This is a genomic window from Zafaria cholistanensis (assembly GCF_008580665.1).
Taxonomy (GTDB): domain Bacteria; phylum Actinomycetota; class Actinomycetes; order Actinomycetales; family Micrococcaceae; genus Zafaria; species Zafaria cholistanensis.
The window spans coordinates 1-113,580 of record NZ_BKDJ01000003.1; the positions used below are offsets into that span (position 1 = coordinate 1).

Consider the following 113,580-nt stretch of genomic DNA (forward strand, 5'->3'; position numbering starts at 1 on the left):
GGCTTCGGCGGGCCTTTCGGCCCGCCGAAGCCGGTGCTACGTTGGGCGGAACGACCGAGTCGGCACACGCGGCACTGCTGTCGCGTGGGAAGGAGTTCCCCCATGGCTAACCGGGCAGGTTCCACCGGTATTGATGCGGCACTGTACCGACGGGAGGGGCCGTGGTGCACCGCTTTCGTCGATGCTTCCCTGGGCACCACGGCGGCCAGGGAAGCCGCCGACGGACTGCCGGAGAAGGCTGCGCAGCTGCTGGCGTCCCAGCGCGCCGACGAGGTGGACATCGCGGCCATGCGGGCCGCACTGCTCCCCGCCAGGGGGTGGGCCTCCCCGGCGGCACGCTTTGTGGCCGTCAACAAGGGCGAGGTCGTGCTCGATGAGGTGCTTCCCGGGGTCGAGGCCGGAGCACCGCGCGTCGATTGCGGACCCTTCCCCAACCTGGTCCCGCTGGCCCGGAACCGCGGCGGGCAGTTCGCCTACGTGGTGGCGGAGGTCGGGCGCGACGGCGGCGAAGTGAGGCTGCGGCACTCGGCGGCGCCCGGGGTGACCGACGTGCGCCGCGTGGCCAGCAACCCGGACGAGGCCCACCATGCCCGGAAGGTCCCGGACCAGTACGGCGAGCCGCAGAACCAATCCGCCACCGAGGAAATCTGGAAGCGCAACGCCGACGGCATCGCCAAGCAGATTGACGACGTGGTTCGCGACAGCGGGGCCCGCCTGGTGGTGCTCTCCGGGGACGTCAAGGCCCGCGAACTGGTCCTCTCCCAGCTGGGGGAGGCCAGCCGGGCCATCGCCACCACCGTGGACCAGCACACCCGCACCGGTGGGGCGGACCAGAACCACTTCAGCGCCGAAATCGAGGCAAAGGTCGCCGAGGCGATGGCCAACGACATCCGGGACCTCTCCGAGAAGGTTGCCAACCGGCTCGGCAGCGGACGCGGGGGATTGGCGCTGGGCCTGTCCGAGGTGGTCACGGCCCTCCAGCAGGCCCAGGCGGACACGGTCCTGGTGGCCCAGTACCAGGACGACGCCACGCTGCGCGCCCTCACCGCGGAGCCGTGGCTGGACACCGAGGACTCCCCGGACCATGCCGAACTGGTGGCCGGGTCCTGGCCCGCGCCGGAGGTCCTGCTGCGGGCGGTCGCCCTGACGGATGCAACCATCCGGTATGTCCCGGACGGGGTCCTGCCCCACGGGGTCGGAGTTGCGGCCCTGCTGCGCTGGCCGAACGGGGAGACCTCCGAGCGCGCGGCCTCCTAGTGTGCGGCAGGGCCCCGTGCCGGCACCGCCGCCACGGGGCCCTGCCCGTCCTGGGCGCCTGGGCGCCTGCCCGTCCTTTGCGCCTACCGGCCAGCGCGGTTCAGGTAGACCTTCCGCAGCGGTTCTGCGACCGTCCACACGGTCCTCATCCCGGCGGCGAGGCGCATCAGGGTACCCGGGGCCAGTTCGGCCTTGCGTGCCGGATGCCCGTCCTGGGGCTCGATTACCACGCTCGCCCGCCCGGCGGTGACGACGAAGACCTCGTCGGCCTCGACGTCGTACGTCGTGCCCTCGGTCAGTTCCCACACGCCGACCTCGAACCCGCCCAGCTCGGCGAGGGCCATCGACGCGACCGTGGGCGTGCCCACGGCGACCCGTTCGGCGGGCACGGGTCCATGCTCCAGCGGCAGCCGGTTGACGCGCAGCGCCTGCCCCGGCTTCAGCCCAATCTCCCCGAGCCCCTTGAGCCGTTCCATGCCCACCCCGTTCCCGTGTCCGCCCTCGTGCGTGCGCAGGGGCGGAGGGCCGCCCCGACGCCGCCATCCTAGTCCAGGAGCAGGTGCGTTGGGGCAGGTCCGCGGCGCACGCCCGCCCGCCTCCCCGTCCCGCGTAGGGTGGGGTCTGGAAGCACAACACCAGCGAAGGATCCGTCTTTTGGCCCGCACCACCCCCATCATCCGCCACCGGGCCGTTGCCCCCGCCCTGCTGCTGGCCGGCATCATGCTGGTGGCGGCGAACCTGCGTCCGGCGATCACCGCCGTCGGTCCGCTGCTGGAACCCATCGGTGCGGAAGCCGGACTGACGGCGGCCCAGTTGGGGCTGCTGACGGCCGTGCCGCTGCTGGCCTTCGCCGCGGTATCGCCTCTGGCCCACGGGCTGGGCGAGCGCTTCGGGATCCATCGCACCGTGCTCGTGGCGCTGGTCCTGCTGCTGGCAGGGACGCTGGTGCGCCCGCTGCCCGGTGCGGCGGCGGGCCTGTGGATCGGGACGTTCATCATCGGGGCGGCAATCGCCCTGGGCAATGTGCTGATCCCGGCAGTCGTCAAACGGGAGTTTCCGGACCGCATGACGGAACTGACCGGTGTTTTCTCGGCCGTCATGGGCGGCCTGGCCGCGCTCGGCGCGGGGTTGGCTGTCCCGCTCTCCCGGGTCCCGCTCGGCGGCGGGGCCGGGGGCTGGCGCTTCGCACTCGGCGCCTACGCGGTCCTTGTGCTGCCCGCGCTGCTGGTGTGGTGGTTGTGGGGGCGCGCGGGCCGGGTGGCTCCATCCACCGGATCCGGCAGGCCTGCCGCGTTTGCCGGGCCTGCCAAGCTCCCCGGCCCGGGCACCAACGATGACGCCCCCATGGCCCGCGGCGCGGTCTGGCGTTCGGCCGTCGCGTGGCAGGTGACCGCGTACATGGGCCTGCAGGCGCTGACCTTCTATGTGCTGGTCAGCTGGCTGCCGACGGTCGAGCAGTCCTACGGCCGGCCCGCCGTGGCGGCAGGGTGGGACCTGATGTTCTTCCAGTTGGCCGGAGTGGTCGCCAGCCTGCTGGCGCCGCTGACGCTGCGTGGCAGGCTGCGGAGGATCGGCCCCGTGGTGCCCGCGGCCGGCACCGCCGCCGCGGTGCTGGGACTGATGCTGGCCCCCGGGGCGATGCTGCTGTGGGTGGTGGTGGCCGGTTTCTTCAGCGGTGCGTCCCTGGTGGTCGCGCTGTCCCTGTTCGGGCTGCGCACGCGCACGCACCGGCAGGCCAGCGCCGTGTCCGGGATGGCCCAGACGGGCGGGTACCTGCTGGCCGCCGCCGGCCCGCCCCTGTTTGGCCTCCTCCACGACCAGTCCGCCGGATGGATCTGGCCCCTGGCCCTGGTGCTTGCGGCCTCGGTCCTGCAGGCGCTGGTCGGGGTGCCGGTCGGACGCGACCGGTACGCCCTCGACGGATAGGGGCCCCGCGGCCCCGCGGCCGCATCCCCCGCGCCCGGTGGCGCTGCAGCTCCGGAGGACTTCCGGCGCTAAGATCGTGCCCATGCGCCGCCCAACCATCGCCCTGACCTTCCCCCGCTCCGCCACCCCATACACCCCGGCCTACCGGGAAGAGGTGTCCGGCCTGGCCGCGTGCGCGGCCGCCGCGGTCGAAGCGGCCGGAGGGACCGCCGTCGTGCTGGATTCCAGCGCCGGAGGCACCGCGGAGGCGGAGCGGTTCGACGGCGCCCTGATCCTTGGCGGCGGGGACGTGGACCCGGCCCGCTACGGCAGCCCCGGGCACCCGAGCATCGGCGACACCGACCCTTCCGCGGACGCCTTCGAGGCCGCGCTGATCGAGGACATGCTCGCCACGGGCCGGCCGGTCCTGGGCATCTGCCGCGGCATGCAGCTGATCAACGTGGTTCTGGGCGGCACGCTCATTGAGGACCTGGGTCCCGGGTCCTTCCACCGGGACCACGGGCCGGGCGGGCTCATGGTTACCCACGATGCCGAAGTCCTGCCCGGCACCCGGCTGGCCGAGGCCTTGGGGGCGGGGGATATTCCGGTGCAGTCGGCCCACCATCAGGCCGTGCGCGAGCTCGGCCGGGGGCTGCGCGTCGCAGCCCGCGCCGCAGACGGCGTCGTCGAAGCGATCGAGTCCGTGGACTTCGGGGACATGGCGCTCGGGGATATGGCGTCCGGGGATATGGCCTGCGGGGATGGGATGCGCGGGGATGGGGGCCCCAAGGGTGCGTGGGTGCTGGCCGTGCAGTGGCACCCTGAACATCGGGGAACCGTGCCGGGCCAGTTCGCCGCGCTGCTGGAGCCCTTCATCGACCGGGCTGGGCGGGTTCACCGGGGACGGACCGGGCCCGGAGTCCCGTCCGCCGCGGCGGTGCCCTCCTAAGCCCCTCCCGAAGCCCCTCCGGGAAAAACCGCCGGGGAAAACCTGCCGGAACGGTAGCGCAGGAACTGCTTGAATGGCCCGCCCATTCCAGCAACTCCTGCGCTACCGTTGGCCGTTTCGCGGCGCGGGGCAGGCCTGACCTGTCCCGCCCCCGGCCGCTGAGCCCGCCCCCGCCCCGTCCCTGCCCCGCCCGGCGTGCCGCTCAGCCGCCGCGCGTGCCCTTCCTCCTCCGGGGCGCATTGGTCACGGCAAACATCAGACGTCTAATGTTTATCCATGCCCACCACCGTTCCGGCCCAGCCGCCGTGCCCGCCGGCTTCCGGCATCCCGCGCGCAGCCGATGCCCCCTCCGCCGCGTCTCCCGCGTCTCCCGCGTCTCCCGCGTCTCCCGCGTCTCCCGCGTCTCCCGCGACTCCCGCCGCTGTCGCCGCCGCTGTTCCCGCGGGCGCACGGCGGTTCCGCGTCCTGCTGGCCGTTGGCGCGGTCGTGCTGGTGGGGCTGAACCTGCGCGCGGGCATCGCCTCCGCAGCCCCGCTCTACCACTCGCTGCAGGAGTTGCTCGGCTACGGTCCGCTGGTGGCGGCGCTGCTGCCAACCATTCCCGTGCTCTGCTTCGGGTTCGCCGGGGCGGCCACCGCTTGGCTGGTCCGGCGCGCCGGGCTGGAGCGCGCAATTGCCCTGGCCCTGTTCCTGCTCGCCGCCGGGCTGGCGGTGCGCGCCGTCGAATCCACCGGCATGCTGCTGGCCGGCACGGCGGCGGCCATGTGCGGGTTGGCCGTCTGCAACGTGGCCATGCCCTCCTTCATCCGGGAACACCACGCCCGCCGCACCCCGGTGATGACCGGGACCTACACCATCACCATGTCCATTGGCGCGACCCTCGCCGCGACCGTCAGCGTCCCGGTTGCGGCAGGGCTCGGCTCGCCGGCCCTTGGGCTTGCGGCGTGGGCGCTGCCCGCCGTTGCCGCGCTGCTGGCCTTCCTGCCGCTGGCCCTCCGCCGCCGGAAAGGCCTTGGCGGGGCGGCCGGGCACGTCTCTCCGTGGCCGATGCTGGCCACGCGCAAGGGCCTGCTGTTCACCGGGCTCTTCGCGGTCCAGGCGCTGCTTGCCTACACCACCATGGGCTGGCTGCCTTCCATCCTCATCGCCCGCGGGCTGGATGCCACGGCCGCAGGCCTCCTGCTGGGCCTGGTGCAGGTGGTCACCATTCCGGCAGTCGTGATGCTGCTGGCCATGGCGGCCCGCCCGCGGCTGGTGCGGCCGGCCTTCCTGGCCACCGGAGTGTCCTCGCTGGCCGGGTTCGTGGCGCTGCTCGTTGTCCCGGCCCAGTGGGCCGTGCTGCCGGCGGTGCTGATGGGGATAGGGTTTGGGGTCTTCCCGCTGGTCATGCTGCTCATCAGCCGCAGCGGGGACACTGCGGCGGAGACCACCGCCCTGTCCACCCTGGCGCAGTCGCTGGGCTACCTGATCGCCGCGGCCGGGCCGTTCGGGCTCGGGCTGCTGCACGACGCGCTCGGCAGCTGGACCGTGCCGCTGGTACTGATGGCTGCCTGCGCGGTGGTCCAACTGCTGCTCGGGTACTGGCTGAGCAGGCGCTTTGGGGGCACGCAGGCCCCGGCCCGGCCAGGGGTGCGGGCATGAGCCCGGGGGAGCGCGGTCCCTCCGGCGTTCGGCCGCCGCTGGCCGGAGAGGTCGTGTCCCGGCTGCGGGACGCGGTTGCGTCCGGCCGCTGGGCGGTGGGGACACGAATCCCTCCCGAGCCCCAACTCGTCACCGAGTTTGGGGTCTCCCGCGGCACGCTCCGCGAGGCGGTCAAGGCCCTGGCCCACACCGGAATGCTTGAGGTGCTGCGCGGGGACGGAACGTACGTGCGGGCCACCAGCGAGATCCGGGGAACCGCGCGGCGGGCCTATCACGAGCACGCGGACGAGGACGTGCTGCAGGTGCGCTTCGCGCTGGACACCCAGGCGGCGCGGCTGGCCGCGCGGACGGCCGACGCCGGCGTGGTGGCAGGATTGCGCGCCCTGCTGGCCCGGCGGCGGCAGGCCTGGACGGCCGGGGACTTTGACGCGTGGGCTTCCGCGGATTGGGCCTTCCACCTGAAGGTGGCGGAGGCTTCCGGCAACCCTTTGCTGCACGAGCTCTATGACAGCTTCGGCGACGTGTTCCACGGAACCAAGATGGCCCAGCGGCTGGACAAGGGGTTCAATGGCTGCCTGGCTGCCGGGCACGAGGACCTGGCCGATGCCATCGAGGCCGGAGACGGCGAGGCGGCGGTGCGCACCGTCATCGAAAACCTCGACTACTGCATGCGGTGGATGCCCGGGGTGTAGCCGGGCGGCGCACCCTGCGGTGAACCCAGCCGTGCGAACGGCAGGAATTCCAGCCCCGCGAACCTGACCTACGACCTGCTGGAGCGGGCCGGGACGGGAACAAACGGCGAGCGCACCCCTGCTACCCGTGGGGATAGATGCCCCGTCCGGTCTTGGCGCCCAGATGCCCCGCGTCCACGAGCCTGCGCAGATTGTTCGGCACCACCAGTGCGGGGTCGTGGGATTGCCCGAACATTGCATCCGCTGCGGCGCAGACCACGTCCAGGCCGATGAAGTCGGCCAGCTCCAGCGGGCCCATCGGGTGGCCGCATCCAAGCCGCATGGCCTCGTCGATGGTCTCCGCCGGCGCATAGCCATTGTCCAGCATCCGTGCCGCCGCGAGCAGGAAGGGGATCAGCAGGGCGTTCACCACGAAGCCGGGTCGGTCCTCAAGGAGGAGGGCTGTCTTGCCCAGCCCTGCCGCCACGAACTCCCGGGTCGCCGCGACGGTGCCCTCGCTGCTGTGTACGGTGCGGATGACCTCGACCAGCGGCATGCGGGGGACCGGGTTGAAAAAGTGCAGGCCCAGGAACCGGTCCCGATGCGCCAGGGCCTGGGCCAGCCTGGTAATCGGGATCGAGGAGGTGTTGGTGGCGATCACGGCGGACCGGGAAACATGCCCTTCGACGGAGGCCAGCACGGCGAGCTTGACCTCCAGGATTTCCGGAACGGCCTCGATCACCAGTTGGCAACCGGACAGGGAGTCCGGTGCCGACGCAGGCTCCAGCAGGGCCAGCCGCTCGGAGGCCTGGTCGGCCGAAAGCTGGCCCTGTTCGACCGAGCGGGCCAGGCTGGACTCAATGCGCTTGCGCGCAGAGCTCAAGGCCTCCTGGGAGGAGTCATGGAGGACCACACGCAAGCCGGCCCGCAATGCGCTTTCGGCGATGCCGCGCCCCATCGTCCCGGAACCGACGACGCCGACGGAGGAAATGGCGGTCATCAGGCGTCCCATCTCCTGAAGAGTGCCGCGATGGCCTGGCCGCCGCCGATGCACAGCGTCGCGATGCCCAGTTCCAGCCCCCGGCGCTGCAGGTCCTTGGCGACCCGCAGGGCCAGGATGGCGCCGGTGGCGCCCACCGGATGGCCCAGGGCGATGGCCCCGCCGTAGGGATTCGTAGTTTCTGGGTCCAGCCCCACGTCCCGGATGACGGCCACGGCTTGGGCGGCAAACGCCTCGTTTAATTCGACAACGCCGATGTCGCTGGGCTTCAGGCCCGTCTCGGCGAAGAGCTTTTGCAGGGCCAGGGCCGGCGCATAGCCCATCAGGGCCGGATCGATGCCGGCAACCGCCACGTGTTCCAGGGTGGCGAGCGCGTCCAGCCCCCGTTCGCGCAGGGTGTTTTCGCGCATCAGGACCATCGCGGCGGCGCCATCGTTGACCCCGGAGGCATTGCCGGCGGTGACGGATCCGTCCTGCAGGAAGGCCGGGTGCAGGCTGGCCAGGCTGGCCAGCGTGGTGTCCGGGCGGGGGTGCTCGTCGTCGGTTACCGTCACCGGATTCCTGCCCAGCACCTTCACGGGGGTGATTTCCTCGGCGAACGCCGCTCGGGCGGCAGCCGTGGCCGCCCGCCGCTGGCTTTCCAGCGCGAACTCGTCCTGTTCGGCGCGGCTGACGCCGTACTTTTCCGCCACGTTTTCGGCGGTGACACCCATGTGCTTGTTGCTGAACGGGTCGGTCAGCATGGCGAGGGTCCCGTCAACCGCCGTTCGGTTGCCCAGCCGGCCGTTGGCCCGGGAATCGAAGTCAAGGAACGGCATGCGGGACATCGACTCGTCGCCCCCGGCAAGGACGATCTCCGCCGCCCCCCAGCGCAGCTGCTGCGCCGCCGACCAGACCGCCTGCAGGCCGCTGCCGCAGAGCCGGTTCACGGTGAGCGCCGTGGCGGAGGGCAGCACCCCCGCGGCGAGGGCGACCCGCCGCGCGTTGTAGGCGTCCGCTCCCACCTGGCCCACGCAGCCCATGATGACCTCGTCCACGTCCTGCGCATCGACCCCGCTGCGTTCCAGAGCGGCGGTGGCGGCAATGGCCCCCAGTTCATGGGCAGGCAGGGACATCAGGGCGCCACCGTACCGGCCCACCGGCGTCCGCGCGCCCTCGGCGATCACAATCTTTTCCTGCGGCATGGTGCCTCGTTTCTCTTGGGTCCGCCGCTGCGGCGGGAACTGGCCTGCGGTGTCCTGTGGTGCGCTCAGCCGGCGACTTCGCGGCCCAGCAGTTGGCGGGCTATGATCCACTTCTGGATTTCGTTGGCGCCCTCGTAGATTTCGGTGACCTTGCTGTCGCGGTAGAGGGCCTCTACGGGGCCGGGCATTCCGTCAGCGCCGAGTTCCTGGGTGAACCCGAGGCCGCCAAAGAGCTGGACCGCGTCGCGGGCGATGTCGACGGCCAGCGATGTGCCGGCGATCTTGGCCATTGCCGCCTCGGGCTCGGGCACGGTGCTTCCCTGGTCCATGCGGAGGGCGGCCTTGATGTAGAGCGACCGGGCGGCTTCGAGTTGGACGGCCCGGTCCGCCATCAGGAACTGCCAGTGCTGGAACCGGCCCAGTTTCGCGCCGAAGGCCTCCCGGGTCCGGAGCCGCTCGGTCATCTGGTCGAAGGCGTTCTGGGCCATGCCCACCCCTGCGGCGGCGATGGCGACGCGTCCGTAGGTGAGCATCGAGAGCGCGATCTTCAGGCCTCCGCCCTCGGCGCCGAGCAGCGCGCTGTCCGGCAGTTCCACGCCGTCAAGGACGACGTCGGCGGTCAGCTGGCCCTTGTTGCCGAGCTTGCGGTCCGCCCGCCCCACGGTGAGGCCGGGGGCCGTGCCTGGCACGATGAACATGGAAAGCCGCTCACCGGTGCGTGCCAGAACCAGGATGACATCGGCGACCGGGGCATTGGTGATCCACCGCTTGCGCCCCTGCAGCCGCCAGCCGGTGCCGGTGCGGGTGGCGGTGGTCTGCACGGACTGGGGACTCAGGTCGCTTGAGGAGCCGGGCTCGCTGGTGGCGAAGGCCCCAATGATCTCTCCGCGGACCAGCGGTCCCATCCACTGCTGGCGTTGCCCGGGCGATCCCTGGTTCAGTGCGGTCCCGGCCAGGACGCAGTGGACGTCGAAAATCGCGGCCACGGAATTTGAGTGGTACGCCAGCTCCTCGATGGCCGCCACGGTCGCGGAGGCCGGCCTTTCCAGGCCCAGGCCGCCGGCCTCGGCAGGGAAGGCAATCCGGAAAAGCCCCTCGCGGGCCATCGCCTCGAACACGTCGGCGGGAAAGCCGTCCTCCACCTCGTCGCCGGTGGCAATGCGGCCGGCGGCGGGGGCAACGACGGAGTCGGCGAAGCGGCGCACCCGCCCGCGGACCTCCAAAGTTTCCGCGCTGGAGAGCAGGTCGTGGTAGAGGCGATCGGCCTGCCGCGCGGGTACGTGGACGGCGCTGTCGGTGGTGGTGCTGGTCATGAGTCCTCCAGGTACTGGTGGGGGAAGCGGGCAGGGGATGGACGCGCCGCGGGTTTTCAGCTGCTGGTGTAGCCGGCGTCTACGTGGATGGTGGTTCCGGTGACGTAGGAGGACAGGTCCGAGGCCAGCCAGAGCGTGGCCTGGGCAACCTCCTCGGCCGTGCCGAAGCGGTTGAGCAGGCCCAGCCGCGGGGCGATGCCGGCCTCCGACTGCCCGCGCCGCGCCAGCGAGGCATGCAGCATGGGCGTGTCGATGGTGCCCGGGGCCACGCAGTTGATGCGGATGTTCCGCGCGCCGTTTTCCATGGCCGCAACCTTGGTCAGCCCCACGACGCCGTGCTTGGCCGCAACGTAGGCGGCGGCGTTGGCCCGCGGACGGAAACCGCGGACCGAGGAGACATTGATGATGGACCCGCCGCCGCCCTGCCTGATCAGCTGCCGCAACTCGTACTTCAGGCACAGCGCAACCCCTTTGAGGTTGACGCCCATCAGCCGGTCCCAGTAGTCCTCGTCGAGTTCCGGAAGCGGGTTGACGTCGGGAGTGATGGCGGCGTTGTTCACCGCAGTGTCCAGCCGGCCGTAGGCGGCGATGACGGCGTCCACCATCGACTTCACCTGCTCCGACCGGGAAACGTCGACCTTGATGTAGCAGGCGGTGCCGCCGTCCGCCTCGATCCCGGCCACGGTCCTCCGGCCGGCCTCCTCGTTGAAGTCCGCCACGGCGACCCTGGCGCCGGCCCTGGCGAAAAGCCCGGCCGTCGCCGCGCCCATGCCCATGCCCGCGCCGGTCACCAGCGCGACCTTGTCCTGCAGCACCGGATACGTCATCGTGTTCGCTCGCTTCTGGGGTGGGTGCCGCTCACCGGAAAGACGGGAGGACTTCGTCCCTGAACAGTTCCAGGGTGCGCAGCACCTGCTCCTGCTCAAGCCCGTACCACTGCATGCGCAAGACGATGTAGGTCAGGCCCTGCTCCTCCAGTTCCTTCAGGGCAACCACGGCCGAGGCCGGGTCCGTGAACAGGTAAGAGGCATCCGCGGTTTCCGTCGCGGCCTGGTCCGAGGCCAGGTGGGCATAGTTGCCCGTCTGGTCGGGTGCGTTGTACTTCGCGTACTCGCGGGTCAGCGAGTTGCGTGCGGCCAGCCCCACGGCCCGCGCCCGGTCCGCGTCCGGATCCAGCACGAGCTCGCGGCGGACCACGAACTCCGAGGCCGGGCCCAGGCCGAGCCGGTCGCGCTCGGCACGGTAGTGGCCGAGGACGACCTCCAGCTTTTCGGGGGAGGTGTGGGGCGGAACGATCCAGGCGTCGCCAAGCCGGGCCGCCCGCTCCGCGCCCTTGCGGTGGGCGCCGGCGCCGATCCAGATCGGGGGCCCGCCGGGCTGGACCGGGACCAGGCTGATCCGCTCGTCCTCGATGTGGAAGTGCCGGCCGGCGAAGCTGGTCCGTTCCCCGCTCCAGAGCTGGCGCACCAGCTGGATGCTCTCCTCGAAGCGGCTGATCCGCTCCTCCATCGGCACGCCGAAGGACTTGAACTCGTTCTCGCGGTAGCCCATCCCGAAGCCGGCGATCGCGTTGCCGTTGCTGAGGTGGTCCAGGGTGGAGAACTCCTCGGCCACCCCGACCGGGTGGCGCAGGGGCAGGATGTACATGTTGGTGCCCAGCTTCATCTCGCCGGCGTCCTGCGACAGCGCCGAGAGCAGGTGCACCGGCTGCAGCGTCGGCATGCCGCCCAGGTAGTGCTGCAGTACCCAGAGCGAGTCGATGCCGGCCCCGCGCGCGGCACGGACCTGCTCGCGCAACAGCGAGATGCGGCTGGCGGGCACCACGTCCTGGGGGAAATCGTTCATTAGGGCGAGTCCGAACTTCAGTGCCATCTGCTTACTCCTTCGTGGATGGGTCGAGGATCAGGGCGGCGTCGACGATGACGGCGCCACCGGGGGCTTCCGAGACGATGACGGGGTTCAGGTCGGCCTGCTGCAGCCAGCCGGAGGCCGCGAACAGCTCCGAGAAGTCCACGATGAGCCCAATCAGCGATTCCCTGTCGTAGCGGGTCCCGCGGTGGCCCCGCAGCAGCCGGCCGACCGCCAGCTCGTCGAGCGCGCCCCCGGCCTCCTCCCGCGTGAGGGGGCATTGGCGGAACACCACGTCGTCGACCAGCTCGGCCAGGACGCCGCCGGCCCCGATCATCACCAGCGGGCCGAACCGGGGATCCCGGATCCCGCCAATGATGACCTCGGCCCCCTCGCGGAGCTCGGCCAGCAGCAGCCCCTCCGATTCCAGCCCCTGTGCGGCGACGATGTCCGCGAAGTCCCCCACAGCCCGGGCGAGGTCGGCTTCGCCGCGCACCCCCACCCGCACCAGGCCCAGGTCGGACTTGTGCACCACGCCGGCGCACAGCTGCTTGGCCACCAGCGGCCAGCCGATCCCGGCTGCCGCCCCGGCGGCCCCGGCCGCGTCCTTGAGCAGGACCTCGCGGGAGACGGGCAGCCCGTGCCGGCGCAGGAAGGCCTTGGCCTGGTGTTCCGTGGGTAGGTCGGGCAGCCCCGCCGGACGGGGAACCGCTGCTGTCCCGCCCCGCGGCCCTGCCGCTGTGGCGGCCGAACGCAGGCCGGCCCAACGAACCAGGTGGGACAGTGCCGTGAGGGCAGCGTCGACCGAGCCGAAGTGGGCCGCCCTGCCGGCGGCGAGGACCTGCTCTCCGCGCTGCGTCAGGTTGGCGGCCGTCCAGGCCGAGATGACCGTTGGCTTCGTGCTGGCCTCGGCCGCCGCAATGAAGCCCGGCAGCAGCCGCTCGGCGTCGTGCGCCCCCCACGTGGGGATCGCGTACAGGGCCAGGTCGAACTCGGGCGCGCGCTCGAGTTCGTCGAGCACACTGCGCAGGAACCCGGAATTGCCGATCACCTGGCCGGTGAGGTCGAAGGGGTTGCTGGGGGTGCCGAAGCGCATGTCGCGGGACAGCGCACGGATGGTGTCCTCGCCGAGCGCCGGCACCTCGAGGCCGAGTTCGCTGGCCCGGTCCGCGGCGTAGCTGCACTCCCCGCCCGAGGGCGACACGATGAGGATCCGGTTCGAGGCCGGCGGCTCGACCTTGGCCATCAGGTCGGCGGTGTGGATCAGCGCGTCGACCGAATCGACCACCAGGACGCCGATCTGTTCCATGACGCTGCGGAAGACCCGGTAGGAACCGGCCAGCGCCCCGGTGTGGCTGAGCGAACTGCGGGCCCCGGCTTCGGAACGGCCCACCTTCAGGGCCAGCACCGGCTTGCCGGCGCGGTGGGCCTTGGCCACTGCCGCCGTGAAGGCCGGCACGTCGCGCAGCTCCTCGACGAACAGGACGATCACTTTGGTGTGCTCGTCGTCGGCGAGCGCGTCCACCAGGTCGGCGACGTCAATATCGGCCTCGTTGCCGACGCTGACAAACCCGCGGATGCCGATGCCGGCTCCCTGGGCCCGGTTGAACAGGTTCACCGCCATGCCCCCGCTCTGGCTGATGATGGAGACCGCCCCGGGGGTGAAGACGTCGGTGATGTTCAGCGTGGGGCACGCCACTACCTTCTCCGCGACACCGACCGCGCCGATGCAGTTTGGCCCAAGCAGCCGGCTCCCGCCGGTGCGGGCCAGCTCCACCAGTTCCCGCTGGCGGGCCCGGCCGGCCTCGCCGTCCTCGGCGAAGCCGGCTGAACAGACCGTAATAACCTTCACTCCGGCGTCGACGCAGTCGCGCACGGCGTCGGGCACGAGGTCGCTGCGGACCAGCAGGATGGCGGCGTCGACCGGCTCGCCAATGGCCCGGACGCTCGGATAGCAGGCCAGCCCGCCCAGCTCCGTGTGGCGCGGGTTGACCGGGAAGATGCGGCCGGCATAGCCGGTCCGCAGCAGGTTGGTGAGGCTGCGCGACGAGTACCCGGCCTCGTTGCCCGAGGCGCCGACGACGGCGATGGAGCGCGGTGCGAGCACGGACGCCAGGTCCAGCGGCAGGCGGTTGGCGGTACTGGTCAGGGTGGGTGCGTTCATTGGTTGTCCTTGTGGTTGCCAGGCGTGCCGGCGCCGGCCGGACCCTGGAGGATCTTGGCCAGTGCATAGGCCTGGCGGGTGGCGAAAACCAGCCGGCGCGGCGCGAAGGCGTCACCGAGCAGGTGGACGTTGTCGCGGCGGTCGCGCAGCTCCTCGAACAGGGAGCTCTCCGAGACGCCGCCGCAGGCCAGCACCACCGAGTCGAAGTCCTCCAGCCGGTCCTGGACGCCGGAGTAGACGTTGCGTGTGGTGATGGTGCCGGCGCCGATCGCGGTGACCTCCTCCATGAAACGGAACTGCACCTGCTGGGCGCTGAGCCGGCCCAGGATCACGCCCACTATGTAGCGGCCGAGCAGTTGGGCCGGTCCGTTGGTGGCGTAGACCACGCGTACGTGGTGGCCGCGGGAACTCAGGTGGTCGGCCAGGGCCAGCGGGGGCATATGGTCGTCCTGGGCCACGACGACCACCCGTTTGCCGGGGATGGCGGCGCCGCTGAGGACGTCGCGGATCTCCAGCACCGCCTCGCCGTGCGCGCCGTCGATTGGCGGGCGCCTGGCCGAGGCGCCGGTGGCCACGGCGACGGCATCGGCGTCCTCGGCCAGCACGTCCGCGGCGGTGGCCGGCTGGTGGAGCCTGATCTTGACCCCCAGGTCCGCGAGCCGGTTCCGCTGCCAGTCCAGGTACCGGCCGAACCTTTCGTGCCGTGGGGCCGCCGCCGCGATCCGCAGCTGGCCGCCCACCTCCTCCGCGGCCTCCCACAGGTCCACGCGGTGCCCGCTCTCCGCCGCCAGCGCCGCCAGTTCCAGCCCCGCGGGGCCGCCGCCAACGACGAGCAGCCGCCGCGGGCTGGCCGAGCGCAGCCAGGGGCCTTCGACCTCGTTGCTCGCGTGCGGGTTCACGGCGCAGCCGAAGGGCAGCCCGTCCACGTAGCGGCGGTTGATGCATTCGTTCCCGCCGACGCAGGGACGGATCTCCGCGGTGCGGCCCTCCCGGGCCTTGAGCAGGATCTCGCCATCGGCAATGTGGGCCCGGGCCATGCCCACCACGTCGGCATCCCCGGCAGACAGGATGCGTTCGGCGGTTTCCGGGGAGTCGACCAGCCCGGTGTGCACCACGGGCAGCCCGATGGCGCGCTTGAGGTCCCCCGCCAGGCCGGACCATTGCCCGGGGTCGAAGAAATGCGGCTGGATGTAGCTGGGGTTTCCCCAAGGGGTGCCTACGACGGCGTGGATGAAGTCGATGAGACCCGTTGATTCCAGGTACTGGGCAATCTCGATGCCGCCGGCGGCGTCGTAGCCGCCGGGAACTTCTTCCTTGAGGTTGAGCCGTACGCCGACGGCCATCGAGCCGCCGACTGCGCCGCGGATGGCGGTGAGGACCTCCACCACAAACCGCGCGCGGTTCTCCAGCGAACCGCCATAGGCGTCTGCACGGTGGTTCGTGAGCGGGGAGAGAAACCACTCCAGCAGGTCGTCGTGGTTGACATGCAGTTCGATGCCGTCCAGCCCGGCCCGCCGTGCCTGTTCGGCGGAGTACCCGTATTCGCGCACGAACCAGGCGATTTCCCGGGTGGTGAGCACGTGGGGCATCGAGTTGCCGGCCGGGCCGCTCAGCCGCGGCGAGGGAGCGTGGGGAAAGCCGCCGATCATTGTCATCTGGCAGGTGACGACCGCTCCTGTCGCATGCAGGGTACCGGTGACCCGCTGCACGCGGTCCACAAAGTAGGGCAGCCGGAAATAGCCCTTGGTCTCCGCGCTGATGCCCGAGGGCTCGAAGCCGGGGATGAACTGGTTCTGGATGCGCCCGGTGACCCCGCCGACCCAGGCCACTCCCGCCTTGGCGCGGGACTCCAGGTATGCTATCGCCCGCGTTGCCTCATCCTCGTCGGTTCCCCACAGGTTGCCGATGGCGGAGTTGTGCGGCGGCATCATGACCCGGTTGCGCAGGTGCATCGGCCCGAGCCGGACGGGCGAGAACAGGTGCGGGAAAGCCGCTTCCCCCTCTGCCGCTAATCCTTGGTCATGATTCATACGATTAACTTAGATCTCGCCCCCAGCCCGGTCAAGGGGCGCCTCTTTCAGGGGCCGCGCCTCCTTGACGGGGGATTCAAACCATGTTCATGATTAGGCGATTTTAAAAAAGCGGTGGCTGCGAGGGCCCGGCGGCGCCCCAAGGGGGGGTGCCCCCGGCCGCCGCCGGGAGTCCCTGCGCACGGGCTCGTGGCCGACCGTCCCCTGGTGGTGGGTGGCGGGCCCTTTGGACCTACCTAGTTGGGAGTTGACATGTCTTCAGTCGGTGTCAGTGTGGAGGACGTCGGAGGCGTGGTCCGCATCAGGCTCGAGCGTCCGGAGCGGCGCAACGCCTACGACCTCGGCATGGCCAAGGCCATGATCGAGGGCCTGCAGTCCGCCTCGCGGGCGGAGGCCGTTGTCATTAGCGGCAGTGGCGGCTCATTCTGCGCCGGGGGAGCCCTGGGGCAGCTGAGTGATCCCGACCCGGAGGAGCTGCGCGAACTGTTCACAACCTCGCTGCGCCTGGTTGACGCCATCCGTGCCTGCCCGCGGCCGGTCATTGCCGCCGTGGACGGCGCGGCGGCCGGCGGCGGCAACGAGTTGGTCATTGCCTGCGATTTCGCGATCGCCACGCGGCGATCGACGTTTGGCCAGACGGGGCCCAAGGTCGGCTCGGCTCCCGTGCTCGGCGCCACGAACCTCGCCTCGGTGCAGATCGGCGAAAAGCGCGCCAAGGAAATGTCCTTCATGTGCCGGCGCTACACCGCGGAGCAGGCCTGCGCGATGGGACTGATCAACGAGGTGGTCCCCGACGGCATGCTGGACGACGGCGTGGACCGCTGGCTTGCGGAGATCCACGAGCTCAGCCCCCGCTACCTGGAGATCGCCAAGGTGAGCTCCAATATGTGGTGGAACGCCTCAAAGGACAACATGCAGGCGGGCCTGGAATCCCTGATCCAGGCGATCGGCAGCGAGGACATGCGCGAGGGGGCGCAGGCCTTCCTGGAAAAGCGCAAGCCCCGCTTCCGCGACGCTGCCCGCCCGGTGGGCACCGCCTGATCGGCGCCGCCCCTTTTCCGGCGCTTTTCCTGGCGGCGGGGAGGGGCTTTTCATTTCGCACAGAATCTAGGATAATGAATACAACAAACCTACGGATTGGGGAGTGGTGGCACCGCAGGTCCGCCGCTCCCTGTGTTGGCCGCTCTTCGGGGCATTCCCTAGAGATCGATGAAATTGGAGGTGGGGGCCGTGACGGTTTCCGTTGTTGATGAGCATTCCGAGATCCGCAGGCTGGCGGCCCAGGTCGCCGAAGAGGTCTACGCGCCGATGGCCGAGGAACTGGATGTGACCAGGACTCCCATATCCCTGGAGGAGCGCAGGCGCCTGGGTGAACTGGGGTTCCTGGGGATCACCCACCCGGAGCGCTTCGGCGGCGCCGGGGCCCCCCTGTCGCAGGCGCTCGCCGTGATCGAGGAATTCGCCAAGGTCTGCCGGCCGGCGGCTTTCCAGATCTTCGAGTCGAACACCGGACCTGCCCAGGTGATCAACCACCTCGGCACCGAGGAGCAGCGCGAGCGCCTGCTGCCGGACATCATTACCGGAGACAGGACGATGGCGGTGGCGATCTCGGAACCCGACGCCGGCTCGGCGGCCACCGACGCCAGGACCACCGCCCGCCCGGTCGGCGACGGCTACGTGGTCAACGGCGCCAAGCGCTGGATCTCCAACGGCGGGGAGGCCGACCACTACCTGGTCTACGCGCGCCTTTCCGACGCGCCCGGCGCCAAGGGGATCGGCGCCCTCGTCGTGGACAAGACCATGCCCGGCGTCAGCTTCGGGGTGCCCGAGCGGCTGATGGGGTTCCGCGGCATCCCGTCCGCGGACGTCATTTTCGATGACGTGCTGGTGCCCAAGGAAAACGTCGTCGTCCCGGCAGGGGAATTCAGCTCGCTTTTCGGGGCGTTCTCCATCGAGCGAATGGGCAACGCAACAATGTCCCTGGCGATTGGCCAGGCTGCCCTGGACAAGACGCTGGCCTACGTCCAGCAGCGCGAGCAGTTCGGCAAGCACCTGGTCGAATTCCAGTCGATCCAGATGATGGTGGCGGATATGGTGCTGCAGGTCGAGGCCGCGCGGCTCCTCGTTGAACGCGCCGCCAACAGCGGCAAGGACGGCATTCCGGACCCGCTCCAGGTTTCGCTGGCCAAGTGCACCGCGAACGAGATGGCCAAGAAGGTCACCGACCTGGCGATCCAGGTGCACGGGGGCAACGGTTACACCGAGGAGTACGGGCTCGAGCGGCTGCACCGCGACTCCCACGGCTGGGCCATCGCCGGCGGCACGCCGTCGATGCAGCGCATCCGCATCGTTTCCGAAGTCCTCGGCCGGCGCTTCGACCAGCGCCGGTGAGCGGTTCCTGCCGCGGCCCGTCCCGGACCGCGGCAGGAGCCCGTCATACTGCGGGAAGGTTGTGACTATGTGCAATTCTTCGCTTGAGAGACAGGAGCCGTTGTGAGCGTTGACCTGGGTACGGACATGGAAGCAGTTGCGGAGCCGACAGGGCCGGACTTCGATTTGGGCGAGGGCCACAGGCTGATCAGGGAGCAGGCGCGGGCGCTTGCCGCCGCCGTCGAGTCCCTGGCCACCGAGGCCGACGCCTCCTCCGAGCTGCACGAGCCCATGCGGGCGGCACTGGCCGCCTCCGGGCTGGCCGGGCATGTGGTGCCGGCCGCGTACGGGGGACGCTCGGAAACCCTGGATCCGCTGGCGATCACCGTCATCCGTGAGGCGCTGATGTATTCGTCGGCCCACTTGGACTCGCTTTTCGGGGTGCAGGGCATCGGTTCCTACACCCTCACGGCCGGAGGGAGCGAGGAGCTCAAGCGGCACTGGCTTCCCCGGGTCGTTACCCTCGAAGCCATCGCGGCCATCGCCCTGACCGAACCGGGTGTGGGGTCCGACCTGAGGGCCGTCCAGACGAGCATCGAGCCGGTGGAGGGCGGGCTGCGGGTGCGTGGACGCAAGTCCTTCATCACCAACGGCGGTGCCGCCTCGTTCTACTGCGTCCTTGGCCGCGAGGGCGACGGGTACTCCATGGTCCTGGTCCCGGCCGACGCCCAAGGGCTGACCGCGCACCCCGGCGATGACCTGATCGCCCCGCACATCCTCGGCGAGCTGGAGTTCGACGACGTCGTCGTGCCGGCCGGAAACCGGCTGGGGGTTCCGGGGAAGGCCTTCTCACTCATGCTCCAGGCGCTCGCCGTCTTCCGGGTCTCCGTGGCGGGCTCCGCCGTCGGCCTGGCGCAGGCGGCACTGGACGAGGCCCTGGCCCACGCCCGGAGCCGCGAGCAGTTCGGCGCCCCGCTTATCGAGTTGGGCTCGGTCGCGCAGTCGCTGGCGCTGTGCTGGACGGAAGTGGAAACGTCCCGCGCCATGGCCTACCGCGCGGCCTCCCTGGCCCGCACCGACCCGCTGGGACACCTGGACTTTTCCTCGATGGCCAAGGTCAGCGCCACCGAGGCTGCCGGGCGCGTCGTGGACCGCGCGGTGCAGGTCATGGGACGCTTCGGGCTGGTGCGGGGGTCGAAGATTGAACGGCTGTACCGCAACGCCCGGCCGCTGCGCATCTACGAGGGCTCCACCGAGGTGCTGCTCGATTCGCTGGCCCGGCGCCTGCGAAAGGCCGCAAAATGAAGCCCGAACTCATCATCGATGCGCATACTCACGTGTGGCCGGACAAGATTGCGGGGCTGGCGCTGAACTCCAACCCGGTTCCGGGGCTGGAACCGCGTGGCAGCGGCACCGTTGCCGGGCTGGATGCCGCGATGGACCTGCATGGGGTCCAGGCCAGTTGCTGTTTGGGCATTGCGAACGAGGCGCGGCACGTGGATTCGGTCAACCGCTTCGTGGCCGGCTTGGCCGACCCCCGGCGGTACCCCGTGGGGACGGTCCATGTGGACCTGTCCGTCGAGGAAAACCTCGCGAGCCTGCGCCGGCACGGCATCAGGAGCGTGAAGCTGCATCCCCTGTTCCAGAACTTCGCCCTCAACGATCCGCGGCTGTGGCGGATCCTGGAGGCCTTCGGTTCGGAGATCTCGGTCATCACCCACGTGGGCCAGGGCGGCGACGCGCGCACCAACGCGTTGTCGAGCCCCAAAATGATCGCGGACATCGCCCGTCAGTTCCCCAACCTGACCCTGATGGCCTGCCACTTCGGAGGTTACAAGATCCTTGACGATGCGGAGGAGATGCTCGCCGGGGCCGACGTCATCCTAGAGACGTCCTGGCCGCCGACCTTGAGCACGCTGGCCCCGGATCGGGTCCGAAGACTGATCCGCAACCACGGTGCCGAGCGCATCGTCTTCGGCTCCGACTGGCCGATGACCAACCCCGGCGAGGAGATCGCCGCGATCCACGGGCTTGGGCTTACCGATGAGGAAACCCGCCAGGTGCTCGGTGCCAACCTCGCCCGGTTCCTGCAACTGTCCCCGCTGTAGGTGGCGGGCAGGGCCTGCCGCCGCTTTGGCGGGTTGTTGACGCACGCCGCAAGAAAGGGAGTGAAGGCATGGGAAAGACCGGTATCGACGATCTGGAGGACCTGCGCAAACTGAGGCTCGGAGGGGATGGCCAGGCCGAACTCATCAGCGCACAATCCGAATGCACCTTCGTCTTCACGAATGAGGACGGCTGGGCAAGTGGGGTGGTGATGTCCTACATCGAGATCGGGGGTTTCTTCTGGGTTACGGCGGTTGAAGGGCGGGCCCATGTGCGCGGCATCGAGAAGGACCCCCGCGCCAGCATAGTGATCTCCAACGCCGGGACCGGCCTGGCCGGACGCCGGATGGTCTCGCTGCGCGGGACCGCAATCATCCACCGCGACGCCGACACGAAGGCGATGTTCCTGGAAAAGTTCGCCGCCAGGCACCAGCCCGGGAATCCCGCGGACTTTATCCGCCTGTTGGACAGTCCCCGGCGCGTGGTGATCCAGTTTCATCCCACGGCGGTTGCGGTGAGCCACGATTCCACCAAGATGCCAGGCGATGGCCGGGGCGGTACCGGCGCGCCCTGATGCAGGGGAACCGCCGCATGAGAATCGCCCCCGGGTTATGGAAATCCGGGGGCGATTCTCATGCGGTGGCCCTGGAGCCGGCGCGTCCACATCCCGGTCCGGGGAGGGTTTCGCCACCCCGGCCCGACAGCCTTGGCCCCGCCGGCCGACGGGCACGAGGGGCGCTGTGTTTTGGGGCGGTCCCCAAACCTTGACTAAATGCTGATAATCATATTGTCTATTCGTGACTTAAGTCACATGCCGGACAAAGGAGCCTGGTAGTGGGGAATATGGACCGTAAGCCGAGACCGAGCGGCAGTGGGGCGGTTGTTGTTGTCGGTGCCGGCCTTTCCGGCCTGGCCACCGCGTTGGGGGTGGCGCTGCGGGGAGGCAGTGCCGTCGTGCTGGAGGCCTCGGACCTGGTAGGCGGCGCTGCCGCCTACTCGGGAGGCCAGGTGTGGTCGGGCGCCAACCATGTTGCCGAGAGAAACGGCATCGAGGATTCCTTGGAGCTCACCGAGCAGTACATTCGCGCCATCGCCCACGACGCGCCGGAGGTGCTCGACGAGGTGGCCATGAAGCGCTGGATAGAGGCCTCGCCCGAGGCGATGAAGTATTGGGAAGAGGTCGGCGCCATTCGGTGGGCCATGATCCCGGGGCTGGCCGACTACCACAACGAGGCCCAAGGTGCCTTGCCGGAGGGCCGCTACCTCACCAACGCGGTGATCGATGGCAGCATGCTCGGAGAGTGGCGCGAACGCCTGCGCTACAGCCCGTACTTCCCCGTGGGGCAGACCTACGACGAGATGCTGGGCAAGGGGCGCCGGGCCAGCTACGTCGAGGGCGACTCCCCGTCCAAGCATGGGCATGCCGGGTTGCCGGCGTTTGGCCTCGCGGACGGCAGCCACGGCAGCAGCGGGGATGGGGACGGGGATCCACTGACCTTTGGAACCGGCGTCGTGGCTTCTTTCCTCGCCCGCGTGCTCTCCGAGCCGTTGATCGACATCCGGCTTGAGCACCGGGTCGTGGAGCTCCTGACGGATTCGTCCGGCTCGGTGGTCGGGGTGCGGGCCGAGTCCCCCGACGGGGTCGTCCAGGTCGACGGGCCGGTCATCCTGGCCACGAGCACCTACGACTGGGACCCCGAACTGGTTCGGGAAATGCTCGGCGTGGACCCGGAGGACTTCGGCAGCGTGGCACCCGAGACGCTGCGGGGCGACGGGATCCGCCTGGCCCGAGCCGTGGGTGGCGACATCACGAAGATCCCACCCACCGCCGTGCCGATCCTGCCGGGGTGGCGCTCGCAGGTGGGCGCGGGCTTTGGGTATGGGCCCGAGTATGCGATGCCGCATTCGATGATCGTCGACCGGGCCGGCAACCGGTACTGCAACGACTCCTACTGGGTCGACATCGTCGCCAAGACCTTGAATCCCGGTGAGCGGCACCTGCCCTTCTTCCTCATCTGGGACGACCAGCACCGGATGAAGTACGGCCTGGCTCAAACGCCTCCCGGGGGAGAGTATCCGGAAGGGTGGGTAACCTCCGCGCCGAGCCTCCCGGAACTGGGTTGGAAGCTTGGCATCGACGGCGAGCAGCTGGAACGGACCGCCGAGCGCTTCAGCGAGAATGCGCGAAGGGGCGAGGACCCGGACTTCGGGCGGGGCACGGTGACCTACGTCAACAAGTTCGCCGGCGATCCTTCAAACAAGCCCAGCCCCGTGCTGGGCGAAATCGCCCGGGCCCCGTTCCACGGAATCCGGCTGAAGTTCGTGGGGACCGGGATTGGCTCCAGTGGCGTGCGGATCGACGGCGAGGGCCGCGCGCTCGACGCGCGGGGGCACCCAATCGGGGGGCTGTATGCCGTGGGGTCGGCGGCCGGCATGTCAACGACGGGGACCGGATACAACAGCGGTATCGCCCTGGGCCGCGGCCTGACGCTTGCCTACCTTGTTGCCAACGAACTGACGGGCGGGACGGATGGGGTGGGCGCGGGCCTGCGCTCTGCGGCCCGCTGAAGCCGGCGGCCCAAAACCCGGCCTCTCTCCGGGGTGGCCAGTGCCAAGGGAGCAGGCTACTATCTCAATAATTTATACATATCATTAGAATGAAAGGCGCAATCATGGGAGTTCCTGTACAACGACGTCGGTTGCTCAAGATGACAGCGGCCCTGGCGGGCATGGCCATGCTGGCCGCCTGCGGCGGCGGCACCGGCGCCGCCGCCCAGAACGCGGGGGGCGAAGGCGGCATCGCGAGCAACATCAAGCTCATGGGCGTCTATGACACCACGGGACCGGTCGCCTACGCGGGCGTCGGCGCCTCCAAGGGCATGAAGCTGGCCATGGAGGAGATCGAGAAGCAGGCCTTCCTCGGCCCGGACGTCAAACTCACCCTCGACGAGGTGGACACGGCCGGCGCGATCGAGCGGGCCTCCAGCGAAGTGTCCCGGGCCATCGCCGACTCGGAGGTCAAGGCGATTTTCGGGCCCGTCTCCGGGCAGCAGGCCGCAACGGTCGCACCCATCGTCGAACAGGCCGGCGTGCCGACCATCTTCAACCAGGCGGGGTCGGAGGGCGTGGTCATCGGCGACTTCACTTTCCGCGGCACCGCTCCCATGTACAGCTACTACGACATCGCCGCCAAGTACCTGGCCGACAAGGGCCTGACCGACGTTGCGGTGATCTACAACGGAACGTTCCCGACCTTCGCCGAAATCGGCCAGAAGGAGTTCCCGAGGCTGGCCGGAGAGCACGGCCTCACCGTCAGCTCCAGCTACGCGGTCCAGAGCAACACCCAGGATTTCACCGCACAGGCACAGGAAATCGCCGCGAAGAAACCCGACGCCGTCGTCCTGCTCCTGATCGCCCCACAGGCGGTGACCGCCCTCACGCAGCTGGGCCAGGCCGGGTACGAGGGCCAGACCGTGGGCAGCTCCGTCCAGGCGGCGGGCAACGTGGCCCAAGCGGGCGAGCACGCCGCCGGCCTCGTGTACCCGGTGGACTTTTCCGCGGCGCAGGACGACGAAACCGCGGTGAAATTCGTCGAGGAGTTCACGAAGAAGTACGGCAAGGCTCCCGACCAGTACGCGGCCGAGGGGTACGACTCGATGTGGTGGCTGGCCCGGGCCATCAAGGCCAGCGGCGATTCCAGCCGCGCGGGGATCCAGAAGGGCCTGCAGAAGGTCGCCGCGGAAGGCTTCGAGGGCGTCATGGGCGACCTCACCTTCGAGGGCAATGACCTGCGTGTGAAGGGTGTCCTGGTGCAATGGGACGGCTCCAAGGAACGGCTCGCCACCGAGTGATTGAAGGGCGCGGCCGGGCCTCCGGTGCCCGGCCGCGCCCTGGATCGACACCACAGTCGAGTTGAAAGGACAGGCGGCGTGCAAGAGCTGCTCAACACCCTGACCCTCGGGTCCATCTACCTGCTGTTCGCCCTGGGCATGGCCCTGGCGTGGAGCACCATCGGCATCCTGAACTTCGCGCACGGGGCCATCTTCGTGTTCTCGGCCTTCAGCGCACACATCATTTCCGAGCATGTGGCGCTGTCGATGCCGGTGCTGATCCTGATTTCCGTACTGGTCGGCGCCGCGATGTCGGCCCTCACCCAGTGGCTGGCCTTCGAGCAGATCCTCAAGAGGTCGACGAACCACCGTTCCGCCGAGATGCGGGTCCTCATCGGCGGCATCGGCGTTGCGGCCATCCCGATCGCGATCGTGGACAAGGCGACGGCCTCGGCGCCCTTCGGGTTCGCCAACTCCACGTACAAGACCGAGGTCTACGAGTCCATGGGGTTGCGCATGACCAACACGTCGCTGATCGTCATCATTACCGGAGTCGGCATCGCAGTGGCACTGACCCTTTGGCTCCGCGCATCACGCCGGGGCCTGGGCCTGCGTGCCATTGGCGTCGACTCGGAGACCGCATCGCTCATGGGCGTCAACCGTACGGCGATGGCCCTCGGCACGATGGCGATCGCGGGCGGACTGGCCGGGCTCGCGGGAGCCCTCCAGGTCTTCCAGCTCCAGGCCATGGGCGTGGCGACCGGCGACCAGCTCCTCATCAAGGCGTTCGCGATGATTGTCCTCGGCGGCCTCGGATCGATGGCGGGCGTCATTTTCGGCGCTTTCGCCCTGGCCGGCGCAGAGACGCTGATCTTCGCGGCGAAGCTGGGGACCTGGGTGGACGCCGTCTCTTTTGGACTGATCTTCCTCGTCCTGCTGGTCCGCCCGCAGGGCATCTTTGGACGCCAGGAGGTGCGTCGGACATGATGGCTTGGTATACCGCGAACGCGGTCGTCGTCCAGGCGACGATGACAACACTGCTGCTGGCGCTGAGCATCCAGCTTCCGTTGCGGGTGGGGGTCTTCTCCTTCGCCGGTGTGGGCTGTTTCGGGATCGGCGGCTACACGGCGGCCATTCTCTACACGAAGTTCGACGTGGACACATGGCCGGCCGTGGCCCTCGGAACCCTGCTCGCCGGCGGCCTGTGCTACCTGCTGGGGCTGATCATCCACAAGCTGTCCGGGCTCTACCTGGGCATGGCGACAATCGCGTTCTCCCTGATCGTCGCGGTGGCCGCGACCAACGGCGGCAGCCTGACCGGCGGAGCCTCCGGGATCTTCGGCGCCCTGGGCGGCATCACCAACCTTCACGTCCTCCTCCTGCTGGCACTCGTCGTCGCCGGCCTGGCCATCTCGGAATACGGGCGGTTTGGACGCATGATCGATACCGTCCGCGAGGATCCCGAACTGGCTGCCGCCCTCGGCATCAACGTCGGCCGGTACCGGAAGCTGACCTTCCTGGCCAGCGGCCTGATCGGCGGCCTGGCAGGTGCGGTGACCACCCTCCTGCGCTCCACGATCACGCCGGCCGAGGTCAACTTCCACATGGTCGTCGTGGCGCTGACGGTCATCATCATCGGCGGGTCGAGCTCGTGGCTCGGGGCCCTCATCGGAGCCATCGTCATCACCTGGCTGCCCACGGTCCTGAGCTTCGTGGCCGACTGGGAGTCGATCATCTACGGCTTCCTCGTCGCGCTGGCAGCAATCTTCCTTCCCGGCGGCGTCCTCGGCCTGGCCAAGGACCTCATCCACCGCTGGCGGGCGCGGCGCCGGCCCACACCGCCGGCCCCGCCCGCGTCGGAGGCGGAGAAGATCCCCGGCGGCGAACCCAGCTCCCCCGCAACGGAGCGCAGCCTGGCATCCACCCAAGGAGGAACATCGTGAGCCGCTCGCAGAACGACAGTGCCGACCCGCGGATGATCTTCGAGGCCGACGACGTCGCCGTGCACTTTGGGGGCGTGAAAGCCGTCGATGGCCTGACCTTCGGACTTCCCGAGGGCAAGATCATCGGGATCCTGGGACCTAACGGCTCGGGCAAGAGCACCCTGGTGGGCGCGATCACGCGGCACGTTCCCCTGACCCGGGGGACGCTGAAGTTCCTCGGGAAGGACTACGCCGGCGATGAGCCGCACCTGGTGCCCCACCGCGGCATTGCCCGAACTTTCCAGACGGTGCGCCTCCTCGAGGAGCGAAACGTGCTGGAGAACGTCTTGCTGGGCACCGACTCCCTGACCGCGGGCGGGCGGGCGGCGCGCCGTTTGGGGCAGGAGCGGGCCGAACAGGCCATGGCCAGGACCGGATGCGACCACCTTGCAAAGGTGAGGCCGGACGAGCTGTCCTACGGAAACCGCCGCCGCGTGGAGATTGCCCGCGCCATCGCCATGGAGCCCAAGCTCCTTCTGCTCGACGAGCCGACGGCAGGCATGGGCCGCGCCGAGAAGGAGGAGATCTCCACCCTGATGTTGTCGTTGCGGGCCGAGGGGCTCACCCAGCTCATCGTCGAACACGACGTGCAGATGATGGTGGACACCTGCGACAGCCTGCTCGCGATGAACTTCGGAAAACTGATCGTGGAAGGGGAACCGCGGGAGGTCGTTCGCAACCCGGCGGTCCAGGAAGCCTATCTAGGAAAGCAGGCGGTCAAGCATGCTTGAGGTCAACGATCTGCACGTGAGCTATGGCGCGGTCAACGCGGTTCGCGGTGTCTCGATGTCCGCGTCCGCCGGCCGGATCACCCTGGTCCTCGGATCGAACGGTGCCGGCAAGACGACGTCGCTGCGAGCCATCCACGGTCTGCTGAAGGCCCGGAGCGGTTCGGTGAAGCTGGACGGCAAGGAGATCCTGGGGCGGTCCGCCCACCGGCAGGTCCGGCAGGGCGTGGTCATGGTGCCGGAGGGGCGGCGGATCTTTCCGTCACTTACGGTCGAGGAGAACCTCCGCATGGGGGCCTACACCGTGAGCCGCCCGGACGCCCAACGCACTGTCGCCGGGATCTACGAGAAGTTCCCCATCCTGTCCGAGCGCAGGTCGATGCCCGGAGGCCTGCTCAGCGGCGGCGAGCAGCAGATGCTGGCCTTCGGACGCGCCATGATGTCGCAACCGAAGGTGGTTCTCCTCGACGAGCCGTCCATGGGCCTGGCGCCGGGGATGGTGGACCGCGTCATGTCCAGGGTCCGCGAGATGGCCGACACCGGGATCGCCGTCCTGATGGTGGAACAGAACGCCGACGCCGCCCTGGCGGTGGCCGACGACGTCGTCCTGGTGCAGCGCGGGGAAGTGGTGTGGACCGGCACGGCCGAAAATGCCCAATCCGACACCGCCCTAGTTCACGCGTTCCTGGGCGAGGCCGCCCTCGCCTGAGGGCTTGAACATCGTGGAGAGCATCCCGGGGCAGGCCACCATCCAGGACTTCGCGTCGCCGGCGCAGGAACTCGCGGCGAAGGGTCCCGACGCCGGCTGGTGGATCGCCCGCGCGATCAAAACCAGCGGCGGCCCGTTCCGGGGGGCATCCGGGAGGGTTTGGAGCTGACTGCGCGGGGAAGGCACCCGGGAAACGCTCATCTCCGACTGGAAGCCGCCTTTCCGGCGGCTCGCACATCGATCAGGGAGTAACAGCATGACCGAAACTACGGCAAACATGCTTCAGCACTTTCGCGCCCACCAACTCCTGACCACGTACACGCGCATGGTCGATGCCAAGGACGTGGAGGGGCTGGCCACGATTGCGCATCCGGACATCGTCCTGGTGCGAAGCGCCGACAGGGCGCCCCGGGCGGGCCGGGAGGCGTTCCTGGACCTTTACCGGGATTTCGCGCGGTCCGATGTCCAAGAGAGCCAGCACATGGCCACCAACCTCTCCGTCACCGAGTTGGACGACGGATCGCTTGCCGTGGCGGCGCGTTTTCTGGCAATCACCACGCATCCGGACGGAGCACGCGCCACCTGGGGCCGGTACAACGACGAAATCGCGCAGCACAAGGGCAAGTGGGTCTTCACCGCCAAGCGCATCCAGGTGGTGCGCACGGCCCTGGTGGACGGGGACATGCTGGCCCCGCTCAACGCCAGTTCGTTCGATCCGATGCCCCGCTGAGGCCGGGGACATGCCTAAGGCCCACCACCAGCCGCGCCCCGTGGGGACCGGAACCATCTCGGAGCAGTTGCCCGAGGACATCAGGGCGCAGATTGGACGCCGGTTTCCCGGGGGGTACTACACGGCCGAGCCCTACCGCGCCTGGCTCCTTGCCGATGCGGCGGCAGACCGGCCCCACGCCCCTGCCGTCCACCCCCTGCACGCCTGGCTCGCCACCACCGGGGGGATCGGCATTACCTGGGACGAGTTCTTCGCCTGGTTCGGGGCCACCGCCGCCGACGGCCCGATGTTCGGCGAGCACGAAACCGTTCTGCACCGCCGGCTGCGCACGGACCGCCGCTACAGGGTGAGCGGGTCCGTCGTCTCCGCCGTGCGGAAGCGCGGCCGCGCCGCTGGCCTGTTCGACCTGGTGGAATATCAGCTGGAACTGCACGACGACGCCGACGGCGGCCACGTGGCGACCTGTTGGAACTCGATCGTCTTTCCCCGGGGTGGATGATGGGCCACTCCACCGTCCGCCGGGATGCCGCCGGCCTCCGGGTCGGCATGGAAATTCCCCCCTGGGAGGTCCTGGTCAGCGCCGAGAAGATGAAGACCACCGCGGCGCTGCTGGCCGATCCCAACCCGATCCACTTCGATGTCGGGGCCGTCCAGGCGCTCGGGCTGGGGGACCGGCCGGTCAACCAAGGCCCACTCAACATGGGCTACGTCATGAACATGCTCGCTGCCTTCACCGGATCACACGACTGTCTCCGCCGCCTGCGGGTGCGCTTCCTCGCCAATGTCCTCGCCGGCGACCGGGTGAGGGCGGCCGGCGTGGTCACTGGCCTGACGGAGGCGCCGGACCACGGCGGACGCTGGGCCGAATGCGACGTCAGCCTGGCCGTCGTCGGCGGCCGAACCGTGCTGAGGGGGACGGCGACGGTTGCACTCCCGGGGGCGGGTGCCGGAGCGGCCGAAAGCGACGACCACGAGGAGAACAAGACATGACAACGGCGGCCGGCGTGTCGGTGGACACCGCCTCAAAGGATATTGCCCAGGGACGCCTGGTGTTCCAGCTTGCCTACGGCGACTGCGACGTCGTTGGCATCGCCTATTTCGCGATCTACTACCCGTGGATGGAGCGTGCGTACAGCACCTGGCTGCACGCGCACGGCATCCGCAGCGGACAGATGCTGGAGGACTTGGGCATCGTGACGGTCGGGGCGAGTTCGGGTGCGACCTATGCGCAACCGGCGCGGGTCTTCGACCGGCTTGCCTGCCAGGTCGTGCTGGAACGCCTCGGGACAAGTTCCTACACGCTCGGCTTCGACTTCACCCGCGACGGCACGCTTGTCACCCGCGGCCAGATGACCTTTGCCTGCCGCAGCCCCCGTTGGGACAAGACCCCGGTCCCCGACCGCCTTGCCGCCATCCTGTCGAGCCTGCCGCGCCGGCACACGGACCCGGACCTGCGCCGGGCACCAAAAGAATAGGACCCGACACGATGTCACCCACAACACTGGAGCAGCGGCAGCTGTCGATCGGCGCCTGGCTCGCCAACGCCGCCGGCCGGCACCCGCACGCCACCATCGGGATCGAGGGGCACGCCGTCTCGGTCGCGGCGCTCGATGCCGCGGCGGGACGGGCCGCCGCCGGTTTCCGGGCCCTGGGCCTGGCGCCCGGAGACCGGGTTTGCCTGGTCATGCCGGCCAGCACGGAGGCTCTCCACGCATGGTTTGGCCTGGCGAAGGCCGGCCTTGTGGAGGTTCCGTTGAATCCGGCCGGCGGATCCGAGCTGCTGCGGTACTGCATCGAGCAATCCGGTGCGACGGTGGTGGTGTGCGATGCCGGGCGCGAAGCCATGGTCCGCGAGTTGATTCGGGATGTCGAGGCGGTGCGGTACCTGGTGGTGGCCGGCGGCGGGACGCCGAAGGCGGCGGCGCGGGTTGACCGGTTGGCGTTCGAGGACGTGCTGGCGCATCCGGAAGGTCCGGTGCACGAGGTCGATCCCGCATCGGCAGCGGTGATCCTCTACACGTCGGGGACCACGGGGCCGCCGAAGGGAGTGCTGCTGAGCCACCGGGCAAACATCAACTTGGCCCGGCACACCACCAGGCTGCTCGGGTACACGGCCAACGACCGCCTGTATTCCGTCTTTCCGCTGTATCACAGCAACGCACGGTACTGCAGCGTCATGGCAGCGATCGAGGCCGGCGCGGACCTGGTCATGCACCGCAGGTTCTCCGCCAGCCGGTTCTGGGACATCTGCCGCGAGCACGGCATCACCGCTTTCAACTACCAGGGTGCGATGATGAGCATCCTGCACAAGCAGCCGCCCCGTCCCGACGACGCCGACCACCCCGTCCGGCTCGGATTCGGCGCGCCGTGCCCGCCCGAGATTTTCGCCGACTTCGAACGCCGGTTCGGCGTCCGCCTCACCGAGATTTACGGCAGCACCGAGGTCTCCATCGTCACCGACATGCCACCAGGGGACCGCAGGATCGGGACGGCTGGCAATGAGTCGGAGAACTACCAGGTTGCCATCGTCGATGACCAGGACCAGCCGGTGCCCTCCGGCACGACAGGTGAAATCGTGGTCCGCCCCAAGAAACCGGGATGGATGTTCGACGGCTACCACCGGATGCCCGGGGCCACGGCGGAGAGCTGGCGCAACCTGTGGTTCCACACGGGCGACCGCGGGCAACTCGACGACGACGGCTTCCTCACCTTTGTCGACCGCGTCAAGGACTCGATCCGGCGCCGGGGGGAAAACATCTCCTCCTGGGAGATCGAGCGCGTGGTCGGGGGCCACCCGGACGTTGCCCAGGTGGCCGCCTACGGCGTGCCCTCCACGCTCAGCGAGGAGGAGGTGATGGTCGCCGTCGTGCCGCGGGAGGGCCGAATCCTCGACCCGGCCGTGCTCATTGGCCATTGCGGGGGTGCGCTCACCTCCTTTGCGGTGCCCCGTTTCGTCAGGATCGTCAACGCGCTGCCCATGACGCCCAGCCAGCGGGTGGAGAAGTACCGGCTGCGGGCCGAGGGAGTCACGGAAGGCACCTGGGACAGCCAGGCGGGCACGCAATGAGCGGGCCGCTGCAGCGATTCAGGATCATCGAGCACTCCGCGCATGTCCTTGAGCTGCGCATGGCGCGCCCGGAGAAGCTCAATGCGATGGACCAGCGCTGGTTTCGCGAGTTGACGCACGTGATGGGACGCTTTGGGGTGGAGGACGACGTCCGCGCCGTCGTCCTTACGGGCGAGGGGCGCGCGTTCTCCGCAGGCGGGGACATCGACATGTTCCACGACCTTGGCGGCGACGCGGACCTGGTGCGGCCGCACCTGCGGCGCGTGTACGAGGCCTTCCACTCCGTGGAACGGTGCGCGGTTCCGGTGATCGCCGCGGTCGGCGGCCGGGCCTACGGAGGAGGAACCGAGCTTGCCCTGGCCTGCGACATGGTCCTTGCTGGGGAGTCAGCCCGGTTTTCCTTCAAGGAAGCCAACGTCGGACTCCAGCCGGGATTCGGAATCGTGCGCGGACCACAGGTAATCGGCCCCCAGTGGACCAGCTACCTGGCGCTCACCGGACGCGACCTCGATCCCTGCCAGGCACTGGCGTGCGGCCTGGTCCAGGAGGTCCACCCGGACGATGAACTGCTTGAACGCGCTCTGGGCCTGGCCGGGGAGATCGCGGCGAAGCCCCCGCTCGCGGTTCAGGTCGGCAAGGCGTTCATCAACCGGCACACCACGGCCGGCTTCAGCGAGTCGGTGGAGGCGACCGCCCTGCTCTTTGGGACCGCCCAGCATGCGGCAGCCGTGGCCGCATTCCGGCAGCGCGCCCGCTGAGGGCCGGGCCGGGAAACATGCCCGCCGTGCCCGGGTTGGCAGGCAGTGAGGGGCGTCCGGCTCCCTGCGGGATGGCTGCGGAAGACGCGCGGCACAAACCCCTTGAAGAGCGACAAGTCATCCGTAATAATGATGATTATAAAATGGGCCCGAGGGCGGACGATGGTAGTTTCCGTCGCGAACCCGGTGCCACCCACCGCCGATTTACCCGAGCATCGAAGAAGGAAAATTATGCTGCAGAATAAGGTCGCGTTGGTCACTGCTGGTGCCTCCGGGATGGGCAGGGCGGGCGCCGAACGGTTCGCCGAGCAGGGGGCGTTCGTCTACGTCGTGGACCGGGATGAGGAGGCCACCAGGGCCGTTGTCGACGGGATCCGGGAAAAGGGCGGTCAGGCGACCGGCATCGTCGCGGACGTCCGTGACCTGGATGCCCTGAAGGACGTCGCCGGACAGGTGCAGAGGGAGCACGGCGTGCTCCATGTCCTTTACAACAACGTCGGCATCCCTGGCGCGGCCGGCCTGGACCTCAGCCAGGAGGAGTGGGATGCCCTGATCGAGATCAACGCGCGCGCCAGCTTCTACCTCACCCACTATCTGACCGACCTGCTCAAGGCGGCCGATGGCGCCTCGGTGATCTTCAAGAGCTCGAGCTCGGGCCTGGTGGGATCGCCGTGGAGCCCCCTGTACTCCTTCACCAAGGGCGGGCTCATTGCCCTGGTGCGCTCCCTTGCCCTGGCCTTTGCGGCGGACAAGATCCGCGTCAACGCCATCGCTCCGGGCTCCGTGGAGACCCCCGGACTGCCCGGGTTCTTCCGGGCCTCGCCGGAGGAGGTCGAGGAGCGCAAGCAGGCCTTCTTCGCCCAGATCCCCATGGGGCGTGCCTCGCAGCCGGAGGAGGTCGCCGGCGTGGCCCTTTTCCTGGCCAGCGACCTGTCCAGCTACGTCACCGGGATCACCATTCCCGTTGACGGCGGGCTCACCGCCAAGTAGACCCATGCCCCTTTGGGGCAAGAGAGCAAGGAGATCACCATGGAGTTCGGTATCCTCATGGGCGACCAGCCGGTCCAGTCTTCGCCAACCGAGCACCTCGACCTCATGCTGCGCAAGGTCGAGGCGGCGCAGGAGGCGGGGTTCAAGTACCTGACCATCGGCCAGCACTTCCTGTACGACGGCTTTCGCTGGCTGCAGCCCATTCCGCTGCTGAGCCGGCTGGCCGCTGAGCTCGACGACGACGTCCGCTTGGGAACGACCGTGCTGGTTGGCCCGGTCCACCACCCGGTCATCCTGGCCGAGGAGCTCGCGACCCTGGACATCATCACCGGCGGCCGCCTGGTCGTCGGGATCGGCACGGGATACCTGCCCGCGGAGTACGAGACGATGGGCGTGCCCTTCAAGCAGCGGTACCAGCTGCTTGACGAGCTCATTGAGGTCATGACCAAGCTCTGGACCCAGGACCGGGTGACCCACCACGGCAGGTTCTGGAACATCGAGGACGCGCCGACGCACATCCGCCCCGTCCAGGATCCCCGGCCACCGATCTGGTTGGGTGCCATGAAGGAGACCGGGGTGCGCCGCGCTGCCCGCCTGGGCGACGTCTGGACGATCACGCCCCAGCAGACCGTGGACCAGGTGGAGGACCTCATCCGCATCTACGTCGAGGAGCGGGTGGGTGCGGGCCTGCCGTTGAACAAGCTGCCGCTGCGGCGCGAGCTGATGATTGGCCGCGACTTCGACGACGCCGTGAACAACTTCGCTGCCGTGGCCCGGGTGAAGTACGAGGCGTACGCGGACCGGGGAATGGACCTGCTGTCCGACGAGGCGGTACGCAACGGGTTCGTGGAGACGGTGCGCGACCACGTCCTCCTCGGCTCGGCCGACGACGTGCGCAACCAGATCGCCGCCATCGCCGGCCGGTTGCCGATCGGCCCGCTTCTGATCCGCCCCCACTGGCCGGGAATGGACGCCGGGCAGACGGCGGCGTACCTGAAGAAGGTGGGCGAAGAGGTGGTCAAGCCGCTGGCCGGGCTCGAAAGCGCGTCGTTCGAGAAGACGATGAGCACGGTGGTGGGCGCCGGGTAGCGCCACCTGCTGGGCCCCTTGGCGCCCGCGGCGGCACAGGGTGCCGTCGCGGGCGGCAAGCGGCCCTGGCGGTGCGCCGCGGGCAGGCCGGGTGACAGTTCGCTGTTGCCCGGCCTTTCTGTTGGCGCGCCCTTTTGGCCGTCCGCACGTGGCGGAGCGCCGGCCTGGCCCTGGCGCGCGCAATCCGGTTCCGGCGGGCGAAAGCAGGGTGGGCGGCAATAATCTAGTCGCATCATTGTCAGGAACGAGTGCCAGTGCTACGGTTCTGAGCTGTTAGCTAGACAACATTTTGGTGGCTGCAAGCCAAGGCTGGGAGCCCGGAATACTCCAGGAGTGTGGGATGGCCACGAGCAGTGCGCTTACCGGACCCGCGGGCGAGGGGGCCCGCGGGTCCGGGCGGAGGATAACGGTCATGGGTGGCGCAGCCATGGGTGGTGTAAGGGCCAGGACAAGCGGCTTCACGCCCCTGGCGGCGGGCGGACGGATCGCCGCCTCGCGGAGGGAATTCAAGGACGTTTCGATGGTTGGAGGCAATCGATGAGCCAGCGGCAGGTTTACACGGATCTCGTTCCGACGTTCCCGGACCCGGAGACCTGGACCCTGGACCAGGTCCTCCGCCACCACGCGTCCGTACGCCCGGACGCCGTGTGCCTGGACGCGCCGGTGGAGGAGGCCCGCTGGACGTATGCCCAGGCCCTGGCCAGCGCCGAGCGCATTGCCGGCACCTGGCTCACGGCCGGCGGCAGCCCGGGGGACCGTGTGGCGATCATGGCGATGAACTCCTCGCAGCTGGTGCGCTCCTGGTGGGGTGCCGCGGTCGGGAACCTCGTCGAGGTGCCGATCAACACCAACTATGAGGGCGAGTTCCTGCGCCACCAGCTCAACGTGGTGGACGCCCGCTTTGCGGTCATCGACGATGTCTTCGCGCCGCGCTTCGTGGCCATCGCCAAGCACGTGCGCGGCATCGAGCGCTTCTGGGTGATCGACTCCGGGACCGGGAACCGTAACGCGGCCATCGACCTGCTGCGCTCCAACGGCTGGGACGCTGCCCCGTGGGAGGAGCTCGAAGATGGCCCCGTGCTGGACATGGTGCCGCCGCGCGCCCAGGACCTGGGCGCGATCTTCTTCACCTCCGGAACCACCGGCCCCTCCAAGGGCGTCTCCATGCCGCACTCACAGCTTTACTTCTTCGCCCAGGAAGTGGTCTGCCTGACCCGGTTGACGCCCGAGGACACATACCTGACGACGACGCCGCTCTTCCACGGCAATGCACAGTTCATGGCCGTCTACCCCGTCATCATCGCCGGCGGCCGCGCGGTCATCCGGCCCAAATTCAGCGCCAGCCGCTGGATCGACCATGTCCGCGACTCCGGGGTCACCGTGACCAACTTCGTCGGCGTGATGATGGACTTCGCGTGGAAGCAGCCGCCCCGGGAGAACGACCGGGACAACGTACTTCGCGCGGTCTATGCGGCGCCGACCGCCAGCACCATCGTGGAACAGTTCAAGGAGCGCTACGGCATTGAGGCCTTCGTCGACGCGTTCGGGCTGACCGAAACCTGCGCGCCGATCCTGTCCCCCTACGGCGTGCCGCGTCCGGCCGGCGCGGCCGGCCTGGCCGCCTCCAAATGGTTCGACATCCGGCTCGTGGATCCCGAAACGGACCGCGAGGTGCCGGTCGGGCAGGTCGGCGAGCTGGTGGTCCGCCCGGTCCAGCCGTGGACCTGCAGCAACGGCTACTACGGCATGCCCGAAAAGACCCTTGAGGCCTGGCGGAACCTGTGGTTCCACACCGGCGATGCCCTCCGCCAGGACGAGGACGGATGGTACTACTTCGTGGACCGCTACAAGGACGCCCTGCGCCGGCGCGGCGAGAACATCAGCTCTTACGAGATCGAGGCCGCGGTGATGGGCCATCCGGCGGTCGCCGAATGTGCCGTGGTCGGCGTTCCGGCCGACGTCGAAGCGGGCGAGGACGAGGTCCTGGCCGTCGTCGTCCTCACCGAGGCTGCCGCCCCGGCAGAGATCCTCTCCTGGTGCGAAGGGCGCATCCCGGCCTTCGCCATCCCCCGGTACCTGCGCGTCGTCGACGAGCTGCCCAAGACGCCGTCGCAGAAGATCCGCAAGGCGGTGCTGCGCGCCGAAGCCCTTGGCCCGGACACCTTCGACCGCCTGGCAGTGTCCGTTTCCTGACGGCCCGCACCTTCACGAGAAAAGAGAAATCCATGGACTTCAGCCCAAATCCCCTGCATGACGACATCAGGGACTCCGTGCGGACCCTGTGCAAGGGCTTCCCGGACGAATACTGGATGGAGCACGACGAATCCAAGGAATTCCCCTGGGAGTTCTACAACGCCGTGGCCGAAGGCGGCTGGCTGGGACTGACCATTCCGGAGGAGTACGGCGGCGGCGGGCTCGGGGTCACCGAGGCGGCCATCGTCGAGCAGGAGATCGCCGCCTCCGGTGCCGGCATGGGTGGCTGCAGCGCAGTGCACATCGGCATCTTCGGGTTCGAGCCGATCATCCACCATGGCAGCAAGGATCTCAAGGACCGCTTCCTCAAGCGGGTGGTGACCGGTGAGCTGCACACCTCCTTCGCAGTCACCGAGCCGGACGCGGGCACCGACACCACCAACATTTCCACCTTCGCCAAGAAGGTGGACGGCGGCTACCTGATCTCCGGCCAGAAGGTCTGGATCACCAAGGCCCAGGAGGCCGAGCGCATGCTGATCCTGGCCCGGACCAGCCCCCGCGACCCCAACGGCAAGCGCACCGCCGGCATGACGCTGTTCTTTGCCGAGATGGACCGGTCCAAGGTCTCCATCCGTCCCATCCCCAAGATGGGGCGCAACGCGGTGGACACCAACGAACTGTTCATCGACGGGCTCTTCGTCGCCGACGAGGACGTCGTCGGCGAGGTCGGCCATGGCTTCCGCGCCATCCTCGGCGGACTGAACGCCGAGCGTGTCATCTCGGCCAATGCCGCCTTGGGCATCGGCAAGGCGGCGCTGCGCCGGGGCGTGCGCTATGCCAACGAGCGCGAGGTCTTTGGCCGCCCCATCGGCAAGAACCAGGGCATCGCCTTCCAGCTCGCCGAGGCCCAGATCCGGCTCGACGCCGCCGAAGCCGTCGTGCAGAAGGCGGCCTGGATGGTGGACAACGGCATCCCGTGCGGCCGCGAGGCCAATGCGGCCAAGTACCTCTGCGCGGAGGCCGGGTTCTTCGCCGCCGACGTCGCCCTGCAGGTGCACGGCGGGTTCGGCTACGGCAAGGAGTTCCATGTGGAACGCTACTTCCGCGAAGCCCGGCTCATGCGCATCGCGCCGATCAGCCAGGAAATGGTGCTGAACTACTTCTCCGAGCACGTGCTCGGGCTGCCGAGGAGCTACTGATGCGCGCCTACCGCTCCGTCCTCTTTGTCCCCGGGCACCGGCCGGCGTGGGTGGAGAAGGCCGTCAACGCGGGCGCGGACTGCGTGGTGCTGGACCTGGAGGATTCCGTCCCCACCGCGGAAAAGGCCCCCGCCCGCGCGCTCGTGGCGGAGTCCATCCGCCGGGTGCGGGCGGCCAACGCCGAGGTCGGGCTCTTTGTCCGCGTCAATCCGCTGGCGACCCGGCTGACCGGCGGTGACTTGGAGGAAGTGGTGGTGCCCGGGTTGACGGGCATCTTCGCACCGAAGATCGAACGGGCCACCGACGTGCTGCAGTACGACGCGCTGCTGGACCACTTCGAGGAACGCAACGGCGTGAGTGGGCTGGAGTACATCGTTCCGGTCGAAACGGTGCAGGCCATCCAAAACTGCCGCGAGGTGGCACTGAGCTCTCCCCGCGTCGGCGCCATGATCGGCCCGAGCGCCGAGCACGCGGACATCGCCCGCGCCGTCGGCTACGAGTGGACTCCGGAGGGCCAGGAGACGCTCTACCTGCGCAGCCGGGTGCTGCTGGCCTGCCGCGAAGCCGGCATCCACGCGCTCACCGGCCTCTGGGAGGACCTGGAGAACCTTGATGGGTTGCGCGAGTTCGCCCTCCGGGGCCGGCAGTTGGGGTTCCGCGGAATGATCGCGATCCACCCCAAGCACGTGGCCACGGTCAATGCCGTCTTCTCGCCGTCGGTCGAAGACATCGCGTTCTATGAGGGAATGGTCAAGGCCTACGAGGCCGCCGCCGCCGACGGGACCGGGGCGCTGCGCTACCGCGGACTGCATATCGACAAGGCACACTACGACAAGGCCGTTGAGTGGCTCGACCGCGCGGCACAAATCACGACAGGAGCAAACCGATGACAATGCGCGGACTGTGGTTCGAGGAATTCGAAGAAGGCGCCCACTACAAGCACGCCCTGACCCGGACCATCACTGAGATGGACAACGTGATGTTCACGTCGCTGACCATGAACCTGCAGCCGTTGCACCTGGACGAGGAGTTCTCCAAGAACTCCATCCACGGACAGCGGGTGCTCAACAGCCTCTTTACGGTCGCGCTGATCGGTGCCTTCCACGTTCCGGAGCTGACCATGGGCACCACCCTGGGCAACCTCGGCTACGACTCCATCAAGTTCCCCCACCCGGTGTTCCACGGCGACACCCTGCGGGCGGAGACCACCATCGTGAAGAAGCGCGAGTCGAAGACCCGCGACGATTCGGGCATCGTCTGGTTCAAGCACATCGGCCTGAACCAGCGCGACGAGGTCGTCTGCGAAATGACCCGCGTGGGCCTGATGGCCAAGAAGCCCAAGGAAGGGGCAAAAGCATGACGCTCAGCACCGAAACCGCACAGAACCCGCTCCAGGACTGGGTCCCCGAGACCCGTACGCTGCTGGTCGGCGGCGCCCAGGTCCAGCCCGAGGGCGAGACCTGGGACGTGTTCAACCCGGCCACCGAAGCCGTGATCGGCACCGTGGGCGGTGCCTCGAACCGGCAGGTCGACGCCGCCGTCGCCGCGGCCCGCGCCGCGTTCCCGGCCTGGTCAGCGCTGAGCGGCGAGGAGCGTTCGCGCCACATCCACCGCCTCGCCGACGTGCTGGAGGCGGCGGCCGACCGGCTGCTGCCCTCCATCGTCAACGAGGTCGGCACCCCCGTCGCGCTGGCGGAGTACCTGCAGGTCAGGATGGGCGTCGAGGAGCATCTGCGCTGGGCCGCCGAGGCCGCGAAGACCGAGCGCGTCCAGCACCTGGGCGGCTACGACAAGCCGCACCCCACCATGAGCGACGTCGTGCACCAACCCGTCGGCGTCGTCGCCGCCATCACCGGCTACAACTACCCGCTGAACCTGGCCATCTTCAAGTTCGGCGCGGCCCTGGCCGCCGGCTGCACCGTAGTGCTCCTGCCGTCTCCCCGCACCCCGCTGACCACCCTGTTCCTGGGGGACCTGATCCGCGAAGCAGGCCTGCCGGACGGCGTCATGAACGTCATCATCGGCGGCGCGGACGTGGGCCAGCAGCTGTCCTCGCATCCGGGGGTGGACAAGGTCTCGTTTACCGGGTCCGACGGCGTCGGCTCGAAGATCATGGCGCAGGCGGCCACCAACCTCACCGGCGTGACGCTGGAGCTGGGCGGGAAATCGCCGACGCTCATCCTGCCCGGGGTCAACGTCCAGGAAATCGCCGTCGAGATGCACCTGCGCTGGGCACGCAACGGCGGCCAGGGCTGCGCGGCCCTGGCGCGCATCCTGGTGCACGACGAGCTCTACGACGAGTTCCTCGAGGCCGGGGCCTCGGCCTTCGACCAGATGGTCGTGGGGGACCCCTGGGACCGGGCAACCAACATCGGACCCATGATCCGCCCCGACCACCAGGCACGCGTCCAGGGGTTCATCGACGGGGCGGCGGCGGAGGGCGGGCGGAAGCTGCTCGAGGTCACCAGGCCGCTGCCGGAGAAGGGCTGGTTTGTCAACCCGGTACTGCTGGGCGAACTCCCGCACAGCGCCCGCGCCGTCCAGGAGGAAATCTTCGGCCCCGTCGCTGTCATCGTCCCCTTCAGGGACACCGATGAGGCTATCCGCCTTGCCAACGACACCCCGTACGGGCTGGCCGCGAATGTGTGGTGCGGCGAGGACCTGGCCGAGGGGCGCCGCGTGGCCGAGCAGGTCCGCGCCGGAACCGTATGGATCAACGGCGGCGGCTCCATGCGGCCCGATGCGCCATTCGGGGGCTACGGCCGTTCCGGCGTCGGCCGCGAGTTCGGCGAGTGGGGCGTGCGCGAGTACCTGGAGGTCAAGCACATCCAGTGGCGCGCCTGAGCGCCCCCTGAAGCGCGCACAGGCGGCAGGGACCACGGGACCCTGGGGCCGGCACCCGGCCCCAGGGTCCTTTCCTGCCTGCCGCTACAGCCCCCGGCGCGGCCATGACAACGGCGGCGGTACCCGCCGGGGTACCGCCGCCGTCGTCATGGCCGCCCGATGCCGCGCGCCCGATGCTGCGCGGGCGGGCGGCACAATGCCGGGAGGAGTGCACGAGGGGTGCGCTCCTCCCGGCATTGTGCCGAATGCTCCCTACACGGGCGCGGGAGGCGCCGGCAGGAGCGGATAGGCCGCCCGCCGCTGGAACTTCCACCCCTGGGAGGTGCGGACGTAGCTGTCCGCGTAGTAGCCCAGGGATTCGTCCCGCCTGCCGTCACCGGTGGTGACGAAGGCGTGGATGTACACCGTCGCGGCGGCCGTATCCCCGTCCACGTCAATGCGGTGGTTCAGCGCCAGGTGGCAGCGGTGCGTGGTGTTTTCGATCAGGCCGGTGTAGAACGCCCGGATGGCCTCGGTGCCGCGCACCACCTCCATGCCGAAGGCGGTGACGTCCCACTCCGCGTCCTCGGCAAAGAGGGCCACGATGTCGTCGAGCCTGGCATTGTCCACGGCCCAGGAGTACTCGTGGGTCAGGCGCCGGATCGCTTCCACGTCCGCATCCACGCCCCGCGCCGCCGTCGTTGTTTCCGCTGTCATCGGTTCTCCGTTCCAGGATCTGTGTCCAAGGGATTGCAGGATGTGACGGCCGGTCCCTAGGGGGCGACCGAGACGAGCTCGGTCTCGTCGGTGGGGGAGTCCGTGCCGTTCTTGAGCCAGTCGGCGAGGCGTTCGCCGATCATGTAGGCGGTCAGGTTGGTGAGCCCGGTAGTCACGTTGACCATGACCGAGGCATCGGCGATCCAGAGGTTTTCGGCCCCGTGCACCGCGAGGTGCTGGTCGACGACGGCGGTGGGGTCACCCGCCGGTCCCATCCGGCAGGTGCCGGCGGCATGCAGGGACGTGGAGGCCAGCCCGCGGATGTACGCCTCGAGCTTGGCATCGTCGGCGATCGTGTCGGCGTCGAGGAAACAGATTTCCTCGATCTCCTCCGCCATGGGGGACGAGGTGATCATGTCCCAGGACAGGCGCAGGGATCCCTTCAGCCGCTCGATGTCGCTGGGGTGGGAAAGGAAGTTTACGTGCAGTTCGGGCTGCACCTTCGGGTCCGGCGAGGAGAGGGTGATCCAGCCGACCGAGCGGGGCTTGGCCAGCAGGTTGTTCATCATCAGCGCCTTGCGCCCCTTGGTGTCGGCGGGGATGTTCATGGTGGCCGGATCCAGGACGGCGGCGAAAATCATCATGTCGTCCACCAGATCGTCGGTGCCCGTGCTGTACTTCAGCCGTGCGCGCACGCCGTTCCGGTCCGTCTTCTCCTTCAGCAGCGCGACCATCGGGGCGAAGGGATGGTCTTGGAAATTTTGGCCGACGGCCTCGTTGGCGATGACCGGTTCGATGCCGTGGCGCTCCAGTACCTCGCGGGGCCCAATTCCGGAGAGCATCATCAGGTGCGGGGTGTGCATGGCACCGCCGGCAAGGACCACCCGGTCCGCGCGGATGGTCTCCACCATGCCATCGTGTTCAACCTCGACGCCGACGGCCGTGGTGCCCTTGAAAACCACCCGCCGGGCCAGCGTCTCGGCACGGATGCTCAGGTTGGGCCGCTGGCGGGCCTGGGCGAGGTACGTCAGCAGGGAACTTGCCCGAAGTTCCTCCTCGCCCAAGAGGTTCCGGGGCGTCGGACCGTAGCCGGTCGCGGAGTCCGCGTTGGCGTCGTCCGAACGCGGGAAACCGCGCTGGGCGCACGCTTGGGCGAACGCGCGTACGCCCGCAGCCCAGTTCTCTTCGAAGTGCCGCTTGATCGGAACGGGTCCGGACGAGCCGTGCCCCGGGGCGTCCGGGAAGTCCAGGTCGTTCTCCAGGCGCATGAAGTAGGGCAGGGTTTTTTCGTAGGACCATTCGGGGTTGCCGGCCGCAACCCAGGTGTCCAGGTCCTCCCTCGTGGCGCGCTCGGCGATGGCGGCGTTGACCGCGGAGGATCCGCCGACAATGCGGCCGCGGGCATACGGCATTGCTTCGCGTGCATCCTGCGGTTCCAGGAAGTAGGCCTTCAGGCCCCAGTCATGCTTTTGGACGCTCATCTCGCCGGCATCGCGCACGTCCTCGGGAACCAGCGCCAGTTCTTCGTAGTCCGGACCTGCCTCAACCAGGATGACCTGCTGGTCCTTGTCCTCGCTCAGGCGCGCTGCCAGGGCTCCGCCGCCACTGCCTGCACCAATGATCACCGTCGTTGTCTTAGCCATGGGTATGTCTCCCCGCTGAGTAGTGGAAATGCTTGCTGCGCTTCGGCGCCCCGCCCCCGAACGGCCCCGGGCACGCCCCCTAATTCAGGCGCATGATTCACACCGTATGGAGGAGTGTTTGGTGTGTCAACCATCACATTGGGGCGGCTTGGGGGATGATGGGGCAGGGCCCGCCATGCGGGCCCGATCCGGGGGAGGTGTTGACAAATCATGAATATCATTCATAGCTTTGGGCATCCGCTTACAAAAGCGCATTTCCGTCTTGGGGCAGGCCGTGCCCAGTGGTGGGATGAAAACCTGTGTGCCGCACGGGGAGTGGGCGCGGCACCTACCGCCTCCCGGGCCAGGGAAGCGTTTCAGAGGTCAGGAGCAGACATGACATCGGTTACTTCAGCGGTATCGGCAGGGTCGGCGCAGGGGCTGCGCAGTTTCGACCGGCTCTTTATTGGGGGCAAGTGGGTTGCCCCGTCCAGTGATTCCACCATCGAGGTGATTTCCCCGATGACCGGACAGGTGATTGCCACCGTTCCGGAGGCGCAGGAAGCGGACATGGACGCTGCCGTCGCGGCCGCACGCCAGGCCTTTGACGAGGGCCCATGGCCACGGATGACCCCGGCCGAGCGTGCGGGGATCCTGGCCCGCGTGGGGGAGGAAGTGAAGAAGCGGGTGGGAGCAATGTCCGCCGCGTTCACGGCAGAGATCGGCGCACCCGCGGCCTCGAGCAACGCCTTCCACGAGAACGCCGTCAAGGTGTGGGACGACGTCGTCACGCTCCATGAGCGGTTCAGTTTCGAGGAGGAGCGTTCCTGGCCGGGCGGCAGCGGCCGCCTGGTGCGCGAGCCAATCGGGGTGGTGGCCACCGTCCTGCCCTGGAATGGACCGGTGGCGACGGCATCGCTGAAGTTCGCGCCCGCCCTGGCCGCCGGCTGCACGGTGGTGGTGAAGCCGGCTCCGGAAGGGCCGGTGAGCATGATGATCTTCGCTGAGGCGCTCGCGGCCGCCGGCCTGCCCGAGGGCGTCATCAGTCTCCTGCCCGCCGGCCGGGAGGTCGGGGAGTACCTGGTGAGGCACAAGGACGTGGACATGATCACCTTCACCGGAAGCACCGCCGCGGGCCGGAAGATCATGAGCATTGCGGCCGAGCGGATCGCGCGGGTCACCCTGGAGCTGGGCGGGAAGTCCGCGGCCATCCTCGCCGATGACGTCGACCTGGACACGGTCTTCCCGGAGCTGGTGTTCTACGGCGTTGGCCATTCCGGCCAGGTCTGCGCAGCGCTGACCCGCATCTTGGTCCCGCGCCAGCGCCAAGACGAGGTGGTAGCGCGCATCCAGGCCGTGATGGAGGGCCTGAAGGTCGGCGATCCGCGCGAGCCGGATACGGTGCTGGGCCCGCTGGCCGCAGAGCGCCAGCGCGAGCGGGTCGAACAGTACATCGAAATCGGCAAGGCCGAGGGCGCCCGCCTGGTCACCGGCGGCGGCAGGCCCAAGCACCTCGACACCGGCTGGTACGTGGAGCCAACCCTGTTCGCCGATGTCACACCGGACATGCGCATTGCCCAGGAGGAGATTTTCGGCCCAGTGCTCTCGGTCATCCCCTACGACACCATCGAGGAAGCCGTGCGGATCGCCAACGGCACCGAGTACGGCCTGTCCGGCGCCGTGTTCGCCCGCGACGACGCCACCGCCGAAGCCATCGCCCGGCGAATACGCACCGGGCAGATCTACGTCAACTCCTGGGGCATGAACGTGCTTCAGCCCTTCGGCGGCTACAAGCAGTCCGGCCTCGGCCGCGAAGGCGGCATCGAAGGCTTTGACGAGTTCCACGAGACCAAGCTCATCCAGCTTCCGTAGACACATCCGCAGGGGGCGGCCATCCGAAACCGGGTGGCCGCCTTTCCGCTGCCCTCCTGCTGCGCACCCGCCGGCCGGGGACCGACCGAGCCATGATCCGCCTGGCAATTCCGGGATTGAAAGGTGCCCCGCCAATCTTCTGACGGGGCACCTTTCTGCGGGGCGGGGCGGGGCGGGGCCGGGCTGCACGGTGCCGCAGCGCGATCCCGCCGCCGTTCCGCTAGTCCTCGACGATACTGAGGGCACGCTCCGGGCAACTGACGGAGGCCAGGCGTCCTTCGTCCTGGAACTCCTCGGCGATCGGGTTGGCGGGCTGGATGGCCAGGCCGTCCTCGTCGGAAAGCGTGAACAGATTCGAGGCCGTCATTTGGCAGACGCCGTGTCCCTGGCAGACTTTGCGGTCGAGTTCAATACGCATCAGTACTCCTTACTGGTTGTCCTGCCTGAACAGTGGTGGGCCGGTCGCGTGGTCCGGGTCGAAAATCCCCCGTGTAATCTCCGGCGGACTCTAGACTGGGCTTGATCCCGATTCTATTATAATAATTAGTAGATACAAGGAGGAGTTTCGCTCGGAACGCCGGATCGTCTGGGCCATCCGCAACGCGAAGCCGGAAGCAAAGGGGAGTTCCATGACAGAGCAAACGGCCGTAGAGACAGAGGCGCGGACCGATCGCCCGGTCGTCGACTTCGACCACAACGCCGAAGAGCACGCCAAGGATCCGGTCGCGAGCTACCGCAGGTTGCGGTCGGAGGGCCCGGTCGTCTGGACCGAGTCTTGGGGCGGCTATTGGGTCCTGAGCGGATACGACGCCATCTTCGACGCCGCTCGCGACGACGAGATGTTCTCCTCGGCCCGCAGCCCCCACGGCGGCGAAGGCCAGGCGATCCTCATTCCCAAGCGCCCGATCACTGAGCATTTCCCCATCGATCTCGACCCGCCGGCGTCCATGCCGTACCGGCGAATCATGAACCAGCTGCTCACGCCATCGCGGGTCGAGGAGATGCGCCCGATGGTCGAAAAATACACTGCCCTCTTCATCGATGACATCATCGAAAGCGGTGAGGCGGATTTCGCCACGCTGACCGGCATCCCGTCCATCATCACCATCGACTGGCTGTCCCTGCCGGTCGAGGACTGGCGCCGCTACTCCTTCGCCCACCGCAAGGTCCTTTCCGCGCCGCTGGGCAGCCCCGAGTACATCAAGGTCACCGAGGAGGAGCTCCCCGCGCTGACCGAGAAGGTGAAAGAGGTCATTGCGGAGCGCAGGCGCAACCCCGGCGACGACCCCATCAGCTTCATCCTTGGCCATGAGATCGGCGGCCGGCCGATCACCGAGGAGGAAGTGCTGAACATGGTCGACCTGATCATCTCCGGCGGCGTGGGCACCGTTGCCTCCCTCAGCGGCCAGGCGCTCGAGTGGCTGTCCGCGCACCCCGATGTCCGGCAGCGGCTGATCGACAATCCCGACCTGATGCAGAATGCCGTCGAGGAGTTCCTGCGGTTCTTTTCCCCCACCCAGGCGCTCGCCCGTACCGTCGGCCAGGATGCAGACTTCCACGGGGTGAAGGTCAGGAAGGGGGACCGGGCGCTGCTCGCCTGGTCCTCCGGAAACCGGGATGCCGCCGGCGGGTTCGATAACCCCGATGAGGTGGACATCGAGCGCATGCCGAACCGCCACATGGCATTCGGTGTGGGCAGCCACCGCTGCGCCGGTTCCCACCTGGGCCGGCTGATGGCGCGAACCATCCTGACCCAGGTCCTGGAGCGCATGCCCGACTACAAGGTGGACCATGCCAATGTGGTCCGCTATCCGCGGCAGGGCGTCAATACGGGCTTCGACAGGCTCCCGGCGACGTTCACCCCGGGCAAGCGCCTGCTGGGGGAGCGGCTCTAGCGCTCCGGCTGGCTCCGGCGCACGGGGCAGGCCAACGGCCCGGGCCGCCGTCCCTGCGGGGCGGCGGCCCGGGCACTGCTTTAAGACATCGACAAGGATGGCGTATATGAGTATGAGTGCCCCGGCCCACATGCCGGACGGGAGTGAGGCGTTGGCCCGCCCCGGGCTTTCCTGGGGGGTCAAGAGCAGTTTCACCCGCTACATCGATTCGATGCCGGACGGCCGCCGGGGTGCCGGCTATGGTGCTGCGGAAGCGGGCGGCGGGGTCTATTTCTTCGAGCTCGACGACGCCTCCGGGTACGATCCGGCACTCGGGCAGGGAATCATCAAGTACCGCGGCGACCTGCGCTACAAAGGGCACGGGGGGATGCTGTTCGTCATGGTCGTGGACCCTTGGATCGAATTCCGGGAGGCCGGGGCGGTGCTGACGGTGGTCGACGCCGAGTATTGGCCCAACAGGGAACGCCGGATCGAGCTGGCGTCGTTGGCGCCCGCTCCGGCCGGCGCGCCATGCCTGCCGCGGGGGTGGGGGCAGCTGGACGCGCGGCTGACAGCGGCAGGGGTCGAGGTCTTCAACGGGGTCTACGCCTTGGGTGAGCTCCTGGACCCGGTCAGGTTCAGCGCCGAGGCGTAGGCCGTCCGGCGCCCGCACGAAAAACTCGCGGCGGCCCTGTTGCATTCGTCCCCCGATGGTTACAATCATGATCATAAATTGGGCGATCTTCCGGAATGAAAGGGAAAGACCATGCCAAAGGTGACCTATACCTCGGCCGCGGGCGACGTCAGCGTCCTTGACGGCAATGCCGGGGACTCCGTGATGGAGATTGCGGTGCGGAACGGCCTGCCGGGAATCGTGGCCGACTGTGGTGGTTCCTTGGCCTGTTCCACCTGCCACGTCTTCGTCCGCGAAGAAGACCTGGAAGTGCTGGAGCCGATGAGTGATCTCGAGGACGAGATGCTTGACGGCACCACCGAAGAGCGCCGCTACAACTCGCGCCTCTCATGCCAGTTGAAGCTCGAAGGCGATGTCCACGTATACGTCGAAACGCCGGAAAGCCAGGTCTGATCGCCATGTCGCAGAACAACGGGATCCTCATCGTTGGCGCCTCGCAGGCTGGCGTGCAGCTCGCCAGTTCGCTCCGGGAGTTGGGCTACGCCGCGCCGGTCACCATCGTCGGGGCGGAGCGGCACGCCCCGTACCAGCGGCCGCCGCTGTCCAAGGGGTTCCTGCAGGGGCTCGTCACGGCGGAGACCCTGGCCTACAGGACCCGGGACTTCTACGAGAAGCACAACATCGACCTGGTCCTGAGTGAGAGGATCGTGTCGATTGACAAGGGGCCTGACGGCGCAGGGGTCGCCACCGCCGCTTCGGGCAGGCGCTTTGCCTTCGACCGCCTGGCGCTGACCACTGGCGCCCGGCCGCGGAAGCTCCAGATCGACGGCGCCGAACTGGAGGGGGTGCTCTACCTCCGCGACGCCGACGACGCGGAGGACCTCAAGACCCGGCTGGAACGGGCCCGGAACGTGGTCGTGGTCGGCGGCGGCTTCGTCGGCCTGGAAGCCGCGGCGAGCGCCCGCAAGCTGGGCAAGACGGTGTCCGTCCTCGAGGCGGCGCCCCGGCTTATCGGCCGGGCGGTGGGGGAGGCGACCTCGGAGTTCTTCCTCGGCGCCCACCGGGCGCGCGGCATTGACGTCACTTTGGACGCGAGGATCGTCCGGTTCACCGGCGACGCCCAGGGCCGGGTCGCCGGCGTCGAGCTGGAAGGCGGGTGCACGGTGCCCGCGGACGTCGTGCTGGTGGGCATCGGCGTGGTTCCCCGGACGGAACTCGCCGAAGCCCTCGGCCTGGCCTGTGGCAACGGGATTGTCGTGGACGAGCACTCGCTTGCCTCCGACGGCACCACCGTGGTCGCGGGCGACTGTGCGAATCTGCCGAACCCGCTGCCGCGGGAAGGGGCTCCGGAGCGGTTGCGGCTTGAGAGCGTCAACAATGCCGTCGAGCAGGCGCGCAACGCCGCCGTCACGATTACGGGAACCAGGGTTGCGTACCGCATGGTGCCATGGTTCTGGTCGGACCAGGGCGACCTGAAGCTGCAGATGGCCGGGTTGTCGGCGGGGCACGACCAGGTCGTGGTGCGCGGGACCGTCTCCGAGGAGAAGTTCTCCGTGATCTACTACCGGGCCGGACGGGTCATCGCAGTGGATTGCATTAACAATCCCGTGGACTTCATGGCCGTCAAGACGCTCCTGGCCAAAGGGCTCAACGTGCCGGCCGAGAGGGCCGGCGACTCCGGCGTCCCGCTGAAGAAGCTTATGGCGGATCTGGAACCCGCCTCCTGACGTTCGGTGGCGGCGCGGGCATAATAGTCTGGATTATACTTATGATTCGATTATTAAGGCGTCCGCGCCGCCAATCCGTCCCTGAAGGAGACCCATGCCAACCTCACTACGGCCGCAGAAGACGGCCGTGCTGGTGGCCCAGCGCATCGTCGCCGATATCCAGCGCCGAGGCAACAAGGCGGGGGACCGCCTGCCGCCGGAACGGGTCATGTTGGAGGAGTACAACATCGGGCGCGGGACGTTGCGGGAGTCGCTGCGTTTCCTCGAGCTGCAGGGCATCATTGTGCTCAAGCCCGGGCCCGGCGGGGGGCCCGTGGTGCAACAGCCGGACGGCAGCGGCCTGGCCACTGCCCTGACCTTGCTGCTCCAGTTCGAAAACGCGCCGTTCCGCACCGTCACCGAGGCCAGGACGGCCCTCGAGCCCATGATGGCCCAACTCGCGGCGACGCGGATGGATGACAACCAGCTCGCGGAGCTGAAGTACAGCGTGGACCACATGCTCGACAAGGTGGGGGACGAGTCGGTCTTCCTCGAGATGAACAAGCGTTTCCATGACATCATTGCGCGCAACTCCGGCAATGCCCTGTTCGGGCACCTGATCGAGACCCTCCTGGGAATGCTGGATGGCACGGCGATCGGCGTGGACTACCCCGAACACCGCAGGCTGGCGGTCCACAAGGCGCACGCTGCCATATACGAGGCACTGGCCGCCCGGGACCCGGCCGCCGCGGCGAGCACCATGCACGAGCACATCCTTGAGTACGCGAACTACGTCGAGCGGAAGTTCCCCGACGTCCTGAACGCGCCGATTTCCTGGACGCTCTAGACCCGGCCGGCGGGACCTCCGCCTTTCCCGGCGCCGAATCTAGGATAACGATTGTAACAATGAGCCCGCAGTGTTAGCGTCATTTTGTGATGCAGGACATCCTGCGGCGTGCGTTTTACCGCTGTTGCTTACCAGGACTCGAGTGGCTGGACCCGGGCCGTTACCGCTGGGACGAAGTCCCTCGCACGCCCACTATTGGTCCCCTGCGCCACCCTAGGCCGATTGCCGAGAACGGGGAGTGAGCACGTGAACAGCACCGCAAGTGGTTCCGCCTTTGACGTGGTTGTGCTGGGGAGTGGGGCGTCGGGCCTGTGCGCGGCGTTGGCGGCGGCCGATGCGGGCGCCCGGGTCGGCGTCTTCGAAAAGGCGCCGGTTCTGGGGGGCACCACCTGCCTGTCCAGCGCGGTCGTGTGGATGCCGAACAACCGGTATGCCCGCGAACGGGGGATCCAGGACTCGCGCGCCGACGCGCTGGCCTACCTCGGGTCCCTCTCCAACGGCATGATCCTCCGCGAGTTGGCGGAGGCCTTCGTGGACACGGTCCCGGAGCTGCTGGACTGGCTCGACACCACGCCGATGCAAATGTCCCTGGTGCCGGGCTACCCCGACTACCACCCCGAGCAGCCCGGCGGCAAACCCGGCGGGGGCCGTTCACTGGAACCGCAGCTGTTCTCCCTGCACGGGTTGGGCGCGTGGGCTGGCCGCTTGGGAGGAACCCCGCGCCGCATGGTCGTGGGCGAAACTCCCATCGGCGGGGGCACCGGTTTCCTGACGCCGGAAGTGGCCCGTGAGCGGGAGGAGCAGCAGGTCGAGGGGCTGGGGCGTGCCATGGTCGCCGCGCTGCTGCAGGGATGCCTGGAGAAGGGGGTGGAGGTCCACCTCAACGAGCGCGCCGTCCAACTTCGGCTCGAGGACGGAGCCGTCCGCGGCGTCGCCCTCGAGGGGCCGCGCGGACTCCATGAGGTCGCGGCGCACCGGGGTGTCGTTCTGGCGACCGGCGGATTCGAATGGGACAAGGACTTGGCCCGCGACTTCCTGCGCGGGCCCATCACTCATCCCGCCAGCGTTCCCACGAACACCGGCGACGGGCTGCGCATGGCCATGCGCGTTGGAGCCAGCCTCGGCAACATGCGCGAGGCCTGGTGGGTTCCAGTGTGCACGTTGCCGGGAGAGAACGCGTACGGCACCCGGCCGGTGTATCTGGTCCAGCGTGAGCGAACCGTGCCGCATTCGATCATGGTGAACCGCGAGGGCAAGCGGTTCGCCAACGAGGCAGCGAACTACAACGCCATGGGCGGGGCCTTCCACGAGTTGGATCCCACCTCCTTCGACTACCGGAACATCCCCTGCTGGGTGGTCTTCGACGCCCGAATGATGGAGCGCTTCGGCGGCTTCGGGTCCCCTCCTGGAGCCCCTGTGCCGGAGTGGATCATCCGGGCGGACACGCTCGTTGGCCTGGCCGACCGGATCGGCGTGCCGGCCGATGCGCTGGTCGGGACGGTCGAGCGGTGGAACGGGCACGCCAAGCGGGGCATCGACCCGGATTTCCGGCGCGGCGAGAGCGCGTTCGACGGGTTCGTCGGCAACCGGGACGGGTATCCCGGAGCGGAATCCACGTTCGGGACGTTGGAGCGGGGTCCCTTCTATGCCGTGGAACTGCACAGCAGCACCTTGGGCACTAAGGGAGGCCCCCGGACAACCAGCAGGTCCGAGGTCCTCACCGTCGACGGTGAAGTGATTCCCGGCCTGTTCGCCGCCGGAAACGTCATGGCCGGTCCCACGGGCATGGTGTACGGCGGCGCGGGCGGGACCCTCGGCCCGGGGCTGGTGTTTGGCTACCTTGCGGGACGCACGGCAGCCGGCAGGACGACGGCGGACGGGTGGCAGGCAGCCGCCGGGGCCTTTCTCGGCTAGGCTGCCACGGCAGGGACCGAAGGTCCGCACCGCGAACGGTGCAGACCTTCGGCATGCGGACACCCGACGAGGAAGCCCGGCACCGGGTAACCGCACGGCACCCGGTGCCGGAGGGCAGGACTTGGGCTGGGGGAAGGGTGGCGCCGATCAGCGGCGCGCGGCGTAGTCCAGGAGCTCATCGTCGACCGAGAGCGGGCTCCGCAGCAGCATCCCGCCCAGCACGATGCCCATCGCCGCCGCGACGAGGAAGCAGAACGGCGCCGTCCACCCGCCGGTCCAGTCGCGGAGGAGACCCACGACCAGCGGGCCGGCGACGGAGATCAGCGCTCCGTTCCCCTGCACGAAACCGCTCAGCGCAGCGGTTGTGGCCGGAGTCCGGGTCCGGGCGTTTATCAACGCGAGCATCACGGGAAACAGGCCCGTGCCCGAGGCCGAGACGAGGACCCAGAGGGGCGTCAGGAAGCCGGGCGAGATCATCAGGCCAGCGTAGCCGGCGACGAACAAGGCCGCCCCGATGTAGGCGAGCACGCCGGGGGTGCGCATCCGGAGGGCGATCGCGGGAACAACCAGCGCCAGCGGGCCAGCCGTCACGGCGTATGCGGACAGCAGGATGCCGGCCTCCACGCTGGAGGTGCCTGCGGTGTCCACCAGGATCTCCGGCAACCAGGCCAGCATCGCGTATCCGTTGAGCGCGGACAGCCCGTGCATCAGCATCAGCCCCCAAGCCACGCGCGAACGCCACAGTCCTGCGCCGGCGGCGGGGGCGCTGGAGACCGCCGCTGAAGCATCCTCGTCCTGCCCGTCCCGGGACCTGCCCCTGAGGGTCAGTGCGATCCACGGAGGCGCGGCGACCGCCGCGGCGATGCCCCAGACCATGAGCGAGTTCCTCCAGCCTGCCGCGTCCGCAACCATCGGCGAGACGGTGCCCGGAATGGCCGTACTGACGGAGAACAGCATGGCGTAGATGCTGGTCATCAGGGCGATCCGGTCGGGGAAGTATTTCTTCACCAGCGCCGGCAGCAGGACGTTGCCGACGCCCATGGAGAGCATCGCCACGGTGCTGCCCACCAGCAGTTGCGCGAAGTCGCCGGCCCACGAGCGGACCATGTGCCCGGCGAACATGCCGGCGCAGGCCAGGACCAGGTTCGTTTCCAGCCGGATCCAACGGGCGATGACCGGCCCCAGCAGGCCCCCGGTTGCCAGCATCAAGGGAGGAAGCATGCCGACGACGCCCAGGGCGACATCGCTCAGCGGCACGTCAGCATTGATCCGGCCGACGATCGGCGACATGGCGGTGACCGCCGAGCGCAGGTTGAGCGCGACCAGCACGATGCCGGTGAGGGCGAGGACCCTGCCCGCCCAGACGGGCCGCAACTTTGGGGCGCTGCTCGGAGACGCCGTTCCACCACTCAAAGCTGCCTCCTGGGGCTCGGGCCGACGTGCTGCCGCACGAAGCGGGCGGCGGCCGCTATGGACATCGGAGTCCGAAGCAGCCGCCGCGGGGCGCCGGCGGTTCCCCCGCCAGCCGCAGCTGTAACGCAGTACTTTGCTGGCTAGCTGCCGGTCCAGACCGGAACGCGCTTTTCGACGAAGGCCCGGGCCCCCTCCGCGGCGTCGTTGGACTTGCGGATGGGGTCGACGAATTCGTGCTGGCGGGCGAACTTCTCCCCGACCGGCCAGTCGACGGACTCCACCATGATCCGCTTGGAGGTGGCCAGCGCCAGCGGGGCGTTCCTAGCGATCTCCTCGGCAAGCTCCAGCGCCGTGTCCAAGGCCGCCCCGGGGGCGGTCACCCGGTTCACCAGGTGCAGTTCGCCGGCCTCGACCGCCGGAAGCATCCGTCCGGTGAGTACCAGTTCCATGGCGTAGTGGTAGGGGAGCCGGTGCTGCAGGCGCAGCAGGCCGCCGGCATTCGCGGTCAGCCCACGCTTGACCTCCGGCAGCCCGAAGATCGCGTTGTCCGCCGCGACGATCAGGTCGCAGGCCAGCGCAATCTCGAACCCGCCACCGAGGGCGTAGCCTTCGACCGCGGCAATGAGCGGCTTGCGCGGCGGACGCTGGACCAGTCCGGCGAAGCCGCGGTCCGGCACGATGGGAATCTCGCCCCGGGCGAACCCCTTCAGGTCCATGCCGGCGCAGAAGGTGCCTCCCGCTCCGGTGATGACGCCGAGGCTGAGGTCCGGGCGGCTGTCGAGAATCTCAAAGGCCTCGGCGAGTTCCTCGGAGAGCTGGAGGGACATGGCGTTTTTCGCCCGCGGACGGTTCAGCGTCAGGATCAGGACCCGGCCGCGTTCCTCGATGATCAGGGGCTGTTCCTCGCGGCTCATGCATGCCCCCCGACGCCGGTGATGGCCAGGCCCGAGCGGGTCTTGTAGTTCTTGTTGATGTTGATCAGCACGGCGGTGAGCGGTTCCAGCTGCCGCGCCAGCCGCAGGGCCCCGGCGTCGATGCCCCGCTTGCCGGTGACGGCCGCGGCGAGGTCCATGACCAGATCCTTCGCCTGGGGGTTGTCGCCGCAGACCAGGATGTCCTCGTGGCTGAGTGGGCCTTCGTTCTTCCACAGCGAGAGCGCCGCAACGTGGTGGAAGGAGCCGACGACGGCGGCGTCCGGCACGATCCGCTGGGCCTCCTCGGCGGCGCTCTCCTGAAGCGTCAGCCCGTACGGGCCGTCCTGGTCGAAGCCGAGCGGGTTCACGCAACTGATGACGGTCTTCCCGCGCAGTTCCGACGCCAGCGAGGTGACAAGTGCCGCGTGGCCGTCCCAGGGAACCGCCAGCAGAACGACGTCGGATGTCGCGGCCGCGACGGAGTTCTCCGCTCCGCCAATGGTTGCCGCTCCGCCGATCTTCGCCGCGATTTCCGCGGACTTTTCGGCCGCCCGCGCGGCATCGCGCGAACCGATCGTGACGGTGTGCCCGGCCATGGCCAAGCGGTAGGCGAGGCCCCGTCCCTGCGGGCCGGTGCCCCCGATGACTGCGATTTTGTGCGTCATGTCTTCTTCCGTTCTCGGGCTTTAGCGCGGAGCCATGCGAATGGCGCCATCGAGCCTGATGGTCTCGCCGTTGAGCATGGGGTTGCTGATGATGTGCTGGGCCAGGGAGGCGTATTCCTCCGGGACTCCGAGCCGGCTCGGGTGGGGGATGCTCTGGGCCAGCGAGTCGCGGACGTTTTCCGGCAGGCGCGCCAGGATCGGCGTATCGAAGAGGCCCGGGGCGATGGTCGTGACACGGATGTGCTTGCTGGCGAGGTCTCGGGCCGCCACCAGGGTCATCCCGACGATGCCCGCCTTGGCCGAGGCATAAGGGATCTGGCCGATCTGGCCCTCGTAGGCGGCCACGGAGGCGGTCAGGATGCACACGCCGCGTTCGCCGTCGACGTCCTCGTTTTTCGCCATGCGTGCCGCGGCCAGCCGCAGCACGTTGAACGTTCCAATGAGGTTGGTCCGCACGACGGCCTCGTAGGCTTCGAGGGAGCCCGGGTTGCCGTCGCGGTCGACCAGGCGCACTGCGCCGCCGCGGCCGGCGCAGTGCACCAGGGCGCGCAGCGGCGCCAGGTTCTCGGCGGCGTCCAGGGCCTCGTTGACGCTGTCCGGATCCGTGACGTCGGCGGCCACGAAGGTGGCCCCAAGCTCGGCGGCGACCTGCGCGCCGGCGGAGGAGGGCAGATCGAGGATGACGACCTTGGCGCCCTCTCCGGTAAGGCGGCGGACCGTTGCCGCCCCGAGCCCGGAGGCGCCTCCGGTGACGATCGCGGATGCTCCGTTGATATCCATGGCTTTTCTCCTGCCGGGTTGTTAGAGACGTTCGATGATGGTCGCGTTGGCCATGCCGCCGGCTTCGCACATGAGCTGAAGTCCGTAGCGTTGCCCGTTGTCCTCCAGCGCGTGCAGCATTGTGGTGAGCAGCCGCGTTCCCGAGGCGCCGAGAGGGTGGCCGAGGGCAATGGCGCCTCCGCGCGGGTTGATCTTTTCGATGTCGGCGTTGAAATGGCTCTGCCAGGCGAGCGGAACCGGCGCGAAGGCCTCGTTGATCTCGATATGGTCCATCCGGTCCAGCGTCATGCCCGAACGGGACAGGATCTTTTCCGTTGCCGGAATGGGTGCGGTGAGCATCAGCAGCGGGTCGTCCCCGACCGCGCTCATGGCATGGACCCGTGCGCGGGGCGCGAGGCCCAGTGCGCGCGCCTTGCGCTCGCTTACCATCAGGACCACGGTGGCCGAGTCCGCCAGCTGGGACGAGTTCCCGGCGGTGACGGACCAGTTGACCTGGGGGAAGCGCGCACCGAGCTCCGGGCTCTCGAAGACGGGCTTGAGTCCCGCGAGGCGTTCGGCGGTGGTGTCCGGCCGGGGAGTCTCGTCGCGGGTGACGAGGGTGCCGTCCGGGGCTTGCGCCGGGACGATTTCCCGTTCGAAGAATCCGGCCGAGGCATGCGCGAGCCGGTGGGACCGGGCGGCGTACTCGTCCTGGGCCTCGCGGCTGATTCCGTACTTGGCCGCCACCAGCTCGGCCGCGACGCCTTGGGAAACCAGGCCCGGGGCAAAGCGGGCGGTGACCGTGGGCCCGAAGGGATCGGCGCCGGCCCGCGCCGAGCCCATGGGCACCCGGCTCATGGACTCGATGCCGCCGGCAATGACCATGTCGTAGGCTCCGGCCAGGATTCCCTGTGCGGCAAAATGGATCGCCTGTTGGGACGAGCCGCACTTGCGGTCGATCGTGGCCGAGGGGACATGGGCGGGATATCCTGCGGCCAGCCAGGCCATGCGCCCGGGTGTGGCGGATTGCTCCCCGGTTTGCGAGACGCAGCCGACGAGCACGTCATCGACGGCTCCGGGGTCGATTCCGGTGCGCTCGACCAGCGCGGCCAGCGCTTGGGCGAGCAGGTCCACCGGGTGGATTTCGGCGAGTGCTCCGCCGGCGCGCCCCCGTCCCGTGGGAGTGCGCAGCGCGTCGACGATCAGGGCTTCAGCAGTCATGGGTCAACCTCCTTCCTATTGCTTATCATGATTGTCATGGTGGGGGCAATGGGAATTGATCGTTGGCGCTACCGGGCGGCGTCCGAAAAGACTGGAGGGTGCTGAGTAAAGCGCGCTTGGGGGCTGCGGTGCCGAGATGGATCCGCCGCGACGCTGGCCCTATTCCATACAAATGGTTATAATGAAATTGCTGACTCTCTCCCGGATTCAGGCCCTCTCCCGTGTTTGGGGGTTCTGCGGAGAGGCAGGCCGAAATGCTTCGCTATTCATCAGGGCGGTCAAGGAAAACCAAGGAGCGGCACATGGGAGAAAAAATGTCGATCGAGGACCGGATCCGGCGGCTGGAAGATCGGGCGGCGATCCAGGAGCTCGCTGTCCTGTACGGGTTCATCATGGATGAGCGCGACGAGGCCGGGATCCGCCAGATCTTCGCCACGGACGCCACACTGCGCTCGCAGGACGGCGTGTTTGCCGCCACCGGCATCGAGGAGATCGTCCAGACGTACCTGGGGCGCTTCGCCGCTCTCGGCCCCACGAACCACTACAGCCACGGACACGTCGTGCGCTTCGACGACGCCGACCCGGACACCGCGACCGGCCTGCTGGCCTCTCACGCCGAGGTGGCCCGCAACGGCGTCGCCATGCAGGTTGCCCTGAGGTACAAGGACACCTATCGTCGCGTGAACGGCAAATGGCAGTTCGCCGACCGGCTGATGTCCTACATGTACTACCTGCCGGCAACCGAATACGCCGAGGGCCTTGCCGACCGCAACAGCGTGCGCGCCTACGGCGACCACCGTCCGGCGGACTGGCCCGAGTCACTCTACTCGGAGAGCGGCAGCGACTGGCTCAAGGCTTATCTCTGAGACCGCTGGGGGTTCGCTGATGGGAGCAGGGCCCGTGGCGGAAGCCGCCACGGGCCCTGCTTCCGCCGGAGCGTTCCGGAACAGCTATCGGATGGTCCAGGAAATCGGTGTATCCAACAGTTCCGGATACTTTCGCTCCGCGTAGCGTGCGTACGCGGAGATGTGCTCGTGCATGGCCGCGGCGGAAGCGGCGGGATCACGCGCGGCGATCGCCTCGTAGATGTTGGAGTGGGCCTCGTACACAGCGGTCCGCCGGTGCTCCGGATAGTCGATGCCAATGGCGCTTCCATCGAGCATTCCCAGGAGCGACTCCACCAGGTAGCCGAACATGGCATTGCCCGAGCCGTGGGCGATGATGTCGTGGAAACGCTTGTTCATCTCCAGGAACTCGGACTCGTCGCCGATCTGCTCGCCCATATGCTCCACGCTGTGCTTGAGCTCGGTAAGCTGCTGTTCGCTCATTCGGGACGCGGCCAGTTGGGCCATCATCGGTTCCAGGCCCGCCCGGGACTCCGCGATGGTGCGGAACGGGGCGTTCTCAAACTGCAGCAGCAGCGTCAGCGCGGTGGCCAGGCCGCTCCCGTCGGGTTGCTGGACCACCGGACCGCCGCCCGGGCCCGGCTTGAGGGCAATGACGCCTTGGAGTTCCAGGAAGCGCAGCGACTCGCGCAGCGTTCCCCGCCCGATCTGGTAATTTTCCAGCATGGCCCGCTCCGGCGGGAGGCGGTCGCCGACGGTGTTGCCGCGGCGCTGGATGTCCGCGACGATCCGCTGGGCGACCAGCACGGCCGTCTTTTGGGGACGCATCGATGGCTGGGTCATGGACATCAGGCCCCGGTGAGTACGCCGTCGGCGGCGAGCCGCCGCAGGGTGCCGGCTGCGAAGCCGAGGTCGGCGAGGACCGCCTCGGTGTGTTCGCCGACTTCCGGGACGCCGTGGTAGGTCGGCTCGGCGGAGCCGGCCACGTGGAGAATCGGCCCGGTCATCATCGCGTTGCCGAGGATGGTCCCGGACAGGTTGACCAAGGTGCGTTCCAGGAAGTGCGGATCCTGGACGATGTCGCTGGAGTCGTTCACCGGCGCGGCGACCACCTCGTAGTCCTCCAGGGTGTCCAGGACCTTGTGGCGCGGCATCGAGCCGACCCAGGCCTTGACGATCTCCTGCAGGTCGGCATTGTTCTGCATGCGGGCCGCGTTGGTGGCGTAGCGCTCGTCCGTCTTCAGCTCCGGCCGGCCCATCGCGTCGAACAGCCGCATGGCGATGGTCTGGGCCGAGGCCGCGATGGAGAGCCACCCGCCGTCCTTGGCCTGGTAGATCCCCCGGGGCGACGCGGAGCCGGACGTATTGCCCACCCGGGTCATGACGGTTCCGGTGGAGGTGTAGTTCAGCAGGGCGTCGCCGAGGATGAACATCAAGGGCTCGTACAAGGCAACGTCCACTTCCGAGCCCACGCCGCTGACTTCGCGCCGGAACAACGCCATGGCGGTGCCGAAGGCCGCCGAGATGCCGGCGATCGAATCGGCGAAACCGAACGGCGGGGCCGTGGGCGGGGTGTCCGGCCACCCGTTGAGGAAGGCGTAGCCGCTGGCCGTCTCGGCGACGGTGCCGAATCCCGGCCTGCTGCTGTAGGGCCCGCTCTGGCCGAAGCCGCTGACCCGGGTCAGCACCAGGCCGGGGTTGGCCTTGGACAGGACGTCGTAGCCCATGCCCCAGGCCTCGAGGCGTCCCGGGCGAAAGGATTCGATGACCACGTCGGCGCGGCGGATGAGCTCAAGCGCCACTTCCCTCCCTTCGGGCTGGCGCAGGTCGATGCCCACAGACCGCTTCCCTGAGTTCAGGCGTGCGAATCCCAATGCCAGCCCGTCCTTTTGCGGTTGCCACTGCCTGGCCATGTCCCCGCTGACGGGGTCTTCGACCTTGATGACCTCGGCGCCGAAATCGCGCAGCATGCGTCCGGCGGTGGGGGCGGCATACATGGACCCCAACTCCACAACGCGCACGCCCTCAAGCAGGCGCGGGGTTTCCGTCTTAGGCTGATCCATGGCAGCCTCACCCTCTTTCCTTCGCTACAAGCATCATTAAAGTAGTAATAATGATAATGGATTAGGGGGGAGCGGGTTGACAAGTGCTCGATCCCGGCCCGCCGGGGGTGGAGCCTCCGTCGGTAGAGGATTTGGCCAGCGTCCAAAACCAATTGAATGATTATCATAGTATTGTCTTGCTTGGCAGGACGGTGCACCGTCGGCGAGCAAGCGGCTCGGCGTGCGGGAAGCGTCGTCGTGGGCCAGGGGACCACCTATTCAAGGGGAGAGCATGCGTACCGAAATCCCAAACGCTTTCGATCTTAAGGGCCGCGTCGCGCTGGTGACGGGCGGGAGCCGCGGACTGGGAAGGGCCATGGCCCTTGGTCTGGCGCGCGCGGGTGCCGACATCATCGTCGCCAGCCGCAAGGGTGAGGCCTGCGAGGAGTTCGCGCGCGAAATCGAGGCCGAAACCGGGCGGCGGGCCATGGGCTTCGGCGTGCACGTCGGGCGATGGGCCGACCTGGACTCGCTGGTGGACGCCTCCTATGAGCGGTTCGGCAAGGTCGATGTGCTGGTCAACAATGCGGGCATGTCCCCGCTCTACGATTCCGTCGACACGCTGAGCGAGGAGCTCTTCGACAAAGTGCTTGACGTCAACCTCAAGGGCCCGTTCCGCCTTTCGGCCCTCGTCGGCACCCGGATGGCGGCCGGCGATGGCGGCTCCATCATCAACATCTCAAGCGCGGCCGCCGTTCATCCCAAGCCGCACGTGCTGCCGTACGCCGCGGCCAAGGCCGGCCTGAACGCCCTCACCATCGGACTGGCCCACAGCTTCGGTCCCACTGTCCGCGTCAATGCCATCATGGCGGGCACCTTCCTGACCGACGTCAGCAAGGCCTGGGATGAGGAGGCTTTTGCCCGACGGGCGCAGGCGTTCGCCCTGCGGCGCGGTGGCCAGCCCGAGGAGATCGTTGGCACGGCTCTCTATCTGGCCAGCGACGCGTCCAGCTACACCACCGGCGCGATCATTGCCGTGGACGGTGGCCAGCCCTAGGGCCTGGGTCCGGGGGGTTCATGGCCCGTCCATCAAAAATAATCTATGGTCATGATATGCATGTTTCTGCTACGGTGTTCACATCACGGCCACAGGTTTCGGGCCTGACTCACCGAAAGCTGCCGGGGCCTTGGATCCATGTGGGAAACGGGCGCAAGCAAAGGAGTTAAGTAATGAAGATCGTCGTGCTTATGAAGCAGGTGCCGGACACCTACGGCGAGCGTCGGCTCGACACGCAAACCGGACGGGTGGACCGGGGATCGAGCGAAGCCATTGTCGACGAGATCAGCGAACGCGCACTCGAGGTCGCGCTCAGGTACAAGGACTCCCACAAGGGAACCCACGTCACGGTGCTCACCATGGGGCCGGCTTCCGCCAACGCAGCGCTGCGCAAGGGCCTGTCCATGGGTGCCGACGCAGCTATCCACGTGCTCGACGACGCACTCGTCGGGGCCGACATGGGCCAGACCGCCGCGGTCCTGGCCGCCGCGCTCCCGCGCAACGAGTACGACCTCGTGATCGCCGGCAACGAATCGACGGACGGCCGGGGCGGCGCCGTTCCGGCGATGCTGGCCGAGCACCTGAACCTCCCGCACCTCAGCTTCCTCGATTCGGTCGAGCTCTCGGTCGGGGAAGTCTCGGGGGAGCGCGTCAGCGAATACGGAAGCCTGGACGTGCGCGCACCCCTGCCCGCGGTCGTCTCGATCACCGAGCGCGCGGCCGAAGCCCGCTTCCCGAACTTCAAGGGCATCATGACCGCAAAGCGGAAGCCGCTGAGCGTTGTTTCGCTGGCCGAGCTCGGACTGGGGCCGGCCGAAGCGCTGGCCGGGGCCCGCTCGGTGGTCCTTTGCGCCAGCGCGCGCCCGGCACGCGCTGCCGGAACCAAGATCGTCGACGAGGGGAATGCGGGAGAGCAGCTCGCCGAATTCCTGGCCGCCAACCGCCTGATCTAACGGAGGAACCGAACATGTCCAACGTACTCGCACTCATCGAGACCTCGGCTGCCGGCGAAATCCGCAGCACCGCCGCCTCGCTCCTTGCCGCCGCAGCCCGGCTCGGCACTCCCGTGGCCGTTGTGGCCGCGGCGCCGGGCTCCGCTGCCGGGCTGGCGGAGCAGCTGGGTTCGCTCGGCGCCGCCCAGGTCTACCTTGCCGAAAGCGACCAGGTGGGCCGGCTGCTTGCCACGCCACAGGTCGAAGCGCTCGCCGCCGCGGCGGCGGAGCTGGAACCGGCCGCCATCCTGACGGTGAACTCGGTTGAAGGCCGCGACGTGGCCGGCCGGCTCGCCGTGCGCCTGCGCGCCGGGCTGATCACCGACGCCGTGGACCTGCGCCCCAGCGACACGGGCTGGGTGGCTGTCCATTCGGTCTTTGGCGGCGCCTACACCGTCGAATCCACCATTGAGGGAGGACCGGCCGTAATCACTGTCCGCCCCGGGGCGGTCGAGGACCGCGCACCCGCGCAGGCCGCCACCCTCACCACCGTCCCGCTGGGCACCTCCGCCAGCGCGGCCGCCGTCATCGACGGGATCCGGGACACCGTGGCCACCTCGAGCCGCCCCGAACTGCGCGGGGCCGAGAAGGTGGTTTCCGGCGGCCGGGGCCTGGGCTCGAAGGAGAACTTCGTGCTCGTCGAACAGCTCGCGGACTCGCTCGGGGCTGCGGTGGGGGCCTCACGCGCCGCCGTCGACGCCGGCTACGTGCCGCAGACGTTCCAGGTCGGGCAAACCGGCACCTCCGTGTCCCCCCAGCTCTACATCGCCCTCGGCATTTCCGGGGCCATCCAGCACCGGGCCGGAATGCAAACGTCCAAGACCATCGTCGCGATCAACAAGGACCCGGACTCGCCGATCTTCGACATCGCCGACTTCGGCGTCGTCGGGGACGTCTTCGCCGTCGTGCCGCAGCTGGTCAAAGCCATCGAGGCCCGAGCCAGCTAGTTCGCCGTCCCCGGCCGGACACCGTCCGGTCGGGGACAAAGCCCCCAGCATCACCGTTCCAACAGGCCACCGGACGGGAACCGTCCATTCCAGGGAGACACGTAGCCCCATGTCCACATCGACTCCGACGAAAACCACGGCTGCCAAAGGCAAGTGGTCCAAACTGGTTTGGATCCTGCCCCTCGCTCTCGTAATCCTCCTTGCCGTCGTCCTTGCAGCCAAAGGCCTCCGCGAAATCCCTGCCGTCCAGTCCTTTTTGGCGGACTATCCCGGCGAATCCGAGTTGCCGCACGGAGCTCCCGTTGGGTTCCCCGCGTGGCTGGCCTGGCAGCACTTCCTGAACGCCCTGCTGATGCTTCTGATCATCCGCAGCGGCTGGCTTGTCAGGACCACCACACGGCCGCCGGCCTACTGGACCCGCAACAACAAGGGACTGGTCCGCACCAAGAACCCGCCCACGAAGATGAGCCTGCACCTCTGGCTCCACCTCAGCCTGGACGCGCTGTGGATCCTGAACGGCGCCGTCTTCTTTGCCCTCATCTTTGCCACCGGGCAATGGATGCGGATCGTGCCGCAGAGCTGGGATGTCTTCCCCAACGCGCTCTCGGCGGCGCTGCAATACGCGTCGCTGGACTGGCCGCATGAAAACGGATGGGTCAACTACAACAGCCTGCAGGTCCTGGCCTACTTCACCACGGTCTTCATCGCCGCCCCGCTGGCCATCGCCACCGGGCTGCGGATGTCTTCGGCCTGGCCCAAGCACACCGAGAAGCTGAACAGGCTGTACCCGATCGAGGCGGCCCGGGCGGTCCACCTGCCGGTCATGGTCTATTTCGTCGGTTTCATCATTGTCCACGTGACCTTGGTCCTGGCCACCGGTGCGCTGCGCAACCTGAACCACATGTATGCCGCCCGCGACGACGGCGGATGGACCGGTTTCTGGATCTTCGCGGCGTCGCTGGTCGTGATGGTCCTCGGGTGGACCGCCGTCCGGCCGATCCTGCTGCGGCCGATCGCTTCCCTCGCCGGATCGGTCACCCGATAGGCAGCCGCCCCGGGGGGCCGCCCGGACGGTTGGCCTGGAGGCAGGACCAGGCGAAAATGAACTGCTCCCTGAGAGGTGGACTGAAAATTCAGTTCTGACTTTCGGGGAGCAGTTCATGTTTAAAAGCAGTACGTTGTCTGAGGAGCAGCTCCAACAGGCATTGCGGTTGCGTGCGTCCCGAGCAGGGTGGGTTTGTGATCTTTGCAGGCCCGGATCGATGCCCTCGCCTTGGGGGACGGAACGGCGGCCGAGCCGCCGTCGGCCGCTAGGAAACGGCCGACGGGGCGAGGGCGGCCGCTGCTTGGCCGTCGGCGAAGCCCTGGGCGTAGGCTTCGTCGCTGCCGATCCTGAACATGTCCTGTTCGGCGGGGCGGATGAGTGCGCGGGCGGTGGGCGCGGGGTCCGGGCCGTTCAGGCCGTCGAGGACGAGGTGGGCCAGGCCGCGCACGAGGGCGACGGGCCGGCCGGTGGCCTTGCCCTTGACCAGGTCCGCGGCGGCGGCGATCTCGTCGGCGACGGCGGCCGCGGAGGCGGAGAGCAGGTTGCCGTGGGTGTCGCGGGTGCCCCGGTAGTCGTCCAGGACGCGCAGGCCGGAGGCCCCGATCGCGGCGTCGGTCTGGCCCTCGCGCCAGGGCCGGCCCAGGGTGTCGCTGAGGATGACTCCCAGCGCCACGCCGAACCGGGCGCGCAGGGCGGCGCAGAGGCGTCGGGCGGAGGCGTCGGGGTCTTCGGGCAGCAGCAGGATGGTGCCTTCGGGGGTGTTGCTGTTGTCCACCCCCGCCGCGGCCAGGACCAGTCCCTGGCGGTTTTCGACAATGCGGGTGGTGCCCCCGGGATGAGTCCTGCTGGCGACCACGCGCACGGTTTCGGCGGCAATGGCGGCCTCCCTGTCCGCGGCGCGGACGTGGCGGCCCTCGGCCTTGGAGACGATCTTGCTGGTGACCACGATGATGTCGCCCTCGCGGACGCCTTCGGCGGAGGCGTCCAGGGCGTCGCCGAGGATCGTTGCCAGGTGGTCGCCGGGGCCGATTTCGGGGACGCCGGCGAGCGCGGTGACGGAAAGGCTGGGCATGGGCACCTCTTTGCGGTTCAAGTGGCCGTGGCGGCCGGATTGGAGCAGGCTATCCGAGGGTCAGACGGCCGCGGCGGTTGGCACCGAGAGCCGCCGGCCTCTCGTGGCTCGGGAGGATGGCTGCGGCACTGCGGCGCGGGTGTGTTGGCCCACGCCGCGGCGCAAGGCCCAAGCCAGGTCGGCGATGGTATCGACGTCCTGGCGCAGGGTGGAGGTTGCGAGGACGGGCAATGCAGCATGGCCTGCCCGGGTGTGGGCCTCACACGAGTGCGGACCGAACCGCGGCGTGACCGGCACGCCGGGTTGGGCGGTGATCAGGGTGGTGCCGGTGCCGTGACGGTCGGGGACCACACCCAGCGGATGCTCCCGGGCCAACTCGAGGGCGGCAGAGAGGTCGAGCGGCCGCAGGCAGGGAAGGTCCCCGGTCAGGGCGGCGACCGGACCGTCCGGGGCCAGCGACCGTGCCCACTCGATGCCGGCGGTTACGGCGGCGTTCAGTCCCCGTCCCGGGTCGGCCAGCACGGTGGCGTCCGGGATGGCCGTGATCAGGACCGGGTCGGAGGAGACGATCAGGATGTCGCCCGCGTTGTCGGCGGCCCGCACGGCCGTAACGGTGTCACGCAGGAAGGCCAACGCCAGCTGGTGGCGACCTTCGGGGCGCAGCCCCTTGGTTTCTCCGCATGCCTGGCTGAGCCGGCTTTTGGCCGCGGGGCCTCCCTTGAAGGGCACCACGATGGTCCAGGGGGCGGGCAGGGCCGGCACTCGTTCTAGCGGCATGAGAGTGCCCCCTCGGTCCGGGGCGGGGCCGGCCTTTCGAACCCGGGCATGCCGAGGGAGACCGGGAGCGGCCCGGTGGGCACGCGTCCGGCGTCCGCGGCTTCGGGCAGTACCTTGAGGGATTTGCCGGTGGCGCCGTAGCCGAGGCGGGCGTATTGGCGGGCGGTGGCGAGGCGTTCGGCGGTGGGGGTGCCGTAGGTGGTGGTGCGCTGCCAGGGAGTGCGTCCGAGGGCGCGGATCATGTCCTCGAGTTCGGCGACGGTTTTTTCGGAGCCGTTCTCGGCCCCGGCCATGCGGGAGATGGTTTCCTCCATGAGGGTCCCGCCGAGGTCGTCGGCCCCACCGGCAAGCATCAGGGACGTGCCGTGGTTGCCGAGCTTGACCCAAGAGGTTTGGATGTGGTTGATCCGCCCGTGCAGCATCAGGCGGGCGACGGCGTGCACGGCCCGGTTTTCCTGCATCGTGGGGCCCGGCCGGGCGATGCCAGCCAGGTAGACGGGGGCGTTGGTGTGGATGAAGGGCAGCAGCACGAACTCGGTGAAGCCGCCGGTTTCGTCCTGGATCCGGGCCAGGGTGCGCAGGTGCGCCACCCAGTGGGTGGGGTTGTCCACGTGCCCGTACATCATGGTCGCGCTGGAGCGGATGCCGGCCCGGTGGGCGGTGCTGACGATCTCGATCCAGTCCGCGGCCGGCAGCTTGCCCTTGGTCAGGATCCAGCGCACTTCGTCGTCGAGGATTTCCGCGGCCGTGCCCGGAATGGTGTCCAGGCCCGCGGCCTTGGCTTCGGCGAGGAACTCCGCGTAGGACAGGCCGGTGCGCGCGGCGCCGTTGACGATTTCCATCGGGCTGAAGGCGTGCAGGTGGATCCCTGGCTGGCGCTTCTTGACCTCGCGGGCGAGGTCGAAGTAGGCGGTGCCGGGCAAATCCGGGTGGATGCCGCCCTGCATGCAGATCTCGGTCGCGCCGATCGCCCAGGCCTCCTCGACCCGGTCCCCCACCTGGGCCACGGAGAGGGTGTAGGCGTCGGCGTCGGTGCGGCGCTGGGCGAAGGCGCAGAACCGGCAGCCGGTGTAGCAGACGTTGGTGAAGTTGATGTTGCGGTTGACCACGTAGCCCACCTGCTGGCCCACCGCATCTTCCCTGACCAGGTCGGCCAGGTCGGCCAAGGCCTCCAGCTCCGGGCCGTCCGCGCAGAGCAGGGCCAGGTAGTCCGCGTCCGACAGGCCGGCCGGATTCTCCTCGGCCCGGGACAGCGCGGCGCGCACGTCCCGGTTTCCGGCACCGGCCGGGACCGGGGCCCGCCGAGCGGCCTGCTCGGCCAGTTCGACCTGCTCGGCCAGTTCGGCCCAGTCCCCGTAGACGGCGTCGAAGTCCGAGCGCCGGTCCCCCGTGCGCCCGGTCGTGTCGATCTCGGCGTGCAGGTCCACCCTGCCGGTCCCGGCTCCGGCCCAGTCCGGGTCCGGCTCCTGCCAAGGCAGCCCGGACGGCACCCGGCCCTCCACGGCCAGCCCGTCCGGACCTGCCAGGGCGCGCACGTGCGGCAGCACCCGCGGATCGATCCAGGGTTCCTGGGCCAGGACGTAGCGCGGATGGGCGGTCAGCCGCTCACGCAGCACGAACCCGGCCTGGGCGGTCAATCGGGCCAGGTCCTCCAGGTGCGGCCAGGGCCGCTCCGGGTTCACGTGGTCTGGGGTCAGCGGACTGACCCCGCCCCAATCATCGATCCCCGCCCTCACCAGCAGGGACAGCTCGTGCGCGTCGGTCAGGTTCGGCGGGACCTGCACCCGGGCCTTGGGACCCAGCACCAGGCGCGCCACGGCCACCGCGGCCGCGTACTCCTCCGTGGCCAGGTCGGGGGAGCCCATCATGGCGGTGGCGTCCTTGGCCCGGAAATTCTGGACAATCACCTCCTGGATGTGTCCGTGGCGCCGGTCCGCGGCGCGGATCGCGAAGAGGGCCTCGACGCGTTCGGCATACGTTTCCCCGATGCCCAACAGCACCCCGGTGGTGAACGGGACGTTGGACCGGCCCGCGTCCTCCAAAACCCGCAGGCGCACGGCCGGATCCTTGTCCGGGGACCCGAAGTGCGGGCCTCCCTTCTCGGAAAACAGCCGCGTCGCGGTGGTCTCCAGCATCATCCCCATCGAGGGGGCCACCGGCTTCAGGCGCTGGATTTCCTCCCAGGTCATGACCCCCGGATTCAGGTGCGGCAGCAGGCCGGTCTCCTCCAGCACCCGCACGGCCATCGCCCGCACGTAGTCCAGGGTCGAGTCGTAGCCGTGTGCATCCAGCCATTCCCGGGCCGCCGGCCAGCGGTCCTCGGGGCGGTCCCCGAGGGTGAACAGCGCCTCCTTGCACCCGACGGCCGCACCGGCGCGGGCGATCTCCAGGATCTCGTCCGGGGACAGGAACAACCCCTTGCCCGCCTTCTTCAACTGCCCCGGGGTCTGGGTGAACGTGCAGTAGTGGCAGCGGTCCCGGCACAGGTGCGTCACCGGGACGAACACCTTGCGCGAATAGGTGATGATCCCGGGCCGTCCGGCCTGTTCCAGCCCCGCGTCGCGAACCCGTGACGCGGCTGCCAGCAGCCGCTCCAGGTGTCCGCCCCGCGCGTGCAGCAGCGTCTCGGCCTCGGCCGCATTGAGCGTCACGCCGTCCTCGGCCCGGCGCAGGGCCCGGCGCAGGGCGCTCTCGGAGGGAACGAAGGATTCGATGGCAGACAAGGTGGTGCTCCAATCAGGTCAGCGGGTGCGAGGACGTTCCGGGATCAACTTCAGGCGGGGACCGGGTGTCCGGCCAGGGAAAGGGCCTCGGCCGCGAGGGCGGCGGTCAGCGGCACGTCGCTCATCCACAGGGGCACGGCCGCCGCCCGGATCCCGGCCTCGGCCAGCGGGACCAGCGCATCCGCGTCCACGGTGTCCACCAGCCAGCCATCCAGCACTCCGCCGGCGCTCCGGGCACCGTAATGCAGCCCCACCGCGGCGGCGCCGGCCTCCACCCCGATGGCCGCCAGGCACGCCTCCGCCATGCCGCGCACCGCGGACCCGCCAATGATCGGCGAAACGCCAACGACGGGGGCAGTCGTGGCCCGGACCGCGTCGCGAATCCCTGGCACGGCCAGGATGGTGCCCACGGACACCACGGGGTTCGACGGCGGGATGAGCACAACATCGGCCCCCAGGATGGCCTCGGCCACCCCCGGTGCCGCAGTCGCCGCCTCCAGGCCCACCTGCACGAACCCGGCAGCCGGAACCCCCGCGCGGTACCTGACCCACCACTCCTCGAAGTGGACCAGGTCCCCCGCGGCGTGTTCGTCCGCGTCCCCGGCCAGGCGGACGTGGGTCTCCACCGGCTGATCGCTCATTGGCAACAGGCGCACCCCCGGCAGCCAGCGCCGGCACAGAAACTGCGTCGCCTCGCTCAATGTGGCACCCTCCCGCAGCAGTTCCGAGCGCACGATGTGGGTGCCCAAATCCAAATCCCCCAAGGTGAACCAGTCCCAGCCACGCCCGTACGCGGCGATCTCGGCCGAAGCCCGGCGGCTTTCACCCGCCCGTCCCCACCCCTGCTCCTCCTCGATGCTGCCGCCAAGGGTATACATGATCGTGTCCAGGTCCGGGCACACCCTCAACCCGTTCAGCCACATGTCATCCCCGGTGTTCGCGACCACGGTGACCTCCACCGAGGACCCCGCCGGATACCCGACGGCCAGATGGGACAACAAACCACGAGTGAACCGCGCGCCTCCAATGCCGCCCGCTAAAACCGTGATCCTCTTCATTGCGCGGAGCCCTCCTATAGTGCCGTAGATTCCGGTAGGGACCTGAGGCTGCCCCGGCCGCCTTCGGCAAGGAGCCTGCAGGCGCATTTTCACTGGCTGGACCGTCCGAAACTGAGACTCACATTACATTGAAGTTAATCATTGGCATAGTATTTTTTCCGGGCTTCCTCGTCCCTGGCGCGGCCTCCGGGAACCCGTTGTTGCACGAGCTCTATGACAGCTTCGGCGACGTGTTCCACGGAACCAAGATGGCCCAGCGGCTGGACAAGGGGTTCGATGGCTGCCTGGCGGCCGGGCACGAGGACCTGGCCGATGCCATCGAGGCCGGGGACGGCGAGTCGGCGGTGCGCACCGTCATCGAAAACCTCGACTGCTGCATGCGGTGGATGCCCGGCACCTAGTGCGACCCCGGGCCTCCTGCCGGAAGGCGGGGACGCCGGTAATCCGGTGGCCCAGTGCAGGTGCAGGGCCAGCAGGAATCCCTTGTTGGCCTCCAGGACCATGTCCTGGGCTATGCCCTGGCCATGGCCCGATCATGGGTGCGCAGCTGCAGCAGGGCCAGTCCGGTCAACGGCACCTCAAGGCCCAGGCCGGCGGCGGTTTCGGCGAAGTGCCCCAGCAGGTGCTCTCCCTCGTGGGGCAGCCCGGCCGCCACGTCGCGATAGAGCGATGAGGTGAAGACAGAACCCGGCTCGGTGAGCATGCGCACCGTCCCGGCGTGCTCCGCGGCCGTGACTTCATGGCCGGCTGCCGTTGCCACGCGCTCGGTCTCGGCTATGACCCGGTCGATGAAGGGTTGGCCACCGGCGGCAATGATGTCCCCGATGGAACCGCGCATGAGGCAGGTCACCACGCCGGCGGCGGTGATGAAGGCCCACTTCTTCCACATCGCGTCAACGATGTCCGTCCTGAGGGCCAGCTCGTAGCCCGGAACCTCGAGCTCCTCCCGGAGCGACTCCAGCCTTCCGGTTGCCACCCCGTCCTGCGGGCCAAAATCCATGGCCGCCATCGGCTTGAGCTGCTGGATCGCTCCCGCAGCGGTAACGGTGGTGACCACCCGCACCAGGCCGCCAAGCACCCGTTCGGCCCCGAACCGGAGGTTGAGTTCGGGCAGGTGTGCCATTCCGTTGAGGAAAGGCAGGACCAACGTGTCGGGCCCTGCCGCGGGAGCAACCTGCTCAAGGACCGGGGCCAGGGCCCCGGCTTTGACCGCGATGATCACCAGGTCGTAGGGGCCCGTGAGGTGCTCGGGCGTCACCGTGCGGACGGCGATCGTTTCCTGCCCCCCGAGGCCGATCAGCTTCAATCCGTCGCGCAGCTGCTCCGCCCGCCGGGACCTGACCAAAAACGTCACATCCCGGCCGGCCTGGCTAAGGCGGGCCCCAAAGTACCCGCCCGTGGCACCTGCCCCTGCAACCAGAATTTTCACGACTCCCCGCTCTCCAACCGTCCGGGCCGGTCCCAATATATCCGGACAGCGCGGTGCCCGCCCGAAGCCCGCCGGCGGGGGCCTCAAAGGTGGTTCAGTCCCTCCGTGAGCACCGACCGGAGGATGGACTCGATCTGGTCGAACTCCTTCTGGCCGATGGTCAGTGGCGGGGCCAGTTGGACCACGGGGTCGCCGCGGTCGTCCGCCCGGCAGTACAGCCCGGCGTCGAACAGCGCCCCGGACAGGTACCCGCGCAGCAGGTGCTCCGACTCCTCCTCCGTGAACGTCTCCTTGGTGGCTTTGTCCTTGACCAGTTCGATCCCGTAAAAATAGCCCTCCCCGCGCACATCGCCCACGATCGGCAGGTCCAGCAGTCGCTCCAGCGTGGAGCGGAAGGCCGGGGCGTTCTCCTTGACGTGCCGGTTCAGGCCCTCGCGTTCGAAAATGTCCAGGTTGGCCATGGCGACGGCGGCGGACACCGGGTGGCCGCCGAACGTATAGCCGTGGTAGAACGTGGTGTCCCCGCGGCTGAAGGGCTCGAACAGCCGGTCGGAGGCGATCATCGCGCCGAGGGGCGAGTAGCCGCTGGTCAGGCCCTTGGCGCAGGTGATGATGTCCGGAACGTAGCCGAAGTCATCGCACGCGAACATCGAGCCGATCCGTCCGAACGCGCAGATGACCTCGTCGGAGACCAGCAGGACGTCGTACTCGTCGCAGATTTCCCGGACCCTCTGGAAGTACCCCGGCGGCGGCGGGAAGCAGCCGCCGGAGTTCTGCACCGGTTCCAGGAACACCGCGGCGACCGACTCGGGCCCCTCGAACTCGATCGCCTCCCGGATGCGCTCGGCAGCCCAGAGCCCGAACTCCTTCTCGTTTCCCGCGTGTTCCTGCGGCGCCCGGTAGAAGTTGGTGTTGGGAACCCGGAAGGTGCCCGGCACCAGCGGCTCGAACGGGGTCTTCATCCCGGGGATCGAGGTGATGGACAGGGCGCCCTGAGGGGTGCCGTGGTAGGCGACCGCGCGGGAGATCACCTTGGTTTTGCCCGGCTTGCCGGTGAGCTTGAAGTACTGCTTCGCCAGTTTCCAGGCGGACTCGACGGCTTCACCGCCCCCGGTGGTGAAGAAGACCCGGTTCAGGTCCCCGGGGGCGTAGTGGGCCAGCCGCTCGGCCAGGTCGATCGCCGGCTCGTGCGCGTAGGACCACAGCGGCATGAAGGGGAGCTTCTCCGCCTGCCTGGCCGCGGCCTCGGCAAGTTCGGCGCGGCCGTGGCCCACCTGGACCACGAAGAGCCCGGAGAGCCCGTCGATATAGCCCTTTCCGGCGTCGTCGTAGATCATGTGGCCCTCGCCCCGGGTGATCACCGGCACCGTGCCGCCGCCGGTCAGGGTGGAGTGGCGGGCCATGTGCATCCAGAGGTGGTCGCGGGCAGCCTGCTGGCGGTCGGTGCCGCGGGGAGTGGTGCTGGTGCTTGTCATCGGGTACCCCAGTTGTATTCCTGTTTGCGGAGGGAGAGGTATAGGAGTGATTCGGTCTCGCGCACGCCCTCTATCTCGCGGACGGCGTTAACGATGCGGAGCAGTTCCTGGTCGTCGGCGCAGACCACCTCGGCCAGGACGTCGAAGGATCCGGCGGTCACCACGCAGTAGTCCACCTCCGGCAGGGCCGCGATCCGGTCCGCCGTGGCCACCATGTCCCCGGTGGTGCGGATTCCCAGCATGGCCTGCCGGTGGAAGCCCAACTGCAGGGGATCGGTGACCGCCACAACCTGCATGGTCCTGCTGTCGATCAGCTTCTGGACCCGCTGGCGCACCGCCGCCTCGCTGAGGCCGACAGCCTTGCCGATGGCCGCGTACGACCTCCGGCCATCGGCCTGGAGCTGTTCGATGATGGCCTTGCTGGTCGCATCCATGGCGGCTCCGTTGCTGGGTTGGGAATGGGGCGGTGGGGCCACCGGGCACCGGCCTTTCGGGAAGCGTTGGAAGCTGGCGGAAGGGCTTCCGCCCTGTCAGCCACCGAGCCTAGCTCTAAAGAATTAGTTGTGGAAGAACCACTGGGCAACCGATTTCGCGACGAAACAAAATTTTTACAACTCAAACTATTGTCCGCGGATTGGATCACCTGCCATGATCCAAACCAGTTAGGTTCAAGCAGCCCGCGAGCCAGGACCCATTCCGCGCGCAGGTGGCCATCCCCGAGGAGACCACATATGAGAGCTCAGCCCCGCACCGACCGCCTCAACGACCCCGCGCTGCGCGCACTCGTGAGGGCGCAGTCCGCGACCCGGCAGGCCGCCGCCCAGCCGACCCGGCGCGCCCTGCTGCGCGGGGCGGGGGGCCTGGGGCTGGCCGGGCTGCTGGCCGCCTGCGGCACCGGTGGCACCGGCGGCGGGGGCCAAAGTGCCGCGGCCCCGAGCCCGGCGGCGGACATTTCCGACACGGACAAGGCCGTGAACTGGGCCAACTGGACGCTCTACCTGGACTATGACGACAAGACCGGCACCTACCCCACCCTGGTGGAGTTCGAGAAGCAAACCGGCATCCGGGCCAACTACGCCGAGGACATCGACGGCAACGACAGCTACTACGGCAAGATCCAGGCCCAGCTCTCCGCCGGGCAGGACATTGGCCAGGACATCATCACCCTCACTGACCCGATGGCCGGCCGCATCATCCGGCAGGGATACACCCAGGAACTCAACCACGCGAACATCCCGAACCTGGCGAACCTGCTGCCCTCGCTTCGGGACGTCGGGTTCGATCCGGGCCGCCGCCACTCGCTGACCTGGCAGTCCGGCTTCGCCGGCATTGCCTGGAACAAGGAGGCCGTACCCGGAGGGCTGCGGAGCGTGGAGGACCTTTGGAAGCCGGAACTGAAGGGCCGCGTCGAGGTGCTCGACGAGTGGCGCGACACGGTGGGGCTGATCATGATGCAGAACGGCGTGGACATCTCCGGGAACTGGACCTCCGACGACTTCGACGCCGCCCTGGCCACCCTCGAGGAGCAGATTGCCTCCGGCCAGATCCGCCAGGTCAAGGGCAACTCCTACAAAGAGGACCTGGTCAGTGGCGACGCGCTCGCCGTCGTGTGCTGGTCCGGGGACATCACGCAACTGAACTTTGAGAACGGCGACAAGTGGGAGTTCGTCATCCCCGAGGCCGGGGGCACCCTGTGGAGCGACAACATGATGGTTCCCATCGGCTCCCCGCGCAAGGCCAACGCGGAGAAGCTGATGAACTACTACTACGAGCCGGAGGTGGCTGCGGCCGTGGCCGCCTACGTGAACTACATCTGCCCGGTGGACGGGGCCCGCGAGGCGATGGAAAAGATCGACCCCTCGCTCGTGGACAACCCGCTGATTTTCCCCTCCTCCGAGGACCTGGCGCGCACCAAGGTCTTCCGCACGCTGACCGCCGAGGAGGAAACGGACTACGGATCCCGCTTCCAGCAGGCGATCGGAGCCTGATCCGATGGCGCTCCAGGCAGAGGAGGCGGTCCGGAACGGTACCGCGGAAGGCCATGGCCTGGTCCTGGCCGGCGTTACCAAGCGCTTTGCGGACTTCACCGCCGTCGACGACCTGTCCCTGACCGTTCCGGCGGGATCGTTCTTCGCGCTGCTGGGCCCCTCGGGCTGCGGCAAAACCACGACCCTGCGCATGGTCGCCGGCCTGGAGCAGCCGACGTCCGGGACCATCGGCATCGGTGGCCGCGACGTCACGGCCCTGCCCCCGTACCGCCGCCAGGTGAACACGGTCTTCCAGTCCTACGCGCTGTTTCCGCACATGTCGGTCCTCGACAACGTGGCCTTCGGACTGAAGCAGCGCCGCGTGCGCGACGCCCGGGCCCAGGCGAAGGCCGCGCTGGCCATGGTCGAGCTGGAACACCTGGGGGCGCGCAAGCCGGCCCAGCTTTCCGGCGGCCAGCAACAGCGCGTCGCCCTCGCCCGCGCGCTGGTCAACCGGCCGGCGGTGCTGCTGCTGGACGAACCGCTCGGGGCCCTGGACATGAAGCTGCGCCGGCAGATGCAGGTGGAGCTCAAGGCCATCCAGACCGAGGTCGGCCTCACCTTCATCCACGTGACCCACGACCAGGAGGAAGCCATGACGATGGCGGACACCGTTGCGGTCATGAACCAGGGCAGGGTGGAGCAGATGGGACCTCCCCGGCAGCTCTACGAGCTGCCCCGGACCGCGTTCGTGGCCAACTTCCTGGGCAGGTCGAACCTGATGAGGGGTCGCGTCGCCGAGGACCTGGGGCAGGGCCTGGGGGTTGATGTCGCGGGCACCCGGGTGGTCCTGCCCAAGGCACGGGCCACTGAGCACCACGGATCCGTCGTGGTCGGGGTGCGTCCCGAAAAGGTGCGCATCCAGCGGATGGATGCCCCGTTCACCGCCACCGCCAACCAACTCGCCGGCACGGTCGTGGACGCGTCCTTCACGGGGGTGAGCACCGAGTACCTGGTGGACATCCCCGGCGTCGGGCTCATGGGCACCTTTTCACAGAACCTGGGCCAGGACCCGGCTTCGCCGGGGGAGAAGGTCCGCCTGCTGTGGGAGCCGGACTACTCGTTCGGGCTGGCCGGCGGCGAGGACACCGGCGCGGGCGGGGTCCGTCCGTGACCGCGGCCCCCGGCCTGCGGGGACGGCACGACGCCGGCCGCGGACGCGCGCCGGAGGGCGGGCCCAATCCGGAGGAAGCCGCCGCGGACAAGAAGCGCGGACGGATTGGGCAGCTCCTGGTCCTGCCGGGATTCACGTTCCTGCTGCTGTTCTTCGCCGCGCCGGTGGTGGTCCTGCTGGCCATGTCCCTCTACACCAAGGCGCCCGGCGCGGAGATCGGGCAGTTCGAGCCGGCGCTTCAGTTCTCCAACTATGCGGTGGTGCTGCGGGAGTACTGGGACGTGCTGGTGCGCTCCTTCGCGTTCGCCCTGGCCGCCACCCTGGCCGCGCTGCTGATCGGCTACCCGATGGCCTACCTGGTGGCGGTGCGCCTTCGCGCCCACCGGCTGCTCCAGGGGATTCTCCTGGTCCTGCTGATCGCTCCGTTCTTCTCCAGCTTCATCCTGCGCACCCAGGCGTGGAAGCAGATCCTGGCCGACGAGGGGCCCGTGGTCGGGGTGCTGCGGGCCCTCGCGGTCCTGCCCGAGGACGGCCGGCTCACCGCGACCGCCTTCGCCGTCGTCTGCGGCCTGACCTACAACTTCCTGCCCTTCATGACCCTGCCCATCTATGCGAGCCTGGAGCGCCTGGACACCCGGCTGCTGGAGGCGTCCGGGGACCTGTATGCCAGCCCGATGCGAACCTTCCGGCAGGTGACGCTGCCGCTGTCCATGCCCGGGGTGTTTGCCGGAACGCTGCTGACCTTCATTCCGGCATCGGGCGACTACGTCAACGCCGCGCTGCTGGGCAACAACCGGGACACCACCATGATCGGCCAGGTGATCGACTCCCGCTTCTTCCGCGTGGTGGACTACCCCGGGGCGGCGGCACTGAGCTTCATCCTCATGGTGGCCATCCTGGTCCTGGTGATGGCCTATATCCGGCGCTTCGGCGCCAGGAACCTGTTTTAGGGGCATGGCATGAGACAGAGAATCGGGCGGTGGATCATCCCCGTCTTCGGCGGGCTCGCCTTCGTGTACCTGCTGGTGCCGATCGCCTACATCTTCGCGTTTTCCTTCAACGACGCCGGCCGCACCAACCTGGTGTGGCGCGGATTCACGCTGGCGAACTGGCTGGATCCCTGCGGGGCCCCACAGGTGTGCCAGTCGCTGGTGAATTCCCTGCAGGTCAGTGTGGCCGCCACGCTGGCCGCCACGGTGCTGGGAACGGCGATCGCGCTGGGGCTGGTGCGCTACCGGTTCCGGTTCCGGAATACCGCGGACCTGCTGATCATCCTGCCCCTGGCCACTCCGGAAGTGGTGCTCGGAGCCTCGCTGCTGGCCCAGTTCCTGAACCTGGGCTGGAACCTTGGCTTCGCCACCGTGGTGATCGCCCACACCGTTTTCTGCATGGCGTTCGTGGTGGTGACGGTCCGCGCCCGCGTGGCCGGGCTGGATCCGAAGCTGGAGGAAGCCGCCAGCGACCTCTACGCCTCCCCCCTGGCCACCTTTCGGAAGGTCACCCTGCCGCTGCTGCTGCCGGGCATTGTTGCCGCCGCGCTGCTTTCCTTCGCGATGAGCTTCGACGACTTCATCATCACCAACTTCAACTCCGGCAGCTTCGACACTTTCCCGAAGTTCATTTACGTCGCCGCCACGCGGGGCATCCCTGCCCAGGCGAACGTCATCGGTTCGTCCATGTTCCTGCTGGCCCTGTGCGTCGTCGTCACCGGCCAGGTCATCTCCTACCGCAAGCGCAAGGCACTGGCGGCCCGCTGAGTCCGGGGGTACGGCCCGGCCCGGCACCGTCCGCCGGGCCGGGCCGTGCCGCCCTGCGAAAAGGCCGCCCTGTGAAAAGATGGTCCCCATGACCGAACCCCGTTGGCTCTCCCCGTTGGAACGCGATGCCTGGCTGGCGCTGCTGGCCGTGGCGACCCGACTGCCGAGCCGACTGGACAGCGAACTGCACAAGCAGGCCCGCATCACGCTGTTCGACTACAACGTCCTGGCCATGCTCTCCGAGACCGAGGGGCGCCTGCTGCCGATGAGCGAACTGGCCTCCCGCACCAATTCGTCCCTGTCCCGGTTGAGCCACGTGGTGAAGAAGCTGGAGGGTCGCGGCTGGCTGGAACGGTACCAAAGCGGGGCGGACGCCCGGGTCACCATGGCCCACCTGACGGACGAGGGCATGGACATGCTGGCCGGGCTGGCCCCCGAGCATGTGGAATCCGTGCGCCGCATCATCTTCGACGGACTCACCGAGCGCGACATCGACGACCTGGCCCGGATCGGGCGCAAGATCACAGCCGAGATCGATCCGGAGCACTGGATCCTCCGCGGCTGAAGCCCCGTGTCCAAGCCCCGTGCCCCAGGGCCGTGCCCCAGCGCCGGGTCCGGCACCTGGTGCCGGACCCGGTACCAGGACCCGGTACCTTACGGGGCTTCGCCGATCTCCAGCTGGAAGCCGCTGTACCGCGGGGAATACAGGTCCTGCGGTGCCAGGGTCCTGCTCCTGAAGAAGTTGGACTGCGCGGAATCGGGTGGGGAAACCTCCACGGTGGAGGTCGGCGCCGGGGCGGGAGTTGAGACCTTTGGCAGGGGAGCCGGCAGGTCCTGGACCGCGCCGGAGCCGTCCGCCCCATCGGCCCCGTCCTGACCCGCGCGGGAGCCATCGTCCGCCGGACGGGGACTGCTGGTGCGGGCGGGTTGGGTGGGATCGGGCAGGCTGACCGAAACGTCGGCTGACGGCTGGTTGGTCTTTGCCGGCTCCGTGGAAGGCGCCACGGGATTGCCCGCCTTAGGCGCGGTGGTCGTCGGCGCGGCGCCATCGGGCGCGGACTGCTTCGCGCCCTCCGCGGGAGGGGCCTCCGCTCCGGCCTCTTCTCCGGCCTCCGCTCCGTCGCCCGCGCCGTCCGGTTCCTCGGTGTCCGGGGTCTCCGAGGCAGGCGCTCCGGCCGGGTCGGAGGCCGGCGACGGCGTCCCCCCGCCGGCCGGATGTGTTGGCTGCGGGGCCGGGTCCTCCGCAGCGGGCACCGGGATCACCTCGGAAACCGCGTCGGTGGCCCCGGAAGGCAACGGGAGGGTGCCGGTTGCCGCAAAGGCGACCCCCGCCACCAGCACACCGGCGGCTCCGGCCAGCGCCGCCGAGGGAAGAAGGCGCCGCCGCATCCTGACCTTGCGCGTCATCCGGGGGCTGGGGGAGGCGCGGGGCGGTGTGCCGCCGGCATCGGTTCGAAGGGCGGGGATGGATTGCGTGGGGAGGTCGGGAGAGTGCTGGGCAGGCACCGGGCTCCCGGGACCCTCCACTGCGGCCGCGCGGGGCTCCGCAGCGTCCGCGGAAGCGGCGGCGGAGGTGGCGCTGAAGGGGGTGGTGCTGACGGGTGCCGCACTGATGGGCGTCGCATTCAAGGACAGGGCGCCGGGGGGTGCCGTCTCCGTTGCGGCCAGGTCGGAGAGGGCGACGACGGTGGGCCCGGCTCCGCTGGGCGAACGGTCAACCGCGGCAGTCGGGTCGGGGGCGGCACCTTCCGCCGCTTGGCCCGCTGCAGAGACGCCCGCCGCGGAGCCGGCCGCCTCGGGGCTGGCAAATCCGGGGCGGGTCGGTCCGGAATCCGCCCGTTGGGCCAACAGTGCTGAACCGTCGATCAGCGGCAGCAGGGACGCAGCCCCGGCACCCAGGAACAGCGGAGCCACGACCGTGCGCAGGCCCGCGCCGAGGTCCCCGATTACCGCCAGCGCCGCGTCGCATCGGGTGCAGTTTCCCAGGTGCTCTTCGAACTTGAGCATGGCACGCGGGCCCAACGCCCCGTCCAAGTGGTCGCCCAGGCGGTGGCACTGCTCCGCGAATTCGCCCGCGGCCGCCGCGCCGTGGGCCTCCAGGTAGGCTGCCCGCAACCCCTCGCGGGCCTCCGCGGCCGCCTCGACCACGGCCTCGACGCCGAGGCCCAGTCCGTGGGCCGCCTCGGCAGCCGGGGCGTTTTCCACCTCAAGGAGCCACAGGATGTCCTGGCAGTGCCCGGGCAGGGCCTTGAAGGTTTCGGCAAGGAGCCCGGACCCGCGCTGCTCCATGACCGGGTCCGCGTCGCGGTCGCCCTGTTCGAAGAGCGCCGCAGCGCCGGCGGCCCGGGGCAGGGACTCGTGGCGGTTGGCGGCGAAGGCCTTGCGGCTGGCCAGGCAGGCCAGCCAGGGCCGGGGGGCATCGCCGCAGCTGCTGCCCTGGCGGATCAACTCCAGCAGGTCGGCCAGGGCATCCACGGCCACGTCTTCGGCGAGGGAACGGTTCCCCAGCCGGGCTTCGGCGATGCGTACGGCGGCACCGTAGTGGCGGGCGTAGAAGACCGCGATGGCGTCGGGGGCTCCGCCGTCCGCTGCCGACCCGCCGGCTCCCGCAGCGCTGTCTCCGGCGCGGATGGCGGCCGCCAGGTCCGCGTCGGGGAGGCCTGTGAATGCGTTGGTCGATGAAGTGTCCATCAGTCTCCTGGTCGAATCACCCTGGGCCCGCCAGGGGCAGGCGGCTTGCTCCTTCTGCGCAGCAAGCCGCGCTTATATTCCCTGCCGGGGTCCGCGGCAACGGTAAGCGCGTGTCTTTATTAAACCGTTATAGTCTAACGGATGTGGCCGGAGGGGGCACAGCGGTACTGGTCCGCCCGGGGATGGCGCAAGGCGGGTCGGGGTCCGGCCCGAGCCCCCGGCGGGCCGGTTTGGGTTAAAGTACCGCGGTGCCCTAGGATAGTAGGGCGTTAAGTCACGCCTGCCCGAGTGGCGGGCGTGGCTGCCCGTAAAACCGAATATCGCGGTCCAACCGAGTGGGGAAAAACGCTCAACCGGGCGCGAGGTTCACCGTCTTTTCGCGTGCTAAAGGCGCTTCGGTTGGTTCTCACCCAGCCTGGTTCCCTTCGTTAAGTCGCAGTAATAACGGTGTCACAACTGGTGGCGGGACTCTTGAACGCGGATGCAGAAGCAGCTCAGCGCTGCATCTGCGACGAGTACCGCCAATATTTACTACTACTGGAGGAGTGATCATGGCAGCTGTATGCCAGGTGACCGGTGCAGTCCCGAACTTCGGGCACAGCATCTCCCACTCGCACCGTCGTAACAAGCGTCGGTTCGACCCGAACATTCAGAAGAAGCGCTACTGGGTTCCGTCCCTGCGCCGCAACGTCACGCTGACCCTGTCGGCCCGTGGCATCAAGACCATCGACGTGCGCGGCATTGACGTCGTCGTCGCCCAGCTGCTTGCGAAGGGTGTGAAGCTCTAATGGCAAAGGACAAGGACGTACGTCCGATCATCAAGCTGAAGTCCACCGCCGGCACCGGTTTCACCTACGTGACCCGCAAGAACCGTCGTAACGACCCGGACCGCATGGTCCTGAAGAAGTACGACCCGGTCATCCGCAAGCACGTCGAATTCCGTGAGGAGCGCTAAGCACTATGGCGAAGAAGTCCAAGATCGCTCGTAACGAGCAGCGCAAGGTCGTTGTCGAGCGCTACGCCGCGAAGCGTGCCGAGCTCAAGAAGACCCTGGTCGACGAAAACGCGACCGACGAGGCCCGCGAGGCTGCCCGCCTGGGCCTCCAGAAGCTGCCCCGCAACGCCTCTCCGGTGCGCGTCCGCAACCGCGACGCCATCGACGGCCGTCCGCGCGGTACCCTCCAGAAGTTCGGCATCTCCCGTGTCCGCTTCCGCGACATGGCCCACAAGGGCGAGCTGCCGGGCATCACCAAGTCCTCCTGGTAAGCCACCCGGCTTCCGGATAACGAAGGCCGCACCCCGTTTGGGGTGCGGCCTTCGGGCTTTTAAGCGCGGATGTGCAGACGCTGCCCGGGGATCTGCCCGGGCAGCGTTGGGGCGTGTTGCCGCCGGCGAAACCTATTTCAATGAGGTCCGTTCCCGGGGGACGGGGACGTGACCCCCGTAACTCCAGGCGGGTTCCCCGGCCCTCGCGGGACGCCAGAGGTGGTGAAATAGCTCCGAAAACCCAAAAAAACCGCCGAATTCCGCCAAAATCGCGCGTTTCTGTCCCTAGCGGCTGGTAGTTTCCTACTCAGAAGTTCCGTAACCGCGGGGCGCCCCGCCTGCCGTTTGGCCGGGGGGAGAGATAGTCCAGGAGGACATGAATTGGCTATTAACCGTAGTGAGCTCGTTGCTGCCGTTGCCCAGCAGACTGGCAAGTCCCAGGTCGAGGTAAACGGCTTTTTGGACGCAATGTTCCAGGTGTTCGTGGAGCAGGTTTCCCAGGGCGAGAAGGTGTCCATCCCGGGCTGGCTGTCCGTGGAGCGCACCGACCGCGCAGCGCGCACCGGCCGCAACCCGCAGACCGGCGAGACCATCCAGATCCCGGCCGGCCACTCCGTGAAGCTGACCGCCGGCTCCAAGCTGAAGGCCGCCGCCACCGCCAAGTAGGCTTTCGCGGTTCGGCGCCGCGGCCCTGGGCCGCCGCACTGGACTGCGCTGCCGGGCTGCAGCACCGGTCTGCAGCGTTGAATTGCAGCACTGAACTGCAACACTGAACTGCAACACTGAAATGCAGCACCCAACCGTCGCGGCATGCGGCAGGTTTCCGGGCCCGTCCTTCCCTGCGGGGGAGGACGGGTTCCCGTGTTTCCCGGCAGGGAAGGACGGGCCCCGCAGGGGCTCTGCGCCTGCCCCCTGACGGGTTCCCTTCAGCCGGGTCCCCTTCAGCGGGGTTCCCTTCAGCCGAGTCCCCTTCAGGGCGGTCCGGCGCCTGGCCGGACGCCGCCCGGGGCATTCCCTTCCGTGGGGAGGGGGAGGCCAATTTTGGTAGGATCATCCAGCGGCCCCGCCTTCCGGATGCCGCGCCACCCGAGGGCCCGGCGGCCCGGGTCCGAAGCCCCGGACCGCAAAGGCAAGGAGCGAACCGTGGAGCACCGCAGCCAGCGCATCCTGCGTGGCTGGCTGGGCGCCCTTGCCGCCACCTCCCTTGCTGCGGCCTCGCACGGCATGGTCGGCGGCTCCCTGCCGCCGCTGCCGGTCCTCGCGCTGACCCTGGCCCTCTCCGGCGCCATCTGCACCGCCCTGTCCGGGCGCGGACTTTCCCTGCTGCGCACCTCCGCCGGGGTGCTGCTCAGCCAGGGCATCTTTCACCTGGTCTTCGGCATCGGCGCACACCGGCACGCCGCCGGCCGGCTGACCGAAACGGTCTCCCACCACGGCACCGAAACCAGCATCGTCTGGACCGCGGCCACGGCAACGGCCCCGCTGGCGCCGGAGGGTGCTCCGCTTCTCGAGGCCCCGCTCCTCGAGGCCCCGCTCCTCGAAGCGCCGATGCTCGCGGCGCACCTGGCCGCGGCCCTGCTGACCATTGCGGTCCTGCGCAAGGGCGGCCTCGCCATGCGGGCGACCGCGGAGGCGCTGCTGCTGACCACCCCGGTGGAGATCCTGCGCTGGAAGCCCGCCCCCGCCGTCGTGCGCCTCGCGCGGCCCGCAACCTGCCAGGTGCCGGGCCTGCCGGACCTGGGCGTCCCCCTGCTGGCGTTACGCCACCGCGGCCCGCCCGCCTGCCCCGCCTCCTAGCCCGAAGCAGAAGCAGGCCCCCACGAGGGGCGGAAGGACAACCTTATGAACCCGCAGCACAGCACTGCCCGCCCGGGATGGCGGCGTTTTGGCGCCACCCTCGCTACCGCAGCAGCAATTGGAGGCGCGGCCCTGGCCTGCGCTCCCGCAGCCAGCGCCCACGACTCCGTGGTGGATTCCACGCCGGAGGACGGGGCGGAACTGGCCACCTCGCCCACCGAGGCCACCCTGCGGTATTCCGCGGACCTGAACAAGCTCGGCACCGTCGCGCAACTCAAGGACGCGCAGGGTCAGCAGTTCGGGGCAGACCCCAGTGTCTCCGGCGACACGCTCACCGTGGACTTTGGCGACCCGCTGCCCGACGGCGACTACACACTCACCGTGCGGGTAGTGTCCTCCGACGGACACCCCGTGGACGGGACGCTGGAGTTCAGCGTCGAGATCCCAGGGTCCTCCGCCAGCCCGGCGTCCCCGGCCGCCGCGTCCGCTCCGTCCTCCAGCCCGGCCGCGCTCGGCACGCCACAGCCGACCGCGGAGTCGCCCGAGGATGCGATCGTGGAGGCAGCCGCCCCCGGCGGGCTGCCTCCCGCAGCCGTCTGGGGAATTGCCGCAGCCGCCGTGCTCGCGGCAGGCGCGGTCGTCCTGGCCAAGGTCCGCCGCCAAACCAAATAGCACCGGTCCACCAAGCACGGGTCCGCCTGGAGCCCAGCCAAAGGGCGTCGAGGTGCCCAACCCCGCCGCCCAACCCCGCCGCCCAACCCCGCCGCCCGCCTTCGCCGGTACAGGGGCCTGGCGGGGGAAGGGCGGGCTCTGGGCATGAGGCGGGGGCCACAATAGGCCCCGCCCGGTACCGGGCGCGCCTTCCCGGGTGAAAGAATGGAAGGCGTGCCCGGCGCGGCGCACACACTTACCGAGGGAAATGTGGCAGGGAGAATGGTCAACACGCACGCTCCACGGGGCAGGGGCGGGAAACAGCTTCCCGCTCCCTCCACCGACAGGTCCGACGCGGGCCTCTGGAAGGTCCTGGCCCTGCCCGCCGCCCCGGTGGCCGTGCTGGCGCTGGTTGCCGCCCTGGCCTACTCGGGCGCGGCCGCTGCCGGGCAACTCGCGGACCCGGGCGCCCTCACGCGCTGGGGCCTGCCGGTGGCCCGGGCCCTGGTGCACTTCTCGATGGCGCTGGCCGTCGGCGCGCTGGTTTTCGCCGCGGCCGTGCTGCCGCGCTCCACCCGGCCCCACCGTGCCCGTCGCGACGGGGACGGTGGGGCCGGCACCACCGACGGCGGCAGCGAACACCCTGCCTTCGCCCGGTCTATGAACGTGGCCGCTACTGCCGCCGTGACCTGGACCCTGGGCGCCGCCGCCGTGCTGGTGCTCACCTTCTCCGACATCGCCGGCCTTCCGCTGAGCCTGGACCCCGCCTACACCGCGGCCATGCTTGACTACATCCAGAGCATCTCCCTGGGCCAGGCGTGGGCCTGGATGGTGGCCCTCGGCGCGGTGGTTTCCACCCTGGCCTTCGGAGTCCGGTCGCCCGCCGGGGTAGGCCTGGCCGCCGTCGCGGCCCTCGGCGGAGTCGTCCCGATCGCGCTGGTGGGCCATGCCGCCGGAGCGGATGACCACTGGGGCGCGGTCAACGCGATCGGCCTGCACCTGCTGGGAGCCTGCCTCTGGGTCGGCGGCGTGCTGGTCCTGGCCCTCACCGCGGGGCTGCTGCAGGGACCCGCCCCCGGGCGCTACGCCGGTGCACGGCCGGTCCTCGCCGGCGTCGTGCTCCGCCGGTTCTCCGCGCTGGCAACCGTGGCGTTCCTGCTGGTCCTGGGCTCCGGCGTCGTTTCCGCCGCCATCCGCATGGACTCATGGGAGCAGCTGGCCACGCCCTACGGCGGGCTTATCGCGGCCAAGGCCGTCCTGACCCTGGTGCTGGGTGCGCTCGGCCTGGCCCACCGCCGCCGCACCATCCCGCAGCTGGAGGCCGGGAAGTTCTCGGCCACCCGGGCCACGTGGCGCATCGTTGCGGTCGAAGCGGCGGTCATGGCCGCCGTGATGGGCCTGGCGACGGCCCTGGGACGCACGGCCCCGCCGGCCGGCGAGGACGCCCCCGCCGCAACCACCCCCGCCCGCCTGCTCACCGGGTACGACCTGCCGCCCGAACTGGGTGTCTCCAGCTGGTTCACCGTCTGGCGCATCGACTGGCTGTGGGTGGCTGTTGCGCTCTTCCTGGCCGCCGCCTACCTGAAGGGATTCCGCTCCGTGCGCCGGCGCGGCGACAAGTGGCCGGTGCTGCGGCTGCTCTCCTGGTTCACCGGCCTGCTGGCCCTTGTCTACGTTACCTCCGGGGCCCCCGCCGTCTACGGCATGGTGCTGTTCTCGGTACACATGGTGGACCACATGTCCCTGACCATGGTGGTCCCGATCTTCCTGGTCCTCGGAGCTCCGGTCACGCTGGCCCTGAAGGCGCTGCCGGCACGCACGGACGGCACCCGCGGCCCCCGCGAATGGATCCTGGCGCTGGTCCACTCGACCTATTCCAAGGTCATCACGCATCCGGTGTTCGCCGCGGCCAACTTCGCCGGTTCGATCATCGTCTTCTACAACACGGACCTGTTCGGCTTCGCGCTGCGCGAGCACGTGGGCCATGAGCTGATGAACCTGCACTTCCTGCTCACCGGCTACATCTTCGTGCTCACCATGATCGGAGCGGATCCGCTGCCGCGCCGCGCCCCGTACCCGATGCGGCTGGTGATCCTGCTGGCCACCATGAGCTTCCACGCCTTCTACGGCATCTCGCTGATGAGCGGGGACTCGGTGATCCAGGCCAGCTGGTTCGGCAACATGGGCCGCGAATGGGGCCCGGACGCGCTGGAGGACCAGAAGGTCGGCGCCGGCGCCATGTGGGGGATCGGCGAGGTCCCCACCCTGCTGCTGGCCTTGGGCGTCATGGTCGCCTGGAGCCGGGCCGACGCCCGCGAGACCAAGCGCAGGGACCGCCAGGCCGACCGCGACCACGACGCCGAGCTGCAGGCCTACAACCAGATGTTTACCCAACTGAAGAAGCAGGACGAGGAGATCGACCGCCGTGGCCGCTAACCACCCGAAGACCACGACGGCGGCACGCGCCGCCGCGGCCGCCCTGACGCTGGGCGCCGGCCTGCTCCTGGCCGGCTGCGCCGGGGGCGCCGAGCCGGTGGCTACGGCGGATCCGCACGACTGGCGCACCGGACAGGCCCCGGCGTCGTCTTCCGCGGCACCCGCCCCGGCCAGCGGGTCCGTGGAGGACGCCACCCCGGAGGAGTACGCCGTGGCGGCCGGCATCGTGGAGGCCTACACGCTGGGCTTCACCCAGTCCGCCAAGGCCTCCGCCGCAGACCTGGCGGCGCTGCGCGAACCGGCCACCGACACCCTGGAGGGCGTGGTGGTGATTCCCTCCACCTGCCAAAACGTGCTGGAGGGACTGAACTGGTCCCCGGCGCAGCTGGGAGAGGACGCCGCCCGGACCGACTTCACACCGGAGAAGGGGAACATTACCGGATCGATCGAGGTCGCGAAGGTCCCCGAACGCTCCCGCCTGGAGGCGCACTACGCGCTGGTGGAGGAGCTCCTGGGTTCCTGCAGCAACCTGCGGATGAACATCCAGACGGAGAACGCGGACGGGTCCACCACCTCCGAGACGGTGCCGCTGAAATCCGAAGCCCCGGCCGTGGCGCAGGGCACCGCCGACTCGGCGCTGCTGTGGACGCGCGGAACGCAGGGCAGCAGGTGGCAGCAGCAGTCCCTGGTGCTGATCAAGGAGAAGGGCGGCCACGTCGCGATGGTCTCCTTCATTGCCGCGTCCGGGGTGGACGCCGCGGAGGTCGCCACGATCGCCACCGGGGTGCTCAACGCGACCCTGGCCGCGCTGGAGTGACCTTTCCCGGCCGCACGTGATCCCGCCCGCATCCTGATCCCGGTGGCCTTCATCACCTGTGGGTCCGGCAGGGACCAAAGCCCGTCGCACGCCGTCACGTGGGGACGCCGCTTATCCCGGCAGCGGGGATAATGGTAGGCAGACCACGTCAGCCGACAACGTTCCAGGAGTTCCCCGTGACCGCTGAATCCGCAGAATCCGTCCGCGCCGCCTACCGCGTCCGCGCCTCCGACCTGGTGGGCCGCAACTGGCTCAACACCGGGGGGAAGCAGCTGGGCCTGGAGGACCTGCGCGGCAAGATCGTCATCCTGGACTTTTGGACCTTCTGCTGCATCAACTGCCTGCACGTGCTGGATGAGCTGCGTCCGCTCGAGGAGAAATACAGGGACGTCGTGGTGACCGTCGGCGTGCACTCCCCGAAGTTCGAGCACGAGGCCGACCCGGTGGCCCTGGCCGCCGCGGTGGAGCGCTATGAGATCCACCACCCGGTCCTCGACGACCCGGAGCTGGCCACCTGGCAGGCCTACTCCGCCCGCGCCTGGCCGACCCTGGTAGTGGTGGATCCCGAGGGGTACATCGTCGCGCACCTTTCCGGGGAGGGCCACGCCAATGGCCTGGAGGTCCTGGTCGAGGAACTCATCGCCGAGCACGAGGCCAAGGGCACCCTGCACCGCGGATCCGGCCCCTACGTGGCCCCGCCGGCCCGCGAAGGCGACCTGCGCTTCCCGGGCAAGGCCACGGCCCTGCCCAACGGCAACTTCCTGGTGGTGGACACCGGACACCACCGCCTGGTGGAGCTGGGCAACGACCTCTCCACCGTGGTGCGGACCTTTGGCGAGGGCACCAAGGGCTTTGCCGACGGCCCGGCCACCGAGGCGCGCTTCAACGAGCCCCAGGGTGCCGCCGTCCTGCCGGAGGCCCTGGCCGCCCAGGTCGGCTACGACGTCGTCGTCGCCGATACCGTGAACCACCGCCTGCGCGGACTCTCGCTCGCCGACGGCGCGGTGCGCACCCTCGCGGGCAACGGCGTGCAGCGCCTGCTGGATTCGGGCCTCGCCGCCAAGGGCGTCGGCGACGACGGCGCGGCCCTGGTCACCGACCTCGGCACCGACCCGCTGAACACCTCGCTGTCTTCGCCCTGGGACGTGCTGTGGAGCGCGAAGGCCGGCCGCATCGTCATCGCGATGGCGGGAACCCACCAGATCTTCAGCTTCGATCCGCTGAGCGGCGCGCTGGCCGTGTTCGCCGGCACCGGCCTGGAGGGCCTGCTCGACGGCCCGGCGGAAAACTCCTGGTTCGCGCAGTCCTCCGGCCTGGCCGCGGACGCGAACGGGGACATCTGGGTCGCCGACTCGGAGACCTCCGCGCTGCGCGTGCTGCGCCTGGCTGAGGACGGATCCGTCGCCGCGGTGGAGACCGCGATCGGGGCCGGCCTGTTCGACTTCGGCTTCCGCGACGGCCCCGCCGCGCAGGCCCGCCTGCAGCACCCGCTGGGGGTCACCGTGCTCCCGGACGGCTCGGTCGCCGTCGCCGACACCTACAACGGCGCCGTCCGCCGCTACGAGCCGGCCACGGGGAACGTCTCCACGCTGGCCCGCGGCCTGGCCGAGCCCTCCGACGTCCTGCTGGACACCACCGTCGACGGCGAACCGGTGCTGCTGGTCGTGGAGACCAACCAGCACCAGCTGGTGCGGCTGCCGCTGCCCAAGGAGGCCCTGACGGTGGACGAGGGCGCTTCCCAGACCCAGCGTCCCAAGACCCGCGTGGCTCCCGGCCGGCACCAGCTCGTGGTCCGCTTCGCCGCCCCCAAGGGCCAGAAGCTGGACGACCGCTGGGGTGACCCGACCCAGCTGAAGATCTCTTCCTCCCCGGAGGAGCTGCTCCTGGGCGGGGGAGGCACCTCCGTGGGCCTGACCCGCACGCTGGAACTGAACCCGGAGGTGCCCGAGGGCGTCCTGCACATCACCGCCCGCGCGGCCGCGTGCGACGGCGAGCCCGGCGGCGAAATCCCGGACCACGCGGCGTGCCACCTGTACCAGCAGGACTGGGGCATCCCGGTGGTCCTGGATGCGGCGGGGGAGACGGAACTGGCTTTGGACCTGCGCGGCCTGGACTGATCCCACCGGCGCCGCCCGCGCGGTGCCGGCACTTTCCGGCGCAGTCCTCCACGTGGCGGCCGGGCACGGAAGCGCTTCCGTGCCTGGCCGCCGCTGTGTGGCGCGCCGGGAGCCTCCTGCACGGATTCTCCTCCCTGGACCCCCCTTGCCGGGTTCCCCTGGTGCGGTCCGCCCCTCGCCAACGTCCGCCCGCTTAGTTAGTATTGCTAAGCAACTGCTTTGCGGGAGGTTCGGATGTCCGGGGTCGAGCGCGACGACGCAACGGCCGGTGCGGGCGTTCCGGAACCGGTGGAGCCGGACCGCCTTGCGGCGGAACTGCGGGTGGCCATCATGCGCGCCTCGCGCCGGTTGCGCACCGAGGCCAGCGGGGAACTGCTGAAGCCCGCCCAATACTCGGTGCTGGGGGCGCTTCAGCAGGGCAGCCGGACGATCGGGCAGCTGGCCAGGGGGGAGATGGTCGCCGCGCCGTCGATGACGCGGATCGTCCAGCACCTGGAGGACGCGGGCTGGACCAGCCGCCAGCCGCATCCGGATGACGCCCGCCAGGTGGTGGTATCGATTACCGGTGCGGGTCGGGAGATCCTTCAACGCGCCCAGGCCCACCGCACGGCGTGGCTGGCGCGGCGGCTGGGGGAACTCGACGCCGCGGACCGGCGCATCCTGGCCCGGGCCGCCGAGCTGCTGCAGGGAATGTGCAGCGAATGAGGGGGAGGCCGTGGAGGCCGCCCCGCCCCAAGGTTCCCAGGCAGCCGATGTTCGCGGCCCTGGCCACCCCCAACTACCGGTTGTGGGTGGCCGGGACCCTGGTCTCCAACACCGGCACGTGGATGCAGCGCGTTGCCCAGGACTGGCTGGTGCTCACCGTCCTGACGGACCACTCCGGCACGGCCGCCGGCATCACCATGGGACTGCAGTTCCTGCCGATGCTGCTGCTGGGCCCCTATGCGGGCCTGGTCGCGGACCGGTACCACAAGCTGCGCGTCCTTCGCCTTACGCAGGCCGCCAGCGGCACGTTCGCCCTGGTGCTGGGCCTGCTGGTGATCACCGGCACCGCCGAACTCTGGCACGTCTACGGACTGGCGCTGGCACTGGGCATGGCCAGCGCCTTCGACGCCCCCGCCCGCCAGTCCTTCGTCTCCGAAATGGTCGCCGCCGACCTGGTCCCCAACGCCGTCGCGCTCAACGCCGCCTCCTTCAACACAGCCCGGCTGTTGGGACCGGGCCTGTCCGGTCTGCTGATCGCCGGGCTGGGCACGGGGCCGGTGTTCCTGCTCAACGCGGCCAGCTTTGCCGCCGTCATCTTCGCGCTCAGCCGCATGCGTGCCGACCAGCTGGTGCCCGCAGACCGGACCCCGCGCGGCAGGCGCCAGATCCTGGAGGGACTCAGCTACGTCAAGGGACGGCCCGACCTGGTCCTGATCCTGGTGCTTGCGGCGCTGGTCGGCACGTTCGGCCTGAACTTCCAGATCACCAACGTGCTCATGGCCACCACCGTCTTCGGGCTCGGCCCGGAAGGCTACGGGTTCCTGGGAACGGTAATGGCGCTCGGCACGCTGGGCGCGGCCCTGATGGCGGCCCGCCGCGTTGGCCCGCGCATGCCCTACGTCATCGGCGGTGCCATCGGATTCGGCGCCTTCTCGGTCCTGGCGGCACTGATGCCGGGGTACTGGTCCTACGCGGCGGTGCTGGTGCTGGTGGGAATGGCCTCGGTGACCTTCCTGAATTCGTGCAACGTGAGCATCCAGTTGGGCGTCGACCCCCAATACCGTGGCCGCGTGCTGGCGCTGTATATGTGCGTCATCATGGGCGGCACCCCAATCGGCGCCCCGGTCGTCGGCTGGCTCGGCGACGCCGCCGGGGCGCGGTGGGCGGTGGCCGCGGGCGGGACCGTGGCCCTGGCCGCCGGACTGGGAGCACTGCTGGTGGTGCTGCGCCGGAAGAAGGCGATGCGGGACGCCGAACAGGCTGCGGCCCCGGCACGGGACGATGGCCAGGGGCCGGAGCATCCGCCCCTGGAGGTCCCGGACCCTCCCTAGCGGGCTGGGGGCCCCTCCTCAGCCGGCCCGGACCTTCCCTGGCCGGCCCGGACGCCGCCACCGCTGGCGCCGGGGACGGGTCAGTCGCCGGCGGTGGGGGAAATCCGCACCCCGGCACTGTTGGCAGTCAGGCCTGCGGTGAAGGAAAAGACCTGGGTGACGGTCCGCTCCTCGTAGGCCCCGGTGACCAGGTCCTGTTCCACCAGGGACAGCTGTGCTCCGACCTCGAGCGGCCGCACCACCCAGCCGCCGTCAAACGCGGTGATCTCCGGGACCGGGTACTTCGTGATGGACCACTTGATGGTGGAGGAGGACACCCGCGAGTTGGTGGAGTAGGCCAGCGGGCAGCCGGCGGGTTTGAGCACCTGCTGGGCGGCGCACCCGTCCAGGTACTCCTTGAGTTGGGCCTGGACCGCGTCCACCAGTTTCGCGGTCGGTTCGGTGGTCAGCGTCAGTCCCCCGCGGCGGGCGGTTTCCGCCGAATCGACCACCAGGCGCTCGGCGAACGCCTGCACGTACTCCGCGGAGAAGTGGGCCTCCACGACGGCGGGCAGGAACACGGGGAAATCCTGTGCCCCTTCGGCCAGCGGAGACACCAGGCCGTTCACGGTCACCTCGCTGGTGCTGTCCGCGGCCACCCGAACCTTGGGCAGGTCCGCCGGCTCGAATGCCCACCGGTCGAACACCAGCAGGCTCTTCCCGGCGCGGCGCAGTTGCCAGGAGGTCTGCCGTTCTTCCCCGCCGACGCTGTATCCGGCGCTCACCACGGCCGTGTCCCGGTCCTTATGCTCGACGCCCACCACGGTGAAGCCCTCCACGGCCCGGACAGAACTGCGCAGCCCCTCGCCGTCGAGCAGCAGCGGATTTCCCGCCGGGACCTCGGCGCCCAGCAGCCCCAAGGCCCGACCGCCCTCGCCCTCCCGCAGCAGGGCGAAGTAGTCCTTCACCAGCCGTTCCGGGCCCAGCACGAAGCGGTTGACAAGGGCCACGGCGGCCAGGCCGGCCACCACGACGGCAACCAGGGCCGCCGCCCACAGGACGGTGGCCTTGAATGGTCCGGATGCGCTCTTCACGCCCCCTAGGTTACCGGCGCCGGCGGCGCCGGGTTTGGAACATGCCCCGAAGCAGTTCCTGCCCCATCGCTCCGGCCGCCTCGATCGCCGTTTCAAGGACCCGCTCCACGAGCGGGTCCGGCCCCCCTTCCGGCCGGGGCGACCGGTCCCGCGGGACCGGCACGGGGCGGGAACTGGGCCGCCCGAGGATGTCCTCCTCGATCCGGCGGGCCTCCGCATCGATCTGAGCCTGAGCCTGGGCCTGGGCCTGGGCCTGATCCTGGGCCTGCCCGGAGCCGGGCAGGCCCCCGCCCACGGGTTTTCCCGGGAGATCCTGGGCGGGGGCCCGGTCCCGCGGAGGGGCCGGCGCCGCACCCTTGAGCTTCTCAAGGGCGGAGGCGCGGTCCACCGCGGTCCCGTAGGCGGCGAGCAGCGGCGAGCCGGCCACCACCTGCCGGATGGTACCGGCGGGGGCGGGGCCCATCCGGGAGACCGGGCTGCGCATCCGGGTCCAGGCCACGGGGGCCGGCGCGCCGCGTTCGTTCATCACCGTCACGATGGCCTCGCCCGTGCCCGCCGTGGTGAGGGCCTCCGCCAGGTCATAGTCGCTGACCGGGAACGTGGAAACGGTGGCGCGCAGCGCCCTGGCGTCGTCCGGGGTGAAGGCGCGCAGGGCGTGCTGGATGCGGTTGGCCAGCTGGCCCAGCACTTCCTCCGGCACGTCTTTGGGCGTTTGGGTCACGAAGAACACGCCCACGCCCTTGGAACGGATCAGCCGCACGGTCGCGGCCACCGCCTCCAGGAACGCCTTGGATGCGCCACGGAAGAGCAGGTGCGCCTCGTCAAGGAAGAAGACCAGGCGGGGCCTGTCCGCATCCCCGACCTCCGGCAGTTCCGCAAAGAGGTCCGCCAGCAGCCACATCAGGAAGGTGGAGAACAGCAGGGGCTTTTGCAGCAGGGTGGGCAGCTCCAGGCAGGTAATTACGCCGCGGCCGTCGGGTGCGGTGCGCAGCAGTTCGGCGGTGTTGAACTCGGGTTCCCCGAAGAACCCTGCCAGGCCCTGCGCCTCCAGGTTCACCAGTTCCCGCAGCAGCACCCCGGCGGTGGCTTTGGACAGGCCCCCGAGCTCCTCCAGTTCGGGTCGGCCGGCCGCGCTGGCCAGGTGGGAGATGACGGCGCGCAGGTCTTTGAGGTCATACAGCTCCAGGTCCTTTTGGTCCGCGTAGTGGAAGACCAGCTGGAGGCTGGACTCCTGGGTCTCGTTCAGGTCCATGACGCGGGAGAGCAGCAGCGGGCCGAAGGAGGCCACGGTGGCGCGCACCGGCACCCCGGCCCCGTCGCCGCCCAGGGCAAGGAACTCCACCGGGAAGCCCTGGGCCACCCAGTCCTGGCCGACGGCGCGGGTGCGCTCCAGCAGCTTCCCAGTAGGGGAGCCGGGCACGGCCAGCCCGGAGAGGTCCCCCTTGATGTCCGCGAGGAAGACCGGGACGCCGGCGGCGGAGAGCTGTTCCGCCATGACCTGCAGCGTGACCGTCTTGCCGGTGCCGGTGGCACCGGCCACAAGTCCATGCCGGTTCATCATCCGCAGCGGCAGCCGCACCTGTGCCTCGGGTCGCAGCTCGCCTCCGGTCAGCGCGGCCCCGAGGTCCACCGCTGGACCTTCAAACGCGTATCCGCTCCGGATCCTGTCCGCCTGCTCCGAGGGTGTGCTCTTCGCCATGAGCCCAGCCTACGTCGGGGTGCGGGCGCGGTCAGTGGCAGCGGGGAACCTGGCCACAGCCCTCTGCCCGCGCCGTCCCGCGCGCCCCCGGGGCCCGGGTGTGCTCCTAGGCGAGGATCGCGGCGACCAGGATCATGGCCGGAATCGCGACGATCGTGGTCACCAGCACGGTGTCCTTGGCAACCACCACGCCCTGTTCGTAGCGCGAGGCCGTGACGAAGACGTTCTGGGCCGTGGGCAGCGCGGCCATGACGACCACGGCGAACAGCTCAGGCCCCTGGAGGCGAAAGGCGAACGCTCCCAGGGCCCACGCGACCAGCGGATGCGCCAGCAGCTTCAGCGCGGAGGCCGTGAACACGTCGGCGCGCCGGCCGGAAGACTTCTGCAGGGGGCGCGAGCCCACCAGGGAGATGCCGAAGGCCAGGAGCATGGCGGGGATAGAGGCGCCGCCGATCAGTTCGATCGGGTCGGAGACCTGCTGTGGCAGCGTCCAGTCAAAGACCGCGAACGCCAGGCCCACCAGGGAGCCCAGGATCATCGGGTTGCGGGCGGTCTGGAACAGGAAGGACCAGAAGGTGGTGCGGTGACGGGCGGTGGTGCTGTCCAGCAGGGACAGGAAGACGGGGGTGAAGATCGCCAGCTGGAACAGGATGACCGGAGCCGCCTGTGCGATGTCGCCGAGGACGTAGACCGCGATTGGCATGCCGAGGTTGGCGGAGTTCACCAGGCCAGCGCTCATGGCGCCCACCAGCTGCTCGGCGCGGCCCCGGCGCAGCCAGAGGCGTGCGGCCACCATGTAGAGGCCGGCGATGATGAAGGCGCTGAGCGTGGAGACCCAGAGCATCGGGCCGAGCACCGCACGGGGATCGGAATTGGAGATGGTGGTGAACAGCAGCGCGGGGCTGGCGACGAAGAACGTCAGGCGGTTGAGCACGTGGCGGCCGTGGGGTCCGAGGACTCCGGTGCGGCCCACGAGGTACCCCACGGCGATCACGGTCCAAACGACCGCGAAGCCTGACAGGACGCCGAGCACGCCTTAGGCGTGGAGCGCGTGGGGAGGGCGCAGGACGCCTTCGGCCAGCGCCTCGGCGGGGTCCGAGCCGAGTGCGGCGATGCGGTTGTCCGCGTCCACGTGGACGATGCTCGGCACGTGGGAACGGGCCTCTTCCGTCTCCATTTCCGCGTAGCTGATGAGGATGACCGTGTCCCCGGGGTGCACCAGGTGGGCGGCCGCGCCGTTGATGCCGATGACGCCCGATCCGCGCTCGCCGGCGATGGTGTAGGTGTCGAGGCGGGCGCCGTTGGTGACGTCCACGATGCTGACCTTTTCGCCGGGGAGGATGTCCGAGGCCTCGAGCAGGTCAAGGTCGACGGTAACGGACCCGACGTAGTGCAGGTCCGCATGCGTGACCGTGGCCCGGTGGATCTTGGACTTGAACATGGTGCGCCTCATGGAAGCCATTTTACGCGTGTCCGGAAGCGCCCCCGACCGGGGGCATGAAGAGAGCGGGCGACGGGAATCGAACCCGCGTGTCCAGCTTGGGAAGCTGGCGCTCTACCATTGAGCTACGCCCGCGTACTGCCCGCCGTCGTCCTGGTGTGTCCCAGTGCACCGCGGGCGATCACCAGCATAGCCCAAGACTGGGGTGACATGCATAATCGGCCCGCCTGCGGCGCGGCGCGGGGGCTATTTCCGGGCGGGCGGGACCTTGCGGCCGCGCAGGAACGGGCGGCCAAGCGGCTCAACGAAGCGCGTGGCCACCGGCCCCAGAACCGCCAGCAGCATCACGTAGGCCGTGGCCAGGGCGGCCAGTTGGCCGTGGACCGCCCCGGAGGCAATGGCGAGCCCGGCAATGACGATGGAAAACTCGCCGCGGGCGATCAGCGCCGCTCCCGCGCGCAGCCGGCCGGGCACCCCGATGCCCGCATGCCTGGCGGCCCAGGCCCCGGTCGCCACCTTGGTCGCCGAGGTCACCAGTGCCAGTCCGACCGCCAGCCCCAGCACCGGGGGAATGGAGTGCGGATCGGTGCTCAGCCCGAAGAGCACGAAGAACAGGGCGGCGAAGAGGTCCCGCAGCGGTTCCAGCAGCTTGGCCGCCGAATGGGCGGTGGAGCCGGAGATCGCGATGCCCAGCAGGAACGCGCCCACGGCCGCGGACACCTGCAGGGTCGAGGCCAGCCCTGCCACCAGCAGGGCGGCTCCGATGAGCTTGAGCAGGAAGTTTTCGCGGTCCGGGGAATGCACCAGACGGGAAATCTGCGGGCCGAAGCGCAGCGCCATGAGCAGCACGGCGGTCACGGCCAGCAGCGCGACCGCCACGGTGCGCAATCCGCCCCAGAGGCTCAGGCCGGCCAGGCCCGCGGTGAGGATGGGCAGGTAGACGGCCATGGCCAGGTCCTCGAGCACCAAAATGGTGAGCACCACCGGGGTTTCGCGGTTTCCCAGCCGGCCGAGGTCGGTGAGGACCTTGGCCACGATGCCCGAGGAGGAGATGTAGGTGACGCCGCCGAGCACCAGCGCGCCCGGGGCACCCCACCCGAGGATGAGCGCCAGCGCCGCGCCCGGGGTGAAGTTCAGTACCAGGTCGACCACGCCGGCCTGCCAGGAGCCCTTCAGGCCCGTGACCAGTTCCCGGGCGGTGTATTCGAGCCCGAGCATCAACAGCAGCAGGACGACGCCGATTTCGCTGGCGATGTGCCCGAACTCTCCCAGGCCCACCAGCGGGACGAAGCCGCCGGCCCCGAGGGCGAGTCCGCCGAGCAGGTACAGCGGGACGGGGGACATGCCCACACGCGCGGCCAGCCGGCCCAGCAGCCCCAACCCGAGGAAGATGGCGCCGAGTTCGATGAGGATCAACGTGGTGTGGTGCACGCGCCCGTCCGGCCTAGCCCTCGCTGATGATGCGGGCGGCCGCCTCCAGCCCGGCGGTGGTGCCGACGGCCACCAGGACGTCGCCGGCCTGCAGTTCGAAGTCCGGCCCGGGGGAGGGGATGACCCCGCCGGCACGGGAGACGGCCACCACCGAGGCGCCGGTGCGGGTGCGCATGCGGGTGTCCCCCAGGGTCTGGTCGGCGTAGGGGCTGTCGGCGCTGAGCACAAACTGCTGGGTGTTGATCCCGGGCAGTTCGCTGTGCTGGTCCGTCAGCTGGGCCACCAGCTGGGGAGCCCCCAGCATGCCGCCAAGGGCGGCCGCCTCGAGGGGGGTCAGGGGCAGCGACGCGGCACACGCATCGGGGTCGTCCGCCTCGGAAACAATGAGTTCGATTTGCCCGTCGCGCATGACCACGACGCCGACGCGGCGCCCGTTGGCCAGCGTGATTTCGCGGCGCACCCCGATCCCGGGCAGCGGCGTTTCTTCCATGTCCATGCGATAACCATAGGACTCCGCCGGCCGGATGGGGTCAGCTGTCGGTGGCCTGCTCCGCGGCGGCGTCCGGGCGGAAGTCGCGCCTGATCTGGGCCACCCCCTCGGCGGGAATCTCGAAGCCGAGGTCGTGGCCGGGGTTCAGGACCAGGCCGGCCCCGGAGAGGTGGTCCACCACGGACGCGCCCAGCACGCGCACCGCGAAGGGGGCCTCCTCGATGTAGGCGCCCGGGATGCGGGCCGGATGGGTGAACAGCGCGACGACGGGCTGGTTGTCCGCGTTCTGCAGCAGCATGGGCTGCACCTGCGGGGACGACTCGTCCACCTTTTCGCGGCTGAGAAAGAAGACCTCGGAGTTCAGGAAGGTGGCGATGACCTCGCCGGCCTCCACCCTGTTCTCCTGGCCGGCCTTCAGCACCGTCTCGAGGTGGGTCTGCGGCTGGGACCAGTCGGTCCCGGATTCGGTGGTCTGCGGGGTGGTTTCATCACTCATCTCCCCACCCGACCACGGCCGCGTGCCACAGTGCAACCCAACCGGCCCGGCGGGTCCCCGCCGCCGCCGTCGTGCCCGCGCGGGCACCGAAACCCGGGACGTGGCCCGCGACACCAAATACAGGTGTGCGCCGCCGACGTCTTACAGTGGTTGATGCCCAGTTTGTAGCCACTGCGAGGAAGCGCCATGACCGAATTCGCGTACGAAGACCTGCTGCCCATCGGCGAGGACGAGACCCCCTACCGCCTCCTCACCACCGAGGGCGTGCGCACCGTGGAGGGTCCGGGTGGCCGGACGTACCTGGAGGTCGACCCGGAGGCGCTGGAGCTGCTGTCCAAGACGGCCCTGCACGATATCTCCCACTACCTGCGCCCTGCCCACCTGCAGCAGCTGCGCAACATCCTCGATGACGGGGAAGCCAGCCCGAATGACAAGTTCGTCGCGCTGGACCTGCTCAAGAACGCGAACATCGCCGCCGGGGGCATCCTGCCGATGTGCCAGGACACCGGCACCGCAATCGTGATGGGCAAGCGCGGACAGCAGGTCATCACCCAGGGCCCGGACGAGAGGTCCCTGTCCAAGGGCATCTACGACGCCTACACCCAGCTGAACCTGCGCTACTCCCAGCTGGCCCCGCTGACCACCTGGGAGGAGAAGTCCACCGGCAACAACCTGCCGGCCCAGGTGGAGATCTACGCGGACACCCAGGCGGGCCACGAGAACCAGTACAAGTTCCTGTTCATGGCCAAGGGCGGCGGCTCCGCCAACAAGTCCTTCCTGTACCAGGAGACCAAGGCCATCCTCAACGAGAATTCGATGCTGAAGTTCCTCGACGAGAAGCTGCGCTCGCTGGGCACCGCGGCCTGCCCGCCGTACCACCTGTCCATCGTCATCGGCGGCACCAGCGCCGAGTTCGCGCTCAAGACCGCGAAGTACGGTTCCGCCAAGTACCTCGACACCCTGCCCACCACCGGCGCGATGACCGGGCGCGGCTTCCGCGACGTCGAGCTGGAGGAGAAGGTCCTGGAGCTGACCCGCCACTTCGGCATTGGTGCCCAGTTCGGCGGCAAGTACTTCTGCCACGACGTGCGCGTCATCCGCCTGCCGCGCCACGGCGCGTCCCTGCCGGTCGCAATCGCCGTCTCCTGCTCCGCCGACCGCCAGATGCTGGCCAAGATCACCCCCGAGGGCGTGTTCGTGGAGCAGCTGGAGACCGATCCGGCCCGCTTCATGCCGGAGGCGTCCCACCCGGCGCTCGCCGCCCATGACGCGGAGACCGACGGGGTGTCCGGCACCGGCGGCGGCACCGTGGTGAAGGTGGACCTGAACCAGCCGATGGCGGACATCCTCGCCGAACTCACCAAGTACCCGGTGAAGACCCGCCTGTCCCTGACCGGCCCGCTGGTGGTGGCCCGCGACATCGCGCATGCCAAGATCAAGGAGCGCCTGGACGCCGGCGAGGAGATGCCGCAGTACCTCAAGGACCACCCGGTCTACTACGCCGGCCCCGCCAAGACCCCCGACGGCATGGCCTCGGGCTCCTTCGGCCCGACCACCGCCGGGCGCATGGACTCCTATGTGGACCAGTTCCAGGCCGCCGGCGGCTCGATGGTCATGCTGGCCAAGGGCAACCGGTCCCGCCAGGTGACCGAGGCCTGCAACACGCACGGCGGTTTCTACCTGGGATCCATCGGCGGCCCCGCCGCGCGCCTGGCCCAGGACTGCATCAAGAAGGTCGAGGTCATCGAGTACCCCGAGCTGGGCATGGAGGCCGTCTGGAAGATCGAGGTCGAGGACTTCCCGGCCTTCATCGTCGTCGATGACAAGGGCGAGGACTTCTTCGCCGAGACCCTCAAGCCCACCTTTACGGGCATCCCGGTCCGCGCCAGGTAGCGGCAGGTCCCGGCAGCCGTTGGGCTCCGGGGGCCCCGGGCGGCAGCCGGCCCGACCCGAAGGCCGGAAGGACGGCGGCGGAACGCAGGTTCCGCCGCCGTCCTTCTTTTGGTGTGCAGGACTGGGCGTGCCGGACTGTGTGTGCCGGACCGGGTGTGCCGGACTGCGTGTGCCGGGCCGGGCCTGCCGGAGCCGTTCAGGCGGGCAGGCCCAAGGCCCACCGCGGGAAGGTGGCCGGGTACCACGGCGGGTGCTCCGGGGCGGGACGCAGCACGTGCCGGGGCCGTGCTGCGGCGGCGGCCCGGCGTTCCAGGCGCTCGGTGTAGGCCTCGAGGGTCTCGTCGCCGAGCGCGGCCATCTCCTGCGCGGGCCCGGCGCCGAGGAAGCGCAGGTGCCATGGCTCGTAGCGGAATCCGGTGACCTGCTCCAGGCCCTCGGGGTAGCGGACGACGAACCCGTATTCGGCGGCATGGGCGGCGACCCACTGCCCCGCCGCGGTGTCCCCGAAGCAGGCCAGCAGCGAACATTCGCCGCTGGCCAGGCCGATGTCCGCGGCCAGTCCGGTCTGGTGCTCGCTGGTCCCGGGCCGGGCGGAGATTTGGGCCGCGTAGGCGGCGCCGTACCTGCGCGTGTAGCCGGCATAGAGGGCCTCCTGCTGCGCGTAGCTGCGGTAGGCGCTTTCAATCCGCAGGGCATGCCCCGCGCCGGCGGCCGCGGCGAGCAGGCGGCGCAGGGACGCCGCCGCTTCCGGGACCATCCGGTGGCCGGAACCGGCGTCGGCGAGCCGGGCGGGCTCGTAGTCCAGCGGTTCCAGCGGATGCAGGGCGTTGACCAGGACCACCAGGGAGGGATCGGCCACCAGGGAGGACTCCTGCGCGGGGGTGCCGGCGGCGTCGTCCACCGGCCCCGCCACCGCGGCGGGAACCGGCAGCAACGCGGCGGCAAGCAGCGCTGCCAGTGCGAGGGCGGCACGTGTCCTGTACATCCGGGCCTTCGTTCGGGTGCCCCGGCGGGGCATCGCTGGATTGGGTCGTGGTCTCGGTCCTGCGTTTTGGTCGTGCATTTTTAGTCCGGGGTGCGGGCCGGGACGCACCCCGCGCCCCCAGCGTATCGGGACCCGGGGGGCGGCGTCAGCACCGCCGCGACACGGACTCCGGGCGTGGTTCCGAGGGGATATTGTGGTGGGGTGCTGATCTCCGACCGCGACATCCGGACCGAACTCGACGCCGGGCGCATTGCGCTTGACCCCCTCGACCTGCAGATGGTCCAACCCTCCAGCGTCGACGTGCGGCTCGACCGTTTCTTCCGCCTCTTCGACAACCACAAGTACGCGCACATCGACCCGTCGGAGGACCAGCCTGAGCTGACCCGCCTGGTCGAGGTCGAGGCGGACGAGCCGTTCATCCTGCACCCGGGGGAGTTCGTGCTGGGTTCCACCTACGAAACCGTCACGCTGCCGGAGGACATCGCCGCCCGGCTGGAGGGCAAGTCCTCGCTGGGCCGGCTGGGCCTGCTCACGCACTCCACCGCCGGGTTCATCGACCCGGGCTTTTCCGGGCACGTCACGCTGGAGCTGTCCAACGTCGCGACGCTGCCGATCAAGCTGTGGCCGGGCATGAAGATCGGCCAGCTGTGCTTCTTCCGGCTCTCCTCCCCGGCCGAGTACCCCTACGGTTCCGGCGAGTACGGCAGCCGCTACCAGGGCCAGCGCGGGCCGACGGCCTCGCGCAGCTTCCTCAACTTCCACCGGACCCGGCTGGAAGGCTAGCCGCGCGCCGAAAAGTGGCGCGTTAGTGCGGTGTCTTCCGGAAAAGTGCGGGGCTTCCGCCCAACAGGCCGCTCGCCGGTGGCGCACTTGCCCGCAAGGACCTGTGGATAAACGCTTTCGGCGTCCCGCAGACGGGCAGGATGTGCGTATGAGCCAGCGGCGCGGCCTACCGCACCACCGCCGCCCGTGTCCTCGGAATCCCGCTGCCGGCCTTCGGCATTATTCGCGCAGGACCCGCACTTACACGTCACTTTTCGCCGGGGAACGGACGGGGAGCAGGAGCAGCAGGCCCGCCAGGAGCACTGCGGCGATGCCCAGGATGCCGTAGCGCTGGGCCTGGCCCTCCGCCACGTGCGGGGCGGCCAGCGCGATCGCGGCGGCGAAGAGCGTCGGGGCCAGGAAGCTGACCGCCCGCCCGGTGGTGGCGTACAGCCCGAAGAGCTCCCCCTCCCGGCCGGTCTTCGCCAGGCGGGCCAGGAAGGCGCGGGAGGAGGACTGGGCCGGGCCGACGAACAGGCACAGCAGCAGCCCGAACACCCAGAACCCGGCAGCCCCCGGCGAGAGGAACAGGCCCACCGCGGTGGCCAGCAGCCCGGCCAGGGACCACACGATCACCCGCTTGGGCCCCACCCTGTCATCGAGCGCGCCGCCGGCGACGGCTCCGGCGGCCGCCACCACGTTGCCGGCGATCGCAAAAACGATGACCTCGGAAAGCGCGAAGCCGAACGTGCCCGCCGCGATGACGCCGCCGAAGGCGAACACCGCCGCCAGCCCGTCGCGGAAGACCGCGCTGGCTCCCAGGAAGAAGAGGGTGTGCGGTTCGGAGCGGGCCAGCCCGGCAACGGTGCGCCCCAGTCTCCGGTAGGAGGCCAGGATGCCGGGGCGGGCGGAGGCGGCCGGGCGCGGCAGCTCGGGGACGGCGAAGAGCACCGGCAGCCCGAAGACCAGGAACCAGGTGGCGGAGAATACGGCCACCAGGCGCAGGTTCAGGGCGCCCTCCTCGGATGCCCCCGGCCAGTCGAAGGCCGGCTGGACAAAGAGGACCAGCACCAGGGCCAGGGCCGCAATGCCGCCGAGGTAGCCCATGCCCCAGCCGAAGCCGGAGACCCGGCCCACCGTCCGCGGGGTGGAGACCTGCGGGAGCATCGCGTTGTAGTTCACCGTGGCGAACTCCGCGAACACGCTGGCCAGCGCAATCAGCGCGACGCCGGGCAGCAGGTACTCCGGGGAGGGGAACACGAAGAAGCAGGCGGCGGTGGCCAACGTCACCAGCACGGTATTCACGCCCAGCCAGTACTTCCGCCGGCCTCCGGCGTCGGAGCGCTGTCCGGCCACCGGGGCGAGTACGGCGATCGCGACGCCGGCGACGGCGAGCGCGTTGCCGAGCACCACCGAGTTGGCGTCCGTCTCGCCGAAGGCTTCGCTGGTCAGGTAGACGGTGAACACGAAGGTGGTCATCACCGCGTTGATGGCTGCGGAGCCCCAGTCCCATGCGGCCCAGGCCAGGACCTGGGGGGTGTTCGGCCGGCGCGCGGCGGAGGGAACCGCGGCGGCGGCCGGCTGTTCGATCATGGCTGCATGGTAACGCTTTGGCACTGATCCCGGCCGGATGCGCGGGCCCGGGCCGGGGGGCGCGTCCGTGCCCTGTTAAGCTGGAGGCAGCCCTTGACCACCTGCTTCGAGCCCTGCGCGCCTTGAACAGACCCCGGCCCCCAGGAGATCATCGTGCTCGCCGTCCTCATCGCCCTCTTCGCGGTGGCCGTCGTCGCGCCCCTGGTCTTCCGCCGGTTTGGCCGCGGCACCTTCTACCTGTTGGGCGCGGTTCCGGCCGCCGGATTCGTCTGGCTCCTGGTGAATTTCGCCTCCTTCACGTCGGCCGCCCAGGCCGCGGCGTCCGGGGCCCCGAACGCCCCGCCTTCGCTGGTCCTTCCCTGGATCCCGAACCTGGAGGTGGAACTCGCGTTCCGCATGGATGCGCTCTCGGCGGTGCTGTGCCTGCTGGTGCTCGGGGTGGGCGCGCTGGTGCTGGTCTACTGTGCCCGGTACTTCAAAAATGAGGACGCCAACATCGGTCCGTTTGGTGCGCAGCTGCTTGCTTTCGCCGGCGCGATGTTCGGCCTGGTCACCGCCGACGACCTGGTCCTGCTGTTCATCTTCTGGGAGATGACCACCATCCTGTCCTACCTGCTGATCGGCTTTGCCCGGGACCGGATCTTCGCGCGCCGCTCGGCACTGCAGGCCCTGATGGTGACGACCTTCGGCGGCCTGGCCATGCTGGTGGGCCTGGTGATGCTCGGCACGGCGGCCGGGACGTACCGGATCTCCGCGATCCTGGCCCAGGCTTCGGCGGGGGCGCCCCAGCTGGCCGGGACCTTCGTGGACGTGGCCGTGCTGCTGGTGCTCGTGGGCGCGGTTTCCAAGTCGGCGCTGGTCCCGTTCCACTTCTGGCTGCCCGGGGCGATGGCCGCCCCGACGCCGGTCTCCGCCTACCTGCACGCGGCGGCCATGGTGAAGGCCGGCGTCTACCTGGTGGCCCGGCTGGCCCCCGGTTTTTCCGATGCCGCCACCTGGCACATGACGACGGCGGTGCTCGGCCTGCTGACGATGCTTGTCGGGGGCTGGCACGCGCTGAAGCAGACCGACGTCAAGCTGGTGCTTGCCTACGGGACCGTCTCGCAGCTGGGCTTCCTGATCCTGGTCGTGGGACAGGGCACGGCGAACGCTGCCCTGGCGGGCCTGGCCCTGGTGCTCGCCCACGGGTTCTTCAAGGCCTCCCTGTTCCTGGTGGTCGGCATCATCGACCACCAGGCCGGCACCCGCGACCTGCGCCAGCTCTCCGGGCTGTGGCGCACCTCGCCGACGCTGTTCGCCGTGGCCGCGCTGTCCGCGGCCTCGATGGCGGGGGTGCCGCCCCTGTATGGGTTCGTCGCCAAGGAAGCCGTCCTCGAAACGCTGGTCCAGGGCGCCGGGCGCGGCGCGGCGGGTGGCTGGGTGCTGGCCGGCGTCGTGGCCGGCTCGGCGCTGACCGCCGCCTACAGCGCCCGCTTCCTGTGGGGCGCGTTCGCGACCAAGCCCGGGCTCCAGCCCACCGCGTTCCGGCGCCTGCCGGGCCTGTTCCTGGCCCCGCCGATGGTGCTGGCGGGCGCGAGCCTGGTCTGTGCGTTTGTTCCCCAGGTCCTGGAGGGGGCGATCGCCCCCTACGCGGCGCTGTTCCCGGCTCCGGCCGATCCGGTCCATCTGGGCCTGTGGCACGGGTTCACTCCCGCGTTGGGGCTGGGCGTGCTGGCGCTGGCCGCCGGTGCCGTCCTGTTTGTGCTGCGCGCCCCGGTGGCCGGTTTCCAGGACCTGGCCCGCCCGGCCCTGGACGCGGAGCGCACCTACCGCAACCTCATCGGGGGCGTCGACAACGTCGCGGTCTGGGTCACCGGGCGCACCCAGCGCGGTTCGCTGGTGTTCTACCTGGGCGTGATCCTGACGGTCGCGCTGGTGGTGCCGGCGGTCGCCGCGATCCGCCTCGACACCCCCGTGCCGTCCTCGCTGCGCTGGTTCGACACCCCCGCGCAGCTGGTGGTGGGGCTGTGCATGGCGTTCGGGGCGGTCGCCGCGGTGCGGGCCAACCGCCGCTTCCTGGCCGTGCTGATGGTCTCCGTCACCGGGTATGGGTTGGCGCTGATGTTCGCGCTGCAGGGGGCCCCGGACCTGGCCCTCACCCAACTGCTGGTGGAAACCATCGTGCTGGTCGCGTTCGTGCTGGCGCTGCGCACGCTGCCCGTGGAGCTGTGGACCACCAACCCCTCCGGGCGCAGGGTCCTGCGGGCGCTGCTGGGCATCGCCTTCGCCGCGGCCATGATCTACATTGCCGCGACCGCCATGGCCTCGCGCACCGCCGCCCCCGTGTCGCTGGACTTCCCCGAACTGGCCTACTACGGGGGCGCGGGCAAGAACATCGTCAACGTGACCCTCGTGGACCTGCGGGCCTGGGACACGTTTGGCGAGATTACCGTGCTCGCGGCCGCCGCCACCGGCGTCGCCAGCCTGATCTTCGTGCGCGGCCGCGGCGACCGGCGCCGGGCCACCGCGGACATCGCCAGCGGCAGCGTCGACCGCGGCTCCGAGGCGATCCACGCCCCCCGCCGCCGGGCCGCCGCGCTGCGCGTGGCCCGCAGCTTCGCCGTCTCCCGGCGCGAGGCCTGGCTGGTTGCCGGCCGGACGCTGGCCCCGGAACGGCGTTCGATCATCATTGAGGTGGTTACCCGGCTGATCTTCCACACGGTGCTGCTGTTCTCCATCTACCTGCTGCTGGCCGGGCACAACAGTCCCGGCGGCGGATTCGCCGGCGGCCTGTTCGCGGGCCTGGCCATGACGATCCGTTACCTGGCCGGCGGGCGTTTCGAGCTGGCCGAGGCCACCCCGATCACTCCCGGCACCCTGCTGGGGCTGGGGCTTGCGGTCGCCGGGTTCTCCGCCGTGCTGCCACTGGCCTTCGGTGGCCAGATCTTCCAGTCCGCCGCGTTCGAGTTCTCGCTGCCGCTGTTCGGGGACCACAAATTCGTCAGCTCCACGATCTTCGACATCGGCGTGTACCTGGTGGTGGTGGGCCTGGTCGCCGACGTGCTGCGCAGCCTGGGCGGGGAAATCGACGAACGCACCGAGGGGCGCGGCCCCACCGCACCCCACGGGGAACCCGAGGACGAGGAACTGGAGGCGGCCCGGTGACCGTGAATGTGACTCTGCTGGCGGTGATGGGCGTCATGTTCGCCACCGGCATCTACCTGCTGCTCGAGCGCAGCCTGACGCGGGTGCTGCTGGGCATCGTGCTGATCGGCAACGGAGCCAACCTGCTGCTCCTGGCCACCGGCGGCATCCCCGGCCTGGCCCCCCTCTACGTGGAGGGCGCCCCCGCCGGGGCCTACAGCGACCCGCTGCCCCAGGCGCTGATCCTGACCGCGATCGTCATCACCTTCGCGGTCACCGCTCTCCTGCTGGCCATCATCTACCGCTCCTGGGTGATTGCGCGCCGCGACGAGGTCGTCGACGACGTCGAGGACCGCCGCGTCGCCGCCCAGTCGAGCTTCGACCCCGAGGAGGACACCGAGATCCCGCTCGAAACCACGGAATTCGACCCCGCGGCCATCCCTCCGCCAGTAGACGGCGCCGGAACGCCCGCCGGCGAGGCCGGCACCGGGGGGCCCCGGTGAGCGCCCCGCTGGCCGCGGTGTCCTTCGCCCCGCTTGCCGTCGCCCTGCCGCTGCTTGGCGCCGCGCTGGCCTTCGTGCTGCGCCGCCACACCGGCGCCCAGCGCGCAGTCACCAGTTCCACGCTGGCCCTGACCCTGGTGCTGGAGGTGTGGATGCTGGCGGGAGCCTGGCGCCACGGGGCCCAGGCCGTGCTGCTCGGGGGCTGGGCGCCCCCGTGGGGTATTTCCATGGTCGTGGACGAGTTCTCCTCGCTGATGCTGGTGGTTTCCACCTGCGTGAGCCTGGCCGTGCTCCTCTACGCCAGTGGCCAGGGCATGGCCGACGGGGAACGGGGCGGGTCGATCTCCGTGTTCCACCCCGCCTACCTGATCCTGGTTGCCGGCGTCTCCAACGCCTTCCTGGCCGGGGACCTGTTCAACCTCTACGTGGGCTTCGAGATCCTCCTGACCGCCTCCTACGTGCTGCTGACCCTCGGCGGCACCACGGCGCGCATCCGCGCGGCGGTGACGTACGTCGTCGTCTCCGTGGTCTCCTCCGTGCTGTTCCTCCTGGCGATCGGGATGATCTACGCGGCCACCGGAACGGTGAACATGGCGGACCTCGCGCTCAAGCTCGGGGAGGTCGCCCCCGGGACGCAGGTGGTGCTGCACCTGATGCTGTTCGTCGCCTTCGGCATCAAGGCCGCCGTCTTCCCGCTCTCCTTCTGGCTGCCCGACTCCTACCCGACCGCGCCGGCTCCGGTGACCGCGGTGTTCGCCGGCCTGCTCACCAAGGTGGGCGTCTACGCGATGGTGCGCACCGAGACGCTGCTCTTCCCCGGGGACCGGATCAACAGCCTGCTGATGGTGGTGGCGCTGCTGACCATGCTCGTGGGGATCCTCGGCGCCGTGGCGCAGACGGACGTCAAGCGCATGCTCTCCTTCACGCTCACCAGCCACATCGGCTTCATGGTCTTCGGGCTGGCGGTCGGGAACGTGGTGGGGCTGGCCGCGGCGGTGTACTACGTGGCGCACCACATCATTGTGCAGACTTCGCTGTTCCTGGTCACGGGCCTGATTGAACGCCGCGGCGGCAGCTCCAACGTGGACCGGCTCGGCTCGCTGGCCCGGCTGTCCCCGGTGCTGGCGGTGCTGTTCTTCATTCCCGCCATGAACCTGGCCGGCATCCCCCCGTTCTCGGGGTTCCTGGGCAAGCTGGGGCTGATCCAGGGCGGCGTGGAACTGGGCACTCCGCTGGGCTGGGTGCTGGTGGGCGGTTCCGTGGCCACCTCGCTGCTGACGCTGCTGGCCGTGGCCCGCGTCTGGAACCGGGCGTTCTGGCGCAAGGCCGAGGACGCGGAGAACCCGGCCCCGGTGCTGCTGGCCACCACCTCCAGCGGATCCCCGATGACCACCTATGGCACCGCGGCCAATTCCGGCAGCCGCGGGGACAGCGCCCTGCTGCCGCGGGGCATGGTCGTGCCCACCGCCGCCCTGGTGTCCCTGGGCGTGGCCCTGACGGTGTTCGCCGGCCCGCTGTTCCAGCTCAGCGAGCAGGCCGCGCGCCAAATGCTTGAACGCACCCCGTACATCGAGGCCGTCTTCGGTGCCGAGGCGACCTACGCACCCGGGAGCCTGAAGTGATCCGGCCCGGATCCCGCCCCGCCACGGGCACCGGGGAGCAGGGTCCGCGCCTGACCTTCCGGATTGAACTGCCCCTGCTGGTGTGGATGGCGCTGGTCTGGGGCGCGCTGTGGCAGGACTTCTCCGCCGGCAACCTGGTGTTCGGTTTCCTGCTCGCCCTGGTGGTGGTCAACGTGTTCCGGCTGCCGCCGGTGGAACTGAGCGGGCGCTTCAACGTCTGGCGTGCCGTCGTGTTCGCCGTGGGCTTCCTCGGAAAAGTGGTTCTGGCCAGCTTCCAGGTCTTCGCCCTGGCGGTGGTCCGCGGGCCGCGCGTGCGCAGTGCCGTGGTGGGCGTGCGCCTGCGGACCGGCGATGACCTCATGGTCACCGCCGTCGGCCACGTCCTGACCCTGATCCCGGGTTCGTTCGTGGTGGAGGTGGACCGCGGCAACTCCACGCTGTACCTGCACGTGCTCGACGTGAACACGCACGCCCAAGTGGAGCGGGTCCGCCGACACGTCCTGGACCTGGAGGCACGGCTGGTTCGGGTGATGGGCACGCGCGAAGAGATGGCGCGGGTCGACGCCGAACGGGCCGGCCTGGCGTTCCCCCCGCCACAAGACAACGGTTCTACCCCGCGGGGCGGGGACACCGCACGGAAGGAAGCGCCATGATGACCGCTGTCGCCTGGATCTGCGGGGTGCTGCTCTCGGCCGCCGCAGCGCTGGCCATCGTGCGGGTTGCCCGCGGACCGTCCATCCTCGAACGCGTGCTGGCCCTGGACGTGCTGCTGATGATCGTCGTCGCCGCCCTGTGCGTGGACATGGCCGTGAACCGGCACACGGACAGCCTCGTGTTCGTGGCGGCCGCCTGCGTGATCGGTTTCATCGGCACGGTGACGGTTTCCCGCTACGTGACCGACCGGAGGAACTCATGACCGGATCCCTGGACGCCGTGCTGCAGGCCGTGGCCGGAGTGTGCCTGGTGGTGGGCTGCCTGATGTCGCTGGCCGCCGGCATCGGCATGCTGCGCTTCCCGGACCTGCTCTCGCGGATGCATGCGGCCACGAAGCCGCAGGTGCTGGGCCTGTTCCTGCTGCTGTCTGCGGTGGCGATCGAACTGCGCAGCTGGGCCCTGGTGCCCGTGCTGCTGCTGGCGTGGCTGCTGCAGCTGCTGACCGCGCCGGTCAGCGCCCACATGGTGGGCCGGGCCGGCTACCGCACCAAGCACCTGAAAAGGCAGACCCTGCTCGTCGACGAACTGGACCAGGTCGTGGCCCGCGCGGTGCAGGACGGCCCCGGGCGGGACGGCCTCGCGCAGGAGGGCCCTGGCCAGGACGGCATGGGACAGGGCCCTGCCGGGCAGGACGTGGCGGGCCGTACCGGAGGGTGCTCCGCCGGTACGGGACCGGCGGGACCGGCGGCCGGCTAGGCCTTGTCCTTATCCGGGCTGAAGCGGGAGATCGCGAGCCGGGTCCCGTGGCCGGTGAGGACCTCAAGGGCGGCTCCGACGGCCGCGGAAATGATGGCGAAGGCCAGTGCCTGGCGCAGCGAGGACTTCACGTTCGCCTCGGTGTCTCCCGGCCGGGGCGGCCTGCTGCCGGTGACCTTGGTCCAAGCCACGTCAACCACCTTGGCGCCAACAAATCCGGCGGCGAGGGTCACGAGGGGGCCGGCCAGCTTGAGCAGTGCTGTCATGAACGCTTCTCCCAACTAAACGATGCCCAACCAAGCAATGGTGGTACGGCCACAGCATAGCGTGGTTGTACTATGGCAGGACTGAACATACGACAGGGGAGCGCCTGCGTCCGGCCCACAGGGCCGTGCCACCAGGGCGCTGAGAGTGCGGATTGCCGCAGACCCTCGAACCTGCTCCGGCTAGTACCGGCGAAGGGAGTCGAGATCTCAGGGAACAGCGGCCCGCGCCGCCGAATCCCTCCCCTCCTTGCCTTCAAGGAGGAAAACACCATGACCCACCCGGTCAGCACCGTCCCCGCCGCACGCCGTTCCTGGCGCGTTGTCGACATCGTCGTCGCCGCCGTGATCGCGGTCGCCTCCGGCGTCATTTTCTGGGCCTGGAACCTCGCCTACGCCGGCATCGGCGGGCTGTTCCTGTTCTTCCCGCCCGCCTCCTCGATCGTTACCGGGATGTGGCTGTTCCCCGCGGTCCTGGGTGCCCTGATCATCCGCAAGCCGGGCGCCGCCCTGTTCTGCGAACTCGTCGCCGCAGTGGTCTCCGCGTTCCTCGGCTCCCAGTTCGGCCTGACGGTCCTGGCATCCGGCCTGATCCAGGGCCTGGGCGCGGAACTGGTCCTCGCACTGTTCCTCTACCGCCGCTGGGACCTGGTCACCGCCCTGCTTGCGGGCGCCGGAGCGGGCCTCTTCGGCGGCATCAACGACGCCTTCATCTTCAACTGGTTCCCCGAATACACCACCGCCATGAAGCTTGTGTACGTCGCCGGCACCACCCTCTCCGGCGTCGTCATCGCCGGCCTGCTGTCCTGGCTCGCCACGCGCGCCCTGGCCCGGACCGGCGCGCTGTCCGCGCTCGCCTCGCGCAGGGCGGCGCAGGAACCGGTGTTCGGCTAGGCCATGCCCGCCGACCCCGGAACGACGGCGGCGCCCGCGCCCCCGTACGGAGCGCCGTCTGCTGCGCTCCCGGCCGCCCGCGGCGGGGATGGTGACCGGGCGGCGGCCGTGGTGCCTGCCGCGGTGTCCGCGCGGGGCTGGGGCTGGCGCCATGCCGGCCGCGCCGCCCCCGCCCTGCGGGGACTGGACCTGGAGATCGCCCCCGGGGAGCGGGTCTTGCTGGTGGGACCGTCCGGGGCCGGCAAATCCACCCTGCTGCATGCCCTGGCGGGAGCGCTGCACCGCGACGAGGAAGCCGAAGACTTCGGCGAGCTGCTGGTTGACGGCCGCCCGGCCGAGGACTCGCGCGGGCGGGCGGGGCTGGTGCAGCAGGACCCGGAAACCCAGGTGGTCCTCGCCCGGGTGGGCGACGACGTGGCGTTCGGGGCCGAGAACCTGGCCGTCCCGCGCGGGGAAATCTGGAATCGCGTGACTGCCGCCCTGGAGGCGGTGGGACTGGACGTTCCGTTGGACCACCCGACGGCGCACCTGTCCGGCGGGCAGAAACAGCGCCTGGCGCTGGCGGGAATCCTGGCCATGCGGCCGGGACTGGTGCTGCTGGACGAACCCACTGCCAACCTGGACCCCGACGGCGTGCTGGAGGTCCGGGACGCGGTGGTCGCCGCGGTGGCCGCGACCGGGGCGACCCTGGTGGTTGTCGAGCACCGCCTGGCCGCCTGGGCCGGGCACATGGACCGCGTGGTGGTGCTTGAGCCCGGGGGAGGGGTATCCCACAGCGGTACGCCCGGGGAACTGTTTGCCGAGGGCCCGGTCCGCACCGAACTGATCGACGCCGGGGTGTGGGTCCCCGGGCACGTGCCCGTCCTCGAACGGGCGCAGGGCAGCCTTTCCGGCCGGCCGGGACAGGTCCTGCTTTCCGCCGCCGACCTAGCGGTTTCCCGGGAAGCGGCCCGTCCCGCCCATTCCCGTCCCGCCCATTCCCGTCCCGCCCATTCCCGTCCCGCCCCGTCCCGGAAGGGCCCGCGGCCGGTACTCTCCGGCGTCGGCCTGGACCTGCGCGCCGGCGAGGCTGTGGGCATCACCGGTCCCAACGGGGCCGGAAAGTCCACGTTGGCCCTGACCCTGGCCGGGCTGCTGGAGCCGCTGGAAGGACAGGTGCGTGCCGCGGCGGAGCTCGCCGGGGGGCTGCCCCCGGAACCTTTCCGCTGGAGGGCCGCCGACCTGGTCAGCCGCATCGGAACCGTGTTCCAGGAGCCGGAGCACCAGTTCGTGGCCTCCACCGTGCGCGAGGACCTGGCCTTTGGCCCGCGCCATGCGCGCAACCCGCGCACCGGACGCCCGCTCTTCACCCCCGAAGAGGTGGAGCGGCGCGTGGACGGGCTGCTGGACCGGCTCCGGCTGGGGCACCTGGCCGACGCCAACCCCTTCACCCTGTCCGGCGGGGAGAAGCGCCGGCTCTCGGTCGCCACCGTCCTGGCCGCCGGCCCGGGCGTGCTGGTGCTGGACGAACCCACCTTCGGCCAGGACGCCAACACCTGGCGCGAACTGGCCCTGCTGCTGCGCGAGGAGCTGGCGGCGGGCCGCACCGTCCTGGCCGTGACGCATGACGGACACTTCACCGCGGCGTTGGGCGCCCGCACCGTCACGGTCGGCGCCGGCACCGGAGGGCAGCAGCGCGCCCCGGGCCCCGGCCTCGACACCTCCTCCCGCAGCATGCTGGACCGAAGCGTGTTGGACCAAAGCGTGTTGGACCAAAGCGTGTTGGGCCGCAGCGTGTTGGGCCGCGCCAACCCGCTGGGCAAAATGGCCGCCGTGCTGCTCGCCACCGCGGGGCTGGTGGCCACGCTGGACTGGGTGAGCGCGGCCGTCGTGGTCGGCGCGTGCCTGGCCCTGCTGCCGCTTTCCGGCGTGGGGCCGCTCGCGTTCCTGCGCCGGGCCTGGCCGCTGGCGGTGGCGGGGCTGATGGCGGCCTGGGGCACCGCGCTGGTGGGCAACGACTCCGGCGCGGTGCTGCTGGACCTGGGGATCTTCACTCTCACCGAGGGGTCGGTGGCCGCGGGCGCGGCCACCGGGCTGCGCGGTTTTGCCGTGGCGCTGCCGGCGGTGCTGGTGATGGCCTCGACCGATCCGACCGACCTGGCCGACGCGCTGGCACAGAAGGCGCGGCTGCCGCACCGCTTCGTGCTGGGCGGACTCGCCGCGCTGCGGCTGCTGGGGCTGCTGGCCGAGGAATGGCAGACGCTGGGCATGGCCCGGCGGGCCCGGGGGGTCGGTTCCCACGGCAGCCCCGGGGCGCGCCTGCGCGCGAACCTGGGGCAGGCCTTCGGGCTGCTGGTGCAGGCGATCCGGCGCGCGTCGCGCCTGGCCGTGACCATGGAGGCCAAGGGCTTCGGCGAGGCCCCCCGCACGTGGGCGCGCACGTCCAGGTTCACCGGGCTGGACGCCTGGGTGCTGCTGGGCGGGGCGGCCGTCGGCGCGGCCGCGACCGGGGCGGCCCTGGCCGCCGGGACCTGGAACCTGGTCTGGAGCTGAGGTGCGCTGCGGGGTCAGCGGATGCCGTCGACCATCCGGGCAAGCTCGGCATGCAGTTCGCGGTCCCGCGGGATCCCCACCCCGTCGATCGAGTTGATCGGCGCCAGCAGCCGGACGCTGGACACCAGCCAGACGGCGTCGGCCTCGAAGAGGTCCTGCGTCTCCAGCGGACCGTAGCCGAGCTCCCAGCCGGCGGACTGGGCGGCGGCGAAGATCGCACCCTGCGTGGTGCCCGGAAGGATGCCGGTCTGCAGGGTGGGGGTGACCAGGCGCTTGAGCGGTCCTTCGCGGTGGGCCAGCAGCACGGTTGAGGTGGCTCCCTCCAGGACGTGGCCGTCGCTGGAGACGAAGATGACGTCGTCGGCTCCCTGCTTGCGCGCGTGGCGCAGCGCCGCCATGTTTACCCCGTAGGAGAGCGTCTTGGCCCCCATGAGCAGCCAGGGGGCCCGGTCCCCGGCCTCCGAGTCATAACCGCGGTCCAGGGTGATCACGGACAGCCCCGTCT

Annotated in this window: 106 protein-coding genes, 1 tRNA gene and 1 riboswitch (1 of these 108 only partly in view); of the genes, 69 read left to right on the top strand and 38 right to left on the bottom strand. The window is 69.5% G+C overall.

Features of this window, described 5'->3' with window-relative positions:
• The first annotated feature begins 102 nt into the window (after positions 1-102).
• Positions 103-1,257: a baeRF2 domain-containing protein gene (locus NCCP_RS03820; RefSeq protein WP_149955924.1), complete on the top strand. Its 1,155-nt coding sequence runs from the start codon at positions 103-105 to the stop codon at positions 1,255-1,257.
• Between the two features lie 83 nt (positions 1,258-1,340).
• Here NCCP_RS03820 and NCCP_RS03825 read toward each other — a convergent pair whose 3' ends face one another.
• A complete protein-coding gene (locus tag NCCP_RS03825) occupies positions 1,341-1,733 on the bottom strand; it encodes a cupin domain-containing protein (protein ID WP_149955925.1) in 393 nt (130 codons plus the stop codon).
• Between the two features lie 178 nt (positions 1,734-1,911).
• Between NCCP_RS03825 and NCCP_RS03830 the strand changes: the two genes are divergently transcribed.
• The 4 genes from NCCP_RS03830 to NCCP_RS03845 all read left to right on the top strand — a co-directional run bounded on the left by NCCP_RS03830 (position 1,912) and on the right by NCCP_RS03845 (position 6,444).
• The gene (locus tag NCCP_RS03830) at positions 1,912-3,183 is read left to right on the top strand and encodes an MFS transporter (protein ID WP_172627285.1); all 1,272 of its coding nucleotides are present in this window, start codon (positions 1,912-1,914) and stop codon (positions 3,181-3,183) included.
• 82 nt (positions 3,184-3,265) lie between these two features.
• Complete coding sequence (locus NCCP_RS03835; RefSeq protein WP_149955927.1) at positions 3,266-4,111, top strand: gamma-glutamyl-gamma-aminobutyrate hydrolase family protein; 846 nt, start codon at positions 3,266-3,268, stop codon at positions 4,109-4,111.
• Positions 4,112-4,387: 276 nt separating this feature from the next.
• Positions 4,388-5,752 carry an MFS transporter gene (locus NCCP_RS03840; RefSeq protein ID WP_149955928.1) on the top strand — a complete coding sequence of 455 codons (1,365 nt, stop codon included), beginning with the start codon at positions 4,388-4,390 and terminating at the stop codon, positions 5,750-5,752.
• Complete coding sequence (locus NCCP_RS03845) at positions 5,749-6,444, top strand: FadR/GntR family transcriptional regulator (RefSeq protein ID WP_149955929.1); 696 nt, start codon at positions 5,749-5,751, stop codon at positions 6,442-6,444. Before NCCP_RS03840 ends, NCCP_RS03845 begins: the two co-directional genes overlap by 4 nt.
• A 121-nt stretch (positions 6,445-6,565) precedes the next feature.
• Here NCCP_RS03845 and NCCP_RS03850 read toward each other — a convergent pair whose 3' ends face one another.
• The 7 genes from NCCP_RS03850 to NCCP_RS03880 are packed head-to-tail and all read right to left on the bottom strand — an operon-like array spanning position 6,566 to position 15,962.
• On the bottom strand, positions 6,566-7,423 hold the full coding sequence (locus tag NCCP_RS03850; RefSeq protein ID WP_149955930.1) for a 3-hydroxyacyl-CoA dehydrogenase family protein: 858 nt from the start codon (positions 7,421-7,423) through the stop codon (positions 6,566-6,568).
• Positions 7,423-8,718: a thiolase family protein gene (locus NCCP_RS03855; protein WP_225873663.1), complete on the bottom strand. Its 1,296-nt coding sequence runs from the start codon at positions 8,716-8,718 to the stop codon at positions 7,423-7,425. Before NCCP_RS03855 ends, NCCP_RS03850 begins: the two co-directional genes overlap by 1 nt.
• Positions 8,673-9,920, bottom strand: coding sequence for an acyl-CoA dehydrogenase family protein (locus tag NCCP_RS03860; protein ID WP_149955932.1), 1,248 nt, complete (start codon positions 9,918-9,920; stop codon positions 8,673-8,675). The genes NCCP_RS03855 and NCCP_RS03860 overlap by 46 nt, the downstream gene beginning before the upstream one ends.
• 56 nt (positions 9,921-9,976) lie before the next feature.
• Positions 9,977-10,747 (bottom strand): SDR family NAD(P)-dependent oxidoreductase, encoded by a 771-nt coding sequence (locus NCCP_RS03865; RefSeq protein WP_149955933.1) that lies wholly within the window; start codon positions 10,745-10,747, stop codon positions 9,977-9,979.
• A gap of 31 nt (positions 10,748-10,778) precedes the next feature.
• Entirely contained in the window at positions 10,779-11,792 is a 1,014-nt protein-coding gene (locus tag NCCP_RS03870) for an LLM class flavin-dependent oxidoreductase (RefSeq protein ID WP_149955934.1), read from the bottom strand.
• Positions 11,793-11,796: 4 nt separating this feature from the next.
• Positions 11,797-13,932: an acetate--CoA ligase family protein gene (locus tag NCCP_RS03875; RefSeq protein WP_149955935.1), complete on the bottom strand. Its 2,136-nt coding sequence runs from the start codon at positions 13,930-13,932 to the stop codon at positions 11,797-11,799.
• A complete protein-coding gene (locus NCCP_RS03880; RefSeq protein WP_149955936.1) occupies positions 13,929-15,962 on the bottom strand; it encodes an oxidoreductase in 2,034 nt (677 codons plus the stop codon). Before NCCP_RS03880 ends, NCCP_RS03875 begins: the two co-directional genes overlap by 4 nt.
• Before the next feature lie 252 nt (positions 15,963-16,214).
• Between NCCP_RS03880 and NCCP_RS03885 the strand changes: the two genes are divergently transcribed.
• The 25 genes from NCCP_RS03885 (at position 16,215) to NCCP_RS04000 (ending at position 40,557) form a co-directional block, all read left to right on the top strand.
• Positions 16,215-17,003, top strand: a complete 789-nt coding sequence (locus NCCP_RS03885; RefSeq protein WP_149955937.1) for an enoyl-CoA hydratase/isomerase family protein — start codon at positions 16,215-16,217, stop codon at positions 17,001-17,003.
• Positions 17,004-17,192: 189 nt separating this feature from the next.
• A complete protein-coding gene (locus tag NCCP_RS03890) occupies positions 17,193-18,353 on the top strand; it encodes an acyl-CoA dehydrogenase family protein (protein WP_225873664.1) in 1,161 nt (386 codons plus the stop codon).
• Between the two features lie 102 nt (positions 18,354-18,455).
• Positions 18,456-19,637 carry an acyl-CoA dehydrogenase family protein gene (locus NCCP_RS03895; RefSeq protein ID WP_225873665.1) on the top strand — a complete coding sequence of 394 codons (1,182 nt, stop codon included), beginning with the start codon at positions 18,456-18,458 and terminating at the stop codon, positions 19,635-19,637.
• Complete coding sequence (locus NCCP_RS03900; RefSeq protein ID WP_149955939.1) at positions 19,634-20,440, top strand: amidohydrolase family protein; 807 nt, start codon at positions 19,634-19,636, stop codon at positions 20,438-20,440. The genes NCCP_RS03895 and NCCP_RS03900 overlap by 4 nt, the downstream gene beginning before the upstream one ends.
• A gap of 68 nt (positions 20,441-20,508) precedes the next feature.
• Positions 20,509-21,012, top strand: coding sequence for a pyridoxamine 5'-phosphate oxidase family protein (locus NCCP_RS03905; RefSeq protein ID WP_149955940.1), 504 nt, complete (start codon positions 20,509-20,511; stop codon positions 21,010-21,012).
• Between the two features lie 269 nt (positions 21,013-21,281).
• Positions 21,282-23,006 (top strand): FAD-dependent oxidoreductase, encoded by a 1,725-nt coding sequence (locus tag NCCP_RS03910; RefSeq protein ID WP_149956136.1) that lies wholly within the window; start codon positions 21,282-21,284, stop codon positions 23,004-23,006.
• 140 nt (positions 23,007-23,146) lie between these two features.
• On the top strand, positions 23,147-24,289 hold the full coding sequence (locus tag NCCP_RS03915) for an ABC transporter substrate-binding protein (protein WP_225873666.1): 1,143 nt from the start codon (positions 23,147-23,149) through the stop codon (positions 24,287-24,289).
• Between the two features lie 78 nt (positions 24,290-24,367).
• Positions 24,368-25,255 (top strand): branched-chain amino acid ABC transporter permease, encoded by an 888-nt coding sequence (locus NCCP_RS03920; protein WP_149955941.1) that lies wholly within the window; start codon positions 24,368-24,370, stop codon positions 25,253-25,255.
• Positions 25,252-26,211 carry a branched-chain amino acid ABC transporter permease gene (locus tag NCCP_RS03925; protein WP_149955942.1) on the top strand — a complete coding sequence of 320 codons (960 nt, stop codon included), beginning with the start codon at positions 25,252-25,254 and terminating at the stop codon, positions 26,209-26,211. The genes NCCP_RS03920 and NCCP_RS03925 overlap by 4 nt, the downstream gene beginning before the upstream one ends.
• Positions 26,208-26,981 carry an ABC transporter ATP-binding protein gene (locus NCCP_RS03930; protein ID WP_216364652.1) on the top strand — a complete coding sequence of 258 codons (774 nt, stop codon included), beginning with the start codon at positions 26,208-26,210 and terminating at the stop codon, positions 26,979-26,981. The genes NCCP_RS03925 and NCCP_RS03930 overlap by 4 nt, the downstream gene beginning before the upstream one ends.
• Entirely contained in the window at positions 26,974-27,687 is a 714-nt protein-coding gene (locus tag NCCP_RS03935; protein ID WP_149955943.1) for an ABC transporter ATP-binding protein, read from the top strand. The genes NCCP_RS03930 and NCCP_RS03935 overlap by 8 nt, the downstream gene beginning before the upstream one ends.
• 4 nt (positions 27,688-27,691) lie before the next feature.
• On the top strand, positions 27,692-27,856 hold the full coding sequence (locus NCCP_RS14915; protein WP_172627286.1) for a hypothetical protein: 165 nt from the start codon (positions 27,692-27,694) through the stop codon (positions 27,854-27,856).
• Positions 27,857-27,943: 87 nt separating this feature from the next.
• Positions 27,944-28,417 carry a nuclear transport factor 2 family protein gene (locus NCCP_RS03940; protein WP_149955944.1) on the top strand — a complete coding sequence of 158 codons (474 nt, stop codon included), beginning with the start codon at positions 27,944-27,946 and terminating at the stop codon, positions 28,415-28,417.
• 10 nt (positions 28,418-28,427) lie between these two features.
• Complete coding sequence (locus NCCP_RS03945; RefSeq protein ID WP_225873667.1) at positions 28,428-28,916, top strand: hypothetical protein; 489 nt, start codon at positions 28,428-28,430, stop codon at positions 28,914-28,916.
• Positions 28,883-29,407, top strand: a complete 525-nt coding sequence (locus tag NCCP_RS03950; RefSeq protein ID WP_225873668.1) for a MaoC family dehydratase — start codon at positions 28,883-28,885, stop codon at positions 29,405-29,407. The genes NCCP_RS03945 and NCCP_RS03950 overlap by 34 nt, the downstream gene beginning before the upstream one ends.
• Positions 29,404-29,892 carry an acyl-CoA thioesterase gene (locus tag NCCP_RS03955; protein ID WP_216364653.1) on the top strand — a complete coding sequence of 163 codons (489 nt, stop codon included), beginning with the start codon at positions 29,404-29,406 and terminating at the stop codon, positions 29,890-29,892. Before NCCP_RS03950 ends, NCCP_RS03955 begins: the two co-directional genes overlap by 4 nt.
• An 11-nt stretch (positions 29,893-29,903) precedes the next feature.
• Positions 29,904-31,484, top strand: coding sequence for an AMP-binding protein (locus NCCP_RS03960; RefSeq protein ID WP_149955945.1), 1,581 nt, complete (start codon positions 29,904-29,906; stop codon positions 31,482-31,484).
• Positions 31,481-32,242, top strand: coding sequence for an enoyl-CoA hydratase/isomerase family protein (locus NCCP_RS03965; protein WP_149955946.1), 762 nt, complete (start codon positions 31,481-31,483; stop codon positions 32,240-32,242). Before NCCP_RS03960 ends, NCCP_RS03965 begins: the two co-directional genes overlap by 4 nt.
• Positions 32,243-32,473: 231 nt before the next feature.
• Positions 32,474-33,232 carry an SDR family NAD(P)-dependent oxidoreductase gene (locus tag NCCP_RS03970; protein WP_172627287.1) on the top strand — a complete coding sequence of 253 codons (759 nt, stop codon included), beginning with the start codon at positions 32,474-32,476 and terminating at the stop codon, positions 33,230-33,232.
• 39 nt (positions 33,233-33,271) lie between these two features.
• A complete protein-coding gene (locus tag NCCP_RS03975; protein ID WP_149955948.1) occupies positions 33,272-34,321 on the top strand; it encodes an LLM class flavin-dependent oxidoreductase in 1,050 nt (349 codons plus the stop codon).
• 537 nt (positions 34,322-34,858) lie between these two features.
• Entirely contained in the window at positions 34,859-36,514 is a 1,656-nt protein-coding gene (locus tag NCCP_RS03980; protein WP_149955949.1) for an AMP-binding protein, read from the top strand.
• Between the two features lie 32 nt (positions 36,515-36,546).
• Positions 36,547-37,713: an acyl-CoA dehydrogenase family protein gene (locus NCCP_RS03985; protein WP_149955950.1), complete on the top strand. Its 1,167-nt coding sequence runs from the start codon at positions 36,547-36,549 to the stop codon at positions 37,711-37,713.
• Positions 37,713-38,603 (top strand): HpcH/HpaI aldolase/citrate lyase family protein, encoded by an 891-nt coding sequence (locus NCCP_RS03990; RefSeq protein ID WP_149955951.1) that lies wholly within the window; start codon positions 37,713-37,715, stop codon positions 38,601-38,603. The genes NCCP_RS03985 and NCCP_RS03990 overlap by 1 nt, the downstream gene beginning before the upstream one ends.
• Complete coding sequence (locus NCCP_RS03995) at positions 38,600-39,073, top strand: MaoC family dehydratase (RefSeq protein ID WP_216364654.1); 474 nt, start codon at positions 38,600-38,602, stop codon at positions 39,071-39,073. Before NCCP_RS03990 ends, NCCP_RS03995 begins: the two co-directional genes overlap by 4 nt.
• A complete protein-coding gene (locus tag NCCP_RS04000; protein ID WP_149955952.1) occupies positions 39,070-40,557 on the top strand; it encodes an aldehyde dehydrogenase family protein in 1,488 nt (495 codons plus the stop codon). The genes NCCP_RS03995 and NCCP_RS04000 overlap by 4 nt, the downstream gene beginning before the upstream one ends.
• Positions 40,558-40,809: 252 nt before the next feature.
• Here NCCP_RS04000 and NCCP_RS04005 read toward each other — a convergent pair whose 3' ends face one another.
• Both NCCP_RS04005 and NCCP_RS04010 read right to left on the bottom strand, forming a co-directional pair.
• On the bottom strand, positions 40,810-41,253 hold the full coding sequence (locus NCCP_RS04005; RefSeq protein WP_149955953.1) for a nuclear transport factor 2 family protein: 444 nt from the start codon (positions 41,251-41,253) through the stop codon (positions 40,810-40,812).
• A gap of 56 nt (positions 41,254-41,309) precedes the next feature.
• A complete protein-coding gene (locus NCCP_RS04010; RefSeq protein ID WP_149955954.1) occupies positions 41,310-42,896 on the bottom strand; it encodes a GMC family oxidoreductase in 1,587 nt (528 codons plus the stop codon).
• Positions 42,897-43,271: 375 nt separating this feature from the next.
• Between NCCP_RS04010 and NCCP_RS04015 the strand changes: the two genes are divergently transcribed.
• On the top strand, positions 43,272-44,747 hold the full coding sequence (locus NCCP_RS04015) for an aldehyde dehydrogenase (RefSeq protein ID WP_149955955.1): 1,476 nt from the start codon (positions 43,272-43,274) through the stop codon (positions 44,745-44,747).
• Positions 44,748-44,967: 220 nt separating this feature from the next.
• Here the strand turns inward: NCCP_RS04015 and NCCP_RS04020 are convergent, their stop codons facing one another.
• Positions 44,968-45,165, bottom strand: a complete 198-nt coding sequence (locus NCCP_RS04020) for a ferredoxin (protein WP_149955956.1) — start codon at positions 45,163-45,165, stop codon at positions 44,968-44,970.
• Positions 45,166-45,376: 211 nt separating this feature from the next.
• Here NCCP_RS04020 and NCCP_RS04025 point away from each other — a divergent pair, with 211 nt between their 5' ends.
• From NCCP_RS04025 to NCCP_RS04050, 6 genes are all read left to right on the top strand, one after another.
• The gene (locus NCCP_RS04025) at positions 45,377-46,642 is read left to right on the top strand and encodes a cytochrome P450 (RefSeq protein ID WP_149955957.1); all 1,266 of its coding nucleotides are present in this window, start codon (positions 45,377-45,379) and stop codon (positions 46,640-46,642) included.
• A 106-nt stretch (positions 46,643-46,748) separates the two neighbouring features.
• Complete coding sequence (locus NCCP_RS04030) at positions 46,749-47,276, top strand: HtaA domain-containing protein (RefSeq protein WP_172627288.1); 528 nt, start codon at positions 46,749-46,751, stop codon at positions 47,274-47,276.
• A 111-nt stretch (positions 47,277-47,387) separates the two neighbouring features.
• Positions 47,388-47,708, top strand: a complete 321-nt coding sequence (locus NCCP_RS04035; protein WP_149955959.1) for a 2Fe-2S iron-sulfur cluster-binding protein — start codon at positions 47,388-47,390, stop codon at positions 47,706-47,708.
• Positions 47,709-47,713: 5 nt separating this feature from the next.
• Entirely contained in the window at positions 47,714-48,982 is a 1,269-nt protein-coding gene (locus NCCP_RS04040; protein ID WP_149955960.1) for an NAD(P)/FAD-dependent oxidoreductase, read from the top strand.
• A gap of 94 nt (positions 48,983-49,076) precedes the next feature.
• Positions 49,077-49,808 (top strand): FadR/GntR family transcriptional regulator, encoded by a 732-nt coding sequence (locus tag NCCP_RS04045; protein WP_149955961.1) that lies wholly within the window; start codon positions 49,077-49,079, stop codon positions 49,806-49,808.
• Between the two features lie 246 nt (positions 49,809-50,054).
• A complete protein-coding gene (locus NCCP_RS04050) occupies positions 50,055-51,722 on the top strand; it encodes an FAD-dependent oxidoreductase (protein WP_149955962.1) in 1,668 nt (555 codons plus the stop codon).
• 147 nt (positions 51,723-51,869) lie between these two features.
• Here the strand turns inward: NCCP_RS04050 and NCCP_RS04055 are convergent, their stop codons facing one another.
• From NCCP_RS04055 to NCCP_RS04075, 5 genes are all read right to left on the bottom strand, one after another.
• A complete protein-coding gene (locus tag NCCP_RS04055) occupies positions 51,870-53,135 on the bottom strand; it encodes an MFS transporter (protein ID WP_149955963.1) in 1,266 nt (421 codons plus the stop codon).
• 140 nt (positions 53,136-53,275) lie between these two features.
• Positions 53,276-54,049: a crotonase/enoyl-CoA hydratase family protein gene (locus NCCP_RS04060; protein WP_149955964.1), complete on the bottom strand. Its 774-nt coding sequence runs from the start codon at positions 54,047-54,049 to the stop codon at positions 53,276-53,278.
• Positions 54,046-54,714, bottom strand: coding sequence for an NADPH-dependent F420 reductase (npdG, locus tag NCCP_RS04065; protein WP_149955965.1), 669 nt, complete (start codon positions 54,712-54,714; stop codon positions 54,046-54,048). The genes NCCP_RS04060 and npdG overlap by 4 nt, the downstream gene beginning before the upstream one ends.
• A 21-nt stretch (positions 54,715-54,735) precedes the next feature.
• Entirely contained in the window at positions 54,736-55,494 is a 759-nt protein-coding gene (locus tag NCCP_RS04070; protein WP_149955966.1) for an SDR family NAD(P)-dependent oxidoreductase, read from the bottom strand.
• Positions 55,495-55,515: 21 nt separating this feature from the next.
• Positions 55,516-56,694: a thiolase family protein gene (locus NCCP_RS04075; protein WP_149955967.1), complete on the bottom strand. Its 1,179-nt coding sequence runs from the start codon at positions 56,692-56,694 to the stop codon at positions 55,516-55,518.
• Positions 56,695-56,996: 302 nt separating this feature from the next.
• Between NCCP_RS04075 and NCCP_RS04080 the strand changes: the two genes are divergently transcribed.
• Positions 56,997-57,560 carry a nuclear transport factor 2 family protein gene (locus tag NCCP_RS04080; RefSeq protein WP_149955968.1) on the top strand — a complete coding sequence of 188 codons (564 nt, stop codon included), beginning with the start codon at positions 56,997-56,999 and terminating at the stop codon, positions 57,558-57,560.
• An 84-nt stretch (positions 57,561-57,644) separates the two neighbouring features.
• On the opposite strand, the gene NCCP_RS04085 is transcribed toward NCCP_RS04080, so the two are convergent.
• Together NCCP_RS04085 and NCCP_RS04090 are read right to left on the bottom strand one after the other, a co-directional pair.
• Complete coding sequence (locus tag NCCP_RS04085) at positions 57,645-58,388, bottom strand: FadR/GntR family transcriptional regulator (protein WP_149955969.1); 744 nt, start codon at positions 58,386-58,388, stop codon at positions 57,645-57,647.
• Positions 58,388-59,602, bottom strand: coding sequence for a CaiB/BaiF CoA transferase family protein (locus NCCP_RS04090; RefSeq protein WP_149955970.1), 1,215 nt, complete (start codon positions 59,600-59,602; stop codon positions 58,388-58,390). Before NCCP_RS04090 ends, NCCP_RS04085 begins: the two co-directional genes overlap by 1 nt.
• A 271-nt stretch (positions 59,603-59,873) precedes the next feature.
• Here NCCP_RS04090 and NCCP_RS04095 point away from each other — a divergent pair, with 271 nt between their 5' ends.
• From NCCP_RS04095 to NCCP_RS04110, 4 genes are all read left to right on the top strand, one after another.
• Positions 59,874-60,638 (top strand): SDR family NAD(P)-dependent oxidoreductase, encoded by a 765-nt coding sequence (locus NCCP_RS04095; RefSeq protein ID WP_149955971.1) that lies wholly within the window; start codon positions 59,874-59,876, stop codon positions 60,636-60,638.
• Positions 60,639-60,811: 173 nt separating this feature from the next.
• The gene (locus tag NCCP_RS04100) at positions 60,812-61,591 is read left to right on the top strand and encodes an electron transfer flavoprotein subunit beta/FixA family protein (protein ID WP_149955972.1); all 780 of its coding nucleotides are present in this window, start codon (positions 60,812-60,814) and stop codon (positions 61,589-61,591) included.
• Positions 61,592-61,605: 14 nt separating this feature from the next.
• A complete protein-coding gene (locus NCCP_RS04105) occupies positions 61,606-62,577 on the top strand; it encodes an electron transfer flavoprotein subunit alpha/FixB family protein (protein ID WP_149955973.1) in 972 nt (323 codons plus the stop codon).
• Between the two features lie 109 nt (positions 62,578-62,686).
• Entirely contained in the window at positions 62,687-63,622 is a 936-nt protein-coding gene (locus tag NCCP_RS04110) for a cytochrome b/b6 domain-containing protein (RefSeq protein ID WP_149955974.1), read from the top strand.
• Between the two features lie 265 nt (positions 63,623-63,887).
• Here the strand turns inward: NCCP_RS04110 and NCCP_RS04115 are convergent, their stop codons facing one another.
• The 4 genes from NCCP_RS04115 to cofD are packed head-to-tail and all read right to left on the bottom strand — an operon-like array spanning position 63,888 to position 69,252.
• Complete coding sequence (locus NCCP_RS04115; protein ID WP_172627289.1) at positions 63,888-64,694, bottom strand: coenzyme F420-0:L-glutamate ligase; 807 nt, start codon at positions 64,692-64,694, stop codon at positions 63,888-63,890.
• Between the two features lie 60 nt (positions 64,695-64,754).
• Entirely contained in the window at positions 64,755-65,471 is a 717-nt protein-coding gene (gene cofC, locus NCCP_RS04120) for a 2-phospho-L-lactate guanylyltransferase (protein ID WP_149955976.1), read from the bottom strand.
• On the bottom strand, positions 65,462-68,194 hold the full coding sequence (locus NCCP_RS04125) for a bifunctional FO biosynthesis protein CofGH (protein ID WP_149955977.1): 2,733 nt from the start codon (positions 68,192-68,194) through the stop codon (positions 65,462-65,464). Before NCCP_RS04125 ends, cofC begins: the two co-directional genes overlap by 10 nt.
• Before the next feature lie 50 nt (positions 68,195-68,244).
• Positions 68,245-69,252, bottom strand: a complete 1,008-nt coding sequence (gene cofD, locus NCCP_RS04130) for a 2-phospho-L-lactate transferase (RefSeq protein WP_149955978.1) — start codon at positions 69,250-69,252, stop codon at positions 68,245-68,247.
• A gap of 128 nt (positions 69,253-69,380) precedes the next feature.
• Here cofD and NCCP_RS04135 point away from each other — a divergent pair, with 128 nt between their 5' ends.
• A complete protein-coding gene (locus NCCP_RS04135; protein WP_225873669.1) occupies positions 69,381-69,653 on the top strand; it encodes an FCD domain-containing protein in 273 nt (90 codons plus the stop codon).
• 110 nt (positions 69,654-69,763) lie between these two features.
• Here the strand turns inward: NCCP_RS04135 and NCCP_RS04140 are convergent, their stop codons facing one another.
• The 3 genes from NCCP_RS04140 to NCCP_RS04150 all read right to left on the bottom strand — a co-directional run bounded on the left by NCCP_RS04140 (position 69,764) and on the right by NCCP_RS04150 (position 72,590).
• The gene (locus NCCP_RS04140) at positions 69,764-70,681 is read right to left on the bottom strand and encodes a ketopantoate reductase family protein (protein WP_149955980.1); all 918 of its coding nucleotides are present in this window, start codon (positions 70,679-70,681) and stop codon (positions 69,764-69,766) included.
• 83 nt (positions 70,682-70,764) lie between these two features.
• Positions 70,765-72,156: an aspartate aminotransferase family protein gene (locus NCCP_RS04145; RefSeq protein WP_149955981.1), complete on the bottom strand. Its 1,392-nt coding sequence runs from the start codon at positions 72,154-72,156 to the stop codon at positions 70,765-70,767.
• On the bottom strand, positions 72,153-72,590 hold the full coding sequence (locus NCCP_RS04150) for an Lrp/AsnC family transcriptional regulator (protein ID WP_149955982.1): 438 nt from the start codon (positions 72,588-72,590) through the stop codon (positions 72,153-72,155). The genes NCCP_RS04145 and NCCP_RS04150 overlap by 4 nt, the downstream gene beginning before the upstream one ends.
• 297 nt (positions 72,591-72,887) lie before the next feature.
• Here NCCP_RS04150 and NCCP_RS04155 point away from each other — a divergent pair, with 297 nt between their 5' ends.
• The 5 genes from NCCP_RS04155 to NCCP_RS04175 all read left to right on the top strand — a co-directional run bounded on the left by NCCP_RS04155 (position 72,888) and on the right by NCCP_RS04175 (position 77,619).
• Entirely contained in the window at positions 72,888-74,144 is a 1,257-nt protein-coding gene (locus NCCP_RS04155) for a polyamine ABC transporter substrate-binding protein (protein WP_149955983.1), read from the top strand.
• A 4-nt stretch (positions 74,145-74,148) separates the two neighbouring features.
• Complete coding sequence (locus tag NCCP_RS04160) at positions 74,149-75,297, top strand: ABC transporter ATP-binding protein (RefSeq protein ID WP_149955984.1); 1,149 nt, start codon at positions 74,149-74,151, stop codon at positions 75,295-75,297.
• The gene (locus tag NCCP_RS04165) at positions 75,294-76,247 is read left to right on the top strand and encodes an ABC transporter permease (RefSeq protein ID WP_414727700.1); all 954 of its coding nucleotides are present in this window, start codon (positions 75,294-75,296) and stop codon (positions 76,245-76,247) included. Before NCCP_RS04160 ends, NCCP_RS04165 begins: the two co-directional genes overlap by 4 nt.
• A gap of 9 nt (positions 76,248-76,256) precedes the next feature.
• Positions 76,257-77,054 (top strand): ABC transporter permease, encoded by a 798-nt coding sequence (locus NCCP_RS04170; protein ID WP_149955985.1) that lies wholly within the window; start codon positions 76,257-76,259, stop codon positions 77,052-77,054.
• Between the two features lie 88 nt (positions 77,055-77,142).
• A complete protein-coding gene (locus NCCP_RS04175) occupies positions 77,143-77,619 on the top strand; it encodes a MarR family winged helix-turn-helix transcriptional regulator (protein ID WP_149955986.1) in 477 nt (158 codons plus the stop codon).
• Between the two features lie 89 nt (positions 77,620-77,708).
• Here NCCP_RS04175 and NCCP_RS04180 read toward each other — a convergent pair whose 3' ends face one another.
• Positions 77,709-79,745: a zf-HC2 domain-containing protein gene (locus NCCP_RS04180; RefSeq protein WP_149955987.1), complete on the bottom strand. Its 2,037-nt coding sequence runs from the start codon at positions 79,743-79,745 to the stop codon at positions 77,709-77,711.
• 551 nt (positions 79,746-80,296) lie between these two features.
• Here NCCP_RS04180 and rpmB point away from each other — a divergent pair.
• The 11 genes from rpmB (at position 80,297) to NCCP_RS04235 (ending at position 90,865) form a co-directional block, all read left to right on the top strand.
• Positions 80,297-80,533 carry a 50S ribosomal protein L28 gene (gene rpmB, locus NCCP_RS04185; RefSeq protein WP_149955988.1) on the top strand — a complete coding sequence of 79 codons (237 nt, stop codon included), beginning with the start codon at positions 80,297-80,299 and terminating at the stop codon, positions 80,531-80,533.
• Positions 80,533-80,700 carry a 50S ribosomal protein L33 gene (rpmG, locus tag NCCP_RS04190; protein WP_149955989.1) on the top strand — a complete coding sequence of 56 codons (168 nt, stop codon included), beginning with the start codon at positions 80,533-80,535 and terminating at the stop codon, positions 80,698-80,700. Before rpmB ends, rpmG begins: the two co-directional genes overlap by 1 nt.
• A gap of 5 nt (positions 80,701-80,705) precedes the next feature.
• Positions 80,706-81,011, top strand: coding sequence for a 30S ribosomal protein S14 (rpsN, locus tag NCCP_RS04195; protein ID WP_149955990.1), 306 nt, complete (start codon positions 80,706-80,708; stop codon positions 81,009-81,011).
• A gap of 381 nt (positions 81,012-81,392) precedes the next feature.
• Positions 81,393-81,677 carry an HU family DNA-binding protein gene (locus NCCP_RS04200; protein ID WP_149955991.1) on the top strand — a complete coding sequence of 95 codons (285 nt, stop codon included), beginning with the start codon at positions 81,393-81,395 and terminating at the stop codon, positions 81,675-81,677.
• Positions 81,678-82,154: 477 nt separating this feature from the next.
• Positions 82,155-82,808 carry a hypothetical protein gene (locus tag NCCP_RS04205; protein WP_149955992.1) on the top strand — a complete coding sequence of 218 codons (654 nt, stop codon included), beginning with the start codon at positions 82,155-82,157 and terminating at the stop codon, positions 82,806-82,808.
• A 45-nt stretch (positions 82,809-82,853) separates the two neighbouring features.
• Entirely contained in the window at positions 82,854-83,480 is a 627-nt protein-coding gene (locus NCCP_RS04210; RefSeq protein ID WP_149955993.1) for a copper resistance CopC family protein, read from the top strand.
• 261 nt (positions 83,481-83,741) lie between these two features.
• On the top strand, positions 83,742-85,895 hold the full coding sequence (locus NCCP_RS04215) for a bifunctional copper resistance protein CopD/cytochrome c oxidase assembly protein (protein ID WP_149955994.1): 2,154 nt from the start codon (positions 83,742-83,744) through the stop codon (positions 85,893-85,895).
• Positions 85,885-86,712 (top strand): hypothetical protein, encoded by an 828-nt coding sequence (locus NCCP_RS04220; protein WP_149955995.1) that lies wholly within the window; start codon positions 85,885-85,887, stop codon positions 86,710-86,712. The genes NCCP_RS04215 and NCCP_RS04220 overlap by 11 nt, the downstream gene beginning before the upstream one ends.
• A 131-nt stretch (positions 86,713-86,843) precedes the next feature.
• Complete coding sequence (locus NCCP_RS04225) at positions 86,844-88,829, top strand: NHL domain-containing thioredoxin family protein (RefSeq protein ID WP_149955996.1); 1,986 nt, start codon at positions 86,844-86,846, stop codon at positions 88,827-88,829.
• Positions 88,830-89,063: 234 nt separating this feature from the next.
• Positions 89,064-89,534, top strand: coding sequence for a MarR family winged helix-turn-helix transcriptional regulator (locus NCCP_RS04230; RefSeq protein ID WP_149955997.1), 471 nt, complete (start codon positions 89,064-89,066; stop codon positions 89,532-89,534).
• Between the two features lie 47 nt (positions 89,535-89,581).
• A complete protein-coding gene (locus NCCP_RS04235; RefSeq protein ID WP_149955998.1) occupies positions 89,582-90,865 on the top strand; it encodes an MFS transporter in 1,284 nt (427 codons plus the stop codon).
• Between the two features lie 80 nt (positions 90,866-90,945).
• Here NCCP_RS04235 and NCCP_RS04240 read toward each other — a convergent pair whose 3' ends face one another.
• From NCCP_RS04240 to NCCP_RS04275, 8 genes are all read right to left on the bottom strand, one after another.
• Positions 90,946-91,938 (bottom strand): hypothetical protein, encoded by a 993-nt coding sequence (locus tag NCCP_RS04240; RefSeq protein WP_149955999.1) that lies wholly within the window; start codon positions 91,936-91,938, stop codon positions 90,946-90,948.
• 10 nt (positions 91,939-91,948) lie between these two features.
• Positions 91,949-93,637: a helicase HerA-like domain-containing protein gene (locus NCCP_RS04245; RefSeq protein ID WP_149956000.1), complete on the bottom strand. Its 1,689-nt coding sequence runs from the start codon at positions 93,635-93,637 to the stop codon at positions 91,949-91,951.
• A 106-nt stretch (positions 93,638-93,743) separates the two neighbouring features.
• A complete protein-coding gene (locus NCCP_RS04250; protein WP_149956001.1) occupies positions 93,744-94,670 on the bottom strand; it encodes an AEC family transporter in 927 nt (308 codons plus the stop codon).
• Positions 94,671-94,673: 3 nt separating this feature from the next.
• Complete coding sequence (gene panD, locus NCCP_RS04255) at positions 94,674-95,090, bottom strand: aspartate 1-decarboxylase (protein ID WP_149956002.1); 417 nt, start codon at positions 95,088-95,090, stop codon at positions 94,674-94,676.
• Between the two features lie 52 nt (positions 95,091-95,142).
• Positions 95,143-95,213: transfer RNA gene (locus NCCP_RS04260), tRNA-Gly, on the bottom strand.
• Positions 95,214-95,324: 111 nt separating this feature from the next.
• Positions 95,325-96,509 (bottom strand): cation:proton antiporter, encoded by a 1,185-nt coding sequence (locus NCCP_RS04265; protein WP_149956003.1) that lies wholly within the window; start codon positions 96,507-96,509, stop codon positions 95,325-95,327.
• A gap of 13 nt (positions 96,510-96,522) precedes the next feature.
• Complete coding sequence (locus NCCP_RS04270) at positions 96,523-97,005, bottom strand: cation:proton antiporter regulatory subunit (protein ID WP_149956004.1); 483 nt, start codon at positions 97,003-97,005, stop codon at positions 96,523-96,525.
• Between the two features lie 34 nt (positions 97,006-97,039).
• Positions 97,040-97,495: an SseB family protein gene (locus NCCP_RS04275; protein ID WP_149956005.1), complete on the bottom strand. Its 456-nt coding sequence runs from the start codon at positions 97,493-97,495 to the stop codon at positions 97,040-97,042.
• A 186-nt stretch (positions 97,496-97,681) separates the two neighbouring features.
• On the opposite strand from NCCP_RS04275, the gene NCCP_RS04280 reads away from it, so the two are divergent.
• A complete protein-coding gene (locus NCCP_RS04280) occupies positions 97,682-99,388 on the top strand; it encodes a fumarate hydratase (protein ID WP_149956006.1) in 1,707 nt (568 codons plus the stop codon).
• Between the two features lie 196 nt (positions 99,389-99,584).
• Here the strand turns inward: NCCP_RS04280 and NCCP_RS04285 are convergent, their stop codons facing one another.
• Complete coding sequence (locus NCCP_RS04285) at positions 99,585-100,373, bottom strand: M15 family metallopeptidase (protein WP_172627290.1); 789 nt, start codon at positions 100,371-100,373, stop codon at positions 99,585-99,587.
• Between the two features lie 201 nt (positions 100,374-100,574).
• Between NCCP_RS04285 and dcd the strand changes: the two genes are divergently transcribed.
• The gene (dcd, locus tag NCCP_RS04290; RefSeq protein ID WP_149956008.1) at positions 100,575-101,156 is read left to right on the top strand and encodes a dCTP deaminase; all 582 of its coding nucleotides are present in this window, start codon (positions 100,575-100,577) and stop codon (positions 101,154-101,156) included.
• Between the two features lie 240 nt (positions 101,157-101,396).
• Here dcd and NCCP_RS04295 read toward each other — a convergent pair whose 3' ends face one another.
• Positions 101,397-102,728, bottom strand: a complete 1,332-nt coding sequence (locus NCCP_RS04295; protein WP_149956009.1) for an MFS transporter — start codon at positions 102,726-102,728, stop codon at positions 101,397-101,399.
• A 153-nt stretch (positions 102,729-102,881) separates the two neighbouring features.
• Between NCCP_RS04295 and NCCP_RS04300 the strand changes: the two genes are divergently transcribed.
• From NCCP_RS04300 to mnhG, 6 genes are all read left to right on the top strand, one after another.
• Positions 102,882-105,872 carry a Na+/H+ antiporter subunit A gene (locus NCCP_RS04300; RefSeq protein WP_149956010.1) on the top strand — a complete coding sequence of 997 codons (2,991 nt, stop codon included), beginning with the start codon at positions 102,882-102,884 and terminating at the stop codon, positions 105,870-105,872.
• Positions 105,869-106,354: a Na(+)/H(+) antiporter subunit C gene (locus NCCP_RS04305; RefSeq protein WP_149956011.1), complete on the top strand. Its 486-nt coding sequence runs from the start codon at positions 105,869-105,871 to the stop codon at positions 106,352-106,354. The genes NCCP_RS04300 and NCCP_RS04305 overlap by 4 nt, the downstream gene beginning before the upstream one ends.
• An 8-nt stretch (positions 106,355-106,362) precedes the next feature.
• The gene (locus tag NCCP_RS04310) at positions 106,363-107,976 is read left to right on the top strand and encodes a Na+/H+ antiporter subunit D (protein WP_149956144.1); all 1,614 of its coding nucleotides are present in this window, start codon (positions 106,363-106,365) and stop codon (positions 107,974-107,976) included.
• An 86-nt stretch (positions 107,977-108,062) separates the two neighbouring features.
• Complete coding sequence (locus tag NCCP_RS04315; RefSeq protein WP_149956145.1) at positions 108,063-108,629, top strand: Na+/H+ antiporter subunit E; 567 nt, start codon at positions 108,063-108,065, stop codon at positions 108,627-108,629.
• On the top strand, positions 108,626-108,892 hold the full coding sequence (locus NCCP_RS04320; protein ID WP_149956012.1) for an MrpF/PhaF family protein: 267 nt from the start codon (positions 108,626-108,628) through the stop codon (positions 108,890-108,892). Before NCCP_RS04315 ends, NCCP_RS04320 begins: the two co-directional genes overlap by 4 nt.
• The gene (mnhG, locus tag NCCP_RS04325) at positions 108,889-109,386 is read left to right on the top strand and encodes a monovalent cation/H(+) antiporter subunit G (RefSeq protein ID WP_149956013.1); all 498 of its coding nucleotides are present in this window, start codon (positions 108,889-108,891) and stop codon (positions 109,384-109,386) included. Before NCCP_RS04320 ends, mnhG begins: the two co-directional genes overlap by 4 nt.
• Here mnhG and NCCP_RS04330 read toward each other — a convergent pair.
• Entirely contained in the window at positions 109,383-109,652 is a 270-nt protein-coding gene (locus tag NCCP_RS04330) for a DUF4235 domain-containing protein (RefSeq protein WP_149956014.1), read from the bottom strand. The two genes, mnhG and NCCP_RS04330, sit on opposite strands and share 4 nt — an antisense overlap.
• Before the next feature lie 84 nt (positions 109,653-109,736).
• Positions 109,737-109,867: riboswitch (TPP riboswitch) on the top strand.
• Between the two features lie 55 nt (positions 109,868-109,922).
• Here NCCP_RS04330 and NCCP_RS04335 point away from each other — a divergent pair.
• Both NCCP_RS04335 and NCCP_RS15560 read left to right on the top strand, forming a co-directional pair.
• Positions 109,923-110,543, top strand: a complete 621-nt coding sequence (locus NCCP_RS04335) for an ECF transporter S component (RefSeq protein ID WP_149956015.1) — start codon at positions 109,923-109,925, stop codon at positions 110,541-110,543.
• 3 nt (positions 110,544-110,546) lie between these two features.
• Positions 110,547-113,075 carry an ATP-binding cassette domain-containing protein gene (locus tag NCCP_RS15560; RefSeq protein ID WP_172627291.1) on the top strand — a complete coding sequence of 843 codons (2,529 nt, stop codon included), beginning with the start codon at positions 110,547-110,549 and terminating at the stop codon, positions 113,073-113,075.
• Between the two features lie 14 nt (positions 113,076-113,089).
• Here NCCP_RS15560 and NCCP_RS04345 read toward each other — a convergent pair whose 3' ends face one another.
• Positions 113,090-113,580 carry the 3' portion of an aminodeoxychorismate lyase gene (locus tag NCCP_RS04345; protein ID WP_149956016.1) on the bottom strand. It continues 415 nt past the right edge of the window, so the window shows 491 of its 906 coding nt (coding positions 416-906); its start codon lies beyond the right edge, outside the window; its stop codon occupies positions 113,090-113,092.

Bases quoted from the DNA above. Each gene is read 5' to 3' on its own strand.
- NCCP_RS03820 (WP_149955924.1), top strand. From the start codon at position 103: ATGGCTAACCGGGCAGGTTCCACCGGTATTGATGCGGCACTGTACCGA.
- NCCP_RS03825 (WP_149955925.1), bottom strand. From the start codon at position 1,733: ATGGAACGGCTCAAGGGGCTCGGGGAGATTGGGCTGAAGCCGGGGCAG.
- NCCP_RS03835 (WP_149955927.1), top strand. From the start codon at position 3,266: ATGCGCCGCCCAACCATCGCCCTGACCTTCCCCCGCTCCGCCACCCCA.
- NCCP_RS03840 (WP_149955928.1), top strand. From the start codon at position 4,388: ATGCCCACCACCGTTCCGGCCCAGCCGCCGTGCCCGCCGGCTTCCGGC.
- NCCP_RS03845 (WP_149955929.1), top strand. From the start codon at position 5,749: ATGAGCCCGGGGGAGCGCGGTCCCTCCGGCGTTCGGCCGCCGCTGGCC.
- NCCP_RS03850 (WP_149955930.1), bottom strand. From the start codon at position 7,423: ATGACCGCCATTTCCTCCGTCGGCGTCGTCGGTTCCGGGACGATGGGG.
- NCCP_RS03860 (WP_149955932.1), bottom strand. From the start codon at position 9,920: ATGACCAGCACCACCACCGACAGCGCCGTCCACGTACCCGCGCGGCAG.
- NCCP_RS03865 (WP_149955933.1), bottom strand. From the start codon at position 10,747: ATGACGTATCCGGTGCTGCAGGACAAGGTCGCGCTGGTGACCGGCGCG.
- NCCP_RS03870 (WP_149955934.1), bottom strand. From the start codon at position 11,792: ATGGCACTGAAGTTCGGACTCGCCCTAATGAACGATTTCCCCCAGGAC.
- NCCP_RS03875 (WP_149955935.1), bottom strand. From the start codon at position 13,932: ATGAACGCACCCACCCTGACCAGTACCGCCAACCGCCTGCCGCTGGAC.
- NCCP_RS03880 (WP_149955936.1), bottom strand. From the start codon at position 15,962: ATGAATCATGACCAAGGATTAGCGGCAGAGGGGGAAGCGGCTTTCCCG.
- NCCP_RS03885 (WP_149955937.1), top strand. From the start codon at position 16,215: ATGTCTTCAGTCGGTGTCAGTGTGGAGGACGTCGGAGGCGTGGTCCGC.
- NCCP_RS03900 (WP_149955939.1), top strand. From the start codon at position 19,634: ATGAAGCCCGAACTCATCATCGATGCGCATACTCACGTGTGGCCGGAC.
- NCCP_RS03905 (WP_149955940.1), top strand. From the start codon at position 20,509: ATGGGAAAGACCGGTATCGACGATCTGGAGGACCTGCGCAAACTGAGG.
- NCCP_RS03910 (WP_149956136.1), top strand. From the start codon at position 21,282: ATGGACCGTAAGCCGAGACCGAGCGGCAGTGGGGCGGTTGTTGTTGTC.
- NCCP_RS03915 (WP_225873666.1), top strand. From the start codon at position 23,147: ATGACAGCGGCCCTGGCGGGCATGGCCATGCTGGCCGCCTGCGGCGGC.
- NCCP_RS03925 (WP_149955942.1), top strand. From the start codon at position 25,252: ATGATGGCTTGGTATACCGCGAACGCGGTCGTCGTCCAGGCGACGATG.
- NCCP_RS03935 (WP_149955943.1), top strand. From the start codon at position 26,974: ATGCTTGAGGTCAACGATCTGCACGTGAGCTATGGCGCGGTCAACGCG.
- NCCP_RS03940 (WP_149955944.1), top strand. From the start codon at position 27,944: ATGACCGAAACTACGGCAAACATGCTTCAGCACTTTCGCGCCCACCAA.
- NCCP_RS03945 (WP_225873667.1), top strand. From the start codon at position 28,428: ATGCCTAAGGCCCACCACCAGCCGCGCCCCGTGGGGACCGGAACCATC.
- NCCP_RS03955 (WP_216364653.1), top strand. From the start codon at position 29,404: ATGACAACGGCGGCCGGCGTGTCGGTGGACACCGCCTCAAAGGATATT.
- NCCP_RS03960 (WP_149955945.1), top strand. From the start codon at position 29,904: ATGTCACCCACAACACTGGAGCAGCGGCAGCTGTCGATCGGCGCCTGG.
- NCCP_RS03965 (WP_149955946.1), top strand. From the start codon at position 31,481: ATGAGCGGGCCGCTGCAGCGATTCAGGATCATCGAGCACTCCGCGCAT.
- NCCP_RS03970 (WP_172627287.1), top strand. From the start codon at position 32,474: ATGCTGCAGAATAAGGTCGCGTTGGTCACTGCTGGTGCCTCCGGGATG.
- NCCP_RS03975 (WP_149955948.1), top strand. From the start codon at position 33,272: ATGGAGTTCGGTATCCTCATGGGCGACCAGCCGGTCCAGTCTTCGCCA.
- NCCP_RS03980 (WP_149955949.1), top strand. From the start codon at position 34,859: ATGAGCCAGCGGCAGGTTTACACGGATCTCGTTCCGACGTTCCCGGAC.
- NCCP_RS03985 (WP_149955950.1), top strand. From the start codon at position 36,547: ATGGACTTCAGCCCAAATCCCCTGCATGACGACATCAGGGACTCCGTG.
- NCCP_RS03990 (WP_149955951.1), top strand. From the start codon at position 37,713: ATGCGCGCCTACCGCTCCGTCCTCTTTGTCCCCGGGCACCGGCCGGCG.
- NCCP_RS03995 (WP_216364654.1), top strand. From the start codon at position 38,600: ATGACAATGCGCGGACTGTGGTTCGAGGAATTCGAAGAAGGCGCCCAC.
- NCCP_RS04000 (WP_149955952.1), top strand. From the start codon at position 39,070: ATGACGCTCAGCACCGAAACCGCACAGAACCCGCTCCAGGACTGGGTC.
- NCCP_RS04005 (WP_149955953.1), bottom strand. From the start codon at position 41,253: ATGACAGCGGAAACAACGACGGCGGCGCGGGGCGTGGATGCGGACGTG.
- NCCP_RS04010 (WP_149955954.1), bottom strand. From the start codon at position 42,896: ATGGCTAAGACAACGACGGTGATCATTGGTGCAGGCAGTGGCGGCGGA.
- NCCP_RS04015 (WP_149955955.1), top strand. From the start codon at position 43,272: ATGACATCGGTTACTTCAGCGGTATCGGCAGGGTCGGCGCAGGGGCTG.
- NCCP_RS04020 (WP_149955956.1), bottom strand. From the start codon at position 45,165: ATGCGTATTGAACTCGACCGCAAAGTCTGCCAGGGACACGGCGTCTGC.
- NCCP_RS04025 (WP_149955957.1), top strand. From the start codon at position 45,377: ATGACAGAGCAAACGGCCGTAGAGACAGAGGCGCGGACCGATCGCCCG.
- NCCP_RS04030 (WP_172627288.1), top strand. From the start codon at position 46,749: ATGAGTATGAGTGCCCCGGCCCACATGCCGGACGGGAGTGAGGCGTTG.
- NCCP_RS04035 (WP_149955959.1), top strand. From the start codon at position 47,388: ATGCCAAAGGTGACCTATACCTCGGCCGCGGGCGACGTCAGCGTCCTT.
- NCCP_RS04040 (WP_149955960.1), top strand. From the start codon at position 47,714: ATGTCGCAGAACAACGGGATCCTCATCGTTGGCGCCTCGCAGGCTGGC.
- NCCP_RS04045 (WP_149955961.1), top strand. From the start codon at position 49,077: ATGCCAACCTCACTACGGCCGCAGAAGACGGCCGTGCTGGTGGCCCAG.
- NCCP_RS04060 (WP_149955964.1), bottom strand. From the start codon at position 54,049: ATGAGCCGCGAGGAACAGCCCCTGATCATCGAGGAACGCGGCCGGGTC.
- npdG (WP_149955965.1), bottom strand. From the start codon at position 54,714: ATGACGCACAAAATCGCAGTCATCGGGGGCACCGGCCCGCAGGGACGG.
- NCCP_RS04070 (WP_149955966.1), bottom strand. From the start codon at position 55,494: ATGGATATCAACGGAGCATCCGCGATCGTCACCGGAGGCGCCTCCGGG.
- NCCP_RS04075 (WP_149955967.1), bottom strand. From the start codon at position 56,694: ATGACTGCTGAAGCCCTGATCGTCGACGCGCTGCGCACTCCCACGGGA.
- NCCP_RS04080 (WP_149955968.1), top strand. From the start codon at position 56,997: ATGGGAGAAAAAATGTCGATCGAGGACCGGATCCGGCGGCTGGAAGAT.
- NCCP_RS04085 (WP_149955969.1), bottom strand. From the start codon at position 58,388: ATGTCCATGACCCAGCCATCGATGCGTCCCCAAAAGACGGCCGTGCTG.
- NCCP_RS04090 (WP_149955970.1), bottom strand. From the start codon at position 59,602: ATGGATCAGCCTAAGACGGAAACCCCGCGCCTGCTTGAGGGCGTGCGC.
- NCCP_RS04095 (WP_149955971.1), top strand. From the start codon at position 59,874: ATGCGTACCGAAATCCCAAACGCTTTCGATCTTAAGGGCCGCGTCGCG.
- NCCP_RS04100 (WP_149955972.1), top strand. From the start codon at position 60,812: ATGAAGATCGTCGTGCTTATGAAGCAGGTGCCGGACACCTACGGCGAG.
- NCCP_RS04105 (WP_149955973.1), top strand. From the start codon at position 61,606: ATGTCCAACGTACTCGCACTCATCGAGACCTCGGCTGCCGGCGAAATC.
- NCCP_RS04110 (WP_149955974.1), top strand. From the start codon at position 62,687: ATGTCCACATCGACTCCGACGAAAACCACGGCTGCCAAAGGCAAGTGG.
- NCCP_RS04115 (WP_172627289.1), bottom strand. From the start codon at position 64,694: ATGCCCAGCCTTTCCGTCACCGCGCTCGCCGGCGTCCCCGAAATCGGC.
- cofC (WP_149955976.1), bottom strand. From the start codon at position 65,471: ATGCCGCTAGAACGAGTGCCGGCCCTGCCCGCCCCCTGGACCATCGTG.
- cofD (WP_149955978.1), bottom strand. From the start codon at position 69,252: ATGAAGAGGATCACGGTTTTAGCGGGCGGCATTGGAGGCGCGCGGTTC.
- NCCP_RS04145 (WP_149955981.1), bottom strand. From the start codon at position 72,156: ATGACAAGCACCAGCACCACTCCCCGCGGCACCGACCGCCAGCAGGCT.
- NCCP_RS04150 (WP_149955982.1), bottom strand. From the start codon at position 72,590: ATGGATGCGACCAGCAAGGCCATCATCGAACAGCTCCAGGCCGATGGC.
- NCCP_RS04155 (WP_149955983.1), top strand. From the start codon at position 72,888: ATGAGAGCTCAGCCCCGCACCGACCGCCTCAACGACCCCGCGCTGCGC.
- NCCP_RS04160 (WP_149955984.1), top strand. From the start codon at position 74,149: ATGGCGCTCCAGGCAGAGGAGGCGGTCCGGAACGGTACCGCGGAAGGC.
- NCCP_RS04170 (WP_149955985.1), top strand. From the start codon at position 76,257: ATGAGACAGAGAATCGGGCGGTGGATCATCCCCGTCTTCGGCGGGCTC.
- NCCP_RS04175 (WP_149955986.1), top strand. From the start codon at position 77,143: ATGACCGAACCCCGTTGGCTCTCCCCGTTGGAACGCGATGCCTGGCTG.
- NCCP_RS04180 (WP_149955987.1), bottom strand. From the start codon at position 79,745: ATGGACACTTCATCGACCAACGCATTCACAGGCCTCCCCGACGCGGAC.
- rpmB (WP_149955988.1), top strand. From the start codon at position 80,297: ATGGCAGCTGTATGCCAGGTGACCGGTGCAGTCCCGAACTTCGGGCAC.
- rpmG (WP_149955989.1), top strand. From the start codon at position 80,533: ATGGCAAAGGACAAGGACGTACGTCCGATCATCAAGCTGAAGTCCACC.
- rpsN (WP_149955990.1), top strand. From the start codon at position 80,706: ATGGCGAAGAAGTCCAAGATCGCTCGTAACGAGCAGCGCAAGGTCGTT.
- NCCP_RS04210 (WP_149955993.1), top strand. From the start codon at position 82,854: ATGAACCCGCAGCACAGCACTGCCCGCCCGGGATGGCGGCGTTTTGGC.
- NCCP_RS04215 (WP_149955994.1), top strand. From the start codon at position 83,742: ATGGTCAACACGCACGCTCCACGGGGCAGGGGCGGGAAACAGCTTCCC.
- NCCP_RS04225 (WP_149955996.1), top strand. From the start codon at position 86,844: ATGGTAGGCAGACCACGTCAGCCGACAACGTTCCAGGAGTTCCCCGTG.
- NCCP_RS04230 (WP_149955997.1), top strand. From the start codon at position 89,064: ATGTCCGGGGTCGAGCGCGACGACGCAACGGCCGGTGCGGGCGTTCCG.
- NCCP_RS04235 (WP_149955998.1), top strand. From the start codon at position 89,582: ATGTTCGCGGCCCTGGCCACCCCCAACTACCGGTTGTGGGTGGCCGGG.
- NCCP_RS04245 (WP_149956000.1), bottom strand. From the start codon at position 93,637: ATGGCGAAGAGCACACCCTCGGAGCAGGCGGACAGGATCCGGAGCGGA.
- panD (WP_149956002.1), bottom strand. From the start codon at position 95,090: ATGAGGCGCACCATGTTCAAGTCCAAGATCCACCGGGCCACGGTCACG.
- NCCP_RS04270 (WP_149956004.1), bottom strand. From the start codon at position 97,005: ATGGACATGGAAGAAACGCCGCTGCCCGGGATCGGGGTGCGCCGCGAA.
- NCCP_RS04275 (WP_149956005.1), bottom strand. From the start codon at position 97,495: ATGAGTGATGAAACCACCCCGCAGACCACCGAATCCGGGACCGACTGG.
- NCCP_RS04280 (WP_149956006.1), top strand. From the start codon at position 97,682: ATGACCGAATTCGCGTACGAAGACCTGCTGCCCATCGGCGAGGACGAG.
- NCCP_RS04285 (WP_172627290.1), bottom strand. From the start codon at position 100,373: ATGTACAGGACACGTGCCGCCCTCGCACTGGCAGCGCTGCTTGCCGCC.
- NCCP_RS04295 (WP_149956009.1), bottom strand. From the start codon at position 102,728: ATGATCGAACAGCCGGCCGCCGCCGCGGTTCCCTCCGCCGCGCGCCGG.
- NCCP_RS04315 (WP_149956145.1), top strand. From the start codon at position 108,063: ATGGCGCTGGTCTGGGGCGCGCTGTGGCAGGACTTCTCCGCCGGCAAC.
- NCCP_RS04320 (WP_149956012.1), top strand. From the start codon at position 108,626: ATGATGACCGCTGTCGCCTGGATCTGCGGGGTGCTGCTCTCGGCCGCC.
- mnhG (WP_149956013.1), top strand. From the start codon at position 108,889: ATGACCGGATCCCTGGACGCCGTGCTGCAGGCCGTGGCCGGAGTGTGC.
- NCCP_RS04330 (WP_149956014.1), bottom strand. From the start codon at position 109,652: ATGACAGCACTGCTCAAGCTGGCCGGCCCCCTCGTGACCCTCGCCGCC.
- NCCP_RS04335 (WP_149956015.1), top strand. From the start codon at position 109,923: ATGACCCACCCGGTCAGCACCGTCCCCGCCGCACGCCGTTCCTGGCGC.
- NCCP_RS15560 (WP_172627291.1), top strand. From the start codon at position 110,547: ATGCCCGCCGACCCCGGAACGACGGCGGCGCCCGCGCCCCCGTACGGA.